The sequence below is a fragment of the Pseudomonas sp. S2_A10 genome, from assembly GCF_054668465.1.
Genome location: NZ_CP162773.1, coordinates 5,016,826 through 5,132,168 on the forward strand (window position 1 = coordinate 5,016,826; position 115,343 = coordinate 5,132,168).

The 115,343-nt window shown below is 59.0% G+C and carries 84 protein-coding genes and 1 pseudogene (2 of these 85 only partly in view); 43 read left to right on the forward strand and 42 right to left on the reverse strand.

Annotated features, from left to right (window positions below; translation table 11 throughout):
- Positions 1–812: the 5' portion of a VRR-NUC domain-containing protein gene (locus tag AB4N41_RS22550; RefSeq protein ID WP_056786204.1), read on the reverse strand. The gene continues 841 nt to the left of window position 1, outside the view; 812 of the gene's 1,653 nt are visible here — the first part of the coding sequence; its start codon is at positions 810–812; its stop codon lies beyond the left edge, outside the window.
- 195 nt (positions 813–1,007) lie between these two features.
- On the opposite strand from AB4N41_RS22550, the gene AB4N41_RS22555 reads away from it, so the two are divergent.
- Complete coding sequence (locus tag AB4N41_RS22555; protein ID WP_016774830.1) at positions 1,008–1,232, forward strand: YgdI/YgdR family lipoprotein; 225 nt, start codon at positions 1,008–1,010, stop codon at positions 1,230–1,232.
- Between the two features lie 207 nt (positions 1,233–1,439).
- Here the strand turns inward: AB4N41_RS22555 and AB4N41_RS22560 are convergent, their stop codons facing one another.
- The 13 genes from AB4N41_RS22560 to AB4N41_RS22620 form a co-directional block, all read right to left on the reverse strand.
- A complete protein-coding gene (locus AB4N41_RS22560) occupies positions 1,440–3,293 on the reverse strand; it encodes a polyurethane esterase (protein ID WP_252878177.1) in 1,854 nt (617 codons plus the stop codon).
- A gap of 303 nt (positions 3,294–3,596) precedes the next feature.
- Complete coding sequence (locus AB4N41_RS22565) at positions 3,597–5,285, reverse strand: polyurethane esterase (RefSeq protein ID WP_252876360.1); 1,689 nt, start codon at positions 5,283–5,285, stop codon at positions 3,597–3,599.
- A gap of 57 nt (positions 5,286–5,342) precedes the next feature.
- A complete protein-coding gene (locus tag AB4N41_RS22570) occupies positions 5,343–8,420 on the reverse strand; it encodes an autotransporter serine protease (RefSeq protein ID WP_252876361.1) in 3,078 nt (1,025 codons plus the stop codon).
- Between the two features lie 206 nt (positions 8,421–8,626).
- Positions 8,627–11,572: an autotransporter serine peptidase EprS gene (gene eprS, locus AB4N41_RS22575; protein WP_460138043.1), complete on the reverse strand. Its 2,946-nt coding sequence runs from the start codon at positions 11,570–11,572 to the stop codon at positions 8,627–8,629.
- Positions 11,573–12,444: 872 nt separating this feature from the next.
- Complete coding sequence (locus tag AB4N41_RS22580; RefSeq protein WP_252876363.1) at positions 12,445–13,815, reverse strand: TolC family outer membrane protein; 1,371 nt, start codon at positions 13,813–13,815, stop codon at positions 12,445–12,447.
- Between the two features lie 2 nt (positions 13,816–13,817).
- On the reverse strand, positions 13,818–15,167 hold the full coding sequence (locus tag AB4N41_RS22585; RefSeq protein WP_252876364.1) for an HlyD family type I secretion periplasmic adaptor subunit: 1,350 nt from the start codon (positions 15,165–15,167) through the stop codon (positions 13,818–13,820).
- Positions 15,164–16,936: a type I secretion system permease/ATPase gene (locus AB4N41_RS22590; RefSeq protein ID WP_252867671.1), complete on the reverse strand. Its 1,773-nt coding sequence runs from the start codon at positions 16,934–16,936 to the stop codon at positions 15,164–15,166. Before AB4N41_RS22590 ends, AB4N41_RS22585 begins: the two co-directional genes overlap by 4 nt.
- Before the next feature lie 179 nt (positions 16,937–17,115).
- The gene (locus AB4N41_RS22595) at positions 17,116–17,538 is read right to left on the reverse strand and encodes an AprI/Inh family metalloprotease inhibitor (protein WP_435405961.1); all 423 of its coding nucleotides are present in this window, start codon (positions 17,536–17,538) and stop codon (positions 17,116–17,118) included.
- Between the two features lie 91 nt (positions 17,539–17,629).
- On the reverse strand, positions 17,630–19,075 hold the full coding sequence (locus tag AB4N41_RS22600; protein ID WP_041480283.1) for a serralysin family metalloprotease: 1,446 nt from the start codon (positions 19,073–19,075) through the stop codon (positions 17,630–17,632).
- 462 nt (positions 19,076–19,537) lie between these two features.
- Positions 19,538–20,623 (reverse strand): polyamine ABC transporter substrate-binding protein, encoded by a 1,086-nt coding sequence (locus AB4N41_RS22605; protein ID WP_150740902.1) that lies wholly within the window; start codon positions 20,621–20,623, stop codon positions 19,538–19,540.
- Positions 20,624–20,678: 55 nt separating this feature from the next.
- Positions 20,679–21,023, reverse strand: a complete 345-nt coding sequence (locus tag AB4N41_RS22610; RefSeq protein ID WP_256809967.1) for a cupin domain-containing protein — start codon at positions 21,021–21,023, stop codon at positions 20,679–20,681.
- Between the two features lie 31 nt (positions 21,024–21,054).
- Complete coding sequence (locus AB4N41_RS22615) at positions 21,055–22,461, reverse strand: NAD(P)/FAD-dependent oxidoreductase (RefSeq protein WP_460138047.1); 1,407 nt, start codon at positions 22,459–22,461, stop codon at positions 21,055–21,057.
- 52 nt (positions 22,462–22,513) lie between these two features.
- Positions 22,514–23,326, reverse strand: a complete 813-nt coding sequence (locus AB4N41_RS22620) for an AraC family transcriptional regulator (protein WP_056789824.1) — start codon at positions 23,324–23,326, stop codon at positions 22,514–22,516.
- A 265-nt stretch (positions 23,327–23,591) separates the two neighbouring features.
- Between AB4N41_RS22620 and AB4N41_RS22625 the strand changes: the two genes are divergently transcribed.
- Positions 23,592–23,864 carry a DUF1652 domain-containing protein gene (locus AB4N41_RS22625; protein ID WP_252880156.1) on the forward strand — a complete coding sequence of 91 codons (273 nt, stop codon included), beginning with the start codon at positions 23,592–23,594 and terminating at the stop codon, positions 23,862–23,864.
- A 50-nt stretch (positions 23,865–23,914) separates the two neighbouring features.
- On the opposite strand, the gene AB4N41_RS22630 is transcribed toward AB4N41_RS22625, so the two are convergent.
- Positions 23,915–26,389, reverse strand: a complete 2,475-nt coding sequence (locus AB4N41_RS22630; protein WP_460138049.1) for a UvrD-helicase domain-containing protein — start codon at positions 26,387–26,389, stop codon at positions 23,915–23,917.
- A gap of 259 nt (positions 26,390–26,648) precedes the next feature.
- Here AB4N41_RS22630 and AB4N41_RS22635 point away from each other — a divergent pair, with 259 nt between their 5' ends.
- Positions 26,649–27,344: a pirin family protein gene (locus AB4N41_RS22635; protein ID WP_073476198.1), complete on the forward strand. Its 696-nt coding sequence runs from the start codon at positions 26,649–26,651 to the stop codon at positions 27,342–27,344.
- A gap of 54 nt (positions 27,345–27,398) precedes the next feature.
- Here the strand turns inward: AB4N41_RS22635 and pgm are convergent, their stop codons facing one another.
- The 4 genes from pgm to AB4N41_RS22655 form a co-directional block, all read right to left on the reverse strand.
- Complete coding sequence (pgm, locus tag AB4N41_RS22640; protein WP_095180093.1) at positions 27,399–29,045, reverse strand: phosphoglucomutase (alpha-D-glucose-1,6-bisphosphate-dependent); 1,647 nt, start codon at positions 29,043–29,045, stop codon at positions 27,399–27,401.
- Between the two features lie 108 nt (positions 29,046–29,153).
- Positions 29,154–30,554, reverse strand: a complete 1,401-nt coding sequence (locus AB4N41_RS22645; protein WP_460138051.1) for an aminotransferase-like domain-containing protein — start codon at positions 30,552–30,554, stop codon at positions 29,154–29,156.
- Between the two features lie 49 nt (positions 30,555–30,603).
- Complete coding sequence (locus tag AB4N41_RS22650; RefSeq protein ID WP_460138053.1) at positions 30,604–32,070, reverse strand: hypothetical protein; 1,467 nt, start codon at positions 32,068–32,070, stop codon at positions 30,604–30,606.
- A gap of 551 nt (positions 32,071–32,621) precedes the next feature.
- Entirely contained in the window at positions 32,622–33,644 is a 1,023-nt protein-coding gene (locus tag AB4N41_RS22655; RefSeq protein WP_095180096.1) for a zinc-dependent alcohol dehydrogenase family protein, read from the reverse strand.
- Positions 33,645–33,914: 270 nt separating this feature from the next.
- Between AB4N41_RS22655 and AB4N41_RS22660 the strand changes: the two genes are divergently transcribed.
- Entirely contained in the window at positions 33,915–34,829 is a 915-nt protein-coding gene (locus AB4N41_RS22660; protein ID WP_016774850.1) for a LysR family transcriptional regulator, read from the forward strand.
- 6 nt (positions 34,830–34,835) lie between these two features.
- On the opposite strand, the gene AB4N41_RS22665 is transcribed toward AB4N41_RS22660, so the two are convergent.
- From AB4N41_RS22665 to gcvA, 3 genes are all read right to left on the reverse strand, one after another.
- The gene (locus AB4N41_RS22665; protein ID WP_256809980.1) at positions 34,836–35,597 is read right to left on the reverse strand and encodes an SDR family oxidoreductase; all 762 of its coding nucleotides are present in this window, start codon (positions 35,595–35,597) and stop codon (positions 34,836–34,838) included.
- Positions 35,598–35,626: 29 nt separating this feature from the next.
- Positions 35,627–36,454 carry an EamA family transporter gene (locus tag AB4N41_RS22670; RefSeq protein WP_460138055.1) on the reverse strand — a complete coding sequence of 276 codons (828 nt, stop codon included), beginning with the start codon at positions 36,452–36,454 and terminating at the stop codon, positions 35,627–35,629.
- Between the two features lie 75 nt (positions 36,455–36,529).
- Positions 36,530–37,435: a transcriptional regulator GcvA gene (gcvA, locus tag AB4N41_RS22675; protein ID WP_460138057.1), complete on the reverse strand. Its 906-nt coding sequence runs from the start codon at positions 37,433–37,435 to the stop codon at positions 36,530–36,532.
- Positions 37,436–37,805: 370 nt separating this feature from the next.
- On the opposite strand from gcvA, the gene mexE reads away from it, so the two are divergent.
- The 3 genes from mexE to AB4N41_RS22690 are packed head-to-tail and all read left to right on the forward strand — an operon-like array spanning position 37,806 to position 43,684.
- Positions 37,806–39,059, forward strand: a complete 1,254-nt coding sequence (gene mexE, locus AB4N41_RS22680; protein ID WP_039761553.1) for a multidrug efflux RND transporter periplasmic adaptor subunit MexE — start codon at positions 37,806–37,808, stop codon at positions 39,057–39,059.
- Between the two features lie 15 nt (positions 39,060–39,074).
- Entirely contained in the window at positions 39,075–42,266 is a 3,192-nt protein-coding gene (locus tag AB4N41_RS22685; RefSeq protein ID WP_460138059.1) for an efflux RND transporter permease subunit, read from the forward strand.
- Positions 42,263–43,684: an efflux transporter outer membrane subunit gene (locus AB4N41_RS22690; RefSeq protein WP_252886272.1), complete on the forward strand. Its 1,422-nt coding sequence runs from the start codon at positions 42,263–42,265 to the stop codon at positions 43,682–43,684. The genes AB4N41_RS22685 and AB4N41_RS22690 overlap by 4 nt, the downstream gene beginning before the upstream one ends.
- A gap of 202 nt (positions 43,685–43,886) precedes the next feature.
- Here AB4N41_RS22690 and AB4N41_RS22695 read toward each other — a convergent pair whose 3' ends face one another.
- The 3 genes from AB4N41_RS22695 to AB4N41_RS22705 are packed head-to-tail and all read right to left on the reverse strand — an operon-like array spanning position 43,887 to position 47,167.
- Positions 43,887–44,816 carry a biotin/lipoyl-binding protein gene (locus AB4N41_RS22695; protein ID WP_406229195.1) on the reverse strand — a complete coding sequence of 310 codons (930 nt, stop codon included), beginning with the start codon at positions 44,814–44,816 and terminating at the stop codon, positions 43,887–43,889.
- 25 nt (positions 44,817–44,841) lie between these two features.
- The gene (locus tag AB4N41_RS22700; RefSeq protein ID WP_016774855.1) at positions 44,842–45,042 is read right to left on the reverse strand and encodes a DUF1656 domain-containing protein; all 201 of its coding nucleotides are present in this window, start codon (positions 45,040–45,042) and stop codon (positions 44,842–44,844) included.
- Positions 45,032–47,167 carry an FUSC family protein gene (locus tag AB4N41_RS22705; protein WP_460138061.1) on the reverse strand — a complete coding sequence of 712 codons (2,136 nt, stop codon included), beginning with the start codon at positions 47,165–47,167 and terminating at the stop codon, positions 45,032–45,034. The genes AB4N41_RS22700 and AB4N41_RS22705 overlap by 11 nt, the downstream gene beginning before the upstream one ends.
- 171 nt (positions 47,168–47,338) lie before the next feature.
- On the opposite strand from AB4N41_RS22705, the gene AB4N41_RS22710 reads away from it, so the two are divergent.
- The 3 genes from AB4N41_RS22710 to AB4N41_RS22720 all read left to right on the forward strand — a co-directional run bounded on the left by AB4N41_RS22710 (position 47,339) and on the right by AB4N41_RS22720 (position 51,696).
- The gene (locus tag AB4N41_RS22710; protein WP_150635168.1) at positions 47,339–48,394 is read left to right on the forward strand and encodes a tetratricopeptide repeat protein; all 1,056 of its coding nucleotides are present in this window, start codon (positions 47,339–47,341) and stop codon (positions 48,392–48,394) included.
- Positions 48,395–48,526: 132 nt separating this feature from the next.
- Complete coding sequence (locus AB4N41_RS22715; protein WP_056789781.1) at positions 48,527–50,029, forward strand: ATPase domain-containing protein; 1,503 nt, start codon at positions 48,527–48,529, stop codon at positions 50,027–50,029.
- Positions 50,026–51,696, forward strand: a complete 1,671-nt coding sequence (locus AB4N41_RS22720) for an ATP-binding protein (protein ID WP_150635167.1) — start codon at positions 50,026–50,028, stop codon at positions 51,694–51,696. Before AB4N41_RS22715 ends, AB4N41_RS22720 begins: the two co-directional genes overlap by 4 nt.
- 34 nt (positions 51,697–51,730) lie before the next feature.
- Here the strand turns inward: AB4N41_RS22720 and AB4N41_RS22725 are convergent, their stop codons facing one another.
- Genes AB4N41_RS22725 through AB4N41_RS22745 form a run of 5 tightly spaced genes read right to left on the reverse strand, consistent with a single transcriptional unit; the run spans position 51,731 to position 58,257 of the window.
- Complete coding sequence (locus AB4N41_RS22725) at positions 51,731–52,108, reverse strand: response regulator (RefSeq protein ID WP_056789776.1); 378 nt, start codon at positions 52,106–52,108, stop codon at positions 51,731–51,733.
- Between the two features lie 44 nt (positions 52,109–52,152).
- Complete coding sequence (locus AB4N41_RS22730) at positions 52,153–53,367, reverse strand: hybrid sensor histidine kinase/response regulator (protein WP_252876375.1); 1,215 nt, start codon at positions 53,365–53,367, stop codon at positions 52,153–52,155.
- Positions 53,361–53,954 carry a chemotaxis protein CheB gene (locus tag AB4N41_RS22735; protein WP_252876376.1) on the reverse strand — a complete coding sequence of 198 codons (594 nt, stop codon included), beginning with the start codon at positions 53,952–53,954 and terminating at the stop codon, positions 53,361–53,363. The genes AB4N41_RS22730 and AB4N41_RS22735 overlap by 7 nt, the downstream gene beginning before the upstream one ends.
- Positions 53,951–54,784 (reverse strand): CheR family methyltransferase, encoded by an 834-nt coding sequence (locus tag AB4N41_RS22740; protein WP_016774863.1) that lies wholly within the window; start codon positions 54,782–54,784, stop codon positions 53,951–53,953. Before AB4N41_RS22740 ends, AB4N41_RS22735 begins: the two co-directional genes overlap by 4 nt.
- Positions 54,784–58,257, reverse strand: coding sequence for a response regulator (locus AB4N41_RS22745; RefSeq protein WP_252876377.1), 3,474 nt, complete (start codon positions 58,255–58,257; stop codon positions 54,784–54,786). Before AB4N41_RS22745 ends, AB4N41_RS22740 begins: the two co-directional genes overlap by 1 nt.
- Positions 58,258–58,522: 265 nt before the next feature.
- Between AB4N41_RS22745 and AB4N41_RS22750 the strand changes: the two genes are divergently transcribed.
- The 20 genes from AB4N41_RS22750 (at position 58,523) to AB4N41_RS22845 (ending at position 85,841) form a co-directional block, all read left to right on the forward strand.
- Positions 58,523–58,882, forward strand: coding sequence for a response regulator (locus tag AB4N41_RS22750; RefSeq protein WP_095180108.1), 360 nt, complete (start codon positions 58,523–58,525; stop codon positions 58,880–58,882).
- Between the two features lie 606 nt (positions 58,883–59,488).
- Positions 59,489–62,977, forward strand: coding sequence for a M35 family metalloendopeptidase (locus AB4N41_RS22755; RefSeq protein ID WP_252876378.1), 3,489 nt, complete (start codon positions 59,489–59,491; stop codon positions 62,975–62,977).
- Between the two features lie 96 nt (positions 62,978–63,073).
- On the forward strand, positions 63,074–64,378 hold the full coding sequence (locus AB4N41_RS22760; protein ID WP_252876379.1) for a glycosyltransferase: 1,305 nt from the start codon (positions 63,074–63,076) through the stop codon (positions 64,376–64,378).
- A gap of 107 nt (positions 64,379–64,485) precedes the next feature.
- Positions 64,486–65,349, forward strand: a complete 864-nt coding sequence (locus AB4N41_RS22765) for a PI-PLC domain-containing protein (protein ID WP_252876380.1) — start codon at positions 64,486–64,488, stop codon at positions 65,347–65,349.
- An 88-nt stretch (positions 65,350–65,437) separates the two neighbouring features.
- Complete coding sequence (locus AB4N41_RS22770; protein WP_056789758.1) at positions 65,438–66,343, forward strand: AraC family transcriptional regulator; 906 nt, start codon at positions 65,438–65,440, stop codon at positions 66,341–66,343.
- 342 nt (positions 66,344–66,685) lie between these two features.
- The gene (locus AB4N41_RS22775) at positions 66,686–67,996 is read left to right on the forward strand and encodes an ABC transporter substrate-binding protein (protein WP_460138066.1); all 1,311 of its coding nucleotides are present in this window, start codon (positions 66,686–66,688) and stop codon (positions 67,994–67,996) included.
- Positions 67,997–68,152: 156 nt separating this feature from the next.
- Positions 68,153–69,079: a carbohydrate ABC transporter permease gene (locus AB4N41_RS22780; RefSeq protein WP_041480415.1), complete on the forward strand. Its 927-nt coding sequence runs from the start codon at positions 68,153–68,155 to the stop codon at positions 69,077–69,079.
- Positions 69,080–69,087: 8 nt separating this feature from the next.
- Positions 69,088–69,918, forward strand: a complete 831-nt coding sequence (locus AB4N41_RS22785; RefSeq protein WP_016774872.1) for a carbohydrate ABC transporter permease — start codon at positions 69,088–69,090, stop codon at positions 69,916–69,918.
- Positions 69,919–70,082: 164 nt separating this feature from the next.
- Entirely contained in the window at positions 70,083–71,186 is a 1,104-nt protein-coding gene (locus AB4N41_RS22790) for an ABC transporter ATP-binding protein (RefSeq protein ID WP_252876381.1), read from the forward strand.
- A gap of 15 nt (positions 71,187–71,201) precedes the next feature.
- Positions 71,202–72,674, forward strand: a complete 1,473-nt coding sequence (locus AB4N41_RS22795) for a mannitol dehydrogenase family protein (RefSeq protein WP_252876382.1) — start codon at positions 71,202–71,204, stop codon at positions 72,672–72,674.
- Positions 72,675–72,878: 204 nt separating this feature from the next.
- On the forward strand, positions 72,879–74,375 hold the full coding sequence (xylB, locus tag AB4N41_RS22800) for a xylulokinase (RefSeq protein ID WP_252876383.1): 1,497 nt from the start codon (positions 72,879–72,881) through the stop codon (positions 74,373–74,375).
- 13 nt (positions 74,376–74,388) lie between these two features.
- Entirely contained in the window at positions 74,389–75,327 is a 939-nt protein-coding gene (locus AB4N41_RS22805; RefSeq protein ID WP_252876384.1) for a carbohydrate kinase family protein, read from the forward strand.
- Positions 75,328–75,404: 77 nt separating this feature from the next.
- Positions 75,405–75,992, forward strand: coding sequence for a transglycosylase SLT domain-containing protein (locus AB4N41_RS22810; protein ID WP_252878178.1), 588 nt, complete (start codon positions 75,405–75,407; stop codon positions 75,990–75,992).
- Between the two features lie 275 nt (positions 75,993–76,267).
- Positions 76,268–78,316 carry a type VI secretion system Vgr family protein gene (locus AB4N41_RS22815; RefSeq protein ID WP_252876385.1) on the forward strand — a complete coding sequence of 683 codons (2,049 nt, stop codon included), beginning with the start codon at positions 76,268–76,270 and terminating at the stop codon, positions 78,314–78,316.
- Positions 78,307–79,164: a DUF4123 domain-containing protein gene (locus AB4N41_RS22820; RefSeq protein WP_095180118.1), complete on the forward strand. Its 858-nt coding sequence runs from the start codon at positions 78,307–78,309 to the stop codon at positions 79,162–79,164. Before AB4N41_RS22815 ends, AB4N41_RS22820 begins: the two co-directional genes overlap by 10 nt.
- A gap of 28 nt (positions 79,165–79,192) precedes the next feature.
- Positions 79,193–82,747, forward strand: a complete 3,555-nt coding sequence (locus AB4N41_RS22825) for a LysM peptidoglycan-binding domain-containing protein (protein WP_252876386.1) — start codon at positions 79,193–79,195, stop codon at positions 82,745–82,747.
- Positions 82,744–83,751 carry a tetratricopeptide repeat protein gene (locus AB4N41_RS22830; RefSeq protein ID WP_122750480.1) on the forward strand — a complete coding sequence of 336 codons (1,008 nt, stop codon included), beginning with the start codon at positions 82,744–82,746 and terminating at the stop codon, positions 83,749–83,751. Before AB4N41_RS22825 ends, AB4N41_RS22830 begins: the two co-directional genes overlap by 4 nt.
- 89 nt (positions 83,752–83,840) lie before the next feature.
- A complete protein-coding gene (locus AB4N41_RS22835) occupies positions 83,841–84,812 on the forward strand; it encodes a tetratricopeptide repeat protein (protein ID WP_252886290.1) in 972 nt (323 codons plus the stop codon).
- A gap of 270 nt (positions 84,813–85,082) precedes the next feature.
- On the forward strand, positions 85,083–85,352 hold the full coding sequence (locus AB4N41_RS22840; RefSeq protein WP_095180120.1) for a DUF2790 domain-containing protein: 270 nt from the start codon (positions 85,083–85,085) through the stop codon (positions 85,350–85,352).
- Positions 85,353–85,442: 90 nt separating this feature from the next.
- Complete coding sequence (locus AB4N41_RS22845; RefSeq protein WP_076562707.1) at positions 85,443–85,841, forward strand: hypothetical protein; 399 nt, start codon at positions 85,443–85,445, stop codon at positions 85,839–85,841.
- On the opposite strand, the gene AB4N41_RS22850 is transcribed toward AB4N41_RS22845, so the two are convergent.
- Positions 85,838–86,107, reverse strand: a complete 270-nt coding sequence (locus AB4N41_RS22850) for a DUF1652 domain-containing protein (RefSeq protein ID WP_041480220.1) — start codon at positions 86,105–86,107, stop codon at positions 85,838–85,840. The genes AB4N41_RS22845 and AB4N41_RS22850 overlap by 4 nt on opposite strands.
- A 369-nt stretch (positions 86,108–86,476) precedes the next feature.
- Here AB4N41_RS22850 and eco point away from each other — a divergent pair, with 369 nt between their 5' ends.
- Positions 86,477–86,962, forward strand: a complete 486-nt coding sequence (eco, locus tag AB4N41_RS22855; protein WP_122611356.1) for a serine protease inhibitor ecotin — start codon at positions 86,477–86,479, stop codon at positions 86,960–86,962.
- A gap of 36 nt (positions 86,963–86,998) precedes the next feature.
- On the opposite strand, the pseudogene ilvA reads toward eco, so the two are convergent.
- Positions 86,999–87,988 (reverse strand): annotated as a pseudogene (gene ilvA, locus AB4N41_RS22860) (threonine ammonia-lyase, biosynthetic); the annotation flags it as partial.
- A gap of 286 nt (positions 87,989–88,274) precedes the next feature.
- Here ilvA and AB4N41_RS22865 point away from each other — a divergent pair.
- The gene (locus AB4N41_RS22865) at positions 88,275–88,454 is read left to right on the forward strand and encodes a hypothetical protein (RefSeq protein ID WP_252876388.1); all 180 of its coding nucleotides are present in this window, start codon (positions 88,275–88,277) and stop codon (positions 88,452–88,454) included.
- Between the two features lie 15 nt (positions 88,455–88,469).
- Here AB4N41_RS22865 and AB4N41_RS22870 read toward each other — a convergent pair whose 3' ends face one another.
- Complete coding sequence (locus AB4N41_RS22870; RefSeq protein WP_252876389.1) at positions 88,470–89,771, reverse strand: ATP-binding protein; 1,302 nt, start codon at positions 89,769–89,771, stop codon at positions 88,470–88,472.
- Positions 89,772–89,775: 4 nt separating this feature from the next.
- A complete protein-coding gene (locus AB4N41_RS22875) occupies positions 89,776–90,477 on the reverse strand; it encodes a response regulator (protein WP_016774890.1) in 702 nt (233 codons plus the stop codon).
- Between the two features lie 253 nt (positions 90,478–90,730).
- Here AB4N41_RS22875 and AB4N41_RS22880 point away from each other — a divergent pair, with 253 nt between their 5' ends.
- The 4 genes from AB4N41_RS22880 to AB4N41_RS22895 all read left to right on the forward strand — a co-directional run bounded on the left by AB4N41_RS22880 (position 90,731) and on the right by AB4N41_RS22895 (position 96,501).
- On the forward strand, positions 90,731–91,888 hold the full coding sequence (locus tag AB4N41_RS22880; protein WP_056789707.1) for an efflux RND transporter periplasmic adaptor subunit: 1,158 nt from the start codon (positions 90,731–90,733) through the stop codon (positions 91,886–91,888).
- Between the two features lie 15 nt (positions 91,889–91,903).
- Positions 91,904–95,002, forward strand: a complete 3,099-nt coding sequence (locus tag AB4N41_RS22885; RefSeq protein WP_252876390.1) for an efflux RND transporter permease subunit — start codon at positions 91,904–91,906, stop codon at positions 95,000–95,002.
- A gap of 180 nt (positions 95,003–95,182) precedes the next feature.
- On the forward strand, positions 95,183–95,824 hold the full coding sequence (locus tag AB4N41_RS22890) for a DUF1345 domain-containing protein (RefSeq protein WP_252876391.1): 642 nt from the start codon (positions 95,183–95,185) through the stop codon (positions 95,822–95,824).
- Positions 95,825–95,991: 167 nt separating this feature from the next.
- Positions 95,992–96,501 (forward strand): hypothetical protein, encoded by a 510-nt coding sequence (locus tag AB4N41_RS22895; RefSeq protein WP_056789698.1) that lies wholly within the window; start codon positions 95,992–95,994, stop codon positions 96,499–96,501.
- 50 nt (positions 96,502–96,551) lie between these two features.
- Here the strand turns inward: AB4N41_RS22895 and AB4N41_RS22900 are convergent, their stop codons facing one another.
- The 4 genes from AB4N41_RS22900 to AB4N41_RS22915 form a co-directional block, all read right to left on the reverse strand.
- Positions 96,552–98,993: an autotransporter outer membrane beta-barrel domain-containing protein gene (locus AB4N41_RS22900; RefSeq protein WP_252876392.1), complete on the reverse strand. Its 2,442-nt coding sequence runs from the start codon at positions 98,991–98,993 to the stop codon at positions 96,552–96,554.
- Between the two features lie 249 nt (positions 98,994–99,242).
- The gene (locus AB4N41_RS22905) at positions 99,243–100,628 is read right to left on the reverse strand and encodes a hypothetical protein (RefSeq protein WP_460138072.1); all 1,386 of its coding nucleotides are present in this window, start codon (positions 100,626–100,628) and stop codon (positions 99,243–99,245) included.
- Positions 100,577–101,326, reverse strand: a complete 750-nt coding sequence (locus tag AB4N41_RS22910; RefSeq protein WP_460138073.1) for a hypothetical protein — start codon at positions 101,324–101,326, stop codon at positions 100,577–100,579. Before AB4N41_RS22910 ends, AB4N41_RS22905 begins: the two co-directional genes overlap by 52 nt.
- Before the next feature lie 105 nt (positions 101,327–101,431).
- On the reverse strand, positions 101,432–102,277 hold the full coding sequence (locus AB4N41_RS22915; protein WP_252867692.1) for a hypothetical protein: 846 nt from the start codon (positions 102,275–102,277) through the stop codon (positions 101,432–101,434).
- 237 nt (positions 102,278–102,514) lie between these two features.
- On the opposite strand from AB4N41_RS22915, the gene AB4N41_RS22920 reads away from it, so the two are divergent.
- From AB4N41_RS22920 to AB4N41_RS22940, 5 genes are all read left to right on the forward strand, one after another.
- Positions 102,515–103,543, forward strand: coding sequence for a LacI family DNA-binding transcriptional regulator (locus AB4N41_RS22920; protein WP_460138075.1), 1,029 nt, complete (start codon positions 102,515–102,517; stop codon positions 103,541–103,543).
- A gap of 150 nt (positions 103,544–103,693) precedes the next feature.
- The gene (locus AB4N41_RS22925) at positions 103,694–104,476 is read left to right on the forward strand and encodes a sugar phosphate isomerase/epimerase family protein (protein WP_150635143.1); all 783 of its coding nucleotides are present in this window, start codon (positions 103,694–103,696) and stop codon (positions 104,474–104,476) included.
- On the forward strand, positions 104,469–105,476 hold the full coding sequence (locus tag AB4N41_RS22930; RefSeq protein ID WP_252876393.1) for a sugar kinase: 1,008 nt from the start codon (positions 104,469–104,471) through the stop codon (positions 105,474–105,476). The genes AB4N41_RS22925 and AB4N41_RS22930 overlap by 8 nt, the downstream gene beginning before the upstream one ends.
- Positions 105,477–105,533: 57 nt before the next feature.
- Positions 105,534–106,832 carry an MFS transporter gene (locus tag AB4N41_RS22935; RefSeq protein WP_041480189.1) on the forward strand — a complete coding sequence of 433 codons (1,299 nt, stop codon included), beginning with the start codon at positions 105,534–105,536 and terminating at the stop codon, positions 106,830–106,832.
- Positions 106,833–106,845: 13 nt separating this feature from the next.
- Positions 106,846–107,823, forward strand: a complete 978-nt coding sequence (locus AB4N41_RS22940) for a 2-hydroxyacid dehydrogenase (RefSeq protein ID WP_252876394.1) — start codon at positions 106,846–106,848, stop codon at positions 107,821–107,823.
- Positions 107,824–107,978: 155 nt separating this feature from the next.
- Here the strand turns inward: AB4N41_RS22940 and AB4N41_RS22945 are convergent, their stop codons facing one another.
- The 4 genes from AB4N41_RS22945 to AB4N41_RS22960 all read right to left on the reverse strand — a co-directional run bounded on the left by AB4N41_RS22945 (position 107,979) and on the right by AB4N41_RS22960 (position 113,568).
- Entirely contained in the window at positions 107,979–109,166 is a 1,188-nt protein-coding gene (locus AB4N41_RS22945) for a pyridoxal phosphate-dependent aminotransferase (RefSeq protein WP_041480186.1), read from the reverse strand.
- Between the two features lie 41 nt (positions 109,167–109,207).
- Positions 109,208–110,833: a methyl-accepting chemotaxis protein gene (locus tag AB4N41_RS22950; RefSeq protein ID WP_460138077.1), complete on the reverse strand. Its 1,626-nt coding sequence runs from the start codon at positions 110,831–110,833 to the stop codon at positions 109,208–109,210.
- Between the two features lie 305 nt (positions 110,834–111,138).
- A complete protein-coding gene (locus AB4N41_RS22955; protein WP_460138078.1) occupies positions 111,139–112,278 on the reverse strand; it encodes a glycerate kinase in 1,140 nt (379 codons plus the stop codon).
- A 168-nt stretch (positions 112,279–112,446) separates the two neighbouring features.
- A complete protein-coding gene (locus AB4N41_RS22960; RefSeq protein WP_150635138.1) occupies positions 112,447–113,568 on the reverse strand; it encodes a sugar diacid recognition domain-containing protein in 1,122 nt (373 codons plus the stop codon).
- Between the two features lie 171 nt (positions 113,569–113,739).
- Here AB4N41_RS22960 and AB4N41_RS22965 point away from each other — a divergent pair, with 171 nt between their 5' ends.
- Entirely contained in the window at positions 113,740–115,050 is a 1,311-nt protein-coding gene (locus AB4N41_RS22965) for an MFS transporter (protein ID WP_150740942.1), read from the forward strand.
- A 292-nt stretch (positions 115,051–115,342) separates the two neighbouring features.
- A protein-coding gene (rarD, locus tag AB4N41_RS22970; protein ID WP_056789655.1) for an EamA family transporter RarD crosses the window boundary here: on the forward strand, position 115,343 shows a 1-nt sliver of it. The gene runs 881 nt beyond the window's last position; a 1-nt sliver of its 882-nt coding sequence is all that appears in the window; its start codon straddles the right edge of the window (only 1 of its three bases is visible, at position 115,343); its stop codon lies off the right edge, out of view.

The following is a 115,343-nucleotide window of genomic DNA, read 5'->3' on the forward strand; positions in this document are numbered from 1 at the left end:
ACACTCAGGGCCAGGGCAAAGTCGCCGATGCGCTCGGCGTACTGGCCGATCTGGAACAACGCCTTGGCTTGCCGGCGGCGCAGCCACGGGTTGTCGAATTGCACGGCGTCGATCTGTTCGACGATCTCGTCCAGCGCTTCACCGGCTTCAAAGCGCAACTGGCATTGATGCAGGAACAGGCAGGCGTCGACGTCTTCGCGGCTGCGCAGGCCTCGGGAGTCGGCGCAGAACTCGACTTTTTCATAAGTGAAGATGCCCAGGTCGGCCAGCACGAACTCCGACCAGTCCTGATACAGATTGCCGAAGAACATCAGGCGCAGGCGATCGCACAGGTCCATCAGGGTCAGGCTGAACAGCCGCTCAGCCAGTTGCGGCGCCCAGACACGCAGGGGCTGCGCCTCGCTGAACTGTTCGGCCAGCACCGGCAGCCACTCGTCCTTGCGCCCTTTCGGCTGTTCTATAAAGGTGCCGAACGCTTGCAGCAGCTCGGCCTTGAGCAGGACATCAAACAGCTCTGCCAGGGTCAGCGCAGCGTGTTCGTCGAGCCAGCCGTGTTCGAGCAACGGCCGCGCCGCCTCGGCAATGTCGCCGATTTCCAGATAGTTGAGTTTGCTCGCGCGAAAGTGAATGCCCTTGCGCATGACCATGCGCACCAGCAATCCCTGCGAGGCTTGCGGCAGCGTGTTGAAGTCGCGGATGAAGCCGTGCTCGCTTGCGCTCATCACATCGGCATAGCGAAGCCCAAGCCAATCAAGCACTTGCCGGAAGTTGTTGAGGTAATAGAACGGATCGTCGAGAGGGTTGGAGGTCACGGGAATTCAAAGCCACGGCAAGCGAACACTGGTTATGCGTACAGATAACAGCTCAGCCCCGCCCGGCGCAAACGGAAAAAGATCAATGGCATTTTTTCGCGCCGCCATCGAACTTTTCCGCCGCTGCTGGCACCAACCGCGTTACAGGGCCGACAATGCCCGCAATCACATTCAAGCAAGGAGTCAGAGGTGGGTATGAAAATCAAGATGCTGGGCATTCCTGTAGCGGTCGCAGCCCTGTTGGCGCTGGGCGGCTGTTCGACCCAGACCGTGGTGACGTTGCAGAACGGCACCCAGTACCTGACTGAGGACATGCCGAAAACCGAGACCGAAGATGGTTTTTACGAATTCGAAGACATCTCTGGCGCCAAGGTCAAGGTTCGCGCCGATGAAGTCGCGACCGTTCGCAAGGAAGACTGACTTGGCCTGAATGATCGTTCCCATGCGCAGCAAAGGAATGCCTCCACGGACGCTCCGCGTTCGGCTCTCGAGTGGGACGCAGAGCGTCCCGGGCTGCATTCCCACGCGGAGCGTGGGAACGATCACACACTGGATCTGCGTCGTTCACAAATCCCCTGTGGGAGCGAGCCTGCTCGCGAAGGGGCCGGCACAGGCCCCGCATCAACCTCAGGCGATAACCACCCCGTCGTCGCTCAAACTCCCCAGCGCCACCCCCACCAACGTCACCGAATCCCCACCAAATGTCAGCACGGTATCCTGCCCGACCGCCGACGCGTGGGCACGGAAATCATCCCCCGGCAACACACCCTGTACGCCGAGAAACACCAGTTTGTCATCGGCCGTATAGCCAACGACCCGATCCTGGCCGAACGCGCCGTGGAACAGAAACGTATCCGCCCCGCCGCCCGATTCCAGCAGGTCATTGCCAGCGCCGCCGACAAACACATCATTGCCCGCGCCGCCGAGCAAATGATCATTGCCCTCCAGGCCAAACAGCCAATCGCCGCCCGCATGTGCCTTGAGCATGTCATTGGCAGCCGTGCCTTTTACGCTCGATTCATAAGCGGTGAGGTTGCTGCCGACTTTCAGCCCCGTGGCCGTGACGCTGTGCAACACGTCGTCCTTGAACACGCCCCAGAGAAACCCCGGCTCTTTGCTGACAATGCTGCCGATGTCGCGGGTAATGCAGATCCCGCCGTTGGCATCGCGGATGTACAGGTTGCCGGCACCGTCGTTGGCGAAATCAAAGTTCTTCACTGTTTGCTGCAAGTCGAGCGTGTTGTTGCCCTGCCCGCCCAGAATGACGTTGTAGCCGCCGTTGTCGCGGAAGCTATCGTTGCCGGCGCCGCCCTCCAGATAGTCGTTGCCGCTGCCGCCCTGAATCAGGTCACTGCCGTCACTGCCAATAATGAACGTGCTGCCCTTGTGGGTTTCGGCGTTACGGTTGAGGTCCTGTACCCAAGTGTTGGCCCGCGCCGGGTCGGACAGGTTCGCGACGATGATCGTCGAGTCGCGGCTGGTCAGGTCGTAGAACTTCGACTCCAGCACGCGGGGCATGCCGTCGCCGTAGCCAGTGGGCAGGTGCGAAATCCAGGTCGGGACATTCAGTATCGAATACGGCAGCACGTTCCAGGCGTTCGAGGCGTAGTGATCGTTGAAGCTGACGAGGTTGTCGGTGGTGGATGTGTGCGGCGCATCGTGCACACCCACCGAGGCACTGCTGAAGGTCGAACCGTCGAGGGCACGAAACACCGGGTCGTTTTCGTAGCCGATATTCAGCACCTTGTCGCCGCTGCTCTGGGTCGGCGAGGCGTAGGCGATGTAGTTGGAATCGGCGAAAAATCCGCCCCACTTGCCACCGCTCAGGTCGGCCATGCTGTTCACCGCCAGACCGCCCAGGCTGTGGCCGCTGACCAGTACGTCCTTGCCGCTGAGGCCGTTGGCCCGGGCGAATGCGACGACATCGTTGAGCAGATTGCCGAAAGCTTCGCCGACGTAGTTTTTTGCGTAATCGGCCGGGCCGAACGCCGCGAGCAGATCGTTGATCACGTCGCCAATCGAATCACCAATGAGAATTTCGCGCGGACCGCTGGTGCCGCGAAAGGCGATCCCCAGTTCGGTGAGGTGACCCTGGGCATCGTACTTGCCGAGGATTTCCACCTGCGCGCTGGTGTAGCCGGCCTTCTCGCCGAAGAACGTCCCGCGTGCATCGGTCTTGCCGTCGTAGCCCAATTGCGCAGCGGTGATGGGCGTCCAGCCGGCCTTTTGCACCGCATCGAGGGCGAGTTTTTCCGAGTCGGGATTCCACGGGATACCGGGGATCACCCCTTGCGAATCGGTGCCGCCAATCAGTGCGGTGACCAGCGTCGCCGGCAGGCCAAGGCCGAAGCCGTTGTGCTGATAACCGGCGGCGAAGCCGTTATCGAGGTTGTGATAGGAATACAGCGTGATCGCCATGGCATCACTGAACAGCGCCTTGGAATCGGCTGTGCCGAAGTTCTTGTAGTCGTATACACCCATTGCCATTGCCTCTCTTGTTGTTGGAATTATCAGAGATAGCTCACAGCCAGAGCGCGGGGCTCTGGAGCATTCGTTACATCTTGCACATCCTCTGTAGGAGCTGCCGAAGGCTGCGATCTTGTGGGACGCAGAGCGTCCCCGGCTACATTCCCACGCAGAGCGTGGGAACGATCATGTGTACGCCGCACCTGTGGGAGCGAGCCTGCTCGCGAAGGCGGCAGCACATTCAACATCACAATCGCCTGACCTACCGTTTTCGCGAGCAGGCTCGCTCCCACAATGAGATCTCCTGCACCTTCGGAATCAGGCAAAGACGAAACTCGAGTCCGTCAGGTCAGTCACGCCGACGCCAATCAGCGTCACGGCAAAATCGCCGACCTTCAGCACGGTATCAGCGCCGGACTGCGCGGCATGCTGCTTGTAGTCATAACCCTGTCCCGCGCCCGCGACGCCCATGAACAGCAGTTTGTCGCTGCCTTGATAACCATTGATCGCATCGAAACCAAACGCGCCGCTGAACAGGAAGGTGTTGCCGCCACCCACCGCCGTCATCACGTCGTTGCCGGCGCCACCCACAAAAGTCACCTGCGACTTGTCGCTGATCAGTTGATCATCGCCACCAAGGCCAAACAGCCAGTCGCCATCGGCCGTGGCATGCAGGGCATTGCCGTAGCCATCACCGCTGAGCGAATGGTTGTACTGGGTCAGTTCGCTGCCGTTGCTCAGGCCCTTGGCGGTGACGCCCCAGGTGATTTCCTTGCTGCCCCACCACGAACCGGCCTCTTTACTGACCAGCGCGCCGATGTCACGGGTCAGGCTGATGCCGCCGTAGGCGTCGCGCACGTACAGCGTGCCGTCGCCGTCGTTGGCGAAGCTGAAGTTCTGTAACGGCTTTTGCAGTTCTAAGGTGTTATGGCCCTGGCCGCCAAAAATGACGTTGTAACCGCCGTCATCGCGGAAACGATCATCGCCGCCCAGTCCTTCAAGAAAGTCGTTACCCGCCCCGCCCTTGAGCCAGTCGCTGCTCTGCGTGCCGATGATGAAAGTGCTGCCGCTGTGCGGCTCGCCGCTGCGGCCCAGGTCCTCGACCCAGGTCTTGCTCCGCGATGCCTCTTCGAGATTGGCGACGATGATCGTCGAGTCGCGCTCGGTCAGATCGTAGAACGCCGAATCGATCACCCGATTCAAGCCATCGGCGTAGCCCAGTGAACTGTGCGCCGACCAGTTCAGCGGGTTGGCGATGCTGAACGGCACCAGGTTCTGCGCCGTGGAAGCGTAGTTATCGGTGAAGTTGACGAGGTTGTCGGTGGTCGATTCGTGCGGCTTGTCGTGCTTGCCCATCGACGCCGTGCTGAACGTGGTGCCGTCGAGCACGCGAAATACCGGATCGTTCTCGAAACCGATGTTGAGCACTTGGGGGCCGGAGCTGCTCTGGGTCGGCGAGGCGAAGGCGATGTAATTGGCATCCTTGTAGAAGCCGCCCCAGTTGTCCGCGCTCAATTCAGCAACGCTATTAACCCCAAGCCCGCCGAGGCTGTGGCCGCTGATCAGCACATCGTTGGCGGCAATGCCGTTGGCGATCGCGAAATCGGCGACGGCGTTGAGCAGATTGTCGAACGCGTTTTTCGCGTAGTTGCTCGCGTAATCCGACGGCCCGACCGCGGCGAGCAGATTGTTTTTCAGATCACCGAAAGTGTCGCTGTAACCCAGCCCGCCGGTGCCGCGAAAGGCAATGCCAAGGCCGATCAACTTGCCAGCGGCGTCGTACTTGCCGAGCACTTCGGCCTCGGCGCTGGTGAAGCCATCCTGTTCCCCGAAGAACGTGCCTTGCACGCCGACCTTGCCCTGATAGCCCAGCGCCGTCGCCGTGACCGGTGCCCACGCCGTGGCCGGCAATGGTTTGCCGGTGGGCGTGTAGGCATACAGCGTCAGTGCGATGGCGTCGCTGTACACCCCTTTGCCGTCGGCATTTTTGTAATCGAACAATCCCATGTGCAGCGCTCCTTTTCCTTGAAAAACCGGCAGCCCAGAAGCGCTGCCGGTTACGCCTCAGAACTGCCAGTCGAGGGTCAGACCGACGCCGTGATCCTTCTCGTTCGAGCCGATCAGGCCGTTGTAGTCGAGGTTGACCCGCACGTCGCGATTGAGCGCCAGCCCGGCGCGCACTCCGACCACGGCAGCGTCACGATCCATCGACACGCTCTGCACGGTGAACGCGCTATTGCCGTTGGCGAAGGCCAGATGGCTGTCGGCATCGACGCTGCTCAGGTTGTGCTGCCAGCCGAGACTGGCGCCCAGTTCCAACTGATGCTTGTCCGACACAGCGAAGCTGCGCTTGGCGCGCACGCCGAGGGTCGACAGCACCACGTCGCGGTTGTCTTCACCACCCTTGAGCGCGGCAGCGTCACCCTTCTCGGTGAAGCTGTCGGTGTTGAGGTGCACGTAGGACAGATTGGCGAACGGCTCCAGGTTCATCGGTTGCAGGCCCAGATCGTATGCGGCCTCGGTGAACACTTGCGCGGTGGTCGCGTCACGTTTGGTTTTCTGTTTGCCGCTGACGTCGCCGAACTGCAGATCACGTTTGACGTCGATGCGATGCCAGCTGTAGGCGCCGCCGACGGTCAGGCGCAACGCGTCGATTTCATGGCCCAGATACGCACCCAAGTGGTAGCTGTCGACCGACGCCGACGAATGCGTGCCGCTGCCCATGCTCAACGAACTGTCGCTGTAACCGGTGACGAAACCGAGACGGGTATCTTCAGCAATCAGACCGTCGACACCGGCCAGCAGCCCACCGATGGAGCTGTTGGAATCGGCATTGTCGTGTCCGCCGTCACTCTCGCCCCACGAGCCGAGGACCTTGACCCAGACGTTGCTGCGCTCATCAGTCGGCGCATCGGCGTTGAACAGATCACGCTCACGCAGGCGCTCGCCGACGGCTTCGCGCAGGTAGCGGCTGTCGTTGATCAGCAGCGTGCCGATGGCCGGGTGAATCTCGCCGGACAACTGTTGAAAGGCCTGCTGCGCCGACGCCGCGTTGGGCGACAGCAACAGGGTTTCGAACAGCGCATTGCCCGCCCCCAGACGTTCGGCAGCCGCACCAACGGCGCGCTGGTTCGGCGTCAGACCGACGCTGGCGAACGATGCCTCATTGCGTCCCACCGCCAGCTGAATGCCGCCCGCCGAGTAATCCAGTGTTCCGCCAAGGAAGGCGTAATTCGGCAAGACCTGACCGAAGCGCCCTTCAATGCCACCTGCCGCTTGCAGGATGTTGTAGCGGGTGCCGAGCAGGCTTTGCACTTCGCCGGTGCTGAGCAAGGTCGGGCTGTTTTCCAGCGACAGGCTCACCGTGGCACCGTCGATGATGGCTTTGCCGCCCGCAACGATCTGATCGCTGCTGGTTGGCGACAGCTCTACGGCGTAGGTCGAACCCGGCGCGAAGGTCACGTCACCGGCGACGTTCAAGGTGCCGATGGAGTTGCCCGGCGCCACCGTACCGCCGCTGTTCACTGCCAGCGCGCCGATGCGGCCATTGCCGCCGAGGATGCCGCCATTGTTGACAGTGACCGCCGATTGCAGCGAACCGTTGATGGCCAGTCGACCCTGATTGACCAGGGTCGGGCCGCTGTAAGTGTTATTGCCGGTCAGCACCAGGGTGCCGATGCCTTGCTTGGTCAGACCGCCGTGGCCGCCGATGTCGTTGCGCCAGGTGTCGAGGCCGCACGTGATATCGATGCACACGCGTTCGGTGGGTTTGCCCTGATCGATGATCGCACCGATGCCCGGCAAGTCAGCCACGAACTGGCCGGACCCGTAAGCGCCCTGCACGCGGAATTCTTCGGGAATGTCCTGCTCGGTCACGAACATCGCCGGGCCGTCGATGGCCTTGCGCAGGTTGATCATGCCCCAACCGTACAAGGCGTCGATGCCCGGCGCACCGAGGTCGGTCGCAGTGGTGCGCAACACGCTGGCGACCTGGTCGCCGCTCATGTACGGAAAACGCTCCATCAGTACGGCAATGGAACCAGCGACATGCGGCGCCGCCATCGAGGTGCCGTTGTAGTTGGCGTAGCTGGTGGTCAGGTTGCCGGCGTTGGTGCCTTCGATGATCGAGCTATAAATCTTGGTGCCCGGCGCCGAGACGCAGTAACTCGCCGTATAGCCGCAGCGCGAGGAGAACGTGCTGATCACGTACGGATTGGCGCTGGCGGTGTCCGGGTTCTGCTGCAACGCGGCGACGGTGATCCAGTTCGGCGCGATGTCCGGGACGAAATAACCCAGGCCGGCAATGGCGTCGGGATTGTTCAGGTTGTAATCGTTGCCGGCGGCAAAAATGGTGACGATGCCGCTGCGAGCGGCGGCGATGGCGCCGTCGTAAGCGCCGCCGGGTTTGGTGCCGAGCAGCGTGCGGATTTCGTTGAATTGCAATTGCGCGTCGTTGACGGTGAAGTGCGGATACGCCGGATCGCGGCCGCCGAGGTCGAAGCGGTCGGTGATGCCGATGCCCCAGCTGTTGTTGATGATCCGCGCCCCGCTGGCGATCAGCGCATCCCAACCGGCCTTGTACACCGCGCCGTCGTTGCCGCGCACGATGCCGTCTTCCGGGCCTGGGTCGCCGTTATCGGCGCTGATGATCTGCGCACCGAATGCAACACCGTGCATCACCCCGCCGTCGCGACTGCCCGCCGCGATGCCGCCGACGTGCGTGCCATGGGCGCCGAGCTTGCCGTTGGAGCCGACCGAGGGTGAACCGTCATAGAGGAACGCATCGCCGGCCTTTACCGGGATGTAAGGGTCGGTGTATTCGCGAATGCCGCTGGTGACCAGGGTGACGACTTTGTTACTGCCAGAGAACTCCGGATGCGCGGCGTAGACCGGCTGATCGAAGATGCCCAGTTTCACGCCTTTGCCGGTGTAGCCGGCGGCGTAGGCGTAATCCGCGCCGATCGCACCCAAGCCCCAGTCAGCCTTGAATTCATTGCTGCGCCAGCTCGACGGGTCGCCGCTGCGGCCGTTCTCAACGTAAGGCGCTGCCTGCGCCATCGCACTGGCACAGAGCATGGCGACTGTCAGGGTTTTCAGGGCAAAGCGGCCACCCGATTGCGCGGGGGTATTATTGTTATCCATCCACGACCTTCCTTAGTGATGTTGCGAAAAATCCGGTTGCCTTGATCGTTCCCACGCTCCGCGTGGGAATGCAGCCCGGGACGCTCCCACGCAGAGCGTGGGAACGATCAATTCCCTTGCTGCACGTGGGAACGATCAGGTTTTGCGACTGCTGCGCAGTCGAGCGGGGATAAATCCCCTCGCCACGGTGACTCACACACATGCAATCAGAACTGCCAGTTCAGACTCAGGCCAACGCCATGCAACTTCTCGCGGCTGGCCAGTTGGCCGTTGTAATCGAGGTTGACCCGCACGTCCTTACTCAAGGCCAGACTGGCCTGCACGCCGACCAGTGCGGCATCGCGTACCAGCGCTGAGCTCTCCACGGAATACGGCGTGCCGCCGCTGGCAAAACGCAAATGCTGCTCCGATTCGATATCGCTGAGGCTGTGCTGCCAGCCGAGACGGGCGCTGACGTCCAGCGCTTGCTGGTTCGAAAGGTCGAAGGTTTTGCTCGCCCGTACGCCCAGAGTGCTCAGCGCCACATCGCGCTGATCGCCCGAGCTTTTCAGCGCAGCGGCATCGCCCTTTTCGGTGAAGCCTTCGGTGTCCAGATGCAGGTAGGTCAGGTTGGCGAACGGTTCCAGCGCCAGCGCTTGCAGCTGCAAGCGATACGCCGCTTCGCCGAAGACTTGGGTGGTGGTCGCGTCAACTTTGGCTTTCTGCTTGGCGCTGACCTCGTCGTATTGCAGATCGCGCTTCACATCGCCGCGATGCCAGCTGTAGGCCGCGCCAGTGCTCAAGCGCCAGGCGCCGAGGTCGTGTGCGGCGTAAGTGCCGAGGTGATAGCTGTCGACTTTCGCCGAAGAATGCGTGCCCGAGCCCATGCTCAAGGAGCTGTCGCTGTAACCGGTGACCAGACCGATTCGGGTCTGCTCGTCCAACGCGCCGTCGACACCGGCCAGCAGGCCGCCGATCGAGGTGTTGTAGCCGGCCGTGTCGTGGCCCGAATCGGTACTGCCCCATGCGCCGAGGGCTTTGATCCAGCCATTGCTGCGGGTCGCCGAGTCATCGTGCAGCCGCTCGCCGACCGCATCACGCAACTGGCGGCTGTCGTTGATCAGCATTGTCCCCAGCGCGGGATAAATCTCGCCGCTCAGTTGCTGGAAGGCCTGCTGGGCCGAGGCCTGAGTCGGTGCACGAAGCACGCTTTCGTAAACCGAATTGCCGGCGCCCAGACCTTCGACTGCCGCCGCCACCGAACGCTGGTTCGGCGTTTGCCCGACGCTGGCGAAGCTTGTGGCATTGCGCTGGATATTCAGCTGGATGCCGCTTGCGGCGTAGTCGAGGGCGCCGCCGATGAACAGGTAGTTCGGCACTACTGCAGCGAACTGCCCCTGCACGCCGCCGGCCGCTTGCAGGATGTTGTACTGGCGACCAAGCAGGCTTTGCGCTTCGGCGCTGCTGAGCAAGGTCGGGCTGTTTTCCAGCGCCAGGCTGACGCTGGCGCCGCTGACGGTTGCCGTGCCACCGGCAACGATGCGGTCACTGCTGGTGGGCGATAGCTCGACGGCGTAAGTCGAGCCCGGGGCGAGTGTCACATCACCAGCGACGTTCAAGGTGCCGATGGAATTGCCCGGTGCAACCCGGCCGCCGCTGTTGGCGGTCAACGCGCCGATGCGTCCGGAGCCGCCGAGGGTGCCGCTGTCGTTGACGGTGACCGCTGAGGTCAGCGAACCGTTGACGGTCAGCAGACCGCCGTTGACGGTAGTCGGACCGCGATAGGTGTTTGCGCCACTGAGCAGCAATTGCCCGGCGCCGGACTTGATCAGGCTGCCCTCATACACCCGGTTTGCCGCTGCCGCATCACGCAGCATGCCGATGGCGTAATCGGTCTGGTCCTGCTGACTGGCGCCGGCCGGGACACCGTTCTCCCAGCCCTTGTCCTGTAGGGTTTGCTGCCAGGCGCTGTGCTCGGCGAGGTCTTCGCGCTGGCGCTGGAGCAGCGCCTTGTCAGAGATGTCATTGCTCCAGACATCGCGCTGCCCTGCCCCCAGATTCGCGTCGAACGCACCGAGCAATTGCCCCGGCCCGCGCATTGCCCGGTTGAGGTTGGCGACGCCCCAGCCGACCCGCTCGTTCGGTGCGTCTGTGACCGAGCCATCGAGCTGGGTGGCGGTGGTCAGCAGCACCTCGAGCGCCTGCTGATTGTTCATGTACGGATAGCGTTCCATCACCAGCGCCAGGGCGCCGGTCGCGTGCGGCGCCGCCATCGAAGTACCGGACTTGATCGCGTAACCGCCGCCGGGGATGGTGCTGTCGATCTTCGCCCCAGGTGTGGTGATGCACCAGTATTTGGCGATGCCGCACTGGTTGTATTTCTGCTGATTGCTCTGATCGAGCCCGGACACCGCCAGCCAGTGACCTTCCAGATCCGGCTGAAAGTACGGCAGCGCCGAACGTACGCTGGCATTCGGGTAGCCGCTGTTGCCGGCGCTGAAGACATTGATCACGCCGCGCCGGGAAACATCGGCAGCGGCGTCGAGCCAGGTGCCCTTGTTCCAGTGCTGTGCGTAGGCGGCATGCAGATCCGCGAGGGTGCGGTAACTGACATCCGGCGGCTGACTGCCCCAACTGTTGTTGATCGCCCGCACCCCGGCATCGGCGAGGCTGTCGTAGACCGCTTTGAAATAACGCGGATCAGGGCCGGGGCCGAAGAGGAAACTGTCGTTCTTGTTGGTGTTGCCGACGTAGATTTGCGCGTTGTACGCCACCCCGTGCATGCCGCTGCCGTCACGGGCGGCGCCCATGGTGCCGACCACGTGGGTGCCGTGGGAATCGTTGTTGGGGTTGAGCGTGCCGTCGACGTTGAACACTGAGCCATCGACGTAGCTGCCGCTGGCGGTTACCGGGTGATAACGGTCGGCGGAGAATTCGGGGTGCGCGGCATCGAAACCGGAATCGAGCGCGCCGATTTTCACGCCCTTGCCGGTGATGCCGGCTGCGTAGGCCTGATCGGCCTGCATGCGTTCCAGGCCCCAGTCGCGCAAGAACTCGGCGCTGCGCCAACTGGCCGGATTGCCGGGCTGGCCGGGTTCCAGGTATTGCGCCTGCGTTGCCGAGGTCACCAGCAATAGCGTGCCGAGCGAAATCGGCTTGATGCGTACGTCCATGGTCATCATTCTCGTTTTTGTTGTTTTGTTCAGGGCTGATAGCGATGTCGCCTGTTCCCCTCACCCCAGCCCTCTCCCCGAGGAGAGGGAGCCGATTTGTGTTGATGTCAAAACCTGCGGCCTGCTCGGTCGCTCAAGTCGATGCAGCTATCGCAGGCCACTCGGTCAGTCCCCTCTCCCTCTGGGAGGGTCAGGGTGAGGGCTGTTGCGCGACCACAAATGCTTCGTCCACCCGCACCAGATCCTGCTCATTAACGTCTCGGTGCAAAGCCTCAGATCCTGCGGTGTCGCCCGTTTCCCTCACCCCAGCCCTCTCCCAAAGGGAGAGGGAGCCGACCGTGTTGTCTTCAGTTATTCAGCGACCTGGAAAACCAGTCGATTACGGATTCAGCACAGCTCGTTCAAATCGGTGCATCTCGCCAATCTCCCCGGATCGGTCCCCTCTCCCTCTGGGAGAGGGTTAGGGTGAGGGCTGTTGCGCGACCACAAATGCTTCGTCCACCCGCGCCAAATCCTGCTCATTAACGTCTCGGTGCAAAGCCTCAGATCCTGCGGTGTCGCCCGTTCCCCTCACCCCAGCCCTCTCCCAAAGGGAGAGGGAGCCGACCGTGTTGTCTTCAGTTATTCAGCGACCTGGAAAACCAGTCGATTACGGATTCAGCACAGCTCGTTCAAATCGGTGCATCTCGCCAATCTCCCCGGATCGGTCCCCTCACCCCAGCCCTCTCCCAAAGGGGGAGGGAGCCGACCGTGTTGTCTTCAGTTATTCAGCGACCTGGAAAACCAGTCGATTACGGATTCAGCACAGCTCGTTCAAGTCGGTGCATCTCGCCAATCTCCCCGGATCGGTCCCCTCTCCCCCTGGGAGAGGGTTAGGGTGAGGGCTGTTGCGCGACCATAAATGCTTCGTCCACCCGCGCCAGATCCTGCTCATTCAGCGTCCCGGCGTAGTAATGCAATTTGGTCCAGGCCATCAGGTAGTCGTAGCGTGCCTGGGCCAAATCCCGGCGGGTGGTGAACAGTTGCTGCTCGGCGTTCAACGCATCGAGATTGGTGCGTTCGCCGCCCAGAATGCTTTGTCGGGTCGAGACCACCAGTGCTTCCGCCGACTTCAAAGCCTTCTGATAAGCACGCAATTTGCTCACTCCGGACAGGCACGCGCTGAACTGTCGGCGCAGTTCGATCAGGGTTTCGCGGGTTTTGCCATCCAGTTCGTATTCGGCCTGTTCCATGGTGCGGCTGGCCTGACGTGTGGAGGCCGACACCCCGCCGCCGGCGTACAGCGGCACGCTGACTTCCAGGCCGATGGTGTTGGTTTCGTAGCGCTGGTTATAGGTGTTGCCGCTTTCGGACTCGTTGTCGCGCATCGAGGCATAGGCGCTTACTTTCGGCAGATGTCCGGCGCGGTTGCGTTCGACTTCATAGCGCGCCACTTCCACGGCCTGACGCTGCGAAGCGAGGTTCGGGTTGTTGCTGATCGCCAGTTCATGCCAGGTGTCGAAGTTGGCCGGTTGCAGGGTGAAGGTCTGGAATTGCTGACCAAGCGGCGCCAGATCACCGATATCCACCGCCGGCACGCCCACCAGCGCACCCAGCTCACGCAAGGCGGCATCCTGCTCGTTGCGCGCTTCGATTTCCTCGGCAGTCGCCAGCTCATAGCGCGACTCGGCTTCGAGAATATCGGTGCGCGTGCCCTCGCCCTGCTTAAACATGTGTTCGTTCTGCTGGAACTGCTGCTCGTAGGCCTTTTTCTTCGCCTGGGCGATGTCGATCTGGTCCTGGGCGAACAAGGCTTTGGTGTAGTTATCCAGCACTCGCACCAACAGTTCCTGACTCTTGCCGCGAAAGGCTTCGTCGGCAAACAACGACTGCGCCACGCCTTTGCGATACGCCGCGTAAGCTTCGTAATCAAGCAGCGGTTGCTGCACCGTCAGCGCCGAGCCGTAACTGTTGTAGTTGCGCTCATCGGTGCGGTTGCGCGCGCGATCATCCAGAGACGTAGCCTTGGACGAGTTGCGGCCCTTGTTGTAGGTGTAGCCGATCCGTGGCAGCAACCCGGCGCGGCCAATCGCGCGGTTTTCCAGGCCAGCATCGCGCTCCTTGATTGCACCGAGAAACACCGGATCGTTGCGCAATGCCTGCTCGTAGATCTCAAACGGCCCCATGGCCGCGACTGCCGAGTGACTCGCGAGCAGCGTGATTGCGGCCCCCAGCATGCAAAGCTTTTTCATACAGCCGAACATCCTTATTCCTCGGTCAACGCAGAACCGGCGCGATCGAGCAGCGGTTTGAACAAATAGTTGAGGAGTGAACGCTCACCGGTGCGCACGAACATTTCCGCCGGCATACCGGGCTTGATCACCAGGCCGTTGAGCTTTTCCATGGCCTGATCGCTGACGCTGCTGCGCAACACGTAATACGGCACGCCGGTTTTCTCATCGACCATCTGGTCGGCGGAGATCAGGCTGACTTCGCCGGGCACGCGCGGGGTTTTGCTCTGGTTGAACGCGGTAAACAGAATGTCCACCGGCAAATGCGTGCCGACCTTGTCGATCAGGTTGATCGGCAAATGCCCTTCCACTTCCAGGGTGGTGCCTTGCGGAACGATCTCCAGCAGGGTTTCGCCCTGACGCACCACAGCGCCTTCGGTGTGCACGCCGAGGTTGACTGCCACGCCATCGGCGGTGGCGAGGATCTCGCTGTGTTGCAGGTCGAAACCGGCGGAGGTCAATTGCTCGGACAGGGTTACGCTTTTCAACTGCGCATCGGCCAGTTGCGTACGCACTTCCTTCTGGTATTCCTCGCCGTGCTGCTGCAACTTCAGGCGCGATTCAAGGATGCCCTGCTCCACGCGCCCGCTTTCACCGGTGTTTTCCGCCAGTTGCTGCTGCACTTGCGACAGTTGCCGCTGGTAGTCCATCAAGCGGTTGCGCGGGATGTAGCCGTTGTCGGCCAGCGGTTGCAGGTTGCTCAGTTGTTGTTGCAGGGAACTGGCCTGGGCATTGAGGTCGCTGCGGGCGCGGCGCATGCCGGCCAGTTGTGCGGTGGCGCCTTCGATATTGGCGCGCAGTGCCGCTTGTTCCCGGGAGAACGCTTCGCGGCGGCTGCTGAACAGTTGCCGCTGGCCTTCCAGCACCAGCGCCAGGCGCGGGTCCGGGTCGTTGCTCAGCTCGGCCGGAAAGGTCACTTGCTTGAGGTTGTCGCGCTCGGCTTGCCAACGCGCGAGGCTGGCCCAAGCCATGCGGTACTGCGCCTGCAGCGATTGCACGTCGGCGGCGACCTGCGTCTGATCAAGGCGGAACAACGGCTGGCCCTGCTTCACGATCTCGCCTTCGCGCACCAGAATCCGGCTGACCACGCCGCTGCTCATCGACTGCACGGCCTTGCGCTTGCCCGAGACCACCACGGTGCCCTGCACCGGAATGCCCTGATCCAGCGGCGCCAGTGCCGCCCAGGTGAAGAAACTGCCAGCGCCGACGATGGCCAGAATCCAGCCCATGCGCGCGAAGAATTTCGCATCGCGCTCCGGGCGCTCGGTGAGGTAGGCGTGTTCCATGGTCGCTTCGTTTTCAGTGTTCATGCTGGCGCTGCTCATACACCCGAATTCCTTGTCGAGGGCTGATACTGCCGGCTCATGCTGAGCCCGCCCGGTGTTTGTGCGGCTTTTTCGCGTTGCTGTTCGTGCTGGCCGGAAAGTGCCTTGAGCACATCCTGACTCGGGCCGAACGCCTGCAAGCGGCCATCGTTGAGCACGAGCAATTTGTCAGCCTGAGCCAATACCGAAGAACGGTGCGTGACCAGAATCACCGTGGTGCCTTGCGCCTTGAGTTGCGCAATGGCGCTGGCCAGTGCGGCTTCGCCGACGGTGTCGAGGTTGGAATTGGGTTCATCGAGCACCACCAGACTCGGCGTGCCATATAGCGCGCGGGCCAGGGCCACGCGCTGTTTCTGGCCACCGGACAAGCCGCTGCCGTCCTCGCCCAGTTGCGTGTCGTAACCTTGCGGCAGGCGCAGGATCATCTCGTGGACACCGGCCTGTTGCGCGGCGGTGACGACTTTTTGCGGGTCGGCTTCGCTGAATCGTGCAATGTTTTCGGCAATGGAGCCGCTGAACAGCTCGATGTCTTGCGGCAAATAACCAATGTACGGGCCGAGCTGATCACGGTTCCAGCGGTGGATATCAGCGCCGTCGAGGCGCACCGTGCCGCCCAGAACCGGCCACACGCCGACCAGCACTCGAGCCAGCGTCGACTTGCCGGAACCAGACGCGCCGAGCACGCCGAGCACTTCGCCAGCACTCAGATTGAAATTGACCATGTGCAAAGTGGCCGCACGCTGCCCCGGCGGGCCGGCGCTGACTTGTTCGAAGCTGATCTGGCCTTTCGGTGCCGGCAGTGCCATCGCCTCGTCGCTAGGCGGAAACGCCTGCAACAGCGCATCAAGGCGCCGGTAAGCCAGCTTCGCCCCGCTCCACTGCTTCCAAACGGCGATCAACTGATCGATCGGGCTCAGTACGCGACCCATCAGGATCGAACCGGCGATCATCATCCCCGCAGTCATGTCGCCCTTGATCACCAGCAACGCGCCCAGGCCCAGCACCAACGATTGCAGGCACAGGCGCAGGGTCTTGCTCAGCGAACTGATCACCGCACCGGTGTCGCTGGCCTGGTTCTGCAAGCCGAGGAAGCGCGAATGCACCCCGAACCAGCGCTTGCGCAGCGAGCCGAGCATGCCCATCGCCTGAATGGTTTCGGCGTTGTGCAAGTGACTGGTAGCCAACTGACTCGACTGCTGGGAAAAACCGGCGGCTTCGCCCAGCGGTTTTTTGGTCATGTATTCGTTGAGGCAGGCCAGTGCGATCAGCAGCAACGCGCCTGCCGTGGCCAGCACGCCAAGCCAGACGTTGAACAGGTAAATGACAAACAGATAGACCGGGAACCACGGCGCATCGAAGAAGGCGAACAGCGCCGGGCCGGTGACGAACTGGCGGATGTGGGTCAGGTCGCCCAGCGACTGCCCGGCGTTACCCTCACCCTTGAACAGGTTGCGCTCGAACGCGGCCTGATAGACGCGCAGATTGAAGCGCCGCTCCAATTGGCTGCCGATGCGGATGACGATAAAGCTGCGGATCACTTCCAGCAGGCCGATGAAGGCGAAGAACCCGACCACCATCAACGACAGCATCGCCAGAGTGGTTTCGTTCTGTGACGACAGCACCCGATCGTAAACTTGCAGCATGTAGATCGACGGCACCAGCATCAGCACGTTGATCAACGCGGTGAAACAACCGACGCTGATCAGAATGCTTTTATAGTCGCCCAATGCCTTGATTAACGGAGCGGCCGGAGACTTCGCCATCTTCATTGATTCTTCCTGAGTTCATAGTCTCGTCGGTGCGGACGAGCATTCCATTGATATTTCGCGTACCTGCCAAAGATCATTTGCAAGTAGTGCTTACAATTTCATAACAAGTTGATCGGCTTCGCGGTTATAACGCTCAGTTATTTCAGTACATCAACTTCGCGCAACTACCCAGCCACCGCTTAGTGCCCGACGCGTTCGAGCAAGATAAGCAATTGCGAACTCAACCTGCTTGTGTAAGAGCCATCCCCCCGGCGGCTGAAAAAGGCGATTTTCGAACCCTCCTTGCCAGTGATGGCAATGCCATCGGGTTCTGGAAACCAGCCAATCGGGGCTTCGCTCAACCACGCGCCCAGACAATCGGCGCCCTCGCCCAAGGTCTTGTCTGGCGCAAGATCGACAACGCATGTGTTCGACGGCTTGTCTTGCAACGACCGCGTTTCGGGTGTGTCGTGGTGACCGGTCAATGTGGCCTGCCAGCGCCCGGCGAATGCCGAGGGTTCTTCGAGTCTGAGGCTGCTTGCCATGCTTGTCGCTCCGGTCATCATCAGCGTGACTGCCATCAGCCATGCCATCGTCGTGTCAGTTAAAACGTATCGAGTCATAGGAAATTTCACTTCCGCTCGTAGCCTTGCTCGGGGATCAGGCCGATGCAAGCGAAGAAAGCGACGCACGAGGCGCCGCTTTCCTTTCACATCACGCCACGATGTCGCTGGTCGCTGCCTGGCCAACGGTGCTGACGATGAAGTCAGCCACGCCATGCCCGGAGAAATCCACCGACAACAGGCTATTGCCGCCCGACGAGGTCAACACTGCGTCGCCGGCCGAACCGGTGAAGCTGTTGACGAAGTGCAGGCCCGCACCGTTGGTGATGCCGGTCAGGTCGATTTTGTCCAGACCGCTGACGAAATCGAGGATCTGATCGATCGCACCTGGCTTGGAGTCCGAGCTGGCGGCGAACACGAAAGTGTCCGAACCGGCGCCGCCCCACAGCTTGTCGGCACCGCCAGCGCCGTACAGGATGTCGTTGCCGGCACCGCCCTTGAGCTCGTTGGCCACGCTGTTGCCGATCAACAGATCGCTGCCCGAACCGCCAATCGCGTTCTCGATGACCGCGCCCTTGGCGATCGACACGTTACCGACCATGCCGCCAACGTCGGAGAACGAAGCGCTGTTGAGGTTGATCTTCTGGTTCTGGGTGAAACCGGAGAAATCCAGGGTGTCCTTGCCGCCGGCATCCCACACCGAGAACACCACTTTGTCGCTCGACGACGACGCGCTGAGGAAATCGCGACCGGTATTGGAGTTGAAGCCGTAGGTGGTGTCGCCGGTGCGGGTGGTGGTGTTGGCGCCGTAGAGTTTCTGGATGGCTGCGATGTCGTCCATCAGCGGGCCGGACGAATAGGCTTCGACGCCGCCCTTGCTGAAGTTCTGGTTGGTGTTGCTCTCGCTCCAGTAACTCATGACGCTGTAGCCACGGGTGTCCTGGCCGTAGGTCGCGTCGTTGTAGGTCGGGTTGCCGTTGCCGGCGTTGTAGTCGCCAGGGTGAGCAAGGCCCAGGGTATGGCCGATTTCGTGGGTCAGGGTCTGACGACCGTAGTTGTTCAGATCCGGGTTCTTGTTCTGCGTGTAACCGCTGTTGATCAAGTACCACGAGGTGCCGTCATAACCGGCGCCGGTCCCCGGCAGATAGGCAAACGCCGCAGCGCCATCCTGGCCACCGCTGTAGTTACCGAAGGTCATGTGCCCGTCGCCGCCCGAGGCTCTCTCGGTGAAAGTGACATTGGCCACATCGGCCCAGGACTGCATGGCGAGCTTGGCCTGCGCCTGTTGCTGCGCGCTGAACTGACTGAACCCGGTGATCCCGTGCTTGTTCATCGTGCTGTTCGAGGCCGAGGTCAGGAACGTATAGGTGAGTTCGATCTTGCCGCTGCCGTCCTTGTCCTGGTAGGCAGCGCCGTCACGCAGCAATTGCGTAGCCGCCTGGTCGACGGAGTACGAGGGTTTGCCATTGACCGTGAGGTTGCCGCCACGGTCATACTGATGGCTGAAGCTATTGATCTGGTTGTACGCCGAGCTGAAGGCAGCCAGCTGGAAAGCCTGTTCGGCGGAATCAACAGCATTGGTTTTAACTTTCGACATAAACACACTTCCTTGTTTAGCAATGGAACAGTTTTTGTCCGACAGGACGATCTTTGGCGAGATCGTCCTATCACTCGCCCAATGAAGGCGTAACGAACCTGACACAATTGGAAATCTGTCGTAAAGGATTTTTTTGCGATCCAATTTGGTGGTATCAGGAAACTGCCGTAAACAAGGCGTGCGGGGAGGAAAGATTGTTTTTAGTTGTAGCGAGGGCGCAAATTGTCTGACGATTTTCTATTTAAATATTAAATATCGGTAAGTTTGGATTTGTTGGGCAAGTCACACTTTCGGCCAATGGTGCCAGTGATTTGATATCAACTATGCTGATTCATTGAATAACAAATGTGGGAGCGAGCCTGCTCGCGAAGGCGCCAAGCCAGTCAACATAAGAGTCGAATGACAAACCGCTTCGCGAGCAGGCTCGCTCCCACAGGGGTCTTGTACGTTGCCTGAAAAAACTCAGCTGCCGGTACGAATCTTGTTCCAAACCCGCGTCCGGATCCGGTCGATATTCAGCGGCATCGCTTCCAGCGCAAACAGCTTGCCCATCATTTCCGCGCTCGGGTAAACCTTGGTGTCGTTCTTGATCGCCGGATCGATGAGCGTGTCCGCCTGTTCGTTGCCATTGGCGTAGTGCACGTAGTTGGTGATGCCCGCCATGACATCGGGGCGCAGCAGGTAATTCATGAAGGCGTAGCCGGCCTTTTCGTCCGGTGCGTCGGCGGGCATGGCGACCATGTCGAACCAGATGGCCGCCCCTTCCTTGGGAATCGCATAACCGATCTCGACGCCGTTCTTGGCTTCCTTGGCGCGGTTCTCCGCTTGCAGGATGTCGCCGGAAAAGCCGACTGCTACGCAGATGTCGCCGTTGGCCAGGTCACTGGTGTACTTCGAGGAATGGAAGTAGCTGACGTAGGGCCGCACTTTCATCAGCAAAGCTTCGGCTTTTTTGTAGTCTTCGGGATTCTTGCTGTGGTGCGGCAGGCCGAGGTAGTTAAGTGCCGCCGGGAGCAGTTCCGGGCCGTTGTCGAGGATCGCCACGCCGCACTTCTGCAGTTTTTCCATGTATTCGGGTTTGAAGATCAGATCCCAGGAATCCACCGGCGCGTCGTCGCCCAGCACCGCTTTGACCTTGGCGATGTTGTAGCCGATACCGGTGCTGCCCCACAGATAAGGGAAACCGTGCTCGTTGTTCGGGTCGTTGGTCTGCAGGGCCTTGAGCAGCGCTGGATTGAGGTTCTTCCAGTTCGGCAACTGACTCTTGTCGAGTTTCTTCAGCGCCCCACCCTGAATCTGCCGCGCCATGAAGTGGTTCGACGGGAACACCACGTCGTAACCGGATTTGCCGGTCATCAATTTGCCGTCGAGGGTTTCGTTGCTGTCGTAGACGTCGTAGGTGACGCCGATGCCCGTGTCTTTCTGGAAATTCTTCGTGGTGTCCGGGGCGATGTAGTCGGACCAGTTGTAGACCTTGACCGTCTCGGCCGCGTGACTGACGGAAGCGGCCAGCAGCAGCGGCGCCAATGCGAGGGTTTTCTGGATCATGGGGCGATTCCTGTATGGGCTTTTTTTGTTGGCAGGCAATCAAAGGATCGAACAATCAGAAAATCAGCACGTAGCTCTTGCGCACGGTTTCCTGGATATCCCAGATCCCGAGCGTGTTGGCTGGCAACATCAGTGCGTCGCCGCCTTGTATGTGCAGGGTTTCGCCACCACCGTCGGGGGTGAAGGTGCAGCGCCCGGAAATGAAATGGCAGAACTCCTGCGCGGTGATCTGCCGCCGCCAGCGGCCCGGGGTGCATTCCCAGACGCCGGTTTCGACGCCGTTGTCGCGCTCGACGCTGGTGGTCGAGGCAATTGCGACAGGTTCGCCGAGGGGCACGGCGACCGGGTTGGACTCCTCGAGTTCGAGCGCGGCGGTGTTCTTGAATTGGGTGATGCTCATGGCGTGACCTGTTTGTTGAGGGAAACGGCGTTTAGTGCATGAAACCTTCCATGAACCCGGCGACTTGGCTGGCGAGCTTGCGCCGCCAGGGCGCGGTCGCCGGATTGGCCAGCGTCTGGTCTTCATGCACGAAACTTTTGATGATCGCGTTGTAGCCGAGCCAGCGGCATGGCTCTGGCTCCCAGGCACGCAGCGCGTGAATGCCACCGTCGGGCAGGACCCACGGTTGTTGGGTCAGCTCGCTGTCGCGCTCGAGAATCAGATCGGCCAGGGTGCGCCCGCCAAGGTTGCTGGCGCCGACGCCCTCGCCGCCGTAACCGCCCGATAGCGCGATGCCGTTGGCGCGGTCGCAAAGCATGTGCGGCTTGAAATGCCGCGACATGCCGAGGTTGCCGCCCCAGGCGTGGGTGATCTGCACATTTTTCAGCTGCGGAAACAGTTCGCCGAACAGATAGCGGCGCAACTCGACTTCATCGCGAGTGAGGTTGAAGTCATGGCGCAGCTTGCCGGCGAACTGATAGCCGCCACGGGCGCCGAAAATCAGGCGGTTGTCGGCACTGCGCTGGCCATAGGTGACCTGACGGCTGAATTCACTGAAGGCCTGGCCGCGATTGAGGCCGATTTCGTCCCAGGTCGCGGCGGACAGCGGCTCGGTGGCGACAATCAGACTTTGCACCGGCAACTGATAACGGCCCAGCGGCGGCAACGTCACCGAATAGCCTTCCACGGCCGGGACGATCCAGCGGCTGCGTACGCTGGCCTTGGCCGTGCGCAAACTGCCGGATTGCCAGTGGGTAACCGGGCTGTTTTCGTAGATTTTCACGCCCATGTTCTGCACGGTACGCGCCAGGCCACGGACCAGTTTCGCTGGGTGAATGGTCGCGACATGGGGGGCGAAGATGCCGCCGTAGGGCTTGGCCACGCGGATCTGCTGGGCCAGTTGCTCGGGACTCAGCCAGCGGTAATCGTCGTCAGTCAGGCCTTGGGCATGCAGCTTGTTCAGGTAATCGCGCAGAACGGTTTCCTGCTCTGGGTAGCGCGCAGCACAATAAAGCACCCCGCCCTTGCGGTAATCGCAGTCGATGCCTTCGCGTTCAACGACGATCTCTACTTCATCAGGAATGCTGTGCAGCAGATCAAACGACGCCCGCCGTTGCTGCGGCGATAAGCCTGCGAGCAAGCGATCCTCACCCAGCAAGTTACCCATCAGCCAGCCGCCATTGCGTCCGGACGCACCGAACCCGGCGGTTTGCGCCTCGATGATGGCGATATCCAGGCCGGGCGCCTGTTTTTTCAGGTAGTACGTCGTCCACAGTCCGGTGTAACCGGCGCCGATGATCGCCACGTCGACATCCAGGTCCCGCTCCAACGCAGGGCGCGCCAGCAGCGGCTCATCGAGCTGATCCATCCATAAACTGATCGTGCGCCACGCCGACATGCCAGACTCCGCCACTGAAAACCTTCGATGGCGTCGATCCTAGTGGCTGCCGTCAGTGGATGTCTTGCGCGCGTGCCCGCAGAGAAATTTGTTTGGCGTAGGCCTTGGGCGACTGGCCGGTGTGCTCGCGAAAGCATTTGTAAAACGCCGACAGCGAATTGAAACCGGCGGCAAACGCCAGCTCGTCGACGCGCAATGGCGGTGCGGCGCTGTCCAGTGCACGCAGCAAATGCTGCAGGCGCGCCTGGTTGACGTAGCGATAAAAGCTTTGCCCGAGTACCTGATTGAGCAGATAGGAAATCTGATTGCGGCTGTACCCGCACTCCTTCGCCACCCTTTGCAGGTCAAGCTCAGGGTCCAGATAAGGCTGCTGCTTCTCGAAATACTGCTGCAGGTCTTCGGCCATGAAGCTCAGTTGGCGCGGTGACAGACCGAGACGACTGACCGCCGGACGGCTCGGTGCCGAACTGCCGTTGGTTTGGGTACGCACCAGCGAGGCGTATTCATTGACGCGCCATATCAGGCCGTCCTTGACCGTGATCGCTTCGCTGGAACGGAACGACACCAAACCATCGCCTCCACGCAAGGTCACTTCGTACTGAATGAACGCGGTATTGCCATCCACCCGAATGCGGTCGCAATGCTCGAGCAGTTCGTCGGATTCTCGCGGCATGCTCACGCGCACGTACTCGCGTAACTCATCCAGTCTGAGTACGCGATTCTGAAAGAAATCGTTGTACTGGATATCGGCGTGATAAAGCGCCATGACGCTGTCCAGATCCCGGTGTTTCCAGCTCAGGTGATAGCGCATGACCGTGGCGGCCGTGGCCTGGGTCTGTTCTGGGCCGTCGTCATCGGCGTGCATAAGCGGCTCGGCGAAAAAGAACCGAGCTTGCCCAACTTCGTCTGCCGCTTCAATGAAAAATCCATGGTGGCGTTTTGGCGATAATCGATGAGCCAGTGACTTACATCAAAAAATGCGAATCAATCGCTAAACGGACTGAAAAAACTCACAGTTTTTTCACACACGGATGCTACTTTTAAAGCTCAAGCACTGGTTGAGCCAATGAAGGCTCTTCCCACCTAACATGAGCAAAAGGAAGCGCTCGATGAAGCAGGCGGGCAACACCATGAATAAAGGGTTCAGCAAAGTCACCTTTCCAAACGCTTGCCAGCTGATGCGCTGGCATTTTCATCCCATGGGTTTCGAGGCGACGATGGATGCGCCGGGCAGCCTGATCGCCCGTCTGTTTGATCGTGCCAGCGGCGAAACCATGATCGCCATTGCCGGCATTCCCTGCGCAACGGTGATGAACGCGGCAGACGTCGAGCGCATCATCGAAGCCATCGAGGATGAGCTGGAAGCTTTCACTCCTCCTGAATCTCTCAAGAGCTACGCATAACCGCCTGATTTAAAACAAAAAGCCCGCAGCGATTCGGGCTTTTTTATTGATCAGGCGCTGGCCTTCTCGGTTCGATGATCGACGAAGAACGGCTTGCCCTTGGCAACTCGATCCGATGCCCTCGGCATGTTTACCGCTTGGGTTTCCTGCGGTTCGACGTACCAGTAGCAATGGCTGACGGCGCGCGTGATACCAACGTAGGCAAGGCGCAGGATTTCGTCTTTTTGCGCATTGTCGTACGGCTCGCTATCGCCACTTTTGCCCAATCCCGCCATGCGATACACCTGGTTCTTGTACGGAGAACTGGTCAGATGCTGGCAATCACCCAGCAGGAATACCGCATCAGCCTGCAAGCCTTTGGCGCTGTGATAGGTCAGCTGTTTCAGCCGCCGCGCATCATAGGGCAAGCTCGAATCTACATTAAGTACAGGCTGAATATGCTGCTCTATCAATAACTTATCGCTGCTTTTTCGATAAAGCATCAAGATTGAATCGCCGCGCCGATAATGCTCGGCCAAGCGCTGACCCAATGCTTCATCATCCCGCTCAAGCACATTGACCGGGTGAAGCGGCTTGGGCTCACCACTGGCCTTGGCCTTCTTGCCTGCGATTGCCGGCGCTGCACGGACAATGTGTTCGGCGGCGTCGATGATGTGCTGATGGCTGCGATAGTTGTCACTGAGCATCACTCTTGTGGTGCTCGGTGAAGGAAATTCCTTGTTGAACTCCATGAAGTAGCTCGGTGAGCTGCCGCGCCAACCGTAAATCGACTGCCAGTCATCGCCAACACACAATAGCGACGAACGCTGCGCCCCTCGCCCAACGTGCATGGCCGGGCCACGGCTGCGGATTTCATTGAGGCTGGCGCGAATCCACGAAACGATCTGCGGCGATACGTCCTGGAACTCATCGATCATCAAATGCGCCATAGGCCGCAGCAACTCATCGCTGAGCAGCTTGAGGTTTTCCGGCGAGTGCTCGCTGAACAGCGCGAACATGCGGTTGTAGGTCATCACTGGCGGCTTCTGATCCAGCAAGTGATCTTCAAATGCGCGCCAGAACAGGCTCAGGGCTTCAAAGAAAAAGCGATCGGGATCGTCCTTGGCGAAGCTCATCCGACTGACCGCGTCCGGCACATCCAGGCCGAGGTTTTCGATGAAGCCTGCCGCGGCGACAAAACAGTCCAGCAATGGCGAGGATGCCAGCTCGCCCTTGACCTTGTAATCAAAGCCGGGACCGGCGCTAGCATCTCCGGCCAACGTCGCAAGAACGCGCCTGGATGACTCGTAACTATCCATCCATATCAATGGCTTACGGCAGAAAGCTTGAAACAGGGTGCGCTTGACCGCCCACTCTGCACGGACACTCAGCTTGGCGTTGGGTCGGGTCAGCTGGGCGTTTTCCTTGGGATCAAAGCCGAGCACCACCCAGGCATCGAGGCTGGGAATATAGCCGTGAGCGTGGAACTTCGAGCCATTGATTTCGAAGGCCTGCCGATTCGGCTCGATGCCTTTAATGGGCCACGCACCGGCGCGAAACCACAGATCCTCGATGACATCGCAGAGCTCTTCATCGCGCTTGGCCGCCAGTTCGGTGACCGCCATGCGTTTCTGCACATCGGGGTGGTCGCGTTCCAGTTCCTTTAATTGCAAACCCGCGCGGGACAGCGGCTGGATCAACTGGCGGAAACGCTCATCGTCGTTGAACAGCCGGTGATAACAAGCGTTCAGTTGCTGCCGCTGCGCGTCGTTGATCCGCAGGTCAAACGGATTGCTGTCGACCTCCTCTGCGCCACTTTGCGGGCGATCGCTGAGGTTCTCGAAGGCCTGCAAGCGCTCGAAACCCGGCAGGCTGCGCACCATCGGCAGGATGCGCGAGTGGAAGGTTCGCACCAGTTCGCGCGCCTGCTTGAGGTTCAGCGGCTGCCCCCACAACGTGAATATTTCGATGAGCTTGTTGATGAAGTCCTTGCGCGATTCACGGGTGAAGGTCACCACAGTCATCGAATCCAGCTCAAAACCCAGATAATGGCTGAGCAACAGTATGCGCAGCACCAATGTGGTCGACTTGCCGGCGCCCGCACCGGCGACCACCGAGGTGGACGGCGTATCGCTGAAGATCATCTTCCACTGCGCAGCGCTGGGCTGGGCGTGGGCCGGAAGCAAACGGGCGACGTCAGCCTTGATGCGTTTTTTCAGTTCGGCGGTGAGCGGCAGGCGCCAGTCATCGAACAGGTGGTTATCGACGCTGGGCGGCCGATGCTCGGTGTTGCGGCTGTCGCGAATCAGCAGAACCTGGCGGCCTTCCTCCAGACCCTCAAGCTTGCCCTCCTTGAAACCATATTCGACGCCGGCGGTGTGCCCGCTGCGAAATCCGTCGGCTTGCCCGTGCAGCCACGATGCCCGGTGTTGGGCGCGCAGCTTGGTCAACCCGTGACCAAAGAATCGCGCGGCCAGACGCTTGAACCAAGGCATCTCGGCCAGTGGACGAAGTTCAGGGGGAAGATCGGGGGTGTGTTGCGCCACGCTGACGGACTCCAGGGTGTGAGGCTGTGGCGGCTATGGTGTCTGGATTTGCTGATGAGTTCTAGCGAAATGCTTACAGGTCATCGGTTTAGGCGACGAATTGAAAGTCGGATGAGACAATTTTGAGGCAAATTCCTATCAAATAACCTGATCATGATGCGGCAGTTTTTGCGCTTTTTATCGATGATTGGCTGATAGATGATCGTCGTCATCAACCACGGGGCCCGCCCCCTGACGAACCTAATTTAAGGAGACGATCATGCTTGAACTCAGACCCTTCAGCTCGCTGGGCGGCGCCCATCATGGCTGGCTGGACGCGCATCACCACTTTTCGTTTGCCGAATACTATGATCCGCAGCGGATGAGCTGGGGTAACTTGCGCGTGTGGAACGACGACATCATCGCCGCAGGCACCGGTTTCCCGCAGCATCCGCACCGCGACATGGAAATCATCACTTACGTGCGTGAAGGTGCCATCACGCACCAGGACAATTTGGGCAACAAGGGCCGCACCGAAGCTGGTGATGTACAAGTGATGAGTGCCGGCACCGGCATCGCCCACAGCGAGTACAACCTCGAAGACAAGGAAACCAAGATCTTCCAGATCTGGATTCTGCCGACCGAAACCGGTGCGCCGCCGTCCTGGGGCGCCAAGCCGTTTCCCAAAGGCGAGCGCGAAGGTTTTGTCACCTTGGCCAGCGGCAAGGACGGCGACGATCAGAGCCTGCACATTCGCGCCAATGCGCGCCTGGTGGCGGCGAACATCAAGGCCGGTGAAACCGCCGAATACCGGCTCGACGAAGGGCGTCGCGCCTATCTGGTTCCGGCCACTGGCGTGATCGAGGTCAATGGCTTGCGTGCCCAAGCGCGTGACGGTGTGGCGGTAGCCCATGAGCAAGTGCTGACGGTCACGGCGATCGAAGACAGCGAGATCGTACTGGTCGACCTGGCTTGATCTGCAGGCAATAAAAAAGGGCAACCCTCACGGTTGCCCTTTTTCATGTGCGCATCATTTGCTGGAAATGGCGCCATCTACCAAAGTTTGCGCCTCGGCCACCAGTTGCTTGAGGTGGTCGTCGCCGAGGAAGCTTTCGGCGTAGATCTTATAGATGTCTTCAGTGCCCGAAGGACGCGCGGCGAACCAGCCGTTCTCGGTCATGACTTTCAGACCACCAATGGCTTGATCGTTGCCCGGTGCATGGCTGAGGATGCTCTGGATCTTCTCGCCTGCCAGCTCGGTCGAGGTGACCTGTTCCGGCGCCAGCTTGCTCAGCAGTGCCTTTTGCTCAGGGTTGGCCTTGGCGTCGACGCGTACCGAGAACGGCTCGCCCAGTTCGTCGGTCAGGGCGCGGTAGGCCTGGCTTGGATCGCGCCCGGTGCGCGCCGTCATTTCGGCGGCGAGCAAGGCTGGAATCAGGCCATCCTTGTCAGTGCTCCACACGCCGCCGTCCTTGCGCAGGAACGAGGCGCCAGCACTCTCTTCACCGCCAAAACCCAGCGAACCATCGAACAGGCCATCGGCGAACCACTTGAAACCAACCGGCACTTCGTAGAGACGACGGCCCAGGCGCTTGGCCACGCGGTCGATCAGGCCGCTGCTGACCACGGTTTTGCCCACGGCGGCATCAGCGCGCCATTGCGGACGGTTCTGGAACAGGTAGTCGATGGATACCGCCAGATAGTTGTTCGGCGCGAGCAAACCACCGGACGGCGTGACGATGCCGTGGCGGTCATGATCCGGGTCGCAGGCAAACGCCACGTCGAAACGCTCTTTGAGGCCGATCAGGCCCTGCATCGCGTGGCTGGACGATGGGTCCATGCGGATCTGACCGTCCCAGTCGACGGTCATGAAACGGAACGTTGAATCGACCTGTTTATTCACCACTTCCAGGTCGAGACGATAGTGTTCGGCAATGGCCGACCAGTAGCGCACCCCTGCTCCGCCCAGCGGATCGACACCCAGACGCAGCTTGGCGTCGCGGATGGCATCGAAGTCGATGACGTTGATCAGGTCGGCGACATAAGTGTTCAAGTAATCGTGGCGATGGGTGGTGCTGGCCTTGAGCGCTTGCTCGTAGCTGATGCGTTTGACCCCGGCCAGTTTGTTCGCCAGCAGCTCGTTGGCCTTGGCTTCGATCCACTTGGTGATGTGGGTATCGGCCGGGCCACCGTTGGTTGGGTTGTATTTGTAGCCACCGCTTTGTGGCGGGTTGTGCGACGGCGTGATGACGATACCGTCCGCCAGGCCAGAGGTACGGCCGCGGTTGTAGCAGAGAATGGCGTGGGAAACTGCCGGGGTCGGGGTGTACTCATCGCCTTCGGCGATCATCACGGTGACGCCGTTGGCGGCGAGGACTTCCAGTGCGCTGGCGCCGGCCGGGGTCGACAGTGCATGGGTGTCGATGCCGACAAACAGCGGGCCGGTGATGCCCTGGGCTTCGCGATACAGGCAGATCGCCTGGCTGATGGCCAGAACGTGCCATTCGTTGAAACTTAAATCGAACGAACTGCCGCGGTGGCCGGACGTGCCGAACGCCACTCGCTGGGTAGAAATCGATGCATCAGGCTGGCCGGTGTAATAGGCCGTAACCAGTCGCGGGATGTCGACCAACAGTTCTGCCGGTGCCGGTTTGCCCGCAAAAGGACTGAGTGTCATGCAAAAACCTCTGAAATCGGAGTGGTTCAGGAAATGCAGCGCAGTTTACTGGCAGTTTGACCACTGTGCGACGGGATGTATCCGAAACTCGCCCGATGTTTTTTAACGTTATCGGCCGGGCGACAGGCGCAAGGCATCGCCGAGCAAGCCGATGACACTCGGCAAATCCCGCTCGCCATGGTTTAGCGCGCTCAAACGCAGATGATCCGCATGCAAGCCCTGCAGACTGAACAGCTCGCCCGGTGCGACGATGATCTGTTGCTTGAGCAGGCGGTGAAAGACGCTTGCCATGTCGACCGGGCGTAACGAACGTACCCACACCGTCGCCCCGCCCGGCGGCTCGCCAATCTGCAGGGTATCGCCCAGGCGTTCGCGCAGTACCTGAATCAACATGGCTCGCCGCTCACCCAGCATTCGCCGCAACACGAATAAATGCTGATCAAGCCGTCCGCCATTCAACAGCCGCGCAATCGCCTTTTGGCGAATGGGCGACAAGCGAAACGCCCGCAGCAGAAAATGGCGCTGCAATTCCTCGCGCCAGTGACGCGACAAGACGAAACCGAATGGTGCTTCGGCGCCGATGAATTTCTCGAAAGTGGAAAACACCAGCAGACGATCAGGATCGAGCCAACTGCGCAAACGCTGCGAATCATTGCGCTCGTCAAGCTCGCTGTAGCAGTCGTTTTCCAGTACCCAGACGCCATGATGATTGAGCAACTGCGCCGTGGCCTGCTGACACTCGCGAGTGAAACCGTTGCCTTGGGGCATGCTCAGCACGGAAGACAGCAGGATCAAACGAACCGGCTCGTTCTTCAGCAGTGATTCGAGTGCCGACAGATCGAGCACGCCTCGGGCAAGCAATGGCCACTCGATCACGCGTACTCCGCACGACTCGAGCAGGCGCAGGATGACCCAGTCGCACGGTGATTCGACAATCACGGTGGCCTGACGCAATCCAAGCACCGAAATCAGAATCTCCAGGACCCCGCGCAGATCAGCACCGATATAAATGTCATCGGCGTGCCAGAAGTGCTCTGTCGAGCTGGTATACCGCGCCGCCAGCGCAACCCGCAGTTCCAGTTCACCGCAAGGCTGCACGAATGTCTGCAACTGACGCGGGTATTGACGCAAGAGCTCACGTTCCGAGGTCAGCAACGGACTGTCCAACGGTTGCAGCGAGGCCGGTTCGTCAGCACTCAACACACACATCCCGGGACGCCTGGCGTTGACGTACAGGGTCTCCAGCAGGTCATTGCCGTTGCCGGGTGCATCCATGCTGAACTGCGCTTGCGCATAATACCCTGACTTGGCGATCGAATAGACCCGGCCTTCCTTTTCCAGAAGCGAATAGGCGTATTGCACCGTTGAGATGGAGACATTCAGCCGGTCCGCCAGTTGTCGCAAGGAAGGCATGCGTACCGCCCCACCACCTCCGGCAGCATCAATCAGCGTTGTCAGATATCGATAAACTGCCTGATAAACAAAGTCGTTGTCCCGCGCGCCCTTCACACCCTCATTTCCGTAGATATTGGTTCACAATCCAGGCTCTGGCTCACCGTCAGCGTTCCGTCGACCGCTCGAACGGCGCAGCCGAACGCGCCTCGTCCGAACCCGAACTCTCCGAGGAGAATTGCGCAGGTGCATCAATCTGCACAGGACCCATCGCATACAGGCGGTTCAACAGCCTGACTGGCAAGCCGCTGACTTCCGTCAGCCACTTCATCACCTGCTCAGGTGCGTGCAGACCCTGCATGGCGCGGTGCAGGTCCGGCATGGCGACCAGCATGCCGGGATGACAATTGCGCAGGAAGCGTTCGAGACCTTTGCCGTTGTCGATGAACGGCGCAAACAGCAGGCACGCCAACTGCGTTTCGTTCAATCCGAAACCATTGCTGAGGTAATCCTCGGCAAGCATCCGCAGTTGTTCTGGCCCGCCGGCGTTGTCGTAGCTGGCCAGCAAGTGCTCGCAGACGGGCTCTGCAACCTGCTTTCGCCGCATGTCGGCCAGCGTGTGCCGGACGTAATCGTCGATGCCCGCCTCATAGGCGCGCCCTTCGATGAACCGTGCATACAACCCTCGCACGTGTGCCGAGATCAGAGGATCAGCAAACACCGCTTCGCCTTGGTACAGCGCCAGATCATCAGGTTCATAACCGAGAAACTCGCCCAACAGCGGCCAGCGGTCCTCGAGCTTGCCGACCATCATGTCGTTGATGTCGATAAAACTGGTGCGCCGGCAGGCTTCGAATTCACCTTCCGGCCGCCACACGGTCCGGTCATCATCGGCACGCAGTTCCCGGTAAAAGTCGTCACCGAGCTCGTCGAGCAGAGGAAAAAGCGTTTCGAATCCGGCATTGACCAGGCCTGGAGCCGGTATTGCCACTCGCTGCATCGCGCGGTTCAGGCCTTCGAGGAAATGCTGCTGACTGCCTTTGGTTTCGGTGCTGATCATGGCGTCGACGCCGTTGTTCCAGCGCGCGATCTGGCTGTAGTACTCGGCCGTCGCCAGGTAGGCGTCATCCCATAATTCAGGCGTTTCCAGCCAGGTGCGACAGTGCCCCACCAGCAGCAGATTGACCCGGCTGGCCTCGCGCCCTTCATTGCTGACAGGCGTGCGATGGTCGAACGGCAGGACCTCGCGGTTATCCACCATCAGCACCTCGACCCGCGGATCGTCATAAAGGAATAGCGCGCTGTAGCTGCGATGCAGGTTTTGCAGGGCGAGCGGGCTGTCGCCATTCCAGCGCAGGGAAGCCACGCGCAGCTGAAAGGTCGCCGGAGCACGGCCGGCAATGGTCAACTGAGCGGCCCGGAGCAAGGCCAGGGTATAGCAGCCGTCCCGCAAGCCGGACTGAGGCACCAGCACCTTGAACTGCCCGATGTTTTCCATGCCGCCAGCGGCCACCACCAAGCGCTGTATCAGCAACTGCAATGCCGTGCGCTCGGCTCGGGAAAAGAAACTCAGCAAACGCTGCAATACTTGCTGATAGACATAGTTCATTGCCTGATCATGGATCGTGCTCATCGGTATTTACCCGGTATCAAAAGTTTCATGCCGCGCAGACATGACAGTAGGCGCGCGGCAATTGGATCAATAAGTAATAGACGCTGAAATGCTAACACTTACAAAGTTGTAGTTATTTGAAACACTTCACCTGAACAAAGCCTTCCAGATGCCAGGCTGGACGCTCAACCACCCGTATTCATTGGCCTTTCGCCACTCAACAATGTTCTGAGGAAACTTCCCACAACGTCCCACGCCAAATCATTACAAGAAAAAGAGAAGCAACTTCCGAATCGCCCTACAGCAATTAAACAGAAATTGACGAAGCCAGCTGAGCCAGCCATTTGATATTGCCTCGGACAAATTGAATGCACAGCCATAGCTCATTCCTTGAGATGAAAGTAATCATTCAATTATCAGTGCTTATAGTGTGATTAGAAGATACAGATGAACGGCAAAAACCAGTTCAGTTACTGAAAAGGCCAATGCTTCGATATCAGGGAGGGTTTACTGACAGCGGAGGGTATAAACAGAAAAGAGTCCGTGGCGGCCACGGACTCTGATGGGTGGATTTACGCGGTTTCCACTTGCAGGGCCACTCGCTCGCGGCATGGGCATTCGTCCATGTAGCGATGCGCTTCGACGAACTCGTTGAACGGGAATACACGAGTCTTGAGCGGCAAAAGCACGCGGTCAGCGGTCAACTGGTTGATGTCACGCAAAGCACGCTGCAGAGCGACGTGGTCCTGGACAATGCCCAGCTCCGGCTTGCCGGTGAAATTGCCGATGCAGTGCACGAAGAACTGGATATTCTTCTGAAACGCCGCACACGCCGGGAACGGGGTCTGGTTACCACCTTGCAGCCCGTACAGCACCAGACTGCCGCGTGGCGCCAGCACATCGCCGAGCAACGACATCTGCGGACCGCCAAGACCATCGAACACCACATCTACGCCGCGGTTGTCGGTGATCTTGTTGATACGCATCAACAGATCTTCCTCTTCGGTGACGATGACCTTCTCCGCACCGAGGGACAGCAGGTACTCCCGCTCCTCCGCCGATTTGGTGGCCGCGATCACTCGCACACCCAGCGCCTTGCCCAATTGCACAAACGACGGGCCGGCGCAGTGGCTGGCGTCAGTCACCAGCGCAAATTGACCCGGTTTGACCCGCGCCAGATCGGCATAAGCGAAGTAGGCGATCAGCAGCGGCGTGTAATGCACGCTCGCTTCGATCGGGCTGAGCACATCGGGATAACGGGTCAGCGCGGTGCGCGGCAGAACGATCGACTCGCCGTAAACCGGATAGTCGTTCGGGCTTTCCGCGGGAAAACTGGCCACTTTGTCGCCGACGGACAGGTCTTCGACATCAGCGCCCACCGCAGTGACCACGCCAGCCATTTCATGACCGAGGCCAGAAGGCAGACGTGCCTGGGACGACGCCAGATTCTGGCGCCACAGGGTGTCGTACCAACTGATGCCGATTGCCTCGACACGCACCTGCACTTCGCCAGGACCTGGCTGAGCAGCCGCATGCTCTTCGCATTTGAGCACCTCGGCCGGACCAAACTTGTGAAAACGGATCGTGCGGGACATCGCAAACCTCGTCAAAGTAACCTCTAATGCCATGAACTCTATCTGGGCTTTCGACCCAAGACCATCAGTGGCTATTAATAGTCGACATGCCTGTCATTGATTCCGCATCAAGGGCGGCATTGGCAAAATCCATGAAAAAAGGCCTGCCACCGTCGCAGTAAAGCTGAATTTTCCGGTGCAGAGTACCAGCCTTTCCCCGTAAGATTCATGCCGGCCATTGTTCTCATATGGCCGCCCTCGTCAAGTTTGATGACTCTGCCAGGACTCCAGATGAATCGTAATGACCTGCGTCGTGTCGACCTGAACCTGCTGATCGTGTTCGAAACATTGATGCACGAACGCAGTGTGACTCGGGCCGCGGAAAAATTGTTCCTCGGCCAACCGGCTATCAGTGCGGCGCTGTCGCGCCTGCGCAGCCTGTTTGACGATCCCTTGTTTGTCCGCACCGGTCGCAGCATGGAACCTTCCGCGCGCGCGGTGGAAATCTTCGCCCTGCTCTCGCCTGCCCTTGATTCGATCTCGACCGCCGTCAGTCGTGCCGCCGATTTTGATCCGGCGACCAGCACCTCGGTGTTTCGCATCGGTTTGTCCGACGACGTCGAATTCGCGCTGCTGCCCATGCTGCTCAAGCGTCTGCGCGCCGAAGCACCGGGCATTGTCCTCGTGGTGCGGCGGGTCAACTACATATTGATGCCGGGCCTGCTGGCCTCGGGCGAGATTTCGATTGGCGTCAGCTACACCACCGACCTGCCGGCCAACGCCAAGCGCAAGGTCCTGCGCCGCAGCGCACCGAAGCTGCTGCGCGCCGACACCGTGCCGGGGCCGCTGAGCCTGGACGACTACTGCGCCCGACCGCACGCACTGGTGTCGTTTGCTGGTGACCTAAGTGGTTTTGTCGATGAAGAACTGGAAAAACTCGGACGCAAACGGCACGTGGTGCTCGCGGTGCCACAGTTCAACGGACTGGGCACGCTGCTGGCGGGCACCGATATCGTCGCGACCGTGCCGGATTACACGGCTGAGGCACTGACGGCAGCTGGCGGTCTGCGGGCTGAAGATCCACCGCTGCCGACGCGTACATTTGAACTGCACATGGCCTGGCGTGGGTCGCAGGATAACGACCCGGGAGAGCGGTGGTTGAGGTCGCGGATTCAGATGTTTTTTGGGGATCCGGATAGCCTGTAGCCGGACCTACTTGCCACCCGTCACATCCAGAAAAGTCCCGGTGACAAACGAAGCCTCCGCGCTGGCCAGCCACAAGATGGCCCGCGCCACCTCTTCCGGCTGACCGCCCCGGCCCATCGGGATCGACTCCTTCACGCGATCCACCCGCCCCGGCTCGCCGCCGCTGGCGTGCATATCGGTATAGATGTGCCCCGGGCGAATGCAGTTAACCCGAATTCCCTCGCGCGCGACTTCCTTGGCAAAGCCGATGGTGAAAGTTTCCAGCGCGCCTTTCGACGCTGCATAGTCGACGTATTCATTGGGACTGCCCAGGCGCGCGGAGGCAGACGAAATATTGATCACCACGCCACCCGTTCCGCCGTGGCGCAGAGACATGCGCTTCACCGCCTGCTGCGCGCACAAGATCGGCCCCAACGCATTGACTGCGAAGATGCGCTGCATGCGTTCGAAGCTGAGGCCCTCCATGCGTGACTGTTTTGCCAGAACGCCTGCGTTATTGACCAGAACGTCGATCCGTCCAAATGAGCGATCGACGGCCGAGAACAGTTCAGCAACCTGCTCGGGGTCAGCACTGTCAGCACGCACCGCGATGCCTTTGCGCCCCAACGCTTCGATATCCGCCACCACCTCAAGAGCGGCAGACTCGTTGGCGACGTAGCTGATGGCGACGTCGTAGCCTTGCGCGGCGGCGAGTCGGGCGGTGGCGGCGCCGACTCCGCGACTGCCGCCGGTGATCAGAATCAGCGGTGCTTGCGAGACTTTATCCATGCGACGTTCTCCTGAGCAGTTGGCCTATGTCAGCCGATGATGATGGCGCCGCTGGCGATGACCACGCATGCCAGCATCCTGCGGACGGTGAGCTTTTCACCGAGGAACAAATAGCCGAGCAATGCCGCGAACAGCACGCTGGTTTCACGCAGGGCCGACACCGCGCCCAGTGGCGCTTCGTTCATCGCGTAGATAACGATTGCGTAAGCCAGTAAGGAAACCAGTCCGCCGCCCACAGCGGCGAGCATGCCGGGCCGTACGGAAAACAGACTGCGGGCGTCGCGCAGGCCGATATACACCAATGGCATCAACACACCCCACAGGGCGCTCATCCACACCGTGTACGCGAGCGGCGCACCGGACAGCCTGGCGCCAATGCCATCGACGACGCTGTAGGCGGCGATGAAACAACCGGTGCCCAGCGCATACGGCAGGCTCGGCACCGACAGGCTGCGCCCTCGGAACGCCAACGAAATGATCCCCCCGGACACCAGACCAATGCCGAGCAGTTCGCCGGGGGTTATGGTTTCGCCGGCAAACAGCGCGGCGCCGAGGGTGATCAGCGCTGGCGACGACCCACGGGAAATCGGATAGATCTGCCCTAGATCGCCGACCCGATAGCTGCGCACCAGAAACAGGTTGTAGCCGACATGCAGCAGTGCCGAGAGCAGCGCGTAACCCCAGCTCTCAGGTGCAGGCGCGGCCATGAAAAAGGCGGCGATGGCGCAGACGATGGCGATGGCCACGCACATCATCGTCATCGACCAGAGCCGATCGGCGCCACCGCGCAGCAGCGCGTTCCAGCTGGCGTGCAGGAGCGCGGCGAACAGAACGAGGAGTACGAGATGGATTGGCATGCAGCATTCTAGGCATCCCTGGCATTGGCCTTACAGTGAAGTCTCCTCATTACACCGTGAGCAATTGCTCATACTTCAGCGCTGTGCGCTCTGCACCTTCAACGCTTCACTGAGCAACCACTCGCGAAATTTGAGGATATGCGGCTGGGCTTCGATGCCTTTGGGACAGACGAAATAATAAGCAAGCGGCGAAGTGAACGGCACATCGAACAGCCTCACCAGACGGCCGTCGGCAATTTCATTTTCGACATGGCCGCTGCGCACCAACGCCATTCCCTGGCCGAGCAACGCAGCTTCCACCGTCATGTTGGTGTCGCCAAACCTGACGCCTTCGCGCAGCGGTAAAAACTCCAGCCCGACGGACTGAAACCACACCTCCCATTTCGGCGCCAACTCGGCGCCGTCGCGAATGAGTAACGGCATCTGCAGCAACTCGGCGGGACTGCCCGGCCTGCCGACGCGCTGCAGCAGTTCGGGGCTGGCCACGGGAAACACCTGTTCGCCGAAGAGGAACTCTGAATACAGACCGGGGTAATTGCCCTTGCCCAAGCGGATTGCGACATCGGCTTCGCCATTGGCGAAGTGGATGATCTTGTCCGTGGTATCCAGCGACACCAACAGCTCCGGGTGCAGGCGCGACAGATTCGGCAAGCGTGGCAGCAGCCACTTCAACGCGAACGAATAGGTGGTGCTGACAGTCAGGCGAACCCTGTCCTTTTGCTCGCGCAGATCCTCCAGCGTTGCTTCAAGGCTGATGAAAAACTCGCGCACGATCGGCGCCAGCGTCGCCCCCGCTGTTGTGAGGCGCAACGCCTTGCCGCGCTCGAACAATTGCAAGCCCCAGAGTTCTTCAAGGTGCCGGAGCTGATGACTGACGGCGCTCTGGGTCACGTGCAACTCTTGAGCGGCAGCCGTGAACGTCGGATGTCGGGTGGCCACTTCAAAAGCACGCAGGGTCGCGGTCGGGGGCAGGTCGCGCATAAAAATGATCCGGGGACGATAAATGTCAGAGCATGAGGTTGCGCTCATGTTAGAGCGAAACTCCCTTGGTTGCCCGTTCCGCGACATTGGCGTATTGCTCCGGCAAGTGGGCGAGGTGCTGGTAACAGCGAGGTATTTAATCGCCGGATAATCCTCCGCGCGCAGCGTCGGTCGCAATCATTGCAGATCAAGCAACACAGAATTGCCTTCAGGCCGATTGTTAGCCCCCTAACGAAAGGTGCATGCTAGAGGGCTGCCTCGGCGCTTATATCATTCCGAATGATAGTTACCTTTGCTTCATTCGATTCGTGCCATCACACCCGCGCCGAGCATCATCCGCCCATCTTCAATACTTCGGCGGATTGCATCCATGGAACAATCACTCAAACATTTGCGCTTCCCGTTGGCCATGCTGGCCGTACTGGTGATGAGCGCCTGCGGCAAAACTCCGGAGACTGCCGGCGCCCCGCCCGCTGCCAAAGTCAGCGTGGCCAAGGTGCTGGAACAACCGGTCAACGAGTGGGACGAATTTACCGGGCGCCTCGAAGCGCCGGAAACCGTTGAAATCCGCCCACGGGTTTCGGGCCAGATCGATCAGGTCGCGTTCACCGAAGGCGCGCTGGTCAAGAAAGGCGACCTGCTGTTCCAGATCGATCCGCGTCCGTTCCAGGCCGAGGTACGCCGCCTCGAAGCTCTGGTTGCTCAAGCCCGCGCCACCGCCACTCGCAGCGAAAACGAAGCCGCTCGCGGTGAACGTCTGCGTACCAGCAACGCCATTTCCGCTGAACTGGCCGACTCGCGCACCAGCGCTGCCCAAGAGGCCCGCGCCGCCGTCGGTGCTCTGCAGGCACAATTGGACCTGGCCAAACTGAATCTGAGCTTCACCCGCGTGACCGCACCGATCAGCGGCCGCGTCAGCCGCGCCGAAATCACTGCCGGCAACCTGGTGACCGCCGATACCACCGCACTGACCAGCGTCGTCTCCACCGACAAGGTCTACGCCTATTTCGACGCCGACGAACGCGTGTTCCTCAAATACACCCAACTGGCCCGCAACGGCCAGCGTGGCGCCACTACGCCGGTATACATGGGCCTGTCCAACGAAGACGGCAACCCGCACCTCGGCCAGATGAACTTCGTCGACAACCAGGTCAATCCGAAAACCGGCACCATCCGTGGTCGCGCAGTCTTCGACAACGCTGACGGCACCTACACCCCGGGCTTGTACGCACGGCTGAAACTGGTCGGCAGCGGCACCTACAACGCCATGCTGATCAATGACGAAGCCGTGGGCACTGACCTGGGCAAGAAGTTCGTGCTGGTGATGGATGGCGACAACAAGACCGCCTACCGCGCCGTCGAACTCGGTCCGAAGATCGAAGGCCTGCGCATCGTCCGCAACGGTCTGAACAAGGACGACACCATCATCGTCAAGGGCTTGCAACGAGTTCGTCCTGGCTCACCGGTCACCCCCGAGGTGATTCCGATGGCCAGCGAGCAGACCCTCGCCGCCCTCGCTCAACAACGTCAAGCGCTGGAAGCCAGCAACCTGCCCAAAGTTGCCCCTGCCAAGGGCGCATCGGGTTCGGCTGCGAAGCTGGCCGCCACGACCCCACGCGGTTAAGGGACGACAACTCCGATGAATTTTTCCCAATTCTTCATTTCCCGGCCGATCTTCGCAGCGGTACTGTCGCTGTTGATCCTGATCGCCGGTGCGATCTCGCTGTTCCAGTTGCCGATCAGCGAATACCCGGAAGTCGTGCCGCCGACCGTGGTCGTGCGCGCCAACTTCCCGGGCGCCAACCCCAAAGTCATCGGTGAAACCGTGGCCGCTCCGCTGGAGCAGGCCATCACCGGCGTCGAGAACATGCTGTACATGTCCTCGCAATCGACCGCCGACGGCAAGATCACCCTGACCATCACCTTCGCCCTAGGCACTGACCTGGACAACGCGCAGGTGCAGGTGCAGAACCGGGTAACCCGGACCGAGCCAAAGCTTCCCGAGGAAGTAACGCGCATCGGTATCACCGTCGACAAGGCATCGCCCGACCTGACCATGGTTGTGCACTTGACCTCACCGGACAAGCGCTACGACATGCTGTACCTGTCCAACTACGCGATCCTCAACATCAAGGATGAGCTTGCTCGCCTCGGTGGTGTCGGTGACGTGCAGTTGTTCGGTATGGGCGACTACTCGCTGCGCGTCTGGCTTGACCCGAACAAGACCGCTTCGCGCAATCTGACCGCGACCGATGTGGTGACCGCGATTCGCGAGCAGAACCGTCAGGTCGCCGCCGGTCAACTGGGCGCGCCCCCTGCCCCGACCGCGCAAAGTTTCCAGCTGTCGGTCAACACCCAAGGCCGTCTGGTCTCCGAAGAAGAGTTCGAGAATATCGTCATTCGCGCAGGCGCCGACGGTGAGATCACTCGCCTGAAGGACATCGCACGCATTGAACTGGGTTCCAGCCAATACGCCTTGCGCTCGCTGCTGAACAATCAGCCGGCTGTAGCGATTCCGATCTTCCAGCGTCCCGGTTCCAACGCCATCGACATTTCCAACGAAGTGCGCGGCAAGATGGAAGAGCTGAAGAAAGGCTTCCCGCAGGGCATGGACTACAGCATCGTGTATGACCCGACGATCTTCGTTCGTGGCTCGATCGAGGCGGTGGTGCACACCCTGTTCGAAGCGCTGATCCTCGTGGTGCTGGTGGTGATTCTGTTCCTGCAGACCTGGCGCGCCTCGATCATCCCGTTGGTGGCGGTGCCGGTATCGTTGATCGGTACGTTTGCGGTCATGCACCTGTTCGGTTTCTCGCTCAACGCCCTGTCGCTGTTTGGCCTGGTACTGGCCATCGGTATCGTGGTGGATGACGCCATCGTCGTGGTGGAAAACGTCGAACGGAACATCGAACTCGGCCTGACGCCGGTCGAAGCGACCAAGCGCGCCATGCGGGAAGTGACCGGGCCGATCGTGGCCACCGCACTGGTGCTGTGTGCGGTGTTCATTCCAGCGGCGTTCATTTCCGGCCTCACCGGGCAGTTCTACAAACAGTTCGCACTGACCATCGCTATCTCGACAGTGATCTCGGCGTTCAACTCGCTGACCCTGTCGCCAGCATTGGCCGCTGTGTTGCTGAAAAGCCACGACGCGCCGAAAGACCGCTTCTCGAAAGTGCTCGACAAGATCTTCGGCGGCTGGCTGTTCCGTCCGTTCAACCGTTTCTTCGACCGTGCCAGTCATGGCTACGTCGGCACCGTGCGCCGGGTTATCCGTAGCAGCGGCATCGCCCTGCTCGTGTATGCAGGCCTGATGGTACTGACCTTCTTCGGTTTCTCCAGCACGCCGACCGGTTTCGTACCCGGCCAGGACAAGCAATACCTGGTGGCCTTCGCGCAATTGCCGGATGCCGCGAGCCTGGATCGCACCGAAGACGTGATCAAGCGCATGTCCGACCTCGCGCTGAAACAGCCGGGCGTGGAAAGCGCCGTAGCGTTCCCGGGCCTGTCGATCAACGGTTTTACCAACAGCCCGAACGCCGGCATCGTCTTCGTGACGCTGAAACCGTTCGACGAGCGTAAAGACCCGAGCATGTCCGCCGGCGCGATTGCCGGCGCCTTGAACGGCCAGTACGCGAACATTCAGGAAGCGTACATGGCGATCTTCCCGCCACCGCCGGTACAAGGTCTGGGCACCATTGGTGGTTTCCGCCTGCAAATCGAAGACCGGGGCAACCTGGGCTACGACGAGCTGTACAAAGAAACCATGAACATCATCAACAAAAGCCACAACGTGCCGGAACTGGCCGGCCTGTTCACCAGCTACACGGTGAACGTGCCGCAGGTCGATGCCGCCATCGACCGTGAAAAAGCCAAGACCCACGGCGTGGCCGTCAGCGATATCTTCGACACCCTGCAGATCTATTTGGGTTCGCTGTATGCCAACGACTTCAACCGCTTCGGGCGCACCTACCAGGTCAACGTTCAGGCCGAACAACAGTTCCGCCTTGAATCCGACCAGATCGGCCAGCTGAAAGTACGCAACAACAAAGGCGAAATGATCCCGCTGGCGACCTTTATCAAGGTCAGCGACACCTCCGGGCCGGACCGCGTGATGCACTACAACGGCTTCATCACCGCTGAAATCAACGGTGCCGCAGCTCCGGGCTACAGCTCTGGCCAGGCGGAAAAAGCCATCGAGAAACTGCTCAAGGAAGAACTTCCGAACGGCATGACCTATGAGTGGACCGACCTGACCTACCAGCAGATTCTGTCCGGCAACACCGCGCTGTTCGTGTTCCCGCTCTGCGTACTGCTGGCGTTCCTGGTGCTCGCCGCCCAATACGAAAGCTGGAGCCTGCCACTGGCGGTGATCCTGATCGTACCGATGACCCTGCTGTCGGCCATCACCGGTGTGATCATTTCCGGCGGTGACAACAACATCTTCACCCAGATCGGCTTGATCGTACTGGTGGGACTTGCCTGTAAAAACGCGATTCTGATCGTCGAATTCGCCAAGGACAAACAGGAAGAAGGCCTCGATCCGCTGGCTGCGGTGCTGGAAGCCTGCCGCCTGCGTCTGCGGCCGATTCTGATGACCTCCTTCGCGTTCATCATGGGTGTGGTGCCACTGGTGTTCTCCAGCGGTGCCGGTGCCGAAATGCGCCACGCCATGGGTGTGGCGGTGTTCTCCGGGATGCTAGGGGTGACCTTCTTCGGTCTGCTGCTGACGCCAGTGTTCTATGTACTGATCCGTAACTTTGTCGAACGCGGCGAGCAGCGCAAAGCAGCCAAGGCGCACACTCTTCAAAAGCCACTGGAGGCGCAACAATGAGTCTGAAAGTCTTCCTGCCGAGTCTGCTGGTGCTGGCCCTCAGCGCCTGCGCCGTCGGCCCCGACTACAAGACCCCAGCTACGGAGGCGGCCAACATCACGACCGCCACCGACGGCGCCGCCGGGCAAAAGAACTTCGACCGTTCGAAATTCGAAGGCATCTGGTGGCAGCAATTCGATGATCCGACACTCAACCAGTTGGTGACGCAATCGCTGCAAGGCAACCGTGAACTGCGCGTGGCGTTCGCCCGCTGGAAAGCCGCTCGGGCGATCCGCGACGACGCCAGCAATGACGCGATGCCGACCATCACCAGCCGCGCCAGCAGCGACCTGGGCAAGGGCCAGATTCCCGGCCAGACCACCAACCGGGTCAATAGCGAGCGCTATGACCTCGGTCTGGACATGGCCTGGGAGCTCGACCTGTTCGGCCGCATCCAGCGCAATCTGGAAGCCAGTGACGCCGACCAGCAGGCCGCCGAAGCCGATCTTTACCAGTTGCAAGTCACCATGATTGCCGAACTGGTCGACGCCTACGGTCAACTGCGCGGCGCTCAGCTGCGGGAAAAAATCGCCGTGGCCAACCTCAACAACCAGCAGGAGTCGCGCAAGATCACCATCAGCCTGCGTGACGCCGGTGTCGGTGATCAGCTCGATGTCGAACGCGCCGATGCGCGTCTGGCCAACGTCGAAGCCACGGTGCCGCAGCTGCAGGCGGAACAGGTTCGGCAGAAAAACCGTATCGCTACGCTGCTCGGTGAGCGCCCGGACAAACTGACCGTTGATCTGAGCCCGAAAGATCTGCCGGCCATCGCCAAGGCGCTGCCGATCGGTGATCCGGGTGAACTGCTGCAACGTCGTCCGGACATTCTCAGCGCCGAACGGCAATTGGCTTCGGCCACTGCGCGCATCGGCGTGGCCAAGGCCGACCTGTTCCCACGGGTCAGCCTCAGCGGCTTCCTCGGCTGGACGGCCGGACGTGGCTCGCAGATCGGTTCGTCGGCAGCCAACGCCTGGGCACTCGGCCCGAGCATCACCTGGGCTGCGTTTGACCTCGGCAGCGTCCGCGCCCGTTTGCGCGGTGCCGATGCTGACGCCGAAGGCGCGCTGGCCAACTACGAGCAACAGGTGCTGCTGGCGCTGGAAGAATCGGAAAACGCCTTCAGCGATTACGGCAAGCGTCAGCAACGTTTGATCTCGCTGATCCGTCAGAGCGAATCGAGTCGCAAGGCCGCTGATCTGGCAGAAATCCGTTATCGCGAAGGCACCACCGATTTCCTCGTCCTGCTCGACGCTCAACGTGAGCGCCTGAACGCCGAAGACAGTCAGGCCCAGGCCGAAGTCGAGCTGTATCGCGGCATCGTCGCGATCTACAAGGCCCTCGGCGGTGGCTGGCAACCGGAGACAGTCGCCAGCAAGTAAAGGTTGTTAAAGAGCTCCTTTGGTTGGCCGCAACCAACCAAATTTTTTGCCCCGCGTATCATTCGGTCGCGGGGTTTTTTTATGCCTGTTTGCAGCACTGGGATTTTTTGTGGGAGCGAGCCTGCTCGCGAAAGCGTCAGGTCAGACATATCAGCGGTGGCTGATACTCTGCCTTCGCGAGCAGGCTCGCTCCCACAATGGATCAGCGGTGATCCTCCAGGACGGTGACGGTGGCGGTTGTACCGGCGCGCAGGCGATCCTTACCGGCAAAGTCACCATCAATCCCAATGCGCACCGGCACCCGTTGCGCCAGCTTCACCCAGGTGTAACTCGGGTTGATGTTTGCCAGCAATCGGCTGCCGGGCGCGTTTTCGCGGTCGGCAATGGCGAAGGCGATGCTTTCCACTGTGCCGCCGAAGCGCTCACCACTCATCAATTGAATGCGTACCCGATCACCCTCCGCGATTCGCGGCAGCTTGGTTTCTTCGAAATAGCCGCTGACGTAGAACGAATCGCTGTCGACCAACGCCAGCAGTGCCCCGCCCGCCTGTGCGTAATCACCCTGGCGGGTCAGCAGGTTGGTCACGTAACCGCTCACTGGCGATTCAACGCGGGTGCGCTGCAAATCCAGTTCAGCCTGGGTCAGCGCGGCAATTGCCAGTTGCACATTGGCCTCGGCCAAGCCGAGGTTGGCCTGATTGCGCAACAGATCCGCCTGGGCAACCGCCACGTCGGTACTGGCCTTCTCCCATTCTTCACCGGAAATCGCGAAGCCCTGCTTCAGCGTACGTCGCCGGCGCTCCTCGCTCTGGCGTTGTTTGAGCAATGCTTCACTGGCGACGATTGCCGCTTGCGATTGCCCCAGCGAGGCCTTGGACACCTCCACCGAGCGTCGGGCATGCTCGACCGCCAGTTGATAGCGCGCCGGATCGATCTCCAGCAACAATTGACCTTTGTCGACATGCTGGTTGTCCTGCACCGCCAGTTTGACGATACGCCCCGAAACATCCGCCGACAGCGTCACCACATCCGCCCTCACCCGAGCATCCCGTGTCCACGGCGCGCGGGTGTAATACTCCCAGGCAAACCAGCCGAGGACGATCGCCAGGATCACCACTGCCACGGTCATCATTCGTGCAACTAGTGCTTTCAAGACATCAGGCTCCCATCAACAGAATCAGCGTGGCGCAGACACAGGCGTACAGCGCGCCTTCGAACAGCGCTTCATGCCAGACCAGGCGCAGTACGCCCAGGCGGCGCAAGCACCAGTCCAGCAACATGAAAATCGGGATCGCCAGTAACAGAGCCTGGGCAATCGGCGGCAGATAAACCCCGCCAATTTCGAAATCAATGGGCAAGTTGCGGTTCTCCTTCCAGACCTTGAGGTTGCAAATGTTCGCCGTGGCGCTCGAGGAACGACACCACAATCAGCAGCGCCACACGCATGCGAAAAACCGACCATAAATGTTCATGGCTGGCGGCGTGCAGCTCGTCCAGCTCATCTCCGAGTTGGTGCAACGTCGCCAGCAGCGCCGGGAGCTGCACATCAGCGCGTCCGGCAACCAGGCGACCGGTCTTGCGTAACGTCGATGCCAGGCGCTGGCTGAACGCATCGGTGAGTAACGCGTTGTTCTGCGCCTGCTGCCTCAGCTGATGCATGGCCACGCCCAGGGCTACGCAAGCCAGGCTGATTTCATACAAGCGTTGCATGGCGCGATCGTTTGCCGCTGGCAGCAGGCCGAGCATGCTGGTCAGGCGATCGGTCATCCGACTCTCGAAGGCGAATTGTTGTTCATCGGTGGCCGGCATTTTGCTCAGTTGGTACACCTGCTCCCGCGCTTCGCCGTACAGGCGCCGGATGCGCAAGCCCGGGCGGAACGGGAAGATCAGCGCATAAACGATCAGGGCCAGCATCGCTGCACTGACGTAGGCGCCGGCGAATTCGAACCATTGGATCGCCGTATTCTGCCCAGTGCCGGTGTTTTGCGGTCCGAGCATTAGAAAACTCGACAGCCCCAGGCCCATGCCGATACCGGCGGTGGCCGGACTGGAAATGCCCACGGCAATGGCATACAGCAGCGGCGCCAGCAGCAAGGCCAGCAGCTCGAAATCACTGATCGCGGGCACCAGCATGAATTGATAGAACGCCGACACTACCAGCGCCAGACCCAAGCCTCGCGCATAGCTTTGCGCAGCCATCAGCGGACGCGGAAAAGTCGCCATCAGCGAGCAGAGAATTCCCACCAGAATCATTCCGCCGCGCGCACCATCCCACGCCGTTTCGATCCAGATCAATCCGCTGACCAACAGCGCGGTAAAGGCGCGAATGGCGTTCATCGAGGCCAGGGTGAAATCCAGATGCAACGGACTGCTCTGGCCGCGATATAGGCAACTGGCCGGGCGCCCTTCCTGAATGGCGTCGCTCAGTTCGAGAATCTGCTCCAGTTGCTGCAGCAGGCGCGCCTGCTCCCAACGCAGCGCCCAGGCCAGTGAACGCAGGGCCGCACTCATGTTCTCGGTCTGCTGCTCGGCCTTGTACGCCAACGCTTCGAACTGTTGCTGCAAGGTGACGAAACGTTGCCGGTCCGCGCCAGACAGCGCACGACCCTGTTGCGCCAGTTGCTCAAGCAACGCCAGTTCCTCGGCCCGCAGTTGCTGCACCTCCAGCGGCAGATCGCCCTCCCAGCGTTCGATGAGCAATTCGCGCTGATGCCGTAGCGCGGTCAGTCGCGAGGTCAGCAGCATCAGTTGATTGCCCAGCAGCAACACCAGATTGTCGGCATCGCGCAAACGTGGGGCATCGAAATACAAATGGCGCCGCAACCCCTCCAATGCGCTGATCTCGCCGAGCAATTGCATCTGCCGACGCTGAAAATCGGCTTCGCTTTCTTCCGTGCGAAGCACTTCGGCGGCGTGGCTGGCGGCCAGTTTGATCACCTGATCGATTTTGGCGAAATAACCTTTGGCCACTGCTTCAGGCCGGGCTGTGAGCAGGCTCACCACGCACACGCAGGCAACGGCCAGCAGGGTTTCGGTGACGCGGGTGACCGCTAGCAAAAACGTGCCTTCCTGATCCGGGATCGCCAGCAAGGCCACCACCACTGCGGTGTAGCCACTGAGCACGAACGCCTGGGAACTGGTGTAGCGCAACAAGGTGCCGCCCGCTGTGCACAGCGCCAGCCACAACGCCAATGTCGTGATGAACGGCAGCGGCGCCTGAGGAAAAATCGCCATGATCAGCACCGCCACCGCGGCACCCACGGTGGTGCCGATCACCTGGCCGAAACTGCGCGCCAGTGCCATCCCTGCCAATGGCTGACTGACAATCACCACAGCCATGATCGACCACTTCGGTTGTTCGAGATCGAAAATGAACGCCAGATAAAGCGTCAACAGCCCGGCGGCGATGGTCCGCAGGGCAAACAGCAGAACAGCCTGACCGGGATGGATCAAAGCCTTGAAATAGGTGTACAGCGCAGACATGGGCACTCTCTTTAAAACGACTTCTGCAAGCGTAGACATTCCAGCAAAAGCCTGACGGATTTCACAGTCGACACGTGTTGTAGGACGATTCGCTGGCAACGGTTTGACTCACGCGCCAAGCTGAACGAAGCTTGCCGCTCTGCTCAAGTTCGAAGCTTTCGGAAACCCCGCATGACTCAGTCCCGCCGCAACCTGCTGATCGGCCTAGGCCTCGTACTGATCCTCGGCGTCGTCTGGCTGTCATGGCGCAGCAGCACACCGACCATTCCCGATGCTATCAAACATGGCTACAGCGAAGCGCTGAACGCCGCGCGCACTGGTGAACCCGGAGCGGCGCGCCAGTTGTACCAGCAATTGGGCCGCCCGGACATCTCGGTCAAACGCCGGGTCTGGCTGCACGGCGAGCTGCCCAACTACCCCAGCCCGCAGGCCTTGAAACTGGCTGACATCGACCTGCATCACGAAGCGCCGCAAGTGCGCGTCGCCGCGATCAAAAGCATCGTCGGTCTGGTGCCCGGCGGGCAACGCAGTCTGCTGCTCGGACCGTTGCTCGACGACGCAGAACAAACCGTGCGGTTCGCCGCGATCAATGCCCTGCTCGGCCTGAGCCCGGACGAGCTCGGCCTGTATTTCGCACCGCTACAGCAGGCTATCGACGGCTGGCAACAGACCTTGGAAAACCAGCCGGAAAGCGCTGCCAACTATGCGCAACTGGCCCGTCTTTATATCCATAACGCCGAATACAAACAGGCCCAACAGGCGCTGGACAATACCTTGCGTCTGGAACCCGGCAACCTGGCGGCGCTGGTCATGCAGATCGATGTGCTTGACCGCCAGGGCCAGAGCGATGCCGCTCGCCAGTTGCTCGCACGTCAACTCAAGGCGCAGCCTGATTCCGCCTATCTGCAACATGCCCTCGGCCTGTGGCTGCTGCACCACGGCCAGCGCGAATATGCCCTGCTCGGCCTGTCCAAAGCCGTCGAGCTGGAGCCGGACAACAAGGATTATCGCTACGACCTCGCCACCACCCTGCACAGCGCGGAAGAACTGGAAGCGGCGCAAAAACAGCTGCAGGAAATCGTCCAGCGCCACCCCGCCGACCGCAAGGCGCGGGTGTTGCTGATCAACTACTGGAAGGAAAGCGGCCAACTGCAGAATGTGCAGATCCTGTTGGCGCAACTGGAGCAGCTGAATCCGGACGACCCGGCCCTGCAACAAGGTCTTTAATCCAGTCAGGGCGGACTCAATTGGCCGCCCGTCCAAGAAAAAGCGGAACCGTGAACACGCCGTGAGGTCAAGTTACTCAGGCGGCTCACTCTAGCCAGCCGCCGGATTACCCTAGTCATAAGAGGGCGTTTTTTGACTACATCAAACGAGTTGATCAGTGCAAAGGCCGCCGTCGGCATTGTAGGTCTGGATGACATCCTTGCCGGTGGCTTGTCTCGCGGCCATGTGTTTTTGCTCGAGGGGGAACCCGGGACCGGCAAAACCACCGTGGCGTTGCATTTCCTGCGCGCCGGTGCGCTGGCCGGGGAACGCTGCCTGTACATCACTCTCTCGGAAACCGAGAAAGAACTGCGTCAAGGTGCGCTCTCCCACGGTTGGGAGCTGAACGAAAACATCAAGATCTTCGAGCTGACACCGCCGGAAAGCCTGCTCAATGCCGAACACCAGCAAAGTCTGCTGTATTCCTCGGACCTTGAACTGGGTGAGGCGACCAGGCAGATTTTCGAAGTGGTCGAACGCTTCAAACCGACTCGCGTTGTGCTCGACAGTCTCTCGGAGATCCGTCTGCTGGCGCAGAGCTCGTTGCGCTATCGTCGGCAGATTCTGGCGATCAAGCATTACTTCGTGCGCTACGACGCCACCGTCCTGCTGCTCGACGACCTGACCACCGAGTCCCTCGACAAGACCGTGCACAGTGTCGCCCACGGCGTGATTCGTCTTGAAGAGCTGACACCGAGCTACGGCGCTGAGCGTCGGCGCGTTCGAGTGGTCAAGTATCGCGGGCAGAAATACCGTGGCGGTTTCCACGACTTCACCATCATGGGCGACGGCGTCCATGTTTTTCCACGCTTGGTAGCGGCGGAACATCGCGGCGACTACCCACGTCTGCAGCTGTCCAGCGGCATACCGCAAATGGACGCCCTGCTCGGCGGCGGTATCGAAACCGGCTCCAGCACGCTGATTCTCGGCCCGGCCGGTACCGGTAAATCGCTGATCTCGATGATCTTCGCCGCCGCAGCGGTGGCTCGAGGCGAAAAAGCCGCGCTGTTCATTTTCGATGAAGAGCTGGGCCTGCTGTTCGAACGCATGCGTCATCTCGGTATCGACCTCAAAGCCTTGCAGGCCACCGGTAATCTGCTGATCGAACAAGTAGACGCCGCCGAATTGTCTCCCGGTGAGTTGTCCCATCGCGTGCGGCGTTGCGTCGATGAGCTGGGTATCAAAACCGTGGTAATCGACAGCATCAACGGCTATCAAGCGGCGATGCCGGAAGAAAACGCGCTGGTGCTGCACATGCACGAGCTGTTGCTGTACCTGAACCGCAAAGGCGCGGCGACTTTCATGACGGTCGCCCAGCACGGTCTGGTGGGCGATATGCAGGCGCCGGTCGATATCACTTACCTGGCCGACACGGTGATTCTGTTGCGCTACTTCGAAGCCCTCGGCAAAGTCCGCCGGGCGATCTCGATTATCAAGAAACGTACCGGCAACCACGAGTCGACCATCCGTGAATACCGGATTTCCTCGCATGGCATGACCATCGGCCAACCGCTGGAATCCTTCCAGGGCGTGCTGCGTGGCGTGCCGACCTACATGGGAGCGAGCAATCCATTGCTTGAGGATGAAAGCTTGTGACGGTCAACACGCCGTTGGCCGAGCGGGTGCTGGTGCTGGCGCCCATGGGTCGCGACAGCCAGATCGCGTTGATGATCCTCAACGAAGCCGGCTACGGCGGCATGGTGGCGCCGAATCTCGGCGCTTTATGCACCGAGCTGGAGGTCGGTGCCGGACTGCTGGTGATTGCTGCTGAAGCGCTGCGCGGACCTGAACTGGAAGGGCTAATCGCCTACCTTGACCAGCAGCCCGCGTGGTCGGACATGCCAATTGTCCTGCTGACTCATCATGGCGGCGATGAACAAGGCCCTCCGTCGCGCCTCAGTACCCTGCTCGGCAACGTGACGTTTCTCGAGCGCCCCTTCCATCCCGCGACGCTGGTCAGCCTGGTCTCCGCCGCCCTGCGTGGGCGACGACGACAATATGAAGCGCGCGATCGGCTGATCGACCTGAGTGAAAGCGAACGACGCCTGCAATCGACCCTGGAAACCCTCGAGCAGCAAGTCGAAGAACGCACCGCACAACTTCGCCACAACGAAGAAGCCCTGCGCCAATCGCAGAAAATGGAAGCGGTCGGCCAACTCACTGGCGGCATCGCTCACGACTTCAACAACATGCTCACTGGCATCATCGGCAGTCTCGAATTGCTGCGTCGACGTCTGGCCCGAGGCCGCACGGAAGACCTCGACAGCCTGATCGATCTAGGTGTGACGTCAGCGAACCGCGCCGCCGGCCTGACTCACCGTCTGCTGGCGTTCTCGCGCCGTCAGTCACTCGACCCGAAAGCCGTGCAAATGAACACGCTGGTGCTGTCGATGGGCGAGCTGCTGCAACGCAGCCTCAATGAAAGCATTCATCTGGAAATGCGCCTGGACGACAATCTCTGGGTTGCCGAGGCCGATCCCAATCAACTGGAAAGCGCCCTGCTCAACCTGGTGATCAATGCCCGTGATGCGATGCCCGAGGGTGGCAAGCTGGTGGTGGAAACCAGCAATCAGGTGCTGCATCGCGAATTCACGGCTGCGTACAGCAATCTGGAGCCAGGCGATTACGTGATGCTCAGCGTCACTGACAATGGCAGCGGCATGCCGCAGAGCGTGGTCAGCCGTGCGTTCGATCCGTTTTTCACCACCAAGCCGATCGGCCAGGGCACCGGCCTCGGACTGTCGATGATCTATGGTTTCAGCAAGCAGTCGCGCGGGCATGTGTCGATCGACAGTGAAATCGATGAAGGCACCACGGTAAAACTCTATCTGCCGCGTTTCCGGGGTGAGGAAGTAGAAATTCCCGTATCGGATTCGCAGCAGGCTCCGTATGCGATGGATGGCGAAACCGTACTCATCGTTGAAGACGACCCGGCGGTGCGCGTATTGGTCAGCGCCGTGCTCAGTGAGCTGGGTTACGCGTTCGTAGAGGCCGGTGATGCCGACGGCGCCATGCCGATTCTAAATTCGACGCAACGTATTGATTTGCTCATCAGTGACGTTGGTCTGCCGGGGATGAACGGTCGTCAACTGGCGGAGGTTGGTCGGCAATATCGCCCAGGTCTGAAAGTGTTGTTCATCACCGGTTATGCCGAGCACGCGGCGGTGCGCGGTGGCTTCCTCGACTCGGGAATGCAGATGATCACCAAGCCATTCACCTTTGATCTGCTCACCGCCAAGGTGCGGGAGATGATCAATAGCTGAATCGATAGGAGCTGCCGACGGCAGCTCCTACATATCAGGCCAGCAATTCCTGAATCTTTTCCTGCAACACATCCAGATCAAACGGTTTTTCCAGAATCGGTGCGCTGTTGGTAATCGGGCTGCCGGTCTCACGGATTTCCTGCGGATAGCCGCTGATGAAAATCACTTTGAGGTCCGGTCGCAATTTCACCGCCGGATCGGCAATCTGCACGCCGGAGATCCCGCCCGGCAGGCGGAAATCGGTAATCAGTATGTCGAGATGAGGTTTGCTGGCGAGGATCTCGAAAGCCTGCTCGCCATTTTCCGCTTGCAACACGCGATAGCCCTGCCCCGACAGGTAATCCGTCAGGACCATCAAGATAACCGGTTCGTCTTCGACGACGAGTACTACATCTTGCGCATCTACGCTCATGGGAAGCCTTTGTTCGGTCAATAGCTGCTGATACGACCGTGTGGTCACTCAGAGGTTGCGTCGGATATGCCGTTTTCCTGGATTGGCAGACAAACGCGAAACAGGGCGCCCTCGTTGATTTCACTCTCGACGACGATGGAGCCGCCATGGGCGGCGACGATCTGCTCGGAAATGAACAGACCAAGCCCGAGCCCGGCCACCACCGTCTTGGCGGACACCCGTTCGAACTGCTGAAAAATACGCTTCTGGTTCTCGGCGCTGATGCCGATGCCGTGGTCTTGTACCTCGACCCGGGCCTCGTCATCTTCGCGATAGACGCGCACCTGAATCGGGCTGCGACCACCGTAACGCAAGGCATTGGTCAGCAGATTGGACACCACTTGCTCGATGCGGAACTCGTCCCAGCAACCTTCTACCGGCGCCGATGCCTCGAAGGAAACGCTGGTTTCTGCCGCTTCCATTTGCGAGGCAAAATTCTGCAGGAGATTGCTGACCAGTTGCACCAGATCGAAACGACTCGGTCGGATCGACAGTTTGCCGGTGCGGATTCGCGAGACATCGAGCATGTCTTCGATCAGGCGAATCAGGCTTTTGATCTGCCGCTCATCGCGGTCGACCATCGCCTGCATCTTGTCGAGAGTGAACGCTGCGGCGTTGTCTCGCGCCAGATGCATTTTACGCAACTGGGTTTCGAGAATCAGGCCATTGAGCGGCGTACGCACCTCGTGGGCGACGATGGACATGAAGTCATCACGCATGCGCACCGCTTGCTCCAGCTCCAGCTGGGTGCTTTGCAGCTGTTGCAGCAGCGCTTCCTGCTCACGCCGGGCCTGCTCCAACGCCTCGACCTGCTGCTTCATCGCTTTGCTCTGGCGATACAGATCGACGAAAACGTTGACCTTGCTCTTCACCGCATGGATATCCAGCGGCTTGTGCAGGAAGTCCACCGCACCGCTTTCATAGCCTTTGAACGCGTAGTTGAGTTCTCGGCCGGCAGCGCTGACAAAGATGATCGGGATGTTCTTGGTCTTCTCTGTACCGCGCATCAGCTCGGCGAGTTCGAAGCCGTTCATGCCGGGCATCTGCACGTCGAGAATGGCCATGGCGAATTCGTGCTGCAGCAACAGCGACAGTGCTTCGTCCGCCGACAGAGCCTTGTAGACCGTGCGATCCTCGCGCTTGATCAGCGCTTCCAGCGCCAGCAGGTTTTCTGGCAGATCGTCAACGATCAACAGTTTGGCTTGGATATTACTCAGCATGCGATTCGTTCCAGCTCGACTAGCAGACGGCCGATGCCGTGAATGGGTAGGACATGATCCGGCTGCAGAACGTTCAGTGCAGCCTGGGGCATGGTGGCGACTTGTGCATCCTCGGGGTCTTGAACAATGGTCAGGCCGGCGCCACGCTTGACGTAAGCGAGCCCGCGCGCGCCATCGTGATTGGCGCCGGTCAGCAGGACAGCGGCGAGTGTCTCGCCGTAAACGTCAGCGGCGGATTCAAACAGGTAATCAATAGACGGCCGCGAATGATGTACGCGGTCCTCCAGGCTCAGTGACAAGCTGCGATCCGCTTCGACCGACAAGTGATAACCGGGCGTGGCGAAATACACCGTGCCGGCTTCAATGTCCTGCTTGTCTTCGGCTTCTCTGACCGGCATCGCCAGGCGCCGGGAGAACACTTCGGCCAGATGACTGCGGCGTTCTTCCGGCAGATGCAGAACGATGATGATCGGCAGCACATAGCCTTTGCGCAATGGCCCGAGCAGGGTCAGCAACGCCTCGACACCGCCTGCGGAGGCGCCGATCACGACAGCCTCGATGCGAGGCAGGCTCGGGGTGTCGTTCATGATTTGCGGTAGATCCGTTCTTGTTTGACCAACGCCTCGAACTGATTCGAATAGTTGGAAAAATCCAGGGTTTCCTTGCTGCCCAACACCAGAAAGCCGCGATGCGACAACGATTCATGGAACAGCCCGAACGCCCGGTCCTGCAGCTTCTTGTTGAAGTAGATCAGCACATTGCGGCAGGAAATCAACTGGGTTTCGGAGAACACGCTATCGGTGGCCAGGCTGTGGTCGGCGAACGTGACGTTCTCGCACAGGCTCTTGTCGAAAATCGCGTAGCCATAGGCTGCGGTGTAGTAATCGGCAAACGAACGCTGGCCGCCGGCCTGCTGATAGTTGGCAGTGTAGGCGCGGACGTTTTCCATGGAGAAAATCCCTTGCTTGGCCTTCTCCAGCGAGCGCGGGTTGATGTCGGTGGCGTAGATGATCGTGCGGTCGAGCAGGCCTTCTTCGCGCAGCAGAATCGCCATCGAATAGACCTCCTCGCCCGTGCTGCAGCCGGCAATCCAGATTTTCAGCGACGGATAGGTGCGCAGCAGCGGCACCACTTCGTTGCGGATCGCCAGGAAGTGCGAAGGATCACGGAACATCTCGCTGACCGGGATCGTCAGCAGTTGCAGCAGCTGCATGAACGCCGTCGGGTCGTGCAGGACTTTCTCTTGCAGGGCCGAGATGGTCGCGCACTCGAACTGACTCAGCGCGTGCTGCACCCGGCGCTTGATCGAAGCGCCGGAGTAGTCGCGAAAGTCATAGCTGTACTTCAGGTAAATCGCCTCGATCAACAAGCGTAATTCGATTTCGCTGTTGCGCTCGGCTGAACTGCTGCGTTCCACTAGATGCGTTCCATTTTCGGTAACCACACACGTATCAGCGAGAACAGACGATCAAGGTCGATGGGCTTGGCTAGGTAATCGTTGGCGCCCGCTTGCAGGCAGCGCTCCTGATCGTCCTTCATGGCCTTGGCCGTTACCGCGATGATCGGCAGCTTGCGCCAGCGCGGATCCTTGCGGATTTCCATGGTGGCTTCGAAGCCATCCATTTCCGGCATCATCACGTCCATCAGCACCAGATCGATGTCCTCGACTTCATGAAGTCTCTCAATTGCTTCGCGGCCATTACGGCCGATCACCACGACTGCGCCTTTGTGTTCCAGTGCACTGGTCAGTGCGAAGATGTTGCGCACATCGTCGTCCACCAGCAGCACTTTACGACCTTCAAAGACCTTGTCGCGGCTGCGCGCGGTCTTGAGCATCTTCTGCCGTTCATGGGACAGCTGCGATTCGACTTTGTGCAGAAAGAGTGTGACCTCGTCGAGCAACCGCTCCGGGGAGCGCGCGCCCTTGATGATGATCGAGCGTGAATACTTGCGCAGCTCGGCCTCTTCATCGCGGGTCAGGTTGCGGCCGGTGTAGACAATGACCGGCGGGAACGAGCAGATGTCCTCGGTGGACATGCGCTTGAGCAAATCGTTGCCGAGCATGTCCGGCAGCTTGAGGTCGATGACCATGCAGTCGTAGATGGTCGTGCGCAGCAATTCCAGGGCGTCCTGGGCCAGGCCGACGGCAGTGATTTCGATGTCTTCGTCGCCAATCAGCCGCGCGATGCTTTCGCGTTGCAGATCGTCGTCTTCGACCAACAGCACGCGCTTGACCTTCTGCGTCAGCTTGGCTTCCAGACGAGCGAAGACGTCCTTGAGCTCTTCGCGGGTGGTCGGCTTCACTGCGTAGCCGATGGCGCCCATATGCATGGCGGCTTCGACGCGGTCTTCCACGGAAATCACGTGCACTGGAATGTGCCGGGTTTCGGCGCGTTCTTTCAGGCGTTGCAGCACGGTCAGACCGGAGTGATCCGGCAGGCGCATGTCGAGCAGGATCGCATCCGGCACGAATTCGCGGGCCAGGTCGTAACCCTCGTCGGCGCCGTGGGCGACCAGACACATGTAACCCAACTCATGAGCCAGGTCATAGAGGATACGGGCGAAGTTGGGCTCGTCTTCCACCACCAGAATGCAGCGGGTGGCGAACGGCGCCTTGTCGCGATCGTCGGCGAAGCGCGGGATGACAGCCGGAATCGCTGACGCCAGCGGTGCCGCAACGGCCACTGGTGTAGCCACCGCAGGCGCTGCATGAAAGGTCAGCGGCGCGGCCGGCGTATCACCGAATTCGTGATACTGACGCGGCAACAGCAGCGTGAACGTGCTGCCCTGCCCCGGTACGCTGTCGACGCTGATCGAGCCGCCCAGCAACGTCGCCAGATCCCGCGAGATCGACAGGCCCAGACCGGTGCCGCCGTACTTGCGGTTGGTGGTGCCATCCGCCTGACGGAACGCTTCGAAAATACTTTCCTGCTGATCGGCTGCGATACCAATCCCGGAATCCTTGACGCTGAAAGCGATGTGATCATTCGGCTGCGCGGTGATGCTCAGGCTCACGGCGCCGTGCTCGGTGAACTTGATCGCGTTGGAGAGCAGATTCTTGATCACCTGCTCCAGACGCTGACGATCAGTGAACAGCAAGCCCGGTGCGTCCGGCTGGACCTCGACAGTGAAAGCAAGGTGCTTGTCGGCAGCAAGCGGTTCGAACATCGAGCGCAAGCCATCGACCAGACGATCGACGCGGGTGTTTTCGGCAATCACTTCAAGCTTGCCGGCCTCGACCTTGGAAATGTCGAGGATGTCGTTGATCAGGTTGAGCAGATCGTTGCCGGCCGAATAGATCGATTCGGCAAACTTGACCTGCTCCGCCGACAGATTCTGCTGCGGGTTTTCCGCCAGCAGCTTGGCCAGAATCAGCGAACTGTTGAGCGGCGTGCGCAGTTCGTGGGACATGTTGGCGAGGAATTCGGACTTGTACTTGCTCGAGCGTTGCAGCTCTTCGGCACGCTCTTCGAGTTGAATCTGCGCCTGATTCAGCTCGGTGTTTTTCTTGTCCATCGCATCGCGCTGTTCGGCGAGCTGCTCGTTGGTCTGCTCCAGCTCCACTTGCTGGGTTTCCAGATGCGCCTGGGATTCCTTGAGAATCCGCGACTGTTCTTCCAGCTCTTCGTTGGCAGTCTTCAGCTCTTCCTGCTGCACTTGCAGCTCTTCGTTGAGCTGCTGGGTTTCGGCGAGCACTTCCTGCAAGCGCTGACGGTAGCGCGCCGCCTCGATCGACGTGCCGATGTTGCCGGCAATCAGCTCCAGCAACTCGATGTCGCGCTCGGACAGCGGACGCAGGAAACCCAGCTCGATCACGCCATTGACGCGGTCGTCATCACTGGTCGGCACCACCAGCACACTGTGCGGCAGGCCTGCGCCGAGGCCGGAGCTGACTTTGAAATAGTCGCCAGGGACCGCGTCGAGACGGATCAGGCGTGCCTGTTCTGCGACTTGGCCAACGATGCCTTCGCCGCTGTAAATCGTTTGATTCAGTTCTTCCTGCTCGCGGGAGAAGCCATAAGTCGCCACACGCTTGAGGCCGCCATGTTCTTCGCGCACATAAAGCGCAGCGACGGCAGTGCCAAGGTATTGCGCGCAGAATTGCAGAATGTTGCGCCCCAGCAGGTTCAGCGTCAGTTGCCCCAGCACCTGCTCGGCCAATTGTGTCTGGCCGTTGCGCAGCCACGCCTGCTTCTCCAGGCGTTCGGCGCTGGCCTGTTGCGCCGCGAGGTTGGCGCTGTAATTGGTCGACAGATTGACCAGGTCACGGCGGCCGATGTAGGCCAGCAAACCGCTGATACCAACGATGAAAATCAGATAAAGGGTGATGCTCCAGATGGTGGTGCGACGCACATCCTCGTTGCGCGTGGCGCGCAGCACTTGTTCGGTTTCGATGACGTCTTCGAACTGCTTGCGAATTTCGTCGGTCAGTCGCTTGCCCCGCCCGGCCTTGACCGCACCGCGATAATCGCCGCTGCTGCGCTGCAGGTCGATCATCGATTGCGCGTAGTTGGCCCATTCCACCTGCAACGCTTGCAGGCGACGCAAGCGGTCGGTCTGCACCGGATTATCGGCGGTCAGCTCCAGCAACGTATTGAGAGCGACGTCGATACGCGGCTTGGCAACTTCGTACGGGTCGAGAAAGTGCTCGTCACCGCTAAGCAGATAGCCGCGCATGCCGGTTTCGAGATCGACAGTGAGTTTCACCGCCTCATTGGCGTTATTGATCACCCGGTCGGTATGCTCGACCCACTGGATGACGGACAGCAAATAGGTGATCAGTGAGACGAAAAACACCGCACTGAGCACGCCGACGCCCAGCGGCAAGCTGACGTTGCGACTCAGAAGTTTGCGGAACCGTTGTTCATCAACCGAGGACGGAGAGGACATGGGGCAGCCTTGTCGAACTGTTGAAAACCCGAGAGTTTGCCCCAAAACCCCGCCATGGATCCATTTTTCTCACACAAATGATGGCATTTTCCTACGCACACCTGCGCATTGGACGACGCCAACGGTTATCCTTGCCGCACCACACTGACCTGTTCTTTTTTGTTTCAGCTCGGGAACTTGTGGCTATGCGCCACTTACTCATGCAAGAGTCCGGCAAATTCGCTTGCCCGGTATCCCCCGATTTCATTTTTCTGAGAGTCCTGCCATGTCTGCCACTCCATCCACTATCCTGGTCGTAGAAGACGACTCCATCGTGCGCATGCTTATCGTCGATGTGCTGGAGGAGCTGGAATACACGGTATTGGAGGCTGATGACGGCAACGCGGCACTCGAAATCCTTGCGGATCCTGGCAAAGCCATCGATTTGATGATGACCGACTACGGCCTGCCTGGCATGAATGGCCGCGAACTCTCTCAAAAGGCCCGCCAGCTGCGCCCTGCTCTGCCCATCCTGTTCGCCAGCGGCTATGCCGAGAGTCTCGAAGTACCCGATGGCATGCATGTCATCGGCAAGCCCTTCTCCATCGATCAATTGCGCGACAAAGTTAAAGGCATTCTGAAATAAACCTGATAAATGCCCGTCGCAGATGCAACTTGTCACATCCGAAAATAATCAGCAACTAACTAACACTGCCATTGCTTAACCTGCCAGCTCTATCCTGAATCATCTTTGGCCGCGTTAATAAATAACGAAATACAGCCAGGGAACTTTCGATACTCATTCAGGATAGTGCCCATGCAGTTCATTTCTTCCGACGTGCCTGCCGCCGTCGATTGCTCCGCTTCTGACAAACAGGAACGCGCGCTTATTGTTCAGTTACTTGTTGAAGCCCTTAAGGCAACTGAGTTTGAAGTCTCGGCCGACAGTTACTCGGCAAGCGCCTCGCTGCCGGTCGCCACTGTATTCAATGTGCAAGATCGCTTCATACCCCGGGTCATCGGCAGCAGTTTTGACGAACGTTGTGAACCAGCACGCAATGCCTTGAAAAATTTAATTGCAACCCCGGAGTTTGCGCAGCTGTTACGCAACCATTCTTTTTCAGCTGATATTCAACTAGCAGTGGACACCAACGCCGGAGTTCTCGTTGTTTATGACTCAGAGTTCGAATCCCATCGTTTCAGTATTGCACTGGATAGTGCTGAAGTTTCGGTGTTTTCCGAAGAACTCGATATGCTCGCCGATTTGGCAAAAACCATCGGCGGCGTCGTTTATTCCGGCCAAGTGATTGGCATAGTGCAATGGTTGAAGTTCAACGGTTATGACGTGCCGACGAACATTGCCGAAACCCGGGCACTGATTGAATGGCTGGCGTTCGAACTGCCCGAGCCACCCGCCTTGGGCGACTACCACGAATTGCTCCACGCCGATGAGTCATCACCGTTTCATCTATCGATGGCGGACCGCAAAGTCATAACCCAGACAGTGCATGAGCTGACCCAAGGTGCGACAAGCCTGTTGCAGGTACTGGCGTTCGCCAACTTCAACCTGATTCCGGCACAGGACATACGCGACAACGCGGACAAGTTCCTGCACAACTTCCTGAGGCGAAAAACCGCTCGCGCCCTGGGAGAAACCCTGCATGCACGCCTTGGCTGGCATCTGGAAGCCAATAACCCGGACGTGCGCGAACGCCAGGTCAATGAGTTAGTCATCGCTGCGCTGATCATCGACATGCAATTGCGCTCCGATCAGCCTCTTGTCGCCGGCTATGACTTCTATCAACCGGCGAATTCCACACTCAGCGCTGCCGAAGTACGCGTCCTGTTCGAACAGCATCTGGTTGATCTGGGCCTGAGCGAAGCGCACAACGCGCCACTGGCAGCGCATCTATTGATCGCGGGTGCAGCACCGGAGTTGCTGATCGACCAGATCCCGCCCGGGCTCACGCTGGACAAGCCAGGCTGGGTAACTGCGCGCCAGAGCGCTGCCGTGGTCGAGCACGCCGCACCTGGCAGCTCGCGTGCAATGACGTTTGCACAACTCAAGGCGTTTTCCGAGCTGACCCCGGTTTCCGGTGAGCTCGACAAGTTGTACGAAGCGGCGGCGATCCCGGCGGTGGTGGACTGGGCGGTACTCAACGGAGTCATCCCTTACCGCAGCGACAAAGACTACGACAAGACCACGGTGATCAAGGCCAGCGCGTATTTCTCGCGTTACATGGAGGCTCTGGCCCAGTCTGAAACAGGCTTGTCCACCGCGCCACCGGACCGGCGCAAAATCGCTCTGCGTGCGCTGGAGCAAGTGATGCCCGCCGGCGCCTATCTCGAACAGCCGGCCTTCGAAATAAAGTACCTGGACAGTTTCGGCGAACGGAGCTGGCTCGAAGGGTTGAAGGCTGCGCATCCGGCGGGAATTCTCACCGAGTTCTGGAATTTCCTCGCCAGCGCCACTGACAACAACCAATACGCGATCAACGGCCTGTTGCGCCTACGCCTGTCGATTCTCGATCTGTATCTTTCCGGCGATCTGGTTGAATACGGGCAACTTTCGGACAAATTCAAGACCCGCGACAACTTCCACCCCCCGGCCGATGCCTTCACCCGCCTGGCCGAACTGCAATCGCCGTCGCAACTGTTTGACCAGGCGTTTGATCGTTACTACCGGAACGTGCGCGAGGGTCTATCGTCCCTGATCAAAATGGCGATCACGCAGATGCCAGAGCATGATCGTCAGGCCTTGACCAGCGGCCAAATGACCTTCTACACCGTCAGGAAGGAAGTCAATCCACTGAATACGCAGCAAGAAACGCAAATCCAGCGAGATGAGGCCAATGGGCGTTACGGGATTATTCTTTGCTGCGACAACGGTGATCGGCTGCGCGCTTACGAACTGTTCACGCTGCGCGGCGTTTGCTACGAGCGTCCGGATCTGGCGCTCAAGCTGCAAGACACCGGTCTCATTCATCAACGGCCGACCCTTTCATACACTGGCAGCAAGTACGATTTTCAGGACAAGAACAAAGCCAGCGAGTGGCCCCTCGATTACGCCGCCTACCGCGAAGGCAGCGAACCACGCCAGGGCATGACTTCAAAAGTAGTGGTGGAGAAGCTCTGGCAGTTGCAACTGCAAGAGACTGATGTGCGCGCGGTTCCGCTGTTCTTTTCTGCGCAACTGGATGAGATCGCCCAATGCGTACTGGACAACCATCCTGTCGCCCGCCGCGAAGAGTTGTATGCCGCACTGGATGTGCGCAACGGCCTGGAAGAATGGCGCGACACCAGGGAGATCGTCGAGAACCTGGCAATCAACGTCATCGTACCGTTCAAACAGTGCATTGAAGACATTCGTTCCGGACGCACCGACCGTGTCGCCGAAGGCATTGGTGGCTGCATTCTGGATGGCCTGTCAGTCATCGGCCTGCTGGTCGGTCTTGGCGCGTCGGCAGCGAGCATCATCGCCAAGACCGGGTCGACCACCCTAAAACTGCTGAAAGTCGCCAAAGCCGTGGCCCGAGCGGCCGTGTCGCTGATCAACCCGCTCGACGGTTTGCCCGCCCTCGCCCGCAAAGGTTTTCGTCTGGTCAAACGCGGCGTGGTCTTTGCCGGTGAAACTGCGCTCGACACCGCGCACACCGCCAGCGTGCAATTGAAAAGGTTGATGCATGGCGTCGAGAGTCGGGACTGGCTCAGGCTCTCCCACACCGGCGATGCGCGTCAGGCGACCTGGCGAGGCGCCGACGCGCTTGGCGAGGCGATCGACATCGCAGTGCTGGAACGCAACCAGGACTGGCACGCGCTGAGCATCCGCACCGGCGGCGCCTGGGGCCCGCGCCTGAAACTGCTCGACCTAGGTAATTTCGCCCCGTTGAAGCGCCTGTTCGGCCGCTTCAAGCCGTTCAGTTACACCCGCGGTTATCTGAAAAAAGCCATTCCCCACGCCCGGACCAAGCTGGACAACTCCATCAACGCGCTGTCGCAACTGTCTTCCAACGACGACATTCGCGCGGTGCTCAAGCATGTGTTCGGTAACGATTCCGATGAAGTGGCACAGCACGTGTCGAAACATCTCAGCGCGATGCGCAAGGATCTCGAGTCGATCAGCTTCAGCAATGTGACGTTCCGCCCGCATCAACCCGGCGTGATCGCCTCGCTTTCGCCACCGGCCTATAAGCGTTGGCAGACAGCGCTGCGCACAGGCGAAAAAATCGATGAGTCCGCAGGCCGGTTTCTGTCGATCTACCCGGACAATCTCGATGAGTTTTACAAGTTGTCGCGTTACGACGACGGCAGCGTCGCCGACGTGCTGATTCACGAAATGTCCCACGGTGGCCCGGACACCCTCGACCTGTACTACGGCAAGGTCTACCCGCAGTTGCATCAGGCGGAATTCGATGCGGTCGGACTGCTGGAGCTGGCTCGGGACGCGCGCAAGGCGCATCCGGACAACCTGATCAATCCACATCACGCTCTGGCGCACCGACCGGGATTCGTCGAGTTCAACCAGGTAAAAACCAGTCTGCCGAAACTGGTCCAGGACCATCCGGCCCTGGCCAACGCTGAGTCGTACATGCTTGCGGTGTCCCTGCTCGATCAAGCGCAAACGCGTCCGGCCATATTGAGCTTCAATGTGAAGACCATCGACGATGCCGTGCGCAACACCGCTGCCGGCAAGTTTCTGCAAGGGCCGCTGCTGCTCAATCTCGCCAAACCGGTCATTTAAGCGCTGAAACGGCTGGTCGGTGAACAGGGTGCATTTCAATCACTTCGCTGTGGTTTAATTGCGCCCTTTTTTCTTCCATGGGTCAGGGGATCAGTCGTGAGCCATTCGCGTACCACCAAAGTTCTGGTCATCGGCTACGTCTGGCCAGAACCGCGCTCATCGGCGGCCAGCGGACATGTCATGCAGATCCTCGAGACATTTCTCGATCAGGGATGGGACATCACGTTCAGCAGCCCGGCCGGCCCGGGTGAACACAAGGCTGATCTGACGGCGCTGGGCGTCCGCGAAGTATCGATCGAGCTCAACAACAGCAGTTTCGACACGTTCATCAGCGAGCTGGCGCCAAATATCGTGCTGTTCGATCAGTTCATGATGGAGGAACAGTTTGGCTGGCGGGTGGAGAAACACTGCCCGGACGCCCTGCGCATCCTGGAAACCTCCGACCTGCAAAGCCTGCGGCATGCGCGTCATCAGCGTCTGAAAGACCGCCTGAAAAGCGACGACGAGCAGACTGATTTCACCGAACTGTTCGCACCGGGATTGCACGAAGAATTCCAGCTGATGGCCAGCACCGATCTGGCCAAACGGGAAATCGCTGCGCTGTACCGGTGTGATTTGAACCTGATGATTTCCGAAGTCGAGATCGACCTGCTGGTGGAGGAATTCGGCCTGCCTCGGCAAATCCTGCATTGGTGTCCATTGATGATTGATCTTCCGGACGCCGCCGCGCCAGGTTTCGAAGAGCGCGCGCATTTCCTCAGCATTGGCAACTTCCGTCACGCGCCAAACTGGGATGCCGTGCTCTGGATGAAGACCTCGCTCTGGCCGCTGATCCGCGCGCGCCTGCCTCGCGCGCAACTGCATATCTATGGCGCCTATACGCCGCCCAAAGCCACCGCACTGCACAACCCGGCCCAAGGCTTTCACATCATGGACTGGGCCGAAGATGCACTTGAAGTGATGTCCGCAGCGCGGGTCTGCCTTGCGCCATTGCGCTTTGGCGCGGGAATCAAGGGCAAACTGGTCGACGCCATGCTCTGTGGCACGCCGAGCGTGACGACACCGATCGGCGCCGAAGCCATGCACGGCGATGCTCCTTGGCCGGGAGCCGTTGCCCTGGACGCAAATACCTTCGCCGAACAGGCCGTGCAACTGTACGAAGATCCAGCGCGCTGGCAGCAGGCGCAGATTCAGGCTTCGGCACTTTTGCAGCAGCGTTATCAGCGCAGCGTACATGGCCCGCGTCTGATCAACCGGATAGATGATTGCCGACAACACTTGGCACAACTTAGAAACGATAACTTCACCGGCGCCATGTTGCGACATCACACACTCAAAAGCACTCAATACATGGCTCAATGGATCGAAGCCAAAAACCAGCTGCCCCCAACAGAGCGTTGATCACATCAATTACATGACTTGCATTAAAAGTGAACTTTCGCAATAACACGAACATGCCTATAAACATCCTGCGCGCAACTAATTAACCACTTCGCAGGATATGCAACATGGAAAACTTCGACGATATACCAACCCATCAATGGATGGCTGATTCACCACAAATCGATAATCTTTCGCTATTTGAAATGACCCTGCCCGGCGCGCATAACGCCGGTTGTGACTGGGAAGCCTCTTACGCCCTGATTCCCGGTAAAAACTGGCTTGCCTGCCAGGACGTTTCGTTTTATTCGCAGTTGAATCGCGGCGCTCGCGCACTTGATGTACGCCTTGTCTACAACAGCAAGGCGAAACAACTGGCGAAGTTTCGTTTCCATCACAATGGATTCAACTCTTCGCGAACGCTTGAAGACCTGATCAGGGACCTTAAGGGGTTTTATGAAAGAAGCCCGAACGAGTTTATCGTTCTGGACTTCCATGAACTTTCCAACGCTACAGATCCATTCAACCATGAGGAGTTCAAAACAGCTTTGCTGGAGCACCTCGGGGAACGGATTATTCCCACCGACAATCTGCATCTGACAATTGGCCAACTCAAAGCCATCAATCCATTGCAACGCATCATGGTGGCCGCGCCGATGACCTGGGAAAGCGAAGACTTTCGTTTCTACAGACCAATCAATCACAAGTGGATCGGCAAATCACAGGTCAGCACCTCGGATCTTTATGGCTATATAGACAACGTACTGAGCACACCTGTCAGTACGCTCCGCCCATGGTCGCTGTCGGCAACCAGTTACACACTCGGCGGCCCACAGCGGATCCTCGACAGTCTTGACGAGTGGTTCGACCCGGAAAAATCCGATTGGGCGCGCAAGTGCAACATCATCAATTTCGACTTCATCAAAAATTCGAACATCGTGCGTTTCTGCCAAATGGCCAACCTGCAAAAGGCGCGCGACAAGCTCAGCTGAGCGGTCACCACGGACGGCCGGTCGGAAGTGGCACAAATGGCAAAAAACGAGGCATGATCGCGCAGCGATAATAAAAAAGTGCCCCGTCATGACCCGAACCGCTCGCGTGACCGACCCTTCCTACGAGTTGATGGACGACCATAACGGTTTGTCCATCATCTACCGCCAGCACGGCTTCCCCTGCCCGCTGGTGCGCTGGCATTTCCACAAGGAGTACGAGCTGCACCTGATCGTGGCCAGCTCCGGCAAGGTGTTCATCGGCGATTACATCGGCAACTTCTATCCAGAGACTTTGTTTTTGACCGGTCCCAACCTGCCGCACAACTGGATCAGCCAGGTCGCCGAGGATGAAGTGGTGGAGAAGCGCGACATGCTGGTCAACTTCACCGACGAATTGTTCGAGAGCGGGCACCAGGTGTTCGCTGAGCTGAAATCCCTGGCGCCACTGCTTGAGCGTGCGCAGTACGGCATCGAATTTCGTTGCAAGCGCACGATCCGTCAGGCCATGACACTGATGCAGCGGATCGCCGACAGCACCGGCATCACTCGCCTCGGGCATTTTTTCATCCTGATGGAATTGCTCGCGGCCAGTGATGATTTCCAGTTGTTGTCCGGTGCCACCACGCCGCAACTGGCCGACGAACACAACATCGACCGCACCAACCGCGCGGTCGATTACATCTTCAGCCACTACGCGCGGGACATCTCACTGGAAGAAGTGGCCGAACACCTGGGTATGACACCGACCTATTTCAGCCGGGTATTCAAGCAGGCCACCGGGCGCAACTTCATCGAATTCGTCAATCGCCTGCGCATCAGCAAATCCTGTGAGCTGCTGGCCGATGGTGACAAACCGGTGACCGAGGTGTGCTTCGAGTCGGGCTTCAACAATATTTCCAACTTCAATCGACGCTTCCAGCAACTCAAGGGCATGACGCCGTCGCACTATCGACGGCTGGCGGTGCAACGGCTGACAGAACAGAACCATCTCTGACGACACGCCACCTGTGGGAGCGAGCCTGCTCGCGAAAGCGGTCTGTCATTGAAAAATCCTGTGGCTGACACACCATCTTCGCGAGCAGGCTCGCTCCCAAAAAAAACCGTGCCCCGGCTGGCGAAATCTGTACGCATTCGCTAACGCCCCCTCGCGCAAAACCCCTTCCCTGCGTTCCCCCGCCCAAACCCCAGTGCAAAAAAGTATCAACAAAAGTGCTAGGGATGATTTGTCAGCTCCGCCGTGGAAGGCTGTAATCAGCGCAGATTCTTCCTGCATTCGGAAGACACAAAAACAATAACTGTCCTTCTGCCCCGTCGGGTGTCAGAAAAGGAGTGCACGATGCAACCCACTGCAAAAGCTCTGCTCGCTCTCACCTGCATGACCCTCAGCAGCGTCAGCCTTGGCGCCCAGACCCTGACCATCGCCACCGTCAACAACAGCGACATGATCCGCATGCAGAAACTCTCGAAAACCTTCGAGAGCGAGCATCCGGACATCGAGCTCAATTGGGTGGTGCTGGAAGAAAACGTCCTGCGTCAGCGCCTGACCACCGACATCGCCACTCAGGGCGGCCAGTTCGACGTGTTGACCATCGGCATGTACGAAGCCGCACTCTGGGGCGGCAAGGGTTGGCTGGAGCCGATGAAGGACCTGCCGGCCAGTTACGCCCTCGACGATGTCTTTCCGTCGGTGCGCGAAGGCCTGTCGGTGAAGGGTTCGCTGTATGCGCTGCCGTTTTACGCGGAGAGTTCGATCACCTATTACCGCACCGACCTGTTCAAGGAAGCCGGGCTGACCATGCCGGAGCGGCCGACCTGGGAAGAGATCGCCGGGTTTGCCGAAAAGCTCACCCACAAAGACAAAGAGCAGTACGGCATCTGCCTGCGCGGCAAGGCCGGCTGGGGCGAGAATATGGCGCTGGTCACCACGGTCGCCAATGCTTATGGCGCGCGCTGGTTCGATGAGCAATGGAAACCGGAATTCAGCGGCCCGGAGTGGAAAAACGCGCTGAATTTCTACGTCAACACCATGAAGAAATCCGGCCCGCCGGGCGCATCCAGCAACGGTTTCAATGAAAACCTCGCCCTGTTCAACAGCGGCAAATGTGCGATCTGGGTCGACGCCAGCGTCGCTGGTTCGTTCGTCACCGACAAGACCCAGAGCAAGGTCGCCGATCACGTCGGTTTCACCTTCGCTCCGCATCAAGTCACGGATAAAGGCTCGGCGTGGCTGTATTCGTGGGCGCTGGCGATTCCGACCAGCTCCAAGGCCAAGGACGCAGCAAAAACCTTCAGCGCCTGGGCCACGTCCAAAGAGTACGGCGAACTGGTTGCCAAGACCGATGGCATCGCCAACGTGCCGCCGGGCACCCGCGCTTCGACCTACAGCGACGCGTACATGAACGCCGCGCCGTTTGCCAAAGTGACGCTGGAATCGCTGAAGGCCGCTGACCCGAGCAAACCGACGCTGAAACCGGTGCCGTACATCGGCATTCAACTGGTGACCATTCCTGAATTCCAGGCAGTCGGCACCCAGGTCGGCAAGCTGTTCTCGGCAGCGCTGATCGGCCAGACCACGGTGGATCAGGCGCTGGCGGCGGCGCAGCAGACCACGGAACGCGAGATGAAGCGCGCGGGTTATCCCAAGTAACCGCTGAATGCCTTGCTCCTGCCTCTTGTGGGAGCGAGCCTGCTCGCGAAGGCGTCGTGTCAGCCAACACACATGACACTGACCCAGCGCTTGCGCGAGCAGGCTCGCTCCCACATGGGGATCTCCATAGGTCTGTATGACTCGGTTGTGAATGCCATGAATACTTCAACTGCCAAAGCCCACATCGACCTGTCGCCACCGCAGCGCAAGCTGCGCGTGCGCAATCCCGGCTGGTTTCTGGTCAGCCCCTCGGTGGCGCTGTTGCTGCTGTGGATGATCGTGCCGCTGGGCATGACCCTGTACTTTTCGATGATCCGCTACAACTTGCTCTATCCCGGCGAAAACGAATTCGTCGGGCTGGAGAACTTCACCTATTTCCTCACTGATTCGGGTTTCATGCCCGGTGCGACCAATACGTTGTTGCTCGTTGGCAGTGTGCTGCTGATCAGCGTGGTCTTCGGCGTATTGATCAGCGCGTTGCTGGAGGCCAGCGAATTCCTTGGGCGCGGCCTGGTGCGGGTCATGCTGATCTCGCCGTTTTTCATCATGCCCACCGTCGGCGCGTTGATCTGGAAAAACCTGATTTTCCACCCGGTCTCGGGGATCCTCGCCTACATCTGGAAGCTGTTCGGTGCGCAACCGGTGGACTGGCTGGCGCACTACCCGCTGCTGTCGATCATCATCATTGTTTCGTGGCAATGGCTGCCCTTCGCGATCCTGATTCTGATGACCGCGATGCAATCGCTGGATCAGGAACAGAAAGAAGCCGCGCGCCTGGACGGCGCCGGCCCGATCGCGATTTTCTGGCACTTGACCCTGCCGCATCTGGCGCGGCCGATTGCTGTGGTGGTGATGATCGAAACAATCTTCCTGCTCTCGGTGTTCGCCGAAATCTTCACCACCACCAACGGTGGCCCCGGCTACGCCTCGACCAACCTCGCCTACCTGATCTACAACCAGGCGCTGGTGCAGTTCGACGTCGGCATGGCTTCGGCGGGCGGCTTGATTGCCGTAGTCATCGCCAACATCGCCGCGATCATTCTGGTGCGAATGATCGGCAAAAACCTGACTGACAAAGCGTGAGGCCTGCCATGACGCTCCAACAATCCCGCCGCCTGCAAAGCCTGCTGCTCGGCACGCTGGCCTGGGCCATCGCGATCGTGATTTTCTTCCCGATCTTCTGGATGGTGATGACCAGTTTCAAGAGCGAAATCGACGCTTTCGCCACGCCGCCGCAGTTCATCTTCACGCCAACGCTGGAGAACTACCTGCACATCAACGAGCGCAGCGACTACTTCAGCTTCGCCTGGAACTCGGTGGTGATCTCCTTCAGCGCCACCGCCCTGTGTCTGTTGATCGCGGTACCGGCGGCGTACTCGATGGCGTTCTATGAAACCCAGCGCACCAAAGGCACGCTGCTGTGGATGCTCTCGACCAAGATGCTGCCGCCGGTGGGCGTGCTGATGCCGATCTACCTGCTGGCCAAGAGTTTCGGCCTGCTCGACACGCGCATTGCGCTGATCGTGATCTACACGCTGATCAACCTGCCGATCGTGGTCTGGATGGTTTACACCTACTTCAAGGACATCCCCAAAGACATCCTCGAAGCCGCCCGCCTCGACGGTGCGACGCTGTGGCAGGAAATGGTCCGCGTGCTGCTGCCGATCGCCAAGGGCGGCCTCGCCTCGACCGTGCTGCTGTCGCTGATCCTGTGCTGGAACGAGGCGTTCTGGTCGCTGAACCTGACCTCATCGAATGCCGCACCGCTGACCGCGTTGATCGCCTCGTATTCAAGTCCCGAAGGGCTGTTCTGGGCCAAGTTGTCGGCCGTATCGACCCTGGCCTGTGCGCCGATTCTGATCTTTGGCTGGATCAGCCAGAAGCAACTGGTGCGCGGCCTCTCCTTCGGTGCCGTGAAATGAACATCCCGAATCCAACCCTATCCCCTGTGGGAGCGAGCCTGCTCGCGAAAGCGGAGTGTCATTCAACCCTGATGTCGACTGACACGGCCCCTTCGCGAGCAGGCTCGCTCCCACAGAAAAGCCGATCTGGTTTAACCCAATAATAAATTGCGGAGGCCCATCTCATGGCCAACCTGAAAATCAAGAATCTGCAAAAAGGCTTCGAAGGCTTTTCCATAATCAAGGGCATTGACCTTGAAGTGAACGACAAGGAATTCGTAGTCTTCGTCGGCCCGTCGGGCTGCGGCAAATCCACCCTGCTGCGCTTGATCGCCGGGCTGGAAGAGGTCAGCGGCGGCGCCATCGAACTCGATGGCCGCGATATCACCGAAGTCAGCCCGGCCAAGCGTGATCTGGCGATGGTGTTCCAGACCTACGCGCTGTACCCGCACATGACGGTGAAAAAGAACATGTCGTTCGCCCTCGATCTGGCCGGCGTGCCGAAAGCCGAAGTCGAGCGCAAGGTCGGCGAAGCGGCACGCATTCTTGAACTCGGGCCGATGCTCGAGCGCAAACCCAAACAGCTGTCCGGCGGTCAGCGTCAGCGCGTGGCGATCGGCCGCGCCATCGTGCGCAACCCGAAGATTTTCCTCTTCGATGAGCCGCTGTCCAACCTCGACGCGGCGTTGCGCGTGCAGATGCGTCTGGAACTGCTGCGCCTGCATAAAGACCTGCAAGCGACGATGATTTATGTGACCCACGATCAGGTCGAAGCGATGACCATGGCCGACAAAGTCGTGGTGCTCAATGGCGGCAGGATCGAGCAGGTCGGCTCGCCGCTGGACCTGTATCACAACCCGGCCAACCTGTTTGTCGCGGGCTTTCTCGGCACGCCGAAAATGGGTTTCCTCAAAGGCAAGATTGCCCGCATCGACGGCGCCAGCTGCGAAGTTTCGCTGGACGCCGGCACACGCATCACCCTGCCGTTCAACGCCGCCAACCTCAGTGTCGGCAGCGCTGTCACGCTGGGCATTCGCCCAGAACATCTTGAGCTGGCGCAACCCGGCGACTGCACGTTGCAAGTCACTGCCGACGTCAGCGAACGCCTTGGCAGCGACACCTTCTGCCACGTCACCACCAGCGCCGACGAAGCCCTGACCATGCGCGTGCGCGGCGATCTGGCCAGCCGTTACGGCGAGCAATTGAGCCTGCGCCTGGACCCGACTCACTGCCATCTGTTCGATGCCGAAGGTGTGGCGCTGACCCGTCCACTGCGCGCTGCGGCCTGATTTCGAGACTATCCGATGAAACTCAACCAACAGAACCTCAATCGCCTCGCCGCCCAAGTGCAGCTGCCGGGCTACGACCTCGGCGCCACACGCCAGGGCATCGCCCACATCGGCGTCGGTGGTTTCCATCGTGCGCATCAGGCGTATTACACCGATGCCTTGATGAACACTGGCGAAGCGCTGGACTGGGCAATCTGCGGCGTCGGGCTACGCCCGGAAGATCGCCGCGCCCGCGATGATCTGCGCGAGCAGGATTACCTGTTCACCCTGTTTGAACTGGGCGACAGCGATGACACCGAAGTGCGCGTCATTGGCGCGATCCGCGACATGCTGCTGGCCGAAGATGGCGCGCAAGCACTGATCGACAAACTCGCCGAACCGCAGATCCGTATCGTTTCGCTGACCATCACCGAGGGCGGTTACTGCATCGACGACAGCAACGGCGAATTCATGGCGCACCTGCCGCAGATTCAACACGACTTGGCCCATCCCGAAGCGCCGGGCACCGTGTTCGGTTTCCTCTGCGCCGCGTTGGCCAAACGGCGTGCGGCGGGCGTTCCGGCATTTACTGTGATGTCCTGCGATAACCTGCCCCACAACGGCGCCGTCGCCCGTAAGGCGCTGCTGGCTTTCGCCGCCCTGCGTGATCCGGATCTGCGCGACTGGATCGACCAGAACGTCAGTTTCCCCAACGCCATGGTCGATCGCATCACACCGATGACCAGCACCGCGCATCGCCTGCAACTGGCCGACAAACACGGCGTCGACGATGCCTGGCCGGTGGTCTGCGAACCGTTTGTGCAGTGGGTGCTGGAGGACAAATTCGTCAACGGCCGCCCGGCGTGGGAAAAGGTCGGCGTGCAGTTCACCGACGACGTATCACCGTACGAAGAGATGAAAATCAAACTGCTCAACGGCAGTCACCTGGCGCTCACTTATCTGGGCTTTCTCAAGGGTTATCGCTTCGTCCACGAGACCATGAACGATCCGCTGTTCGTGCGTTACATGCGCGCTTATATGGATCTGGATGTCACGCCGCAGCTGGCCCCGGTGCCGGGCATTGATTTGAGCGAATACAAGGACACGCTGGTCGCGCGATTCTCCAATCAGGCGATTGCCGATCAGCTGGAGCGCGTGTGTTCGGATGGCTCATCGAAGTTTCCCAAGTTCACCGTGCCGACGATCAATCGGCTGATCGCCGATGGCCGCGAGACCAAACGTGCAGCGCTGGTCGTGGCGGCGTGGGGGCTGTATTTGAAGGGCGTGGATGAGAATGGCGATACGTATTCGATTCCAGACCCGCGAGCGGCGTTTTGCCAGGGGCTGGTGGCGGACGATGGGTTGATCACGGAGCGGTTGCTGGCTGTTGAAGAGATTTTCGGCACAGCGATACCGAAGTCGGCGGAGTTTGTTGCAGCGTTCGAGTGGTGCTGCCAGAGTTTGCGCGAGGTTGGGGTTTCGGGGACTCTGGAACGGGTGCTCGGCTGAAAAGCCCCTCACCCTAGCCCTCTCCCGGAGGGAGAGGGAACCGACCGCGTGGTTCTTCCGTTATTCATCGACCTGAAATTCCGAGTCGAATACAGAGTGTGAAAGGCATGAAAATCTGCTCCCTTTCCCCCTCGCCCCCTTGGGGGAGAGGGCTGGGGTGAGGGGGTAGCTCTTGATCTTCAGCGCAATCTGACAGGCCCATACATGACAACAACAAAGCTCTTCCTGGGTATCGACTGCGGCACCCAAGGCACCAAAGCGATCATCCTCGATGCCGACAGCGGTCAGGTGCTCGGTCTGGGCGCGGCGCCGCACACGATGATCAGCGGCGCCAACGGCCGCCGCGAACAAGACGTTCAACAGTGGCTCGACGCGTTCGTCAGCGCCACCCGCCAGGCCTTGCAAGCGGCGAACGTCGACGGCCAGGCGATCCTCGGCGTTGGCGTCTCCGGCCAGCAACACGGTTTGGTCCTGCTCGATGAGCAAGGCGCAGTGCTGCGCCCGGCCAAGCTCTGGTGCGACACCGAAACCACGCCGGAAAACGAGCGCTTGCTCGCGCAACTGGGCGGCGAGCAAGGTTCGCTGGAACGCCTCGGCGTGGTCATTGCGCCGGGCTACACGGTGTCGAAACTGCTCTGGACCAAAGAGCAGCATCCCGACGTGTTCTCACGCATTGCACGCATTCTGTTGCCCCACGACTACCTCAATTACTGGCTCACTGGCCGCGCCTGCAGCGAATACGGCGACGCTTCCGGTACCGGCTATTTCAACGTGCGCACGCGGCAATGGGATGTGCAGATCCTGCGCGACATCGACGCCAGCGGCCGTTTGCAAACCGCGCTGCCGGAGCTGATCGACGCGCACGCCGCCGTCGGCACTCTCCTCCCGGCAATCGCCGAGCAACTCGGCATCAACCCCAACGCGGTGGTTTCCAGCGGCGGTGGCGACAACATGATGGGCGCCATCGGCACCGGCAATATCCAGCCCGGCGCGATCACCATGAGCCTCGGTTCGTCCGGCACGGTCTACGCCTATTCGGAGGAGCCGAACGTCAGCGCCGATGCCTCGGTTGCCACGTTCTGTTCCTCCAGCGGCGGCTGGCTGCCGCTGATCTGCACCATGAATTTGACCAACGCCACCGGTGCGATTCGCGAACTGTTCAGGCTCGATCTGCCGACCTTCAACGAACTGGTCGCGCAATCGCCGATCGGCGCCGAAGGCGTGAGCATGCTGCCGTTCCTCAACGGTGAGCGCGTCCCCGCCCTGCCCAACGCCACCGGCAGCTTGCACGGCCTGACCATGGACAACCTGACCCAAGCCAACCTGTGCCGCGCCGCTGTCGAAGGCACCACCTTCGGTTTGCGCTACGGGCTGGATTTGCTCCGCCAGAATGGTTTACAAAGCCTGCGCATTTGCCTGATCGGCGGCGGCTCGAAGAGCGCGGTGTGGCGGCAGATCGTCGCCGACATCATGAACGCTCCGGTGATCTGCACCGAACAAAGCGAAGCCGCCGCACTGGGCGCGGCGATTCAGGCAGCGTGGTGCGCGTCGCGCTCGAACGGCGATGATGTGTCCCTGGCCGATCTGTGCGAACGCTGCGTCAAACTCGACGCGCGCAGTGAAACCCTGCCGATCGCCGCCAATGTCGCGGCGTTCCAGCAGGCCTACGAACGCTATCAACAGCATGTCGCAACCCTATAACGAGCAAACAACTATGTACCTGGTGTGTGGCGAAGCCCTGTTTGATTTTTTCAGCGAAAACGACGCCAGCGGTCTGGCCTCGAAAGTCAATTTCAAGGCGATTGCCGGCGGCTCGCCGTTCAACGTTGCCGTAGGTTTGCGGCGTTTGGGCGTGGACTCGGCGCTGTTCGGCGGGTTGTCCACCGACTACCTCGGCCGACGTTTGCAGCAAGTGCTGCAGGACGAAGGCGTGCGCCCGGAATACCTGGTGGATTTCGCCGCGCCGACCACCCTGGCGATGGTCGCGGTAGGCGCCAATGGCTCACCGCACTACAGCTTCCGTGGCGAAGGCTGTGCCGACCGGCAACTGAGCGAGGCGCATCTGCCGACACTTGGCGACGAGGTGCGCGGCCTGCACATCGGCTCGTTTTCGCTGGTGGTGCAGCCGATTGGCGACACGTTGCTGAAACTGGTCCAACGCGAAAGCGGCAAACGCCTGATCAGCCTCGACCCCAACGTGCGCCTCAATCCCGAGCCGAACATCGAGCTATGGCGCGAGCGCATCGCCACGCTGGTGCGCCTGGCCGATCTGATCAAAGTCAGCGACGAGGATCTGAGCCTGCTCTATCCCGAGCAGGATCCGCAGCATGTTATTGAAAGCTGGCTCGAGCATCGCTGCCAGATCGTATTCCTGACACGCGGTGGCGACGGCGCAACGGTGTTCAGTCGCACCCATGGCTCGTGGTCGGTACCGGCGAATCCGGTGAAAATTGCCGACACCGTTGGCGCTGGCGATACCTTCCAGGCCGCGCTGATCACCTGGCTGACGGAGCATTCGCTGGACTCGGTAGAAGGCGTGCAGCAGCTCAGTCGAGAGCAAATCGACGGCATGCTCAGGTTCGCCGTACAAGCCGCCGCACTGACCTGCAGCAAAACCGGTCCGGATCTGCCCTATCGTCATCAATTGAGCTGAGCGCGTAGACTGTCGGCCTTTTTGCGCACGACGGAAAACAGCTCTTGAATCACAGGCACATCCTCGCCCTCCTGACCATGGCCACCCTGCTGAGCGGTTGCGGCACCTCGCCGCCCCGCTCCCCGGAAGACATCTGCGCAATCTTCCGCGAGAAAAGCGATTGGTACGACGCTGCGCAAGTCACGCAGAAACGCTGGGGCGTGCCGATCCAGGTGCCGTTCGCGATCATGTATCAGGAATCCGGCTACCGCTACGACGCCAAGACGCCTCGCAAATACCTGCTCTGGGTGATTCCGTGGGGCCGCGTCTCGACCGCGTCCGGCTACGCGCAAGCCAAGGACGAAGTCTGGGCCGACTACCAGAAAAGCACCGGCCGCAACTGGGCCGATCGTGAAGACTTCGACGACGCCATCGACTTCGTCGGCTGGTACATGGACAAGACCACCTCGATCAACGGCGTGTACAAATACGACGCCTATAACCAGTACCTGAACTACCACGAAGGTTGGGGCGGCTTTCGCAACAAGACCTACGCGAGCAAAGCCTGGTTACTGCCGACCGCACGCAAGGTGCAGAACCGCTCGGATCTGTATGCGCAGCAATATGCCGGCTGCAAGGAAGACCTCAATCGCGGGTTCTGGAGCCGGTTCTGGCATTGGTTGTAGAAGCCCTTCGCGAGCAGGCTCGCTCCCACAAGACCTTAGTGAACGCCGATTTTGTGTACACCCGAGAAACCTGTGGGAGCGGGCTTGCCCGCGATGGCAATCTCTCAAACACCATCAAAGTCTATGAAAGGCCCGATTTCACTGACCCAAACCGCCCTCCTAAGGGTTTTCCCTATGGCACTGACGCGCCACACCTACGCCATTTGCGCCTTGAATGAGGCCGTCTAATCCTGCAACATCCATCACCTGCTTATTCAACGGACGGAATTCAAGGCATGCTGGACGCCAATGCAACCCACATCACCCTCTCGATCGAAGACGCCAACGCCGACTTGCAAGTCCTCAGCTTCACCGGTCGCGAAGCCCTCAACGAACCGTTCCGTTTCGACCTCGAACTGGTCAGCGCCCGCCCCGACCTGAAGCTCGAAGAGCTGCTGCACAAGCGCGCCTGCCTGACGTTCGGCGCCACCGGCGAAGGCAAGATTCACGGCCAGGTCTATCGCATCGAGCAGGGCGACTCCGGCAAGACCCTGACCCGCTACAGCATCAGCCTGATGCCACAACTGGCCTATCTGCAGCACAACCATGATCAGCAGATCTTCCAGCAACTGACGGTGCCGAAAATCATCGCCCAAGTGCTGGAAGATCGCGGCATTCTCTCTGACGCCTACAGCTTCCAGCTCGGCGCCGAGTATCCGGAACGCGATTATTGCGTGCAATACGACGAGTCCGACCTGCACTTCATCCAGCGTCTGTGCGAAGAGGAAGGCATTCACTTCCACTTCCAGCACAGCAGCAGCGGCCACAAACTGGTGTTCGGCGACGATCAGACGGTGTTCCGCAAACTGAAGCCGGTCAGCTACCAGCAGGACTCCGGGATGGCCGCCGAGAAGCCGGTGATCAAGCGCTTCAACCTGCGCCTGGAAACCCGCACCACCCGCGTCAGCCGTCGCGACTACGATTTCGAAAAACCCAAGCTGCTGCCCGAAGGCGCGGTCAAATCCGAATTCGCCCCGGACCTGGAAGACTACGATTACCCCGGCCGCTTCACCACCCGCGAGCGCGGCAAGTTCCTCTCGACCCGCGCCCTCGAGCGCCATCGCAGCGACTACAAACTCGCCGAAGGCAAAGGTGACGAACCGACGCTGACTAGCGGCCATTTCCTCACGCTCGCCGAACACCCGCGCGCCGAGTGGAACGACCTGTGGCTGCTGTTGGAAGTCTTCCACGAAGGCAAACAGCCGCAAGTGCTCGGCGAAAACGTCACCAGCGACGTCACCGATAACAAGAGCGATTTCCACCAGGGCTACCGCAACAGCTTCCTCGCCACCCCGTGGGACGCGCACTACCGCCCTGCCCTCGAACATCCGAAACCGAAAGTCCTCGGCAGCCAGACCGCCGTCGTCACCGGCCCGCCCGGTGAAGAAATCCACTGCGATCAGTACGGCCGCATCAAAGTGCAATTCCACTGGGACCGCGACGGCCAGTCCGACGACAAAACCACCTGCTGGATGCGCGTCACCAGCGGCTGGGCCGGCGCAGCCTACGGCGGCATCGCCATCCCGCGCATCGGCATGGAAGTCCTCGTCACCTTCCTCGAAGGCGACCCCGACCAGCCCCTCGTCACCGGCTGCCTGTACCACAAGGAAAACGTCGTCCCCTACGACCTGCCGGCCAACAAAACCCGCAGCACCTTCAAAACCCTCAGCTCCCCGGGCGGCAAGGGCTACAACGAATTCCGCATCGAAGACAAAAAAGGCGCCGAACAGATCTACATCCACGCCCAGCGCGACTGGGACGAAAACATCGAACACGACCAGAAAATCCGCGTCGGCAACGAACGGCATGACACTGTTGAAGCCAATGTGCTTAGCGAATTCAAGGTTGAAGAGCACCGGATCACCCATCTGGACCGCATCAGCGAAATGCGCGCGGATGATCACCTGACGGTGGGTGTGACGCAGCATGTGAAGGTTGGGACTGGGCAGTTTGTTGAGGCCGGCAACGAAATCCATTATTACGCCGGCCAGAGAGTCGTGGTCGAAGGCGCCATGGAACTGACCGCCAAGGCTGGGGGCAGCTTCGTCAAGGTCGATGCGGGTGGCGTGACCATCAGCGGCGCTGAGGTGAAGGTCAATACCGGCGGCTCGCCCGGGGTGGGCACGCCGGCGGCGCCGTTGTTGCCGGGGCCGATGAAGGTTGCGGATGCGGATAAGGCGGGGAAAGCACCGCTCCCTGCCCGTCTTAATGAGTCAGGTATTACCCCGCTGTGTGGAAAACAGAGTAACGGCGCTTGCAGCCGTAAGGATTGCACATGCATGTAAAAGCGCTGAGCGCTCTCCTCGCCGAGCCTCGTTACGACTTTTCAGACCTGCCCGCTACAAGCGAATCGCTGTGTTTCATCATCGACCAAGGGCTCCAGCCAGACGCTTTGGGTCGTCTTTATCGATTAGGCGAACCCGTCGTCGCTCAAGGTCTGTTTGTAGGGACAGACCTTGCAGAGATTCCTGACGAGCCATTGTGGCTGGTGGCCCCAAAGGGCGGCAAAGTGGCAAAGGTCGCTGTGGAACTATGTGAGGAACGCTTTTCGGGAATTGCAATCTCAACCCGGGATCCTGAAAAAGCTCTGGCTCATGCGCGCTGGCTGCTTAAGGCAAACGATGGTTCAGGTGGCCAAAGTCTGCTGAGTTTCCACAAGCCGAGTTTATGGGCTGCGCTGGCCTACACCGCCGATAAAGCATTCGACCAGTTACTAGGCTGCTGGGAGGCGGTCTACAGCCCTGCGCCGATTCATTTCGGTCAAGAGCGTGGGCGATGGCTGACCTGGAAGGCCACCGATCAATCAACGTGGGACGGTGACAGAGCGGCGTTCAATCTGCCCGAGGCGGCCGCGAAAGTACAAGCGCGCCTGGGCTGGATGTACTGGATCGATGAGGAATACACAGCATTCAATGAGCCATCCGATGACCGCTTGAATGACATGGCGGACAACCTCGACATGCTGCTCAAAAACAACATTTATGATGGCGATCACCTGCTCAAGCTTGGCCATGTCGTGAACGGTCCGCTGTTCGAGACCCAGCCTGGGATCATGGCGATCCTGCAATCAAAGGACGAGTCGTTTATCAAAGTAGATCGGCTCCTGGAATCAGCCGCCGTTGCCCAACACTAAGGCGACGCGACAACAGAACGGAATCACCATGGAAATTACAAATCACGCCGTAATGCCCGGCGAAACTCTGGGCCAGATTGCTACGCGCTACAACACTACTGTGGCGCAACTTCGTCAGATGAACCCCTTCATCACCAACCCGGATAATGTCAAAGTCGGATGGAACCTGAGCGTTCCAAAAGCCGCTCAATCGCCTGCTGTGCCTGCCGCTCAGACACCTGCCGCAGCTCAACCGCCCGCGCAAACGACCCCGGAAGCCGCAACTCAGTGCTCTGCGGAGGATCTGGTTGAACTGGAGCCTGTCAAAGACACCCCAGATCAGAGCTCAAAGACTTTCAAACCGCACGCGCCTCCCTGCTCGAAAAAGTTTGCCAGTGCGATTTATGCCACCGAAGAACAAGAATTTTGGCTGCTTCCCGAACGGGCAAAGTCCGCTATCAAAGAATCCATGTTTGCCTTGGATAAAATGATTGCGCCCAGCAAATCACGTGATGCACGCCTGAACGGGTTGCAGGAATCTGGTTTGCTGGAATACTTCCTTGAGCCCAAGTTGAGCAACTTTCTCACTGGCGCGCAGCGTGCACGCATGGAAGAGTTTGAAGCGATGGGCGATGAGATCGAAATCGATCCCGCCACCGCTAAAAAAAGGCAGAACGACGCTAATGGAAACAAACCGGCAGTCGCTCCTGCTCAGTCCACGGATGAGGACACGCCGGTATCTCGCCTCGACCGTCTAGCGACAGACATAGCTACTGACCAGCACGTTCACAAAGCATATGCCGATTTTTACAAGCGGCGGGCTGAGTGGGTCGCGCTAAAAAAAGAAGCGGTAGCGGCCGCTAAGTTGGAAGGCTACACCTACGAAAGCGGCTCGCTGTACTCCAAGGAGGCGATTGAAGCGCGCGCACGTGTGCAAGCTTATCTGGAGGCTCGCAAGAAATTCCTCGGCAACAAAAACTTCAAGCAGGTATCGCTGGAAGACGTTGCCAAAGCCTTGGCGGAAAAGAAAAAAAGTTACGACAATATCTGCAATGGCATGACTGACTGCACCGCCGATCTGGTCGGCTATGTTTACACACTACACAAAAACGCCGATGCGCTTGATTACCACGCTTACACCGAATCCATCATGAAGGCTTCCGATTATGGAATCGCGCTTCCAGAGTTTGCGCTGATAAACGACGGCCTTGCCTCTGGCATCGAACAATTCAAGCTGTATTTGGATACAGAGAAAAAGCAATCGGAAGCAACTGCGCAACTTCAGGACAAGTACAAACGCTGGATCGAAGCAACAGGCCAAAATGCCCAGGCCCCTGCAGGTTTGGTGGAAGCAGAGCGTGCAAAGTGGGACCAACTGCAGAAAATCAAAGAAGACCTCTATACAGCCGCTCAGAATAATGTCAACGCGACGAAACCCCGACGTTATCTGATCTGGGAGCCGGAAGCGTTCCAGCCCAAGCCAGTAGATCGCATGGTTAAACCTGGTTTTCCTTTGCGCGAAGTCAGCCTTTCGGACGCCAAGGGCACTCCGTTGGGCTGGTTCAGTATGTCGAACCTGAAAGACGCAAAAAAAATAATGAAAGAGGACTTCAAAAAAGTCCCTGGCTCTGTATCCAAGGCCTTTAAAAGTCCCCCGACAGATGCCACTGAAGGTTCTGATAAAAACAGTGAGCTCAGTTCGTTCCGCCAATGGCTGTTGGCTCAGGGCGCTGTAAAGTTCAGCGATCAGGTCGGCGACTGTTTCGATGAAAAAGGTTGGTTCAAAGCCAAAGACTTTTACGCTCACTTAAAAAAGGAAGGCTATGAGGTCACTGAACTAGAGGACGAGGCAGCTCTTACCAATTGGGGTAAGCATCTTCAGCAGCTGGTGTTTCAGAAAAGTGTACGCGGTAAAGTGAGACTCTTCGATGCCAGTCCTCAGGCGCAGTTCGTTCGCTGCCTGACACCTCCACAACCAAGCATTCACGCTGAAGTAAAGCTGGAAAGCCCCCCCATCAGCGCTGCAGAAGGTTTTCAGGCGTCGGCCAGCGCGGGGATGAGCCTCGACTTGGCACGCGGCGAAGTGGAATTGATGAAAGTCGATATGCCCGCCCAAGCGAGCGCACAGGAAATCACGCTCGACTACCTATTGGACGGTAGCCCACAAAAAATGAATTTTGGGCGTTTCTCCTTCCACTTCGGCGTGAAGGCGTGGGGATATGCTGGTGCTTCGCTGCTACTTGCCGGCAGCGTCGAATTGAGCCCTATCTTCGGTAACGTCAAATACGGTGCCTCACTGAGCCCGGTCAAACGCGCACAGCGTGAAGATGCCTCAGCCAAACAGGAGCGCGCCGATCACGCAGCCGCCAAGCAAGCAAAAGCCGACAGCGGCGACGATAGTCCTACTCCAGATCTCGTCCATCAATCAAAAGCCCCCACCGCTGCGGGCACCCTGAGCACAGGTCAGATGTCGACTGGTCGCCTCGCCAATGTTCAAATCGAAAATGGCGCGAAGGCAAGCTTCAACGTATTCGGCGGTTTGCAAGCCGCTATTGAGCTCACTGGTGCACTAAACTGGGCGCCGCCAAAAGAGCTCGTCGCCCGAAGTACCGCGCCATCGTTGGGTATAAGCGGTCCTAAAGACGCAAGGACAGCCAATCCATGGCTGACGCTTGCAAAATTGGGCGGGTCCGTAGGAATCGCGTTAGGCGCAGGATTTCAAGGGAACGCTCAGGTTTCTCTTGATAAAGGACGGTTCATTCTTAATTTGAAGGCAACAGTAGTGCTTGGACCGGGCGCTAACGGTAGTTTCAAATTTGAAGTGGGTTATGAGGCGGTGGTCGACCTCATTAACATATATCGCAAAGAGCTGCATAAGACCAAAGGCCGTAAAGTTGAGTGGATGGATCCTGAAGCGAGTGAGTATGCCTCCGCACTTAACGCTTTGGGCGTTGCCGGATTGAATGTGGCAATGGCATACATGATGCGTTGGGATGTTGTGATGGGTCTTTATGAGTCTCTGACGCGACGTGGCAAGGGCGGACCGATTGCGGACGCGATCATGAATTATAAGAACCAAAGCGAGCTCGAAGAGTGGATTATTAATGCAATTCCTAACGCGCTGGGCCCACTCTTAAGAACGCTTATAAGCCAGCCCGAAGAGTTTAAAATTACTACAGCCAGTCCTGAAAACAATAGCATATCTGACAAGGGTCGCACATATAGTCAATCCGAAGGCCATGTTCTCCAGCAAAAAGCCATAGAAAGAATTTTGCGCTGGATAGTCAACAATGCAAAAAAAACCAACACTATTGACAAAGCACAAAGACAATTTGAACTCGCATGCATGTCAATGAATGAGTTTGGCATAAAGGAGCAAGCTGGAGAACAAGAGTATTGCAAAAATCGTATGTCACTAGATACTTTCATGGCGGAAAGCGTTCAAAGCCTCTTTGACGATACAATTGTTGAAGTACGTAAAAACTATAAATCGCACGCAAAATTACTTGGCGCAAATCTGGCCGATTATTGTCAACAAAATTATGCCCCATCACCAACCTACTCGCTTAGTGGGGCGACACCCTATTTAAAAGGCTACCAATGAACAGACTAATAAAAATCAAATTAAATCAAATCATTCTAATGTTCAGCTTGGGTTTGATTTCAGTATCGCCGTATAGCGCCAATTTTACCAATGCATCCTCAGTCCCTCAGCAAAGTGGACCAAGCGGAATCATTCTTTACAACCAGATGAAAATAGATGCGGCCATTCCACAGCTAGAGCGAGAGGCAAAAGACGGCGTAATAGAATCACAGTATTATCTTGCCGAAGCTCTTCGAAAGAAAAATGGATACATGACTCCCGAAGCCCAATTTTGGTATGAATCGGCAGCAGAGAAAAAAAACATATACGCAATGATTCAGTTGGGTCGAGCAAAAAAAGATCTTTGCGCAACGATGGGAAATTGCCCGTCGTCAAAAAAAACTCAAGCAGAATGGTTCGTAGAGGCAAAAAAAATAACGTTACCTAAGGCAAATGATGGCGATCCTGAATCTTTATACTTGATGTACGAAATCACGCTGGATCACCATTGGTTAGAAAAATCTGCTAATGCAGGCTATCCGCTCGCGCAATATTGGATGGCGATCAGCGAAAGGCAGGGAGAGGGTTACTTCTTTACTCCTGGAGGACGTGAAGCGTCGGTCAAAAAATGGCTGCTACTCTCTGCGGAAGGTGGCAACCCTAAAGCTATGATGCAATATCTAGAGACGCTTTATAAGCAAGGAGACATGGCGAGCATTCGACATTGGCTCGAGAAGGCTGCCGCAACAGGCGAACAAGCTGCAATGAGTAACTATGGTGCGTACATTTCACATACGCCAGATAAAGTAGGTTACTCTTTGGATTTAGTCAAAGGCTACGCTATTTTCTCTTTGTTAAAAGAACTCGGTGACGCCGGTGGCGTGCAAGATTATGTCGACCGTAAGATCGAAAAAATTTCTGAAAAGATGACACCAGAACAAATTGAAGAATCAAAAATCGTCGCTGAAGAATGGAAAACCAATCACCCACCGCTGTCTTTCTTCCCCGACAAGCTGAGTAATTGAGTATATTTTTAGGTTGTCCGCACCCAAATTCCATCTAGATAAATTATCGCCACTGCCCTTGATGAACGACTGAATAGGCAAAGACTTCAATGAAACTGCTGGCCACTGCGTTAACATTTTTAAGCCTAGTATCAGCCCAGTCAAACGCGCTTACGAACGAACAATCTCAGGCAAAAATCAAGGGCATTGAACTATACAATCAACACAAAGCCATCTCCGCAATTGAAACATTACAAATAGCAGCCGAAGGCGGTGATGATGAAGCACTTTACTATTTGGGAGAATCTATAAGAAAAAACAATAGATACATGACTCAAGAAGCGCAAAAGGCTTACGAGGAGTCAGCAAAGAAAGGCAATATTTACTCTATGATTCGGCTCGGCGGCGCGGATCAAGATTTGTGCGTAACTATGAATAATTGTTCTTCCTCTGAGCAATCGCCTAAAGATTGGATGAACAAAGCCAAAACCCTTGCTACAGATCAGGCATCTCATGGTGACGCTGAGTCGATGTACCTACTATGGGAGATAACAGGAAACGATGAATGGCTTGAAAAGTCCGCAGAAAAAGGTTTTGCATTAGCGCAATTTCGTTTAGCGACCAAGTATCAAGAGGGGGGAGGCATGTTCCTACTACCCTCTAGCAGATCAGATGAAATCGAAAAATGGATGAAAGCCGCTGCAGAGAATGGTTATCCACCAGCCATGATGGGATTTGCCGCTACGAGGATTGAAAAAGCCGATTTGTCATCATTTAGAAAATGGAATGAAAAAGCTGCAGCCTCAGGCTATGCATCTGCAGTTTTTGGTTACGCGTCATATATTGGCGAAGCTGAACCAAAATACGGATTCGAATCAGACCCGGTAAAGTCATACGCACTATTGTCGAATCTACTGGAGCTTGATGGTGGTGGAAACGTAATAAACAACGTTAACGACGTATTGCCGGAAGTAGAAAAAAAGCTGTCAAAAGAGCAACTAGAAAAAGCAAAAGAACTCGCAAAAACGTGGAAGGCCACTCACCCACCGCTCTCGTTTTTTCCAGATAAGTTAGGGTACTGAAATTTAGCAGCACAGCCTTATCATTAATTTTTTTCGAGCACGTCAAAGCCCGTACCCTAATGATTCATATCGCAAACGACAAATGCCCGAGACAAGGGAAAAGCAACCGTAAATAACTCAGCTCATGTTCACATCGGTTAACTCAGCCTTAACGCCACAGTCAGAGACTCCATATCACCGCACACCCTCAGCTTTCCCCCGCTGACGCCCAGTGCGGCAGGCTCGCCCGGCTTCGTGCCGGGCGCCTACCCGCAACGCTGGAGTCCTCTCATGAACATTCGTCCCTTCCTGCTCACTGCCACCCTCGCCTGCAGCTCATACGCCGCACTGGCCCAAGCCAACGTCACCTCCGCCACATCGAATCAAACACCCTACCAATACGGCATGCCACTACACGTGGCGAAGGTGCTTTCGCTAACCGAGCCGCCGACCTCGGAATGCAAAGTCATCACCGCCGACATGAAATACATCGACAACACCGGCAAGCCCGCACAAATCAGTTACAGGAAATTATCTGACGCATGCAGTCAACAGAACTGACAGACGCTTCTGATTTTCCGCTTGGCCATAGGCGTGCGGTGGTTTCGGCGGGTATGCTCGGGGCCTTCCCTACTGCCGCAAGGATTGGCCATGCAGTTGTCGTTCCGCACGTTGTCGAGCTTCACTTCAATCCTGTGTTTTCTGCTGGCGCTGGTCTGGGGATTTTTTCCGGAGGTGTTGCTGGCGATCTGGAGTATTGGCTATTCGGAAGGCACTGGCGTAGTCGCAAGGCGCAGCGCGGTGCTGTTTGCGGCGTTGGCGGTGATGTTTTGTTTGCTGCGCAATGCTCCGCCGTCAGTGGCACGCAGTGCACTGAGCAATGGTTTTATCGTCGGCTGTTTCGGTTTGGCGGCGTTGGGTTTTGGCGAATGGCTCAATGGCCATGCCGGCCCCGGGATTTTGCTCGCGGTGCTGGTCGAGTTCGCGCTGGGCCTAGGTTTCGTGCAGGCCCGGCGCGTGACGGTCGAACTGGGTGAAACGGTGGGTTAAACGGCTCGAGAGCGAGCGCTGGTTTGATGGGTCGTGGTTTGTTGCGCGAGGTCGGAACGCAGGCCAGCGACCAGGTTGTTGATCTCACGGCAGCTGTTCAGGCGGCTGGCGTCGATTCCACTTACGTAGAGATCGGCTTGGTCGGTTCGATGGTCGCCAAATACTTTGACGGACATCGACAAGTCTGGTGTCAGCGTGCACTGGCAGCGTTTCGGCAGGAAGCTGCTTTCAATGATATTGCGTAATTCCAAGGCAGATAAAAACATGGCGAACCCTCTCCTTTCTGTGCGATTGCCAATCAAGTATTCACGCTGACCCTCTGCTGCGCCTTCACGGGTGTGCCCCCGCTGTTTCCCTGGTGCGGCAAGTGGTGGTACTGCGAAATGCCCATTGGAGTGTAGGCGCCCAAATCCTGTGCGCCTCACCAAAAGAACGCATAAAACGTGCCTTTGATCGGTTCGTTTTGCTCCCTTCAAAATCAAGCACTTGGAAATGTGGCCAGTATCCTGCTATTTGCAAATTGCATGAATCGACCACCCGTCCCCTGCAATCTGCAATCTCCGGGCAAATTTGCTTTCGAAGGCTATGACGGCAAGAATGTCTCCCATTGCAATTCAACCCGCACGGAGGCCTCCATGAATTCCTTAAGCGTTTGCGCGATCACCGGCCTGTTGATCGCCAACCTTTCCACCCTCGCCCACGCCGCCAAGCTCGAAGACGTCGCGCCGTACCCCAAAGCCGAAGCCGGGTTTACCCGACAAGTCATCCATCTGCCCAAGCAAGAGCAGGAAGAGAATTTCCAGGTTGAAATTCTCGCCGGCAAAACCCTCGAAGTGGATTGCAATCGCCAGCGTCTGGGCGGTGTGCTCGATGAAAAGAATCTGCAAGGCTGGGGCTATCCGTTCTATCGCCTGGAAAAAGTCATCGGCCCGATGAGCACGATGATGGCCTGCCCGCCTGGCAGCCAGAAAAAGCGCGCTTTCGTTCCGGTCGTCGGCGATGGCTTCATGTTGCGCTACAACAGCAAGCTGCCAGTCGTGGTGTACGCCCCTTCGGACGTCGAAGTGCGCTATCGCATCTGGTCGGCGTCGGACAAAGTCGGCACCGCCCTGCAGGAATAACCGGAGAGCTTATTACGCCGGCACGCCGCAAGCAGCGGCGCGTTCGGCGACATGGCGCAGGCTGTCGAAGTTGATGTTGGCCCCGGAGTCGATGGCGACGAATGTCTGATCGCGAACCCCACTGCGCGCCACGTACTGCTTGATCCCCGCCACGGCCAGCGCCCCCGACGGTTCAGTGATCGAACGGGTATCGTCGTAGATATTCTTGATCGCGGCGCAGAGTTCGTCATTGCTGACCGTGATCACTTCATCTACGCAGAAGCGGCAAACCTCAAAGCCATACGCGCCAATCTGTGCTACCGCTACGCCATCGGCGAAGGTGCCGACACTGGGCAGGACCACCCGCTCGTCCGCACTTAAAGCCGCCTGCAGGCACGCCGAATGTTCGGATTCGACGCCGATGATCCGCACTTCCGGACGCAGGTATTTGACGTAGGCCGCGATACCGGCGATCAAACCTCCGCCCCCGACCGGGATGAAGATGGCGTCCAGCGCGCCTTGATGCTGGCGCAGGATTTCCATTGCCACGGTGCCTTGTCCGGCGATCACGTCAGGATCATCGAACGGTGAAACAAACGTGCATCCGGTCTGCTCGGCCAAGTGCAACGCATGGGCCAAAGCAAAGGGGAAACTATCACCGTGCAGCAATGCGTCGGCACCGCGACTGCGCACGCCGAGCACCTTGAGCTCAGGGGTGGTAGACGGCATGACGATCGTCGCGGCAATGCCCAATTCCCGTGCCGCCAGCGCTACACCCTGCGCGTGATTACCCGCCGATGCAGTGATCACTCCCCGCGCTCGCTGATCATCGCTCAGTTGCACGAGTTTGTTGTAAGCACCACGGATCTTGAAAGAGAACGTCGGTTGCAGATCTTCGCGCTTGAGCAGGACCCGATTGCCCAATGCTTGCGACAATGCCGGCGCAGGCTGCAACGGGGTACGCACCGCAATGTCGTACACCGGCGCGGCCAGGATTTTCTTTACATAGTGCTCGAGCAGGGATTGCTGGTCGGGGCTGTGCGGCATGGTCGTCTCCTGACATTTTTCAGAACCCCGGAGACAGAAAGTAAAAACCCGCCTCTAGGGCGGGTTGGGTGCTGCAGTCGTGAGCTAGCCCGCCAAATAAGGAATGGCGGTAATAATGCTTGGCTGGCAGCGCGATACGGTGAAAGTCATGGACTGGAAATTAGCCTGCCGTTGGATGACAAGTCAATGGCCCGCTGCAGAACTTTGAATCTTCCGCAGAACTGAGCAGTCACTGCAAAGGAGAACAACAACTTCTGCTCCAAGCCGATGAAAGTGGAGATCGACCATGAATATCCGCCAAATGCTGTTCGCCGTCCCGCTGCTGGTCGCCGCCCTGTCCAGCCCTGCTGCTTTCGCCGTCGATGAAAGCGACGCCGTGAAAAAGCCCGAATGTCCGAAAGGCCAGGTGTGGGACAGTAAAACCCAGCAATGTGTGTTGCAGACCAGCGGCACAACGCAGCCCTGAAATTCGTCATACGGTTCAGGCCATGGCCGGCAACCACAGCCTGAATCGCGCCCCACCCAGCGGCGAACTCTCAACGGTAAGTGTGCCGCCCTGCGCTACGAGCGCTCGGCGGCTTATCGCCAAACCGAGGCCGAACCCACCCGTCGCGCGATCACGGCTGCGGTCGAGCCGATAGAACGGTTCGAAAATCCGCTCGCGCTCATCGTCGGGAATGCCGATGCCATCGTCGTCAACCCATATCTCACACCCGCCGGCAATGACCTGCACGCCAATCTGAATGCGCTTTTCGCAATAGCGCATGGCATTGCGCAACAGGTTCTGGATGGCCCGGGCGGTCAGGCGCGGATCCAGCGCGAAGCGTTCGAGTTGACCGTGCAGCAGAACGTCAATCACGATGTCTGGCGACTCCAACTCCTCATCGACGCTGCCGAGAATGCTGTCGATGAATTCGTCCAGCGACACCTCGATGCGCTCAGGCGACTGCGCCGGATTCTGCAAGCGGCTGTAGGAAAGCAACTCCAGCACCAGTTCATCCAGTTCACGAATATGCGCAACCAGGCTCTGCAAACGCTCGCGACTGGCGGCTGGCAAGTCTTCGGACAACGCCAGCGCCAGGCCGAAATCCAGACGCGTCAACGGCGTACGCAGCTCATGGGAAACAGCGTTAAGCAGATCGCGCTGCTGGTTGAGCAGGTTTTCAATATCGCCGGCCATAGTGTCGAACACATTGGCGAGACTGCCGATGTTCGAACTAGGGGCAATTCTGGTTCGCTCGCTCAAGTGGCCTTTGCCGAAGCGTTCGGCGGTGCCTTTCAGACGTTCAAGATCGCGCCAGTGCGGGCGCAACCAGAGCAGCAGGCAGCCGAGCAACATGGCGCCGATCAGCACGTTGATGCTCCAGTACAACAGATCGACGTCGACCGGATCGGGCGGCACGACCATGCGAACGGCCATATCCGCATTCAGCGGAGTCACCGCCAGCGTTCGCCAGCCCCAATCGCCGATGCGCACCACGTTCTCACCACGGTGCAAACGTTCCTGCTCGATGGGCGTGAACACCGGGTCGTCGATTGGCGTCAGGACGATGTGCAGCGGCTGGAATTCCTTGTCCATCGCCGCCGCAATCGCCGGCCATTGCTCTTGCGGCGCAGCATGAAACTGCTTGGTGATCAGCGATTGCAGACCTCGGGAGAATTCCAGGTTGTAGGTGACGAAGCGATCCCGAAAGGCCATGACCACCAGACCCGGCACCAGATAGATCGCCGCACTATAGGAGACGATCGTCACCAGATACAGGCGAAACAGAATGCGAAACATCAGCTCAACATTCCCATTCGGAGCGGCTGAACAGATAGCCCTTGCCCCACACGGTCTTGATCTTGCGCGCCTCGCCGGCGTGATCATCGAATTTGCGCCGCAGCTTGGAAATCGCCACGTCCACCGAGCGGTCAGTGCCATTGAATTCAATACCGCGCAGCCGCTGAAGAATCTGATCGCGACTCAGCACTTCGCCAGCGTGCCGGGCCAGCACCACCAGCAAATTGTATTCGCCGCTGGACAGTTCAACCGCTTGATCACGCCAGGTCACGGTGCGCTCGGACAGATCGATGCACAGATTGCCCATGACGATCCGATCGTTGACCGCCAGCGGTTCGCCGAGGCTGCTGCGCCGCAACAACGTGCGCACCCGCGCCAGCAGCACTCGTGGCTCGCAGGGTTTGGTGACGTAGTCGTCAGCGCCCATTTCCAGGCCCAACACCTGATCATGGCTGTCATCGCGAGCCGTGAGCATGAGGATCGGCAGTGTCGCCGAATCGGCACGCAGCAAACGGCATACCTGCAAGCCGTCGAGGCCCGGCAGCATGAGGTCGAGGATCACCAGATCCGGCGGACTGATCCGCGCGCGCTCGCGCACATGGTCGCCACGGCCGATGACGCTGACGGAATAACCGTTGCGTTCCAGGTAGCTGGAAATCAGTTCGGCGAGGGCGGTGTCGTCTTCGACCAGGAGGATGTTGGGCATGGGGTGTTCCAGAGAATGCTGTGGCGACAGTCAGGGCTCATTCGCTCGCACATTGAAATGCGATCTCCTGTGGGAGCGAGCCTGCTCGCGAAAGCGATCGAACTGTCGCAATAAATTTCAAGGCCTGCAGGATATACGCCCTCACCCGCTACTGAGCAAAACCCTTACACAATTTCACACAGCAGCTACAAAGCTTCACCGCTAACCTCCCCGTCTGGCCGTAGGATGCGGCCTTCAATATTGGGGGTTGTACATGTCTGGAAAACTGCTGGCCGGGCTCGGCCTGATCGCATTGGCGCTGACGCTGAGCGCTTGTGATTCATCCTCGAACGCCGAAGAGCAGACGCCGCCGGCCACGGTGCGCATCGAGATCATCAAAACCCAGCCATTGTCGATCAGCAGCGAACTGAGCGGCCGCATCGCCGCGCCACGGATTGCCGAAGTGCGCGCACGAGTGGCCGGCGTGGTGTTGCAGCGCACCTACCGCGAAGGCAGTGACGTGAAAAAAGGCGATGTGCTGTTTCGCATCGACCCGGCGCCGTTCAAGGCCGATCTGGACAGTGCCGAAGCAGCGCTGCGCAAAGCCGAGGCCAACGCCTTTCAGGCCAGATTGCAAGAACAACGCTATGCGCAGTTGATCGAGGACCAGGCCATCAGCGGTCAGGACTACGACAACGCCCGCGCCGCTGCCCGGCAGACGGCAGCTGATGTCGCTGCCAGCAAAGCGGCGCTGGAAAGGGCGAAACTGAACCTCGGCTATGCCACCGTCACCGCGCCGATTTCCGGCCGTATCGGTCGCGCCTTGGTCACCGAGGGTGCGTTGGTCGGGCAGAACGAAACCACGCCGCTGGCGCTGATTCAGCAGCTCAACCCGATCCATGCCGACCTCACCCAGTCGACCCGCGAGCTCAATGAACTGCGCCGGGCATTGCGCTCCGGGCAGTTGCAGGAAGTCGGTCAGGATCAGGCGAAGGCCACGCTGATTCAGGATGACGGTAGCGTGTATCCGTTGCCCGGCAAGCTGCTGTTCAGCGACATCACTGTCGATCCCGGCACCGGGCAGATCATTGTGCGCAGCGAGTTTCCCAATCCGGATCTCGACTTGCTGCCGGGCAGCTTCATCCGCGTACGCCTTGAGCAGGCAACCATCCAGAACGGCATCACCGTACCGCAACGCGCGGTGCAGCGTGACAGTGCCGGCATTGCCCAGGTGCTGACTGTCGATGAACAGATGCGCGTGGCGCAGCAACCGGTGCAACTGGGTGCGGTGCAGAACAATCGCTGGATCGTCACCGGCGGCCTGAAGCCCGGCGACCGTGTTGTCATCGAAGGCCTGCAACACGCCCGTCCCGGGGAAAAGGTGCAGATCGACGAAACCCCACTTCCACTTGCCCAGACCACTGGTCAGTAAGCAGGACGCTTCTATATGCCGCAGTTCTTTATCGACCGCCCAGTGTTTGCCTGGGTGGTCGCCCTGTTCATTCTGTTGGCCGGTGCGCTGGCCATTCCGCAGTTGCCGGTGGCGCAATACCCCGACGTCGCCCCGCCGCAAATCGAGATTTACGCCGTCTACCCTGGCGCCTCGGCGCAAACCGTCGATGAAAGCGTGGTCAGCCTGATCGAGGAAGAGCTCAACGGCGCCGATCACTTGCTCTATTTCGAATCGCAGAGCAGCCTGGGCAGCGCGACGATCAAGGCAACCTTTCAGCCGGGCACCAATCCCGAGCTGGCGCAGGTCGATGTGCAAAACCGCCTCAAGGTGGTCGAGTCGCGCCTGCCGCAAGCGGTCAATCAGCAGGGATTGCAGGTGGAGAAGGTCTCTTCCGGTTTCCTTTTGCTGATCACTTTGACCTCTAGCGACGGCAAGCTCGATGACGTGGCGCTCAGCGATTATCTGGCGCGCAACGTAATGAACGAGATAAAGCGTCTGGACGGTGTCGGCAAGGCGCAGTTGTATGGTGCCGAGCGAGCCATGCGCATCTGGATCGATCCGCAGAAACTGATCGCGTTCAATCTGACACCGGCCGATGTCAACGAAGCCATTGTTGCGCAGAACGCCCAGGTTTCAGCAGGTAGCATCGGTGATCTGCCGTCACCTTCGACGCAGGAAATTACCGCGACAATTCTGGTCAAAGGCCAATTGTCGACGCCGCAGGAATTCGCCGACATCGTGCTCAAGGCCAATCGCGATGGCTCCACGGTGCGCATCGGTGATGTCGCGCGAGTGGAGATCGGCAGTCAGGAATATCAGTTCGGTACACGCCTGAACGGCAAGCCGTCCACCGCCGTTGGCGTGCAGCTTTCTCCAGGCGCCAACGCGCTGAACACCGCGACACTGGTGCGGGCGAAAATGGACGAACTGGCGCGCTACTTCCCGGCTGGCGTGGAATACAAGATTCCTTACGACACTTCGCCGTTCGTCAAAGTCTCGATTACCAAAGTGATCTACACCCTCGGTGAAGCGATGCTGCTGGTGTTTGCGGTGATGTTCCTGTTCCTGCAAAACGTGCGCTACACGCTGATCCCGACACTGGTGGTGCCGGTGGCGTTGATGGGCACTTTCGCGACCATGCTGGCGCTGGGGTTCTCGATCAACGTGCTGACCATGTTCGGCATGGTGCTGGCCATCGGCATTCTGGTGGATGACGCCATCGTCGTGGTGGAGAACGTCGAGCGCATCATGGCCAGCGAGGGCCTGTCGCCCAAGGAAGCCACGCGCAAGGCGATGACGCAGATTACCGGGGCGATCATCGGCATAACGCTGGTGTTGGTCGCGGTGTTTATTCCGATGGCATTTATGCAGGGTTCGGTCGGGGTGATCTACCAACAGTTCTCGCTGTCCATGGCCACGTCGATTCTGTTCTCGGCGTTTCTCGCCCTGACGTTGACGCCGGCATTGTGCGCTACCTTGCTCAAGCCTGTCGGCAAGGGCGAGCATCACGAGAAGTCCGGATTCTTTGGCTGGTTCAATCGTCGTTTCGAGCAACTGACCGATCGCTATCAGGGTTGGGTCGGCTATGCGCTCAAGCGTACGGGTCGCTACCTGATGATCTACGTGGTCCTGCTGATTGGACTCGGAATCTGTTTTGCGCGCCTGCCCTCCTCGTTTCTGCCGACCGAGGATCAGGGCTACACCATTACCGATATTCAATTGCCACCCGGCGCAACGAAGAACCGTACTGTACAAGTAGCCGAGCAGCTCGAAGCGCACAACGCCGGTGAGCCGGGAATCAGTGACAGCGTGGTGATCCTGGGTTTCAGTTTCTCCGGTAGCGGGCAGAACGCAGCGCTGGCGTTTTCGACACTCAAGGATTGGTCGGAACGTGGCAGTGACGATACTGCCAGCTCAATCGCCGACCGCGCCAACGCGGCGCTGAGCCAGATCAAGGACGCCATGGCCTTCTCGGTGCTGCCGCCGCCGGTGGATGGCCTTGGCACGTCCAGCGGTTTCGAGTTCCGCTTGCAGGATCGCGGTGGTCTGGGCCATGCGACGTTGATGCAGGCGCGTACGGAACTGCTCGCCGCCGCCGAGAAAAGTCCGGTATTGATAAACGTCCGTGAAAGCGCGCTGGCAGAAGCACCGCAGGTGCAACTGATCGTCGACCGCAAGCAGGCGAATGCCTTGGGCGTTTCGTTCGCCGACATCGGCAACGTGCTGTCCACTGCCGTGGGTTCGAGCTACATCAATGACTTCCCCAATCAGGGCCGCATGCAGCGGGTAGTCGTGCAAGCCGAAGGTGATCAGCGCAGTCAGGTGGATGATTTGCTGAAAATGCATGTGCGCAACAACGCTGGAAACATGGTGCCGCTGTCGGCCTTCGTTCAGGCCAACTGGATTCAAGGCCCGGCGCAGTTGACTCGTTACAACGGCTATCCAGCGATGGCGATATCTGGTGAACCGTCACCTGGGCACAGTACCGGCGAGGCCATGGCGGAAATCGAACGACTGGTTGCGCTGGGGCCGAAAGGTCTGGGTCAAGAGTGGACCGGTTTGTCGTTGCAGGAACGCCTGTCCGGCAATCAGGCGCCGATTCTGCTGGGCCTGTCGCTACTGGTGGTATTCCTGTGTCTGGCGGCGCTGTACGAGAGCTGGTCGATTCCGACCTCTGTATTGCTCGTTGTCCCGCTTGGTGTGCTCGGCGCGGTACTCGCCGTGACACTGCGCGGCATGCCCAACGACGTGTTCTTCAAGGTCGGACTGATCACCATCATTGGTCTGTCGGCGAAAAACGCGATCCTGATCATCGAGTTCGCCAAGAGCTTGTATGACGAAGGTCACGATCTGATCGATGCGACGTTGCAGGCCGCGCGTTTGCGTCTGCGGCCGATCGTGATGACATCGCTGGCGTTCATTCTCGGTGTGGTGCCGCTCGCGATTGCAACTGGCGCGAGCTCGGCAAGTCAGCAAGCGATCGGCACAGGTGTGATTGGCGGGATGATCACCGCGACACTGGCAGTAATCTTCGTGCCAGTGTTTTTCGTCGTGGTCATGAAGCTCGTACAGCGATTCACCAAACAACGCTGATCAAACTGTGGGAGCGAGCCTGCTCGCGAATGCGTCCGGTCTGCCAACACTAATGTTGAATATGCTGACGTCTTCGCGAGCAGGCTCGCTCCCACAAGGATTGGCCAACATCATGCGCAGTGGCCACATCTGTCATCGCTGGGCTAAGGTGGTGAAACCTCCCTCGCCTACCGAGCTTTCATGCGCTTCCTCGCCCGCACCCACCCTCGCCTCTCCGCCGCCGCTCTGCTCGGCCTCGCCAGCGGCCTGTTGGTCCCGGCCGGTTCCATCGTCAGCAAAATCCTCATTGGCTGGAACGTCGGTGTCTGGACATACCTGATTCTGATGTTCTGGCTGACCATACGCGCCAAGGCCCCGGACGTGCGACGCATCGCCGAAGTCGAAGACGAGAACGCCGGGCTGGTGCTGTTTGTGGTGTGCATTGCCGCGTTGGCCAGTCTCGCCACCATCACCCTTGAACTGGCCGGCAGCAAAGACCTGGAAACCTCACGCAAACTCATGCACTACGGGTTCACAGCGCTGACAGTGACCGGCTCATGGCTGCTGATAGGTGTGATCTTCTGTGTGCACTACGCCAGATTGTTTTACACCTGGGACGGCAAAGAGCCGGCGCTGCGTTTTGCTGAAGGACTGACCACCCCCAATTACTGGGATTTTCTGTACTTCTCGTTCACCATCGGCGTGGCTGTGCAGACTTCGGATGTGGGTGTTGCAACGCGGGATATTCGAAAAATTGTGCTCGCGCAGTCGCTGATCGGTTTTGTGTTCAATACGGCGATCCTCGGGTTCTCGATCAACATTGCAGCAGGATTGTTCGGCTGAAAAACACGGCTTGTTCTGGCAGTTCAAAGCTCACAAAAACGTACGCCTGTAAACTGTCAACACTGACAGTTTACAGGCGTACTGTATTCACGCTTCCATACAACATCCAGAAGTAGGACGGGTCAGTCTTTGGATGTCCCCAACCATATTGTATGGAGATAAAACTCATGAGCTATGCAGCCCGAGCCTACACGACGATCTCTCCGGTTTTAGCGCCGACCTATTTGTCAGCCACTATCAACGGCGATGCCAACCCAAACTACAGGTTTGTCAAAATCCCTCAATTCATGGAGTTTCGATCTACCTCTGTACCTTCCTTCGGGCCGAAGCCCTACCCGGAAGGCCTGCGTTACGTCCTGACAGCTGGACACACTAAGGATGGTGTGACGCGTACGCTTGAGTTTGTGTTCCCTTTTAAACCCCAATCGTCGACCTATGACCTCTCCAAAGATAGCGATGATGTCAGAAGTACCTACTATTCCAATCCTGCGACGGGTGATCTGCACGTCTCTGTGAGCGGGAGCCTGACATTGAAATATGACGACATTAAAAAAACCCTGAGTGGCACTTGGTCCGGCACATATGACCATGGTGGAGAGAGCGGCAACGAAGAGTTTCCGATCACTGGGGAGTTTGTCGCTAACGCAGACCTGAGCAAGAGAAAAAACGCTTACTGACTACGACAAAAAGGAAGCTGCGAGGCTTCCTTTTTTTAATGCTGATGCAATCAGAAACTGAAGCTCAGCCCGACACTCCCTCCTAGCTCCTGGTCAGCTTTGCTGCCCCTGCTGGTCCCTATCTCGCCATACAGTTGCCATTTGTTATTGGCCGGAACCCAATTGAGGCCCCCGGTCAGCTCTAGGCTGGTGCTGGACAAATCGTTGTTGAATCCAGTGTCATTCACGCTGACACGATTATTGTTGACGAATTCATGACTTAACGCCGCGTGCAGCCTGGGTTGCAATTTTCCGCCATTGTTCAGCACCACCTCGCGGCCAACGGTCATTCCGACCTTGCCGAGCAATGAGCGGGTCTCGTTGCTGTCTACCTGCAGTCCGTTGTCCAACTTGTAGTCCTTGCCTTTTACCGTCGCAACACCAACCTGAGCAGAGGGTTCGATGAAGTAACCTCGGTTAAAGACTATATGCTTACCCACTTCGACGGTTCCACTGATGCCGAGATTATCGAAGTCACCCTTTGTTCGAGTGTCATCGCTCAAGGTGACTTTGACGTCATTACTGAAACGGTTGATTTTGCCAACGGTATCCACGTAATACCCGGTCGTTTCGTCATACCAGGACAGATACATCCCGCCATAGGTGCTGTTGATCGTGCCGGCGCTGCCGCGGGCCAGGTTAAGGCGAGTGGTGCTGTAGCCACCAAAAACCCCGATCAACCATTGGCCATCACCTATCGGTAGTGGCGTGTCCACCCCCAATGAGACGCCAGTCTGATTTTGTTTATAACCATCACCGTAGGCATTCTTGACGTTGTACTGATTGGCATGAGTGCGTATCCACAGGCCGCTGGTCGCGTTTTGATTATCTGAGTCCAGTGCCGCAATCGATCGCGATCGCGGCTGAGTGCCGGCCATGCGACGGTCGCCGAGGCGGGTATTGAGAGTGGTCATTTCCGAATAGATAACAGTAGGAGCGGTACCGGCAATTGCCAATGCAGTTTGTGAACCAGTGCTCGGCGTTGTCCCATCAGGCCGCAGGAAAATACCTTCGCCCTCTCGCACCAGTTTGTACGCCAAAGCACCACGATCAACCTGACCGTTTCTCAGATCGAACTCAGCATCCCCGCCAGCGATGTTAGCCACTTGAAGCGGTGCACCGGTGACAGGTTCGCTGGCGCTTGCACCAACTACCAGCTCGTGACGGCCACTGGCTGATTCCGTGACATTGAGAAAGTCCGTTTCACCGGTGGACACGTCAGCATCCAAAAAAAACCGGCCGTTGCCTGACAGGTTGGCAACATCCAGACGGACGAACTCGGCGGGCGTGCCGAATCTGACGTTCCCGCCCTGCATTTCGAGATTCGATAACGAATTGCTGCCAACCAGGTTCCATTCAGCGCCACGCCCGATGGACATAGCGCTGACGCCAGTAACCGAACCGTGCAGGATCGAGTCGTTATCCAGCATCACGACGCCAGTCCCAGAGCCCTGAATGTTACCGGTGAGTATGCTTCGGGTATCGAGCGAAACAGAATCGACGTTGGTCAAATCGCCGTCAAGGCTGGCATTGTTTTGCAAGAAAACCGCGGCGGTCCCGCCGTCAGCAACCGCTACATTGCCGGTCAACTGGCTGTCGTCGATTTGAAAGCGCGCTGCTGCTCCATCGATGACCTCCAGGATATTACCGTTGCCGCCGATCAGATTCGAACGGTTAGCTATTTCGATCAATACCGGTTGATCGTCCGGCGTCGCAAAATCGACTTTGATCGCTGCGCCGGTGCGACCCTGCACGGTTGACGCATCAACCTTCAACACGCTCTGTGCGGTGACATCGCTCGGGTTCAGGACGGTATCCTTGCCAAAGATGATCCCATTCAGTTCTCCGATGACCTCGCTGGCTGCACTGACATTGGCGTTGCCGCCATAGAGTTCGAGACCAACACCATCGGCGTCGGTCCCTTCAACCCGGCTGTCCACCAGATTCAACGTACTGAGGGATGTCACCGCTGCACCCGAAAAACCGCCTGTCAACGTACTGCCAGTGACGGTCGCTGTTGAGCCAACGGGAATATTCAGGTCGCGCGCAAGCGACATTGCTCTGCCATCGCTGGACAGCGTACTGCCGGATACCACTGCCGAGCTGTCGGTCAAGCTCAGCGCAGTGTCGAAATTGCTAGCCGTCACCGTTGCCGCGTCCAGAGACACTCGGGCGTCTGCTGAGGCTTCAATCTGTGAAGTGCTGGCGGAAATCGCGTTTAACGTCCCACCGCCGACAACGATGTTCAGCGTATCACCGCCATTGACGTTGAGCGTGGCGGTGACAGGGATGAACCAGGCTTCTGGCGTAGCACCGCCGGATACGGTTTCGACTTCACCAGGATTGAGATTTCGGGAAAAGGCCGTCTCGGATATTGCGATCAGTAATGCTGCACAAGAGAGCGTGCCAGTGAGTTTCAAAACTGTCGGTCCCAAGCTATTTTCAAACGTCATATACACTTCTCGTTGAGGTTTATCGGGACGGAAGAAGGACGGTTCAGGCGTACATATTCCATCAGACGACCTTTGTAGGCGACGCCGGAGAATACCTGCTAGTCTGGACTTTCTCTGTAGGACTAATCCTCTTAGTAGGTGGGCTTAATCGCCCACTCGCGACATTTCGAGATATTTCTTGCTTCCCCAATTAAATTGCATTGCCTGAAGAGGTTGGCTCTCCGGCAATGCAATGATCGCGAATGCCGTTTATGGAGCAGGCGCAGGATCCCAGCCCGGTTCCGATTCGCAGTACAAGAAGTCAGCATTGAGCAGGTAGACAATCATTTCCTGAACTTCTGACGTGGTTACAATTGGCGTCGAATACCAGATTTTGACATAACCTGCGTAAAAGTCGGTCGGATCAGGCGTGGTAGCAGGTGGACGAGGAAGATTACGAATAAAAGGTGCGTATGGCACTTCCCAAAGCATCCCCTCCGTTAACTCGAGCGAAGTGATCGCACGAGTATCGGAAAAAACCGTATCCGGCGGTGCGTCTATGGTGTATTTATCGTCATGCCAGCCTTGCCAATTGAATGTGATATTCATCCCATCGGTGAAATGATCATTAGGTTTGATCTTGAACGTCGCAACGTGATCATCCCCCGTCAAGCTCTCGCAAATAATGTATGGGTCTTCGGTGCCATCTGTAGGTGGGCGTTGGAATTCTGGCTTATCGAGAACGATGACTACAGTATTGACAGTTACCGTCTCCTTTGCCGAGTCTTGAGTATTATTCCGGGCGGGGTTTTCATATGTCCACCAAGCCTCTTTAAGCCCGATACCACCCGGACCGACAACGGTATATGGCAAATCTATCTGAACGACATTATTGATATTCGACTGAGTCATTTGAATGGAATTAACGATAATTTCGCCTTGATCCCCAAGATACTTCAGGGTAACCAGATCGCCCGGTTCGGGATCGGGAAACGACGTCCCGGCGGTGACAGGCGAGACATCGATGTGAGCCTTGGCTGTCTGATCGACATCCTGAGGGCCCAGTAAGTTATCCGTGACAGGTGGCTGTCCGCGGACGATCAGTTTCCGGAATTCGGGATTAACTTCAGGGGGCGGGGTCGTCGGGTCGACGGTATAAGGCGGATGCGTCGAGAAATCTGTTTTGACAGTTGTTGATCCGTCGTCGATGGATAAGCCGCCACGCATCAAGTCAGCTTTGACGACCACGTCCAATTCAAAATTCGTACCCGTCTGGTTATCAAAGTATTGTTTGCTCAGACTCGACCAAGGAATGGTGAACTCCAGCTCCGTGAGTGCGTTGAATGGCAGATCCTGGGCTGGTTGAGCGCCGTATGTCAGGCTCACTACGTCGGTGCCGATTGTATCTACCAACCGGCTGACTTTTACCTTCACACCTGCACGCGCATCTTTTAAATCGATCAGACCATCTTCGTTTGCCGGGACGGTAATGACGCCCAGTTTGGGAAGTGGCAGAAAACGCACGTTTTTGAAATACACGCCCCATGCGCTCTGGTTGCCAGCAGCGTCAGTAATGATGAACCAGATGAAGGCCCGGCCGCTCGTTACCTTGCGTAGCTCTGCGGTCGGGATGGACAGCTTGCCATCGGTGGGCATCGGTCCGTTGAAAAAGGGGGCACCTGCGGAGGGTTGGTACGTGTACCTGCCACGTACAGGGTCAACGTGTCATCCGGCTGAACGTTGGCGTAGCCGGTATCAATTTGTACCTGCAATCCCCCTTCGTTACCTGGCTGACCTGCCCATGTGTCATCCAGATCCCCGGGGGCATTTGGAAACGTGGCTGGCGGAATTGTTCTGGCGCCTGGAACCTGTCCTGGATTTGTACCTGTTTGTGCAGGTTTCGCTTGCCAGGCACCAGTACGGTCGATAAAAAACTTCATCACAGGACCGGTCAGCGGGTTGAGCCCCCGCTCATACAGCACGCTACGCACCCAGATCGGCGTCGGCCCCACCGGGGTTGCATCCTCACCCAGAAATTCGGTAGGCACTGTGATCGGAAAATCTACAGGACGGCTGGCCACGTCGCCGAGGTTTACCCTGTTTAACCGCGTGAAGTCTGTCGGCAGCGGATTGGCAGGAGGCTGGGTTCGCGTAACGTCAAGGGCGATCTGATCTCTGCTGTTAGGATTCGACCACACATTGGTCTTGACCATAAGTGTCAGCGCGGCGCCCACAGGTATCGCAGCTATCGGAATGATGTCCTTGTTCGTGCCGCGCCCGTCTGGCAATTCGGGGGTAGGTGCGACCAGAACGCCCAAGGGTGTGCCTGACTCCGCAGTTTGAATACTTGTCATGTGCCTTCTCCATTGCGTAGAAAATGTTTTTTGATCCATGCATCTTCGACAATGGCGAATGTCGCCAACTGCAGTCGTAATATCGCTGCTACTGTTGCGGCCTGATCACTTCATCCAACTTGCATCCGAGCAATACTTGCTTTCTCCCGGAATTTTCCTGTCTACCTTCACCAGCCCGGTAAACGAGCGAAAGATAGGTACACCGTCGCGCAATAGTTGGTAATTAACTAAGGCCGAATCGTTTTCCTCCATGGGTTCTATATGTGAAGCAAAGGGCTTGATTACAATCTTCACTGGCTCCTTGGTCACAACATCTGTCACAACCTCAGTAAAGTTAAACACCTGTGTCAAAGGGTTTCCCGACCCGTTTAAAGAATCCCATGCCTGCCAATCCAGGCTGAGGACATCCGCAAGCTGAAACAAGTCATCGAAAGGAATTTCGATACGTACCCCTTCCCAGATAAACAAGGCTTCCGGATCGCCGGGATGGTTCTTGTAACATCCGATATATCCCCAAGCATCCGCATCGGGAAAAGTAACCTCCTTCAAAAGTTGCGGCGGCTTAACTATCGCAAAAGTCAGGCGTCGTGAAGGTGACGTAGTAGGGTTGATCGAACGTACTGTGTAGAAAAGCTCAAACGTAGCCACATCCGGAAGTTTCTCGGGAGCTACTGGAATACGAAACTCCGGCGCATCGTCCGCGGCCCCATACTCGCCAAAGGCGACGAAATCAGGGTTACCAACAATGAAAATTTCAACACGATCTTTATTCACGCCTGAAACAGGAAAGTTCGGCCAGCGGTCAATAATACAAACGATGCCCACCTGTTTTGCGTCCGGCGGCAATGTTCCGGCCGGGTCAAGCGGATCGACGCCTTCCACTCGTGGCAGGCTCAGAAGCACGCCGGGATTCAATGGATCGCTGGAGGTAATCGGCGTTTCGATCGGCATGGAATTTCTCACTGGCTGGTCATCTAGGCCTGAAAGAAATTAAGCGCTGGTATTGGAAAGATGCCTACTGTCAGATCTGACAGGTAAAGCAACCGTTTGTCGGAAATCCATTTTGCCGTGACTGCTTCCGCTGCATTTGAAGGTTGACGGCTCAAGGTCAGATAGTGTCTTCTGAAACCGGTTTCAGCGGTATCCATGCCGTTAAAACGCTACATTTCAAAAATAAGGTCTGACCCGTTGAACGACTTCTCCGCCGCCCAGCGCAGCCGCGTGACCATGCTTGATGTTGCCGAACGCGCTGGTGTATCCAAGGCCAGCGTCTCGCGCTTCATTGGCGACGACCGCGCGCTGCTCTCCGATGCCATTGCCCGGCGCATCGAGCAGGCGATTGATGAACTCGGTTACCGCCCCAACCAAATGGCCCGCGGCCTGAAACGCGGGCGCACTCGGCTGATCGGCATGCTCGTCGCCGATATCCGTAACCCCTATTCGATTGCCGTGATGCACGGGGTGGAAACCGCCTGCCGTGCGCACGGCTACAGCCTGGTGGTGTGCAACACCGACCGCGATGACGAGCAGGAACGCCAGCATCTGGCGCTGTTGCGCTCTTACAACATCGAAGGGCTGATCGTGAACACGCTGGGCCATCACCGGGACGAACTGCATGAGCTGCGCCGCGAGATGCCTATGGTGTTGGTGGATCGCAAGGTCGACGGGCTCGACAGCGACATGGTCGGACTGAATAACCCGCAAGCGGTTGAAATGGCACTCACACACCTTGAGCAGCGCGGATATCGGGACCTATTGATGGTCACCGAACCGTTTGACGGCACCAGCTCGCGGATCGAACGGGTCAGCAGGTTTCAAGCGCAGATTGCCCAACGCTCGGCCCTGACCGGGGCGGTGCTGGAAACCGGCGATGATCTGAAGGCGCAACTGCAAACTTTTCTAGGCACCTCCGGTGACGGTCCGAAAGCACTGTTTTGCGCCAATGGCGTGGCGGCGCTGGCGGCGACTCACGCGTTGCGCGCACTCGGTGTGCGCTTGTTCGAGGATGTCGGGCTGATTGCCCTGGATGATCTGGATTGGTATCCGCTGGTGGGCAGCGGGATCACCGCGCTGGCACAGCCGACGCAAGAGATAGGCGCGCGGGCGTTTGAGTGTCTGCTCAAGCGCTTGCGCGGGGATGATGAGGTGGCGCGAATTGTGGATTTTGCGCCGGTGCTGATTGAGCGGGGTTCGACCCGAGGGATTGGCGGCGTCTGATCTGGCGCTTTCGCGAGCGGGCTCGCTCCCACAGGTGACCGTGTTGCAAATGTGGGGGCGAGCCTGCTCGCGAAAGGGCCTGCAAAAACACTACAGAATCACCTGATTTTTTTTGAACAAAAATGAAACCGGTTTCAGAGGTCAATAACAATGAATAAACCCGCCGTTTCCATCAGTTTGTCCAGCTACGGTGCCGAGCTCGTGCGCCAGCGTGGGCAAGATTGTTTTATCGACATCCTCGCGGCAGCCGGGGCGAATCGCATCGAGTGGCGTGAAGAGCTGCTGACCCGTGAAGACCCGGCGCAACTGGCTCAGGCTACCCAGGCGCAGGGCCTGCAAAGCATTTATTCCTCACCCACCGAACTCTGGCTCGCAGGGCAAGCGCAGCCAAATCCCGAACTGATTACCGCGCTGCAACAGGCCCAGGCATTCGGCTCGAAATGGCTGAAAGTGTCCCTCGGTTATTTCACCGACAACTCTGATTTGCAGGCACTGGCCGAGCGACTCAAGCAAAGCCCGGTGCAACTGCTGGTGGAGAACGACCAGACCTTGCAAGGCGGACGTATCGAGCCGTTCCAGCGTTTCTTTACCGCCGTCGAGCAACACAACCTGCCGATCAAGATGACCTTCGACATTGGCAACTGGCACTGGCAGGACCAGTCCGCCGCCAGCGCCGCACGCGCGCTCGGCCGTCACGTCGGTTATGTGCATTGCAAAGCCGTTGCGCGCCGCGCCGACGGCAAACTGATCGCCGTACCGCCGGCCATCAGCGATCTGCATCTGTGGGAACAACTGCTGCGGCACATGGACCAAGGCGTTATGCGCGCCGCCGAATACCCGCTGCAAGGCGATGACCTGGTGCAACTGACCCGCGAACACGTCGCCGCCCTCGCCCGCCTCGGTCAATCGCGCCTGGAGCCAGCTCATGTCTGAGATCGATATTCTTTCTTTCGGTGAAACCATGGCGATGCTGGTCGCCGAGCAGACCGGCGATCTGGCCAAGGTCGAGCAGTTTCACAAACGGATTGCCGGGGCCGACAGCAACGTCGCGATCGGCTTGTCGCGCCTGGGTTTCAACGTCGCGTGGCTGAGCCGGGTCGGTAACGATTCGCTCGGACGCTTTGTGGTGGAAACGCTGATCAAGGAAGGTCTGGATTGCAGCCACGTCGAAGTCGATAAAAACCAGCCAACGGGTTTCCAGTTCAAATCGCGCAACGACGATGGCAGCGACCCGCAGGTCGAATATTTCCGGCGCGGTTCGGCGGCCAGTCATTTGTCGCCGAACTCCATCAGCGACAACCTGCTGAGCGCCCGCCATTTGCACGCCACCGGTATTCCGCCGGCGCTGTCAGGTTCCAGCCGGGAAATGTCCTTCGAGCTGATGACCCAGATGCGCAACGCCGGGCGCAGCGTGTCATTCGACCCGAATCTGCGCCCGAGCCTGTGGGCCAGCGAGGGCGAGATGATCCGCCAGATCAACCGCCTCGCCGCCCTTGCCCACTGGGTGCTGCCGGGGTTGAGCGAAGGTCGCTTGCTCACCGGTTTCGACGACCCGGCCGACATTGCTGCGTTCTATCTGGATCAGGGCGCCGAGGCCGTGGCGATCAAGCTCGGGCCTGCGGGTGCTTACTACCGCACGCAGCTGGATCAGGGCTTCGTTGCTGGCGTGCCGGTGAACAACGTGGTCGATACCGTGGGCGCCGGTGACGGCTTTGCGGTGGGGATGATCAGCGCCCTGCTCGAGCATCAGAGTTTTGCCGAGGCCGTGCAGCGGGCGAACTGGATTGGCAGTCGCGCGGTGCAGAGTCGTGGCGACATGGATGGGTTGCCTTCTCGCTTGGAGTTGACCGCTGAATTCGCGAGCAGGCTCGCTCCCACAGGGGAACGCATTTCACATGTGGGAGCGAGCCTGCTCGCGAAGAGGCCCGCCTGATCACCGCAAATCAATGAACCTGCTGCGACAAAAACAACAAGCTCAGGAGTCACACCGATGAAAACCGCTACCCTCGCCACCCGCCGCTGGTGGTACATCATGCCGATCGTGTTCATCACTTACAGCCTGGCCTATCTCGATCGCGCCAACTACGGTTTTGCCGCCGCATCGGGCATGGCCGAAGACCTGATGATTACACCGGGTCTGTCCTCGCTGCTCGGTGCGCTGTTCTTTCTCGGTTACTTTTTCTTCCAGGTTCCCGGCGCGATCTACGCGCAAAAGCACAGCGTCAAGAAGCTGATTTTCGTCAGCCTGATCCTCTGGGGTGGTCTGGCCACGTTGACCGGCGTGGTGTCCAACGCCTATTGGCTGATCGTCATTCGCTTCATGCTCGGCGTGGTCGAAGCGGCGGTGATGCCGGCGATGCTGGTGTATCTGTGCCACTGGTTCACCCGCGCCGAACGCTCGCGGGCCAACACCTTTCTGATCCTCGGTAACCCGGTGACGATGCTGTGGATGTCGGTGGTGTCGGGCTATCTGGTACAGCATTTCAGCTGGCGCTGGATGTTCATCATTGAAGGTCTGCCGGCGGTGCTGTGGGCGTTTATCTGGTGGCGTCTGGCCGACGACCGCCCGGCCCAGGCCAAGTGGCTCAATGAGCAGGAAAAACACGATCTGGAAAGCGCGCTGGCCGCTGAGCAGGTCGGGATCAAAGCCGTGAAGAACTACGCCGAGGCGTTCCGTTCGCCGAAGGTGATCATCCTGGCGCTGCAGTTTTTCTGCTGGAGCATCGGCGTCTACGGTTTCGTTTTGTGGCTGCCATCGATCCTCAAGGCCGGCGCGCAGATGGACATGATCGAGGCTGGCTGGCTGTCGGCGCTGCCGTATCTGGCGGCGGTGATCGGCATGCTCGCGGTGTCGTGGGGTTCGGACAAATTGCAGAAGCGCAAACGCTTCGTCTGGCCGCCGCTGCTGATCGCCTCCATCGCGTTCTACGGCTCGTATGCCTTGGGCGCCGAACACTTCTGGTGGTCGTACACGCTGCTGGTGATTGCCGGCGCCTGCATGTACGCGCCGTACGGGCCGTTCTTCGCCATCGTCCCGGAGATCCTGCCGGCCAACGTCGCTGGCGGCGCCATGGCGCTGATCAACAGCATGGGCGCGCTCGGTTCTTTTGGCGGCTCGTATCTGGTCGGTTATCTGAACAGCTCCACCGGTTCGCCCGGCGCTTCCTATTTATTGATGAGCGGCGCGCTGTTGCTGTCGGTGGTACTGACGATTTTCCTCAAGCCCGGCGCCAGTGATCGCGTCGTCGCCAAAGCCGTCGCCACACCGCGTGTGCCGGCGCATTCCTGAAAGGACTTTTGCCATGAAAAAACAGGTCGTGCTGTACAAGAAACTTTCGCCCGCGCTGATGGCGCGCCTGCAAGAGCAATTTGACGTAACGCTGATCGAAAGCCTCGACGCCGACGGCCTCATGCAGATGCGCGATGCCCTGCCCCGCGCCCACGGTTTGCTCGGGGCCAGCCTGAAACTAGATGCCGCGCTGCTGGATCTGGCGCCGCAGCTGGAGGCGATTGCCAGCGTCTCGGTGGGTGTTGACAACTACGACATCGAGTATCTGAATCGGCGCAAGGTTCTGCTGACCAACACCCCCGACGTGCTCACCGAAACCACCGCCGACACCGGTTTCGCCCTGATCCTCGCTGCCGCGCGGCGGGTGGTCGAACTGGCGAACATGGTCCATGGCGGGCAGTGGAGCCGCAACATCGGCCCGGCGCATTTCGGCACCGATGTGCACGGCAAGACGCTGGGCATCATCGGCATGGGCCGCATCGGCGAGGCCCTGGCCCAGCGCGGGCATTTCGGTTTCGGCATGCCGGTGATCTACCACAGTCAGTCGCGCAAACCGGCGGTCGAGGAGCGTTTCGACGCACAATATCGCAGCCTCGAAGAGTTGCTCCAGCAGGCCGATTTCATTTGCCTGACCTTGCCGCTGACGGCACAGACCGAACGCTTGATCGGCGCCGAGCAATTTGCGCTCATGCGGCCGGAAAGCATTTTCATCAATATCTCGCGGGGCAAGGTGGTTGATGAGGCGGCGATGATCGAGGCGTTGCGCAGCAAGCGGATTCGCGCGGCGGGGCTGGATGTGTTCGAGCGCGAGCCGTTGAATCATGATTCGCCATTGTTGCAGTTGAGCAACGTGGTGGCGACGCCGCACATGGGCTCGGCGACCCATGAAACCCGGGAAGCAATGGCGCGCTGTGCGGTGGAGAATCTGTTGGCGGCGTTGAATGGACAGCGGCCGGCGAATCTGGTGAATGCCTCTGCGTGGCAAAGCTGAGATCTCTGGCGCCAGTAAAGCCGCCTTCGCGAGCAGGCTCGCTCCCACAGAGAATGCATTTCAAAATGGGAGCAAGCCTGCTTCCACAGCAGAATGCATTCCACTGTGGGAGCGAGCCTGCTCGCGAAGAGGCCTTTACAGACTACGCAAATCCATCAGGCACTGCGCGCCTGCAACAGCTGCACCGCACACAACGCAATCCGCGCGCAGGCATCCGCCAGTTTGACCCGATCCACCACCAGCCCGATGCGAATATGCCCCGCCGCGCTCGGCCCGAACGCTTCACCGGCCAACACTGATACCCCGTAACCCTCCAGCAAGCGCTCGGCAAATGCTTGCGCGCCGAGACCGGTCTGACGAACGTCGACCATCACGAACATGCCGCCATCCGGGCGAATCGGCTGCAACCCAGGGCAACCGTGCAAACGTTCGCAGACCAGATCGCGGCGCAAGCGATACTCCTCGCGCATCTGAGAGACTTCCGGCAGATCACTTTGCAGCGCTACTTGCGCGGCCTTCTGTACAAAATCCGGCAGACCGAAGAGCATGCTCAGCGACAAATTCACCAGATGCTCGGCCAAGGGTTTCGGGCCGATCATCCAGCCGATGCGCCAACCGGTCATCGCATGGGATTTCGACAGACTGTTGATCGTCGCGGTGCGCTCGGCCATGCCCGGCAGGCTCGCCGGGCTGATGTGCTCGCCTTCATATAACAGCTCGCTGTACACCTCATCGCTGATCAACCACAGATCATGACGAATGCACAGCGCTGCCAGTTCCTGCCAGATCAGCAAGGGCAAACTCGCGCCGCTGGGGTTGTTCGGACTGTTGAGCAGCATGGCGCGCGTTCGCGGGGTAATGCGCGCGGCAACATCGGCCGGGTCGACACGAAAACCGTTGTCGGGGCGCACCGGCACCGCAATCACCTTGGCACCGCAGGCGCCAAACACACCTTCGTAAGTGACGTACATCGGCTCGGCGACGATCACTTCATCGCCCGGATCGAGCAGACACTGCGCCACCGAGTACACCGCGCATTGCGCGCCGGGCAGGACAATCACCTGATCAGGATCAACACGCTGACCACTGCGCTGGCGATGACGCTCGGCAATCAGCCTGCGCAGCTCGAATCGACCACGCACGTCGGCGTAATGGGTATCGCCGGCCAACAGGCTATCGATCGCGCCATGGACGATCGGCAACGGCGTATCGAAATCCGGATCGCCGACGCTCAACAACAAAACATCAACGCCCTCGGCGCGCAGTTCCAGCGCTCGGTCGTGAATCTGCCAGGCAGCGGCACCCTCCCCGGCGATTCGTTGGGTCAAGGCTGAATAGCGCATGTACGTCTCCTGTTAGCGCGGTTTCCAGCCTTCACCGTATCTCAAATCACGAAACGCGCCACCATGGCGTTCAAATCCACTGCCAGTCGCGACAGTTCATGGGTCGCGGCACTGGTCTGATTGGCGCCGGCGGCCGATTGCGTGGCGAGGTCGCGAATATTGACCAGGTTGCGATCGACCTCGCGCGAGACTTGCGCCTGCTCTTCCGACGCGCTGGCGATGACTAGGTTGCGTTCGTTGATCTGGTGAATCGATTGCGTGATCTGCTCCAGTGCCACGCCAGCCGCGCGGGCCATTTCCAGAGTGGACTGGGTACGCTGGTTGCTTTGCTGCATCGAGGAGACCGCTTCACCGGTGCCGTTCTGGATGCCGGCAACCATTTTCTCGATTTCCTGGGTCGACTGCGCGGTGCGATGGGCCAAGGCTCGCACTTCATCAGCCACCACGGCAAAGCCACGGCCAGCCTCGCCGGCACGCGCGGCTTCAATCGCAGCGTTGAGCGCCAGCAAGTTGGTCTGCTCGGCGATGGCACGAATCACGTCCAGCACCTTGCCGATGTCACGGCCCTGCGCGGCGAGGCCTTCGATCATCTGTGCGGTGTTCTGCACGTCGTGGGTCATGGTCTGGATCGCGTCGACGGTTTTCACCACCTGATCACGACCTTCGCGGGCGGCGTGGGTCGACTGGTTTGACGCTTCGGAAGTCGACACGGCGTTGCGCGCCACCTCTTCCACCGCAGCGGTCATCTCGTTGACGGCCGTGGCGGCCTGTTCGATTTCATTGTTCTGCTGCTGCAGCCCGCGCGACGCTTCTTCGGTGACCGCGCTGAGTTCTTCGGCAGCGGCGCCCAGTTGCGTGGCAGAGCCGGCGATCTGCTCGATGGTTTTACGCAGATTGGTCTGCATCGCGGCCAGGGCTTCGAGCAGGCGCGCCGGTTCGTCCTTGCCGTCGACTTCGATGGCTTTACTGAGGTCACCGCCAGCAATGGTTTGCGCAGCGAGCACGGCGCGGTTGAGCGGCGTGACGATGCTGCGGGTCAGCAACCAGGCGAGCAACACGGTGGCCAGCGCCGCAATCACGGCGACGATAATGATCCCGGTGATGGCGCTGTCATAGTTTTCACCGGCCTTAATGGCCGCCGCTCTGGCCCCGGCGGTATTCATGCCGATCAGCTTGTTTAGCTGCTCGCCCATCTGATCGGTGCCTTCCTTGATGCGCGTGTTGATCAACGCGCGCATCGCTTCCAGATCGCCCTTGCGCGACAGCTCAATCATCTGATTCTGCGCTTGCAGGTAATTATCGAGCGTCGTCGAAAACGTCTGGAAGACCGCACGCTCTTCAGGACCTGCCGGCAACGCAGCGTAGCTGGCCTGAGCTTTGCGCACCTTGTCGATCAGCACCGCGATGCGGGTTTCTGCCTCTTGCAGGCTGGCCGGTTCGCGATTGACCAGCACACGGAACGAGAGAATGCGCATGCGCAGGACGTTTTCCGTGACCACGCTGAGGTGGGTCACGCTTGGCAATTGGTTGGTGTCCATGTCGACCGACGCCTGACGAATGACCGTCATGCGGCTGACCGCGAACACGCCGAGGACAATCACCAACAAGGCGATAAAGGCAAAACCGAGGAAAGCACGTGGCGCGATATTCAGGTTACGCAGGGACATGGTCGGACTCTCGAAAGAAAGAAACTACGAGCGTCCATGCCGTGAGCACTGGCCCATAGCGGGCGACAGTCCGGCGGCACTGAATTGTGGTTTTGTGTGCGCCTGACCGTTGTATCGGCCAGGCTTGAGGAAGGTTTCGGGTCTGCGGTAAATATTTTTCAGGACGTGGCAACAATCAAAAACTGCTCCGCTGCCCTTGGTAGGAGCTGTCGAGTGCAACGAGGCTGCGATCTTTTGATCCTGCTTTTAAAAGTCAAAAGATCGCAGCCTCGTTGCACTCGACAGCTCCTACATAGGCAAGCCGATCAGCGTTGGGCGGCGAGTTGCCAGACCCGAGCAATATCGGTGGCGCGTTCACGCAGCAGGCGCGGAGCTTCGGCGCAGGCTTGTTCGAGCGTCATCGGTCCGCTGGTCACGGCGAAAGCGGCGTCGATGCCGTGTTGATAGAGCTCCTGATAGCCCTCGCCCAAGGTCCCGGCGATCACAATCACCGGCACAGCGTGTTGTTTGGCAACTCGCGCAACACCGAACGGCGTTTTGCCGCGAAGGGTTTGCGCATCGAAGCGGCCTTCTCCGGTAATCACCAGATCCGCACCTCTGACCGCGTCAGCGAGCCCGACCAGTTCCGCTACCACCTCGACGCCCGCCTGAAACTGCGCACCGAGAAAAGCCTTGGCGGCAAACCCCAGACCACCCGCCGCGCCGCTGCCCGGTTCATCGCGCACGTCCCTGCCCAATGCTTGCGCGCAAAGCTCGGCGAAGTGCCCCAGCGCCTGATCGAGTTGCTCAACCTGCGCGGGCGATGCGCCCTTCTGCGGGCCGAAAATGGCCGAGGCGCCGTGAGGGCCGCAGAGCGGATTGTTGACATCAGCGGCGATGTCGAAACGCACATCGGCCAGACGTCGATCAAGTCCACTCAGATCCAATCGCGCCAGTTGCGCCAAGGCCAGGCCGCCGGGCACCAGCGACTGATTCTGCGCATCCAGCAACTTCACCCCCAGCGCCTGCATCGCCCCGGCGCCGGCGTCATTGGTCGCGCTGCCGCCAATCGCCAGAATCACCCGTTGTGCGCCGGCATCCAGCGCTGCACGAATCAATTCACCTGTGCCAAAGGTGCTGCTGATGCAGGCATCGCGCTGTCCCGGCGGGACCAGTTGCAGACCGCTGGCCTCGGCCATTTCGATGATCGCGGTGTGGTTGTGCGGCAGCCAGCCCCATGCGGCTTCGACCGGCGCGCCCAGTGGACCGCGCACGCGGGTGCGGCGTAACTCACCTTCGCAGGCTGCGAGTATCGACTCGACCGTACCTTCGCCGCCATCGGCCATCGGGCATTTGATCAGCGTCGCCTGCGGCCAGACCTGTGCCAGTCCGAGGGCAATGGCTTCGGCAACGCCTTGGGCACTCAGGCTGTCCTTGAACGAGTCGGGGGCGATGACGATTTTCATGGGAATTCTCCGGTTGCAGTGGCATTCATGCTGCCAGTCGGCCTGCGCCTTGACGCCGGTCGAGTGCACAAGTGGCGTCGGCGTTTATTGTTCATTTCCACAAAAGATATGTGTTGGTCGTACCGGCCTCATCGCTGGCAAGCCAGCGATGGCGGCCTCAAGGACAACTCATGGCAATGGATCAGTCTGCGGCAGCAGCTGCACCCCCAGATACAACGCCAGCATCCCGTCCAGCTTCAACGGATCAACCCCGCTCAACTCGGCAATCCGCTCCATGCGATAACGCAGACTATTGCGATGAATGCCCAACGCCTCGGCGCAGGCCTGGCTCTGCCCGTCGTGCTCGCACCAACTGCGCAGGGTCGCCAGCAACTGGCCGTTGCTGTCCTTGGCGATGACCTGGCGCAGCGGCTTGAGCAGTTCGTCCAGCGCATCATCGTTGCGATGACGCCACAGCATGACCGGCAAGCGATAACGATTGAGCGTCAGCAGTCTCGAATTCGGCAGCACGTCACGACCATAAGCGAGCAAATCGCCGACTCGTCGGTAACAGCGACGCAACCCGGCCAGACCATCCGCCTGCCCGCCGACGGCGATGCGCAAAATCTTCCAGCCGAGGCCATCGAGTTTTTCCAGCAGGCGATCATGCTCGACGTTCTGGCTCGCCGGGCGACACCACAACAACGAAGACTTCGCCGAACTCACGCACCAACTGTCCGGGTAACGCGAGGTCAGCCACGCACTCAGTGCCTCGACGGTTTGCCCCGGGCCGTGCTCAAGACCCAGCTCAAACAAATACGGCACCCGGGTCAATTGCGGCTTGAGCCCTAGTTGCTGCGCCTCATCGATCAGACGCGGCGAATCCCCCGCCTCGCTCAGCAGCAACGCCAGCAGATCATCGCAACGCTGCCGTCGCCATTGTTGCTCGGCCTGCTGGTTGCGCTGGCCGACCAGCATTTCAGCGGTCATGCGCACCAGCTCGGCGTAGGTGCGCAATTGCTCCGGCTCGCCGGTGATGCCGAGCACGCCGATCAAGCGCTGATCGAGCAGCAGCGGCAGATTGATCCCCGGTTGCACACCTTTGAGATGCACCGCCGTCTGCGCGTCGATTTCCACCACACGCCCGTTGGCCAGCACCAGTTGCGCGCCTTCATGACGGGTGTTGATGCGTTCCGGTTCACCGCTGCCGAGGATCAGGCCCTGACTGTCCATGACATTGACGTTGTACGGCAAAATGGCCATGGCCCGGTCGACGATGTCCTGGGCAAGGTCGTGATCGAGTTCGAACATAGCGGCGGCAATCCTTCAGTTCAGGCACGAACGGTTGTTCAGCCGCACAGGGTCTGGCGGAAAACCCTGTGCTCAGGCACAAAGACAATCCGGCCAAAGGTGGCCGAGACTCTCAGGGCGATCAACGTTACCCTTTGCATCGCAAAAAATCATAATAAAGAGAGAGCCGCTATGTCGCAGAGCGCCGCAGCTACCCAGACCATCGACGACGGTAAAAACGCCGTCTACAAACGCATCACCCTACGTTTGATTCCCTTCATTTTCATCTGCTACCTGTTCAACTACCTCGACCGGGTCAACGTCGGCTTCGCCAAATTGCAGATGCTCGACGCACTGAAATTCAGCGAAACTGTGTACGGCCTCGGCGCCGGGATTTTTTTCATCGGTTATGTGCTGTGCGGCGTGCCGAGCAACCTGGCACTGACCCGCTTCGGTCCTCGGCGCTGGATTGCCTTGATGATGATCACCTGGGGCACGCTGTCGACCTGCCTGTTGTTCGTCACCACCCCGACCGAGTTCTACACCCTGCGCTTTTTCACCGGTGCCGCTGAAGCCGGTTTCTTCCCGGGCGTCGTGCTGTATCTCTCGCAGTGGTTCCCGACCTTCCGCCGTGGCCGGATCATGGCGTTGTTCATGTCGGCAATTCCGGTCTCCGGTTTGCTCGGCAGCCCGTTTTCCGGCTGGATTCTCAACCACTTCGCCGCTGGCCAGGGTGGCCTGGCCGGCTGGCAGTGGATGTTCCTCCTGCAAGGCATTCCGACCGTGATCCTCGGTGCGCTGGCGTATTTCCTGTTGAGCGACAGCTTCGCCAATGCCAAATGGCTGACCGCCCACGAGCGTTCGGTGCTCGAAGCCGACCACGCCGAAGACCTCGCCAACAAACCGAAAACCGCCACCGACTCGCTGCTCGCGGTGTTCAAGAACCCAGCGATCTGGGCCTTCGGTCTGATCTATTTCTGCATCCAGAGCGGCGTGTACGCGATCAACTTCTGGCTGCCGTCGATCATCAAGAACCTCGGCTTCAGCGACAACCTGGTGATCGGCTGGCTGAGTGCGATTCCGTACCTGCTCGCGGCGGTGTTCATGCTGGTCGTCGGGCGCTCGGCGGACTTGCGCAAGGAGCGCCGCTGGCACTTGGTGGTACCGATGCTGATGGGCGCTGTCGGGCTGGTGATCGCGGTGAATTTCGCGGCCAATCCGGCGATTGCGATTCTCGGCCTGACCATAGCGACCATGGGCGCACTGACCGGTCTGCCGATGTTCTGGCCGGTGCCGACCGCCATGCTGAGCGCGGGCGCGGCGGCTGGTGGGCTGGCGCTGATCAACTCGATGGGGCAGATGGCCGGGTTCCTCAGCCCGTACCTGGTGGGTTGGGTCAAGGACAGCACGGGTTCGACGGATGCAGCGTTGTACGTGCTGGCGGTGGTAATCGTCGGCGGGAGTCTGCTGGCGTTGCGGATGACGCGGACGTTGCGGGCCTAATCAGACGCGCAGATCAAAAGATCGCAGCCTTCGGCAGCTCCTACTCTGGAATGCGTTCCCTGTAGGAACTGCCGAAGGTTGCGATCTTTTTCGTTTAAGCGATGCAATCATGCATAGCGCCAGCCGACGCAACATCTATGCTGAATCTGCTGGCCTCTTCGCGAGCAGGCTCGCTCCCACAGGTTTTGTGCTTGGCTCCAGGATGTGGGAAATAATGAGCATCCGCTCAATATTCAGCACAAAAACCACGTATCCTGCGCGCCCCGTTCAACCATCACGTCGCGAGGACAGTT

Coding starts and splice junctions, on each gene's coding strand:
- AB4N41_RS22580 (WP_252876363.1), bottom strand. CDS start 13,815: ATGTTCGGCTGTATGAAAAAGCTTTGCATGCTGGGGGCCGCAATCACG.
- AB4N41_RS22785 (WP_016774872.1), top strand. CDS start 69,088: ATGACGCTCCAACAATCCCGCCGCCTGCAAAGCCTGCTGCTCGGCACG.
- AB4N41_RS22690 (WP_252886272.1), top strand. CDS start 42,263: ATGAGTCTGAAAGTCTTCCTGCCGAGTCTGCTGGTGCTGGCCCTCAGC.
- AB4N41_RS22805 (WP_252876384.1), top strand. CDS start 74,389: ATGTACCTGGTGTGTGGCGAAGCCCTGTTTGATTTTTTCAGCGAAAAC.
- AB4N41_RS22775 (WP_460138066.1), top strand. CDS start 66,686: ATGCAACCCACTGCAAAAGCTCTGCTCGCTCTCACCTGCATGACCCTC.
- AB4N41_RS22880 (WP_056789707.1), top strand. CDS start 90,731: ATGTCTGGAAAACTGCTGGCCGGGCTCGGCCTGATCGCATTGGCGCTG.
- AB4N41_RS22850 (WP_041480220.1), bottom strand. CDS start 86,107: ATGTTTTTATCTGCCTTGGAATTACGCAATATCATTGAAAGCAGCTTC.
- xylB (WP_252876383.1), top strand. CDS start 72,879: ATGACAACAACAAAGCTCTTCCTGGGTATCGACTGCGGCACCCAAGGC.
- AB4N41_RS22625 (WP_252880156.1), top strand. CDS start 23,592: ATGAATAAAGGGTTCAGCAAAGTCACCTTTCCAAACGCTTGCCAGCTG.
- AB4N41_RS22940 (WP_252876394.1), top strand. CDS start 106,846: ATGAAAAAACAGGTCGTGCTGTACAAGAAACTTTCGCCCGCGCTGATG.
- AB4N41_RS22820 (WP_095180118.1), top strand. CDS start 78,307: ATGCATGTAAAAGCGCTGAGCGCTCTCCTCGCCGAGCCTCGTTACGAC.
- AB4N41_RS22815 (WP_252876385.1), top strand. CDS start 76,268: ATGCTGGACGCCAATGCAACCCACATCACCCTCTCGATCGAAGACGCC.
- AB4N41_RS22875 (WP_016774890.1), bottom strand. CDS start 90,477: ATGCCCAACATCCTCCTGGTCGAAGACGACACCGCCCTCGCCGAACTG.
- AB4N41_RS22950 (WP_460138077.1), bottom strand. CDS start 110,833: ATGTCCCTGCGTAACCTGAATATCGCGCCACGTGCTTTCCTCGGTTTT.
- AB4N41_RS22735 (WP_252876376.1), bottom strand. CDS start 53,954: ATGAACGACACCCCGAGCCTGCCTCGCATCGAGGCTGTCGTGATCGGC.
- AB4N41_RS22660 (WP_016774850.1), top strand. CDS start 33,915: ATGAATCGTAATGACCTGCGTCGTGTCGACCTGAACCTGCTGATCGTG.
- AB4N41_RS22955 (WP_460138078.1), bottom strand. CDS start 112,278: ATGAAAATCGTCATCGCCCCCGACTCGTTCAAGGACAGCCTGAGTGCC.
- AB4N41_RS22565 (WP_252876360.1), bottom strand. CDS start 5,285: ATGGGATTGTTCGATTACAAAAATGCCGACGGCAAAGGGGTGTACAGC.
- pgm (WP_095180093.1), bottom strand. CDS start 29,045: ATGACACTCAGTCCTTTTGCGGGCAAACCGGCACCGGCAGAACTGTTG.
- AB4N41_RS22595 (WP_435405961.1), bottom strand. CDS start 17,538: ATGACTCGATACGTTTTAACTGACACGACGATGGCATGGCTGATGGCA.
- AB4N41_RS22945 (WP_041480186.1), bottom strand. CDS start 109,166: ATGCGCTATTCAGCCTTGACCCAACGAATCGCCGGGGAGGGTGCCGCT.
- eco (WP_122611356.1), top strand. CDS start 86,477: ATGAATTCCTTAAGCGTTTGCGCGATCACCGGCCTGTTGATCGCCAAC.
- AB4N41_RS22770 (WP_056789758.1), top strand. CDS start 65,438: ATGACCCGAACCGCTCGCGTGACCGACCCTTCCTACGAGTTGATGGAC.
- AB4N41_RS22910 (WP_460138073.1), bottom strand. CDS start 101,326: ATGACAAGTATTCAAACTGCGGAGTCAGGCACACCCTTGGGCGTTCTG.
- AB4N41_RS22825 (WP_252876386.1), top strand. CDS start 79,193: ATGGAAATTACAAATCACGCCGTAATGCCCGGCGAAACTCTGGGCCAG.
- AB4N41_RS22560 (WP_252878177.1), bottom strand. CDS start 3,293: ATGGGTGTATACGACTACAAGAACTTCGGCACAGCCGATTCCAAGGCG.
- AB4N41_RS22650 (WP_460138053.1), bottom strand. CDS start 32,070: ATGAGCACGATCCATGATCAGGCAATGAACTATGTCTATCAGCAAGTA.
- AB4N41_RS22930 (WP_252876393.1), top strand. CDS start 104,469: ATGTCTGAGATCGATATTCTTTCTTTCGGTGAAACCATGGCGATGCTG.
- AB4N41_RS22635 (WP_073476198.1), top strand. CDS start 26,649: ATGCTTGAACTCAGACCCTTCAGCTCGCTGGGCGGCGCCCATCATGGC.
- AB4N41_RS22755 (WP_252876378.1), top strand. CDS start 59,489: ATGCTCGCCGATTTGGCAAAAACCATCGGCGGCGTCGTTTATTCCGGC.
- AB4N41_RS22835 (WP_252886290.1), top strand. CDS start 83,841: ATGAAACTGCTGGCCACTGCGTTAACATTTTTAAGCCTAGTATCAGCC.
- AB4N41_RS22585 (WP_252876364.1), bottom strand. CDS start 15,167: ATGAGCAGCGCCAGCATGAACACTGAAAACGAAGCGACCATGGAACAC.
- AB4N41_RS22665 (WP_256809980.1), bottom strand. CDS start 35,597: ATGGATAAAGTCTCGCAAGCACCGCTGATTCTGATCACCGGCGGCAGT.
- AB4N41_RS22605 (WP_150740902.1), bottom strand. CDS start 20,623: ATGATCCAGAAAACCCTCGCATTGGCGCCGCTGCTGCTGGCCGCTTCC.
- AB4N41_RS22780 (WP_041480415.1), top strand. CDS start 68,153: ATGAATACTTCAACTGCCAAAGCCCACATCGACCTGTCGCCACCGCAG.
- AB4N41_RS22925 (WP_150635143.1), top strand. CDS start 103,694: ATGAATAAACCCGCCGTTTCCATCAGTTTGTCCAGCTACGGTGCCGAG.
- AB4N41_RS22610 (WP_256809967.1), bottom strand. CDS start 21,023: ATGAGCATCACCCAATTCAAGAACACCGCCGCGCTCGAACTCGAGGAG.
- AB4N41_RS22890 (WP_252876391.1), top strand. CDS start 95,183: ATGCGCTTCCTCGCCCGCACCCACCCTCGCCTCTCCGCCGCCGCTCTG.
- AB4N41_RS22555 (WP_016774830.1), top strand. CDS start 1,008: ATGAAAATCAAGATGCTGGGCATTCCTGTAGCGGTCGCAGCCCTGTTG.
- AB4N41_RS22885 (WP_252876390.1), top strand. CDS start 91,904: ATGCCGCAGTTCTTTATCGACCGCCCAGTGTTTGCCTGGGTGGTCGCC.
- AB4N41_RS22960 (WP_150635138.1), bottom strand. CDS start 113,568: ATGTTCGAACTCGATCACGACCTTGCCCAGGACATCGTCGACCGGGCC.
- AB4N41_RS22870 (WP_252876389.1), bottom strand. CDS start 89,771: ATGTTTCGCATTCTGTTTCGCCTGTATCTGGTGACGATCGTCTCCTAT.
- AB4N41_RS22710 (WP_150635168.1), top strand. CDS start 47,339: ATGACTCAGTCCCGCCGCAACCTGCTGATCGGCCTAGGCCTCGTACTG.
- AB4N41_RS22590 (WP_252867671.1), bottom strand. CDS start 16,936: ATGAAGATGGCGAAGTCTCCGGCCGCTCCGTTAATCAAGGCATTGGGC.
- AB4N41_RS22655 (WP_095180096.1), bottom strand. CDS start 33,644: ATGTCCCGCACGATCCGTTTTCACAAGTTTGGTCCGGCCGAGGTGCTC.
- mexE (WP_039761553.1), top strand. CDS start 37,806: ATGGAACAATCACTCAAACATTTGCGCTTCCCGTTGGCCATGCTGGCC.
- AB4N41_RS22725 (WP_056789776.1), bottom strand. CDS start 52,108: ATGAGCGTAGATGCGCAAGATGTAGTACTCGTCGTCGAAGACGAACCG.
- AB4N41_RS22670 (WP_460138055.1), bottom strand. CDS start 36,454: ATGCCAATCCATCTCGTACTCCTCGTTCTGTTCGCCGCGCTCCTGCAC.
- AB4N41_RS22900 (WP_252876392.1), bottom strand. CDS start 98,993: ATGACGTTTGAAAATAGCTTGGGACCGACAGTTTTGAAACTCACTGGC.
- AB4N41_RS22935 (WP_041480189.1), top strand. CDS start 105,534: ATGAAAACCGCTACCCTCGCCACCCGCCGCTGGTGGTACATCATGCCG.
- eprS (WP_460138043.1), bottom strand. CDS start 11,572: ATGGACGTACGCATCAAGCCGATTTCGCTCGGCACGCTATTGCTGGTG.
- AB4N41_RS22685 (WP_460138059.1), top strand. CDS start 39,075: ATGAATTTTTCCCAATTCTTCATTTCCCGGCCGATCTTCGCAGCGGTA.
- AB4N41_RS22845 (WP_076562707.1), top strand. CDS start 85,443: ATGCAGTTGTCGTTCCGCACGTTGTCGAGCTTCACTTCAATCCTGTGT.
- AB4N41_RS22915 (WP_252867692.1), bottom strand. CDS start 102,277: ATGCCGATCGAAACGCCGATTACCTCCAGCGATCCATTGAATCCCGGC.
- AB4N41_RS22905 (WP_460138072.1), bottom strand. CDS start 100,628: ATGCCCACCGATGGCAAGCTGTCCATCCCGACCGCAGAGCTACGCAAG.
- AB4N41_RS22965 (WP_150740942.1), top strand. CDS start 113,740: ATGTCGCAGAGCGCCGCAGCTACCCAGACCATCGACGACGGTAAAAAC.
- AB4N41_RS22790 (WP_252876381.1), top strand. CDS start 70,083: ATGGCCAACCTGAAAATCAAGAATCTGCAAAAAGGCTTCGAAGGCTTT.
- AB4N41_RS22695 (WP_406229195.1), bottom strand. CDS start 44,816: ATGATGACCGTGGCAGTGGTGATCCTGGCGATCGTCCTCGGCTGGTTT.
- AB4N41_RS22765 (WP_252876380.1), top strand. CDS start 64,486: ATGGAAAACTTCGACGATATACCAACCCATCAATGGATGGCTGATTCA.
- AB4N41_RS22615 (WP_460138047.1), bottom strand. CDS start 22,461: ATGTCGGCGTGGCGCACGATCAGTTTATGGATGGATCAGCTCGATGAG.
- AB4N41_RS22600 (WP_041480283.1), bottom strand. CDS start 19,075: ATGTCGAAAGTTAAAACCAATGCTGTTGATTCCGCCGAACAGGCTTTC.
- AB4N41_RS22570 (WP_252876361.1), bottom strand. CDS start 8,420: ATGGATAACAATAATACCCCCGCGCAATCGGGTGGCCGCTTTGCCCTG.
- AB4N41_RS22745 (WP_252876377.1), bottom strand. CDS start 58,257: ATGTCCTCTCCGTCCTCGGTTGATGAACAACGGTTCCGCAAACTTCTG.
- AB4N41_RS22840 (WP_095180120.1), top strand. CDS start 85,083: ATGAACATTCGTCCCTTCCTGCTCACTGCCACCCTCGCCTGCAGCTCA.
- AB4N41_RS22895 (WP_056789698.1), top strand. CDS start 95,992: ATGAGCTATGCAGCCCGAGCCTACACGACGATCTCTCCGGTTTTAGCG.
- AB4N41_RS22865 (WP_252876388.1), top strand. CDS start 88,275: ATGAATATCCGCCAAATGCTGTTCGCCGTCCCGCTGCTGGTCGCCGCC.
- AB4N41_RS22730 (WP_252876375.1), bottom strand. CDS start 53,367: ATGCTGAGTAATATCCAAGCCAAACTGTTGATCGTTGACGATCTGCCA.
- gcvA (WP_460138057.1), bottom strand. CDS start 37,435: ATGCGCGACCTGCCCCCGACCGCGACCCTGCGTGCTTTTGAAGTGGCC.
- AB4N41_RS22705 (WP_460138061.1), bottom strand. CDS start 47,167: ATGTCTGCGCTGTACACCTATTTCAAGGCTTTGATCCATCCCGGTCAG.
- AB4N41_RS22795 (WP_252876382.1), top strand. CDS start 71,202: ATGAAACTCAACCAACAGAACCTCAATCGCCTCGCCGCCCAAGTGCAG.
- AB4N41_RS22830 (WP_122750480.1), top strand. CDS start 82,744: ATGAACAGACTAATAAAAATCAAATTAAATCAAATCATTCTAATGTTC.
- AB4N41_RS22620 (WP_056789824.1), bottom strand. CDS start 23,326: ATGCACGCCGATGACGACGGCCCAGAACAGACCCAGGCCACGGCCGCC.
- AB4N41_RS22810 (WP_252878178.1), top strand. CDS start 75,405: ATGGCCACCCTGCTGAGCGGTTGCGGCACCTCGCCGCCCCGCTCCCCG.
- AB4N41_RS22750 (WP_095180108.1), top strand. CDS start 58,523: ATGTCTGCCACTCCATCCACTATCCTGGTCGTAGAAGACGACTCCATC.